The sequence below is a fragment of the Pararhizobium sp. A13 genome, from assembly GCF_040126305.1.
Lineage (GTDB): Bacteria > Pseudomonadota > Alphaproteobacteria > Rhizobiales > Rhizobiaceae > Pararhizobium.
Map to the genome: position 1 here is coordinate 1,033,413 of NZ_CP149511.1, position 115,343 is coordinate 1,148,755.

General features: G+C 59.9%; 97 protein-coding genes and 4 pseudogenes (1 of these 101 only partly in view). 45 read left to right on the top strand and 56 right to left on the bottom strand.

Going from position 1 to position 115,343, the window contains the following annotated elements; translation table 11 throughout:
- The 6 genes in view from WI754_RS26535 to WI754_RS26560 are tightly spaced (at most 24 nt apart) and all read right to left on the bottom strand, a layout consistent with a single transcriptional unit that may run on beyond the window.
- Positions 1-74, bottom strand: partial view of a 5-oxoprolinase subunit PxpA gene (locus WI754_RS26535; RefSeq protein ID WP_341486976.1) — the 5' end (the start) only. 694 nt of this gene lie to the left of the window's left edge; only the first 74 of its 768 coding nucleotides appear in the window; the start codon lies at positions 72-74; its stop codon lies off the left edge, out of view.
- 24 nt (positions 75-98) lie between these two features.
- Entirely contained in the window at positions 99-1,100 is a 1,002-nt protein-coding gene (locus tag WI754_RS26540; protein ID WP_341486977.1) for a biotin-dependent carboxyltransferase family protein, read from the bottom strand.
- A complete protein-coding gene (pxpB, locus tag WI754_RS26545) occupies positions 1,097-1,798 on the bottom strand; it encodes a 5-oxoprolinase subunit PxpB (protein WP_341486978.1) in 702 nt (233 codons plus the stop codon). Before pxpB ends, WI754_RS26540 begins: the two co-directional genes overlap by 4 nt.
- Positions 1,795-2,223 carry an acetyl-CoA carboxylase gene (locus WI754_RS26550; protein WP_341486979.1) on the bottom strand — a complete coding sequence of 143 codons (429 nt, stop codon included), beginning with the start codon at positions 2,221-2,223 and terminating at the stop codon, positions 1,795-1,797. The genes pxpB and WI754_RS26550 overlap by 4 nt, the downstream gene beginning before the upstream one ends.
- Entirely contained in the window at positions 2,220-3,611 is a 1,392-nt protein-coding gene (gene accC / locus WI754_RS26555) for an acetyl-CoA carboxylase biotin carboxylase subunit (protein ID WP_341486980.1), read from the bottom strand. Before accC ends, WI754_RS26550 begins: the two co-directional genes overlap by 4 nt.
- A complete protein-coding gene (locus WI754_RS26560; protein ID WP_341486981.1) occupies positions 3,612-4,043 on the bottom strand; it encodes an acetyl-CoA carboxylase biotin carboxyl carrier protein subunit in 432 nt (143 codons plus the stop codon). It lies immediately after the preceding gene.
- 818 nt (positions 4,044-4,861) lie between these two features.
- On the opposite strand from WI754_RS26560, the gene WI754_RS26565 reads away from it, so the two are divergent.
- The 6 genes from WI754_RS26565 to WI754_RS26590 all read left to right on the top strand — a co-directional run bounded on the left by WI754_RS26565 (position 4,862) and on the right by WI754_RS26590 (position 11,428).
- Positions 4,862-5,590 (top strand): DeoR family transcriptional regulator, encoded by a 729-nt coding sequence (locus WI754_RS26565; RefSeq protein ID WP_341486982.1) that lies wholly within the window; start codon positions 4,862-4,864, stop codon positions 5,588-5,590.
- Between the two features lie 237 nt (positions 5,591-5,827).
- Positions 5,828-6,757 (top strand): deoxyribose-phosphate aldolase, encoded by a 930-nt coding sequence (deoC, locus tag WI754_RS26570; protein ID WP_341488015.1) that lies wholly within the window; start codon positions 5,828-5,830, stop codon positions 6,755-6,757.
- Positions 6,758-6,762: 5 nt separating this feature from the next.
- Positions 6,763-9,150, top strand: coding sequence for an aldehyde dehydrogenase family protein (locus tag WI754_RS26575; RefSeq protein ID WP_341486983.1), 2,388 nt, complete (start codon positions 6,763-6,765; stop codon positions 9,148-9,150).
- A gap of 175 nt (positions 9,151-9,325) precedes the next feature.
- Positions 9,326-10,006 (top strand): hypothetical protein, encoded by a 681-nt coding sequence (locus WI754_RS26580; protein WP_341486984.1) that lies wholly within the window; start codon positions 9,326-9,328, stop codon positions 10,004-10,006.
- Positions 9,999-10,700 carry an RES family NAD+ phosphorylase gene (locus tag WI754_RS26585; RefSeq protein WP_349437973.1) on the top strand — a complete coding sequence of 234 codons (702 nt, stop codon included), beginning with the start codon at positions 9,999-10,001 and terminating at the stop codon, positions 10,698-10,700. Before WI754_RS26580 ends, WI754_RS26585 begins: the two co-directional genes overlap by 8 nt.
- 296 nt (positions 10,701-10,996) lie before the next feature.
- Positions 10,997-11,428 carry a nuclear transport factor 2 family protein gene (locus tag WI754_RS26590; protein WP_341486986.1) on the top strand — a complete coding sequence of 144 codons (432 nt, stop codon included), beginning with the start codon at positions 10,997-10,999 and terminating at the stop codon, positions 11,426-11,428.
- A 132-nt stretch (positions 11,429-11,560) separates the two neighbouring features.
- On the opposite strand, the gene WI754_RS26595 is transcribed toward WI754_RS26590, so the two are convergent.
- From WI754_RS26595 to WI754_RS26610, 4 genes are all read right to left on the bottom strand, one after another.
- The gene (locus WI754_RS26595; protein WP_349437975.1) at positions 11,561-12,001 is read right to left on the bottom strand and encodes a hypothetical protein; all 441 of its coding nucleotides are present in this window, start codon (positions 11,999-12,001) and stop codon (positions 11,561-11,563) included.
- A gap of 76 nt (positions 12,002-12,077) precedes the next feature.
- A complete protein-coding gene (locus WI754_RS26600) occupies positions 12,078-12,923 on the bottom strand; it encodes a carbohydrate ABC transporter permease (protein ID WP_341486988.1) in 846 nt (281 codons plus the stop codon).
- 6 nt (positions 12,924-12,929) lie between these two features.
- The gene (locus WI754_RS26605) at positions 12,930-13,883 is read right to left on the bottom strand and encodes a sugar ABC transporter permease (RefSeq protein WP_341486989.1); all 954 of its coding nucleotides are present in this window, start codon (positions 13,881-13,883) and stop codon (positions 12,930-12,932) included.
- Positions 13,884-13,982: 99 nt separating this feature from the next.
- On the bottom strand, positions 13,983-15,236 hold the full coding sequence (locus WI754_RS26610) for a sugar ABC transporter substrate-binding protein (protein ID WP_341486990.1): 1,254 nt from the start codon (positions 15,234-15,236) through the stop codon (positions 13,983-13,985).
- 156 nt (positions 15,237-15,392) lie between these two features.
- On the opposite strand from WI754_RS26610, the gene WI754_RS26615 reads away from it, so the two are divergent.
- A complete protein-coding gene (locus WI754_RS26615; protein WP_349437977.1) occupies positions 15,393-15,617 on the top strand; it encodes a hypothetical protein in 225 nt (74 codons plus the stop codon).
- A gap of 390 nt (positions 15,618-16,007) precedes the next feature.
- On the opposite strand, the gene ugpC is transcribed toward WI754_RS26615, so the two are convergent.
- From ugpC to WI754_RS26630, 3 genes are all read right to left on the bottom strand, one after another.
- Positions 16,008-17,153, bottom strand: coding sequence for a sn-glycerol-3-phosphate ABC transporter ATP-binding protein UgpC (ugpC, locus tag WI754_RS26620; RefSeq protein ID WP_341486991.1), 1,146 nt, complete (start codon positions 17,151-17,153; stop codon positions 16,008-16,010).
- A gap of 164 nt (positions 17,154-17,317) precedes the next feature.
- Positions 17,318-18,256 carry a PfkB family carbohydrate kinase gene (locus WI754_RS26625; protein WP_341486992.1) on the bottom strand — a complete coding sequence of 313 codons (939 nt, stop codon included), beginning with the start codon at positions 18,254-18,256 and terminating at the stop codon, positions 17,318-17,320.
- A gap of 3 nt (positions 18,257-18,259) precedes the next feature.
- The gene (locus WI754_RS26630; RefSeq protein ID WP_341486993.1) at positions 18,260-19,060 is read right to left on the bottom strand and encodes a class I fructose-bisphosphate aldolase; all 801 of its coding nucleotides are present in this window, start codon (positions 19,058-19,060) and stop codon (positions 18,260-18,262) included.
- Between the two features lie 235 nt (positions 19,061-19,295).
- Between WI754_RS26630 and WI754_RS26635 the strand changes: the two genes are divergently transcribed.
- Together WI754_RS26635 and WI754_RS26640 are read left to right on the top strand one after the other, a co-directional pair.
- Entirely contained in the window at positions 19,296-20,057 is a 762-nt protein-coding gene (locus tag WI754_RS26635) for a DeoR/GlpR family DNA-binding transcription regulator (RefSeq protein WP_341486994.1), read from the top strand.
- A gap of 377 nt (positions 20,058-20,434) precedes the next feature.
- Positions 20,435-21,469, top strand: a complete 1,035-nt coding sequence (locus tag WI754_RS26640; RefSeq protein ID WP_341486995.1) for a LacI family DNA-binding transcriptional regulator — start codon at positions 20,435-20,437, stop codon at positions 21,467-21,469.
- Positions 21,470-21,487: 18 nt separating this feature from the next.
- On the opposite strand, the gene WI754_RS26645 is transcribed toward WI754_RS26640, so the two are convergent.
- The gene (locus WI754_RS26645; protein WP_341488016.1) at positions 21,488-22,441 is read right to left on the bottom strand and encodes an alpha/beta hydrolase; all 954 of its coding nucleotides are present in this window, start codon (positions 22,439-22,441) and stop codon (positions 21,488-21,490) included.
- 22 nt (positions 22,442-22,463) lie between these two features.
- Complete coding sequence (locus WI754_RS26650; protein WP_341486996.1) at positions 22,464-23,612, bottom strand: Gfo/Idh/MocA family oxidoreductase; 1,149 nt, start codon at positions 23,610-23,612, stop codon at positions 22,464-22,466.
- 179 nt (positions 23,613-23,791) lie between these two features.
- On the opposite strand from WI754_RS26650, the gene WI754_RS26655 reads away from it, so the two are divergent.
- From WI754_RS26655 to WI754_RS26695, 9 genes are all read left to right on the top strand, one after another.
- Positions 23,792-23,941, top strand: a complete 150-nt coding sequence (locus WI754_RS26655; protein ID WP_341486997.1) for a hypothetical protein — start codon at positions 23,792-23,794, stop codon at positions 23,939-23,941.
- Positions 23,942-23,967: 26 nt separating this feature from the next.
- Positions 23,968-24,351: an ABC transporter permease subunit gene (locus tag WI754_RS26660; RefSeq protein ID WP_341486998.1), complete on the top strand. Its 384-nt coding sequence runs from the start codon at positions 23,968-23,970 to the stop codon at positions 24,349-24,351.
- A 4-nt stretch (positions 24,352-24,355) separates the two neighbouring features.
- Positions 24,356-25,174: a sugar phosphate isomerase/epimerase gene (locus tag WI754_RS26665; RefSeq protein WP_341486999.1), complete on the top strand. Its 819-nt coding sequence runs from the start codon at positions 24,356-24,358 to the stop codon at positions 25,172-25,174.
- Between the two features lie 11 nt (positions 25,175-25,185).
- Positions 25,186-26,262: a Gfo/Idh/MocA family oxidoreductase gene (locus WI754_RS26670; RefSeq protein WP_341487000.1), complete on the top strand. Its 1,077-nt coding sequence runs from the start codon at positions 25,186-25,188 to the stop codon at positions 26,260-26,262.
- On the top strand, positions 26,262-27,080 hold the full coding sequence (locus WI754_RS26675; protein ID WP_341487001.1) for a sugar phosphate isomerase/epimerase: 819 nt from the start codon (positions 26,262-26,264) through the stop codon (positions 27,078-27,080). Before WI754_RS26670 ends, WI754_RS26675 begins: the two co-directional genes overlap by 1 nt.
- Positions 27,080-27,910: an alpha/beta hydrolase gene (locus WI754_RS26680; protein ID WP_341487002.1), complete on the top strand. Its 831-nt coding sequence runs from the start codon at positions 27,080-27,082 to the stop codon at positions 27,908-27,910. The genes WI754_RS26675 and WI754_RS26680 overlap by 1 nt, the downstream gene beginning before the upstream one ends.
- Positions 27,907-28,632, top strand: a complete 726-nt coding sequence (locus WI754_RS26685) for a D-allulose-6-phosphate 3-epimerase (protein WP_341487003.1) — start codon at positions 27,907-27,909, stop codon at positions 28,630-28,632. Before WI754_RS26680 ends, WI754_RS26685 begins: the two co-directional genes overlap by 4 nt.
- Positions 28,629-29,663: an ROK family protein gene (locus WI754_RS26690; protein ID WP_341487004.1), complete on the top strand. Its 1,035-nt coding sequence runs from the start codon at positions 28,629-28,631 to the stop codon at positions 29,661-29,663. The genes WI754_RS26685 and WI754_RS26690 overlap by 4 nt, the downstream gene beginning before the upstream one ends.
- Before the next feature lie 106 nt (positions 29,664-29,769).
- On the top strand, positions 29,770-30,015 hold the full coding sequence (locus tag WI754_RS26695) for a hypothetical protein (protein ID WP_341487005.1): 246 nt from the start codon (positions 29,770-29,772) through the stop codon (positions 30,013-30,015).
- Here WI754_RS26695 and WI754_RS26700 read toward each other — a convergent pair.
- Together WI754_RS26700 and WI754_RS26705 are read right to left on the bottom strand one after the other, a co-directional pair.
- Positions 30,012-30,218 (bottom strand): CstA-like transporter-associated (seleno)protein, encoded by a 207-nt coding sequence (locus tag WI754_RS26700; RefSeq protein ID WP_341488017.1) that lies wholly within the window; start codon positions 30,216-30,218, stop codon positions 30,012-30,014. The genes WI754_RS26695 and WI754_RS26700 overlap by 4 nt on opposite strands.
- Positions 30,208-32,298, bottom strand: coding sequence for a carbon starvation CstA family protein (locus WI754_RS26705; RefSeq protein ID WP_341487006.1), 2,091 nt, complete (start codon positions 32,296-32,298; stop codon positions 30,208-30,210). Before WI754_RS26705 ends, WI754_RS26700 begins: the two co-directional genes overlap by 11 nt.
- Before the next feature lie 189 nt (positions 32,299-32,487).
- Here WI754_RS26705 and WI754_RS26710 point away from each other — a divergent pair, with 189 nt between their 5' ends.
- Positions 32,488-36,036, top strand: coding sequence for a PAS domain-containing hybrid sensor histidine kinase/response regulator (locus tag WI754_RS26710; protein ID WP_341487007.1), 3,549 nt, complete (start codon positions 32,488-32,490; stop codon positions 36,034-36,036).
- Positions 36,033-36,701 (top strand): response regulator transcription factor, encoded by a 669-nt coding sequence (locus tag WI754_RS26715; RefSeq protein ID WP_341487008.1) that lies wholly within the window; start codon positions 36,033-36,035, stop codon positions 36,699-36,701. The genes WI754_RS26710 and WI754_RS26715 overlap by 4 nt, the downstream gene beginning before the upstream one ends.
- A gap of 47 nt (positions 36,702-36,748) precedes the next feature.
- Here the strand turns inward: WI754_RS26715 and WI754_RS26720 are convergent, their stop codons facing one another.
- A complete protein-coding gene (locus WI754_RS26720; protein WP_341487009.1) occupies positions 36,749-38,881 on the bottom strand; it encodes an adenylate/guanylate cyclase domain-containing protein in 2,133 nt (710 codons plus the stop codon).
- Between the two features lie 308 nt (positions 38,882-39,189).
- Between WI754_RS26720 and WI754_RS26725 the strand changes: the two are divergent.
- Positions 39,190-39,334, top strand: a pseudogene (locus WI754_RS26725) (transcriptional regulator); the annotation flags it as partial.
- A gap of 612 nt (positions 39,335-39,946) precedes the next feature.
- Here the strand turns inward: WI754_RS26725 and WI754_RS26730 are convergent.
- The 18 genes from WI754_RS26730 to WI754_RS26815 all read right to left on the bottom strand — a co-directional run bounded on the left by WI754_RS26730 (position 39,947) and on the right by WI754_RS26815 (position 66,426).
- Entirely contained in the window at positions 39,947-41,380 is a 1,434-nt protein-coding gene (locus tag WI754_RS26730; protein ID WP_341487010.1) for an ATP-binding protein, read from the bottom strand.
- A gap of 11 nt (positions 41,381-41,391) precedes the next feature.
- Entirely contained in the window at positions 41,392-44,544 is a 3,153-nt protein-coding gene (locus WI754_RS26735) for a DUF4157 domain-containing protein (RefSeq protein ID WP_341487011.1), read from the bottom strand.
- A gap of 37 nt (positions 44,545-44,581) precedes the next feature.
- Entirely contained in the window at positions 44,582-44,755 is a 174-nt protein-coding gene (locus WI754_RS26740) for a hypothetical protein (protein ID WP_341487012.1), read from the bottom strand.
- Positions 44,756-44,769: 14 nt separating this feature from the next.
- Positions 44,770-46,248, bottom strand: a complete 1,479-nt coding sequence (locus WI754_RS26745; protein WP_341487013.1) for a contractile injection system tape measure protein — start codon at positions 46,246-46,248, stop codon at positions 44,770-44,772.
- Positions 46,245-50,678, bottom strand: a complete 4,434-nt coding sequence (locus WI754_RS26750; protein ID WP_341487014.1) for a SprB repeat-containing protein — start codon at positions 50,676-50,678, stop codon at positions 46,245-46,247. The genes WI754_RS26745 and WI754_RS26750 overlap by 4 nt, the downstream gene beginning before the upstream one ends.
- 19 nt (positions 50,679-50,697) lie before the next feature.
- A complete protein-coding gene (locus WI754_RS26755; RefSeq protein WP_341487015.1) occupies positions 50,698-54,411 on the bottom strand; it encodes a hypothetical protein in 3,714 nt (1,237 codons plus the stop codon).
- Entirely contained in the window at positions 54,408-58,100 is a 3,693-nt protein-coding gene (locus WI754_RS26760) for a hypothetical protein (protein ID WP_341487016.1), read from the bottom strand. The genes WI754_RS26755 and WI754_RS26760 overlap by 4 nt, the downstream gene beginning before the upstream one ends.
- The gene (locus WI754_RS26765; RefSeq protein ID WP_341487017.1) at positions 58,100-58,543 is read right to left on the bottom strand and encodes a GPW/gp25 family protein; all 444 of its coding nucleotides are present in this window, start codon (positions 58,541-58,543) and stop codon (positions 58,100-58,102) included. The genes WI754_RS26760 and WI754_RS26765 overlap by 1 nt, the downstream gene beginning before the upstream one ends.
- 4 nt (positions 58,544-58,547) lie before the next feature.
- Entirely contained in the window at positions 58,548-58,814 is a 267-nt protein-coding gene (locus WI754_RS26770) for a PAAR domain-containing protein (RefSeq protein WP_341487018.1), read from the bottom strand.
- A gap of 49 nt (positions 58,815-58,863) precedes the next feature.
- On the bottom strand, positions 58,864-60,630 hold the full coding sequence (vgrG, locus tag WI754_RS26775) for a type VI secretion system tip protein VgrG (RefSeq protein ID WP_349437984.1): 1,767 nt from the start codon (positions 60,628-60,630) through the stop codon (positions 58,864-58,866).
- A complete protein-coding gene (locus WI754_RS26780; RefSeq protein WP_341487020.1) occupies positions 60,627-61,337 on the bottom strand; it encodes a hypothetical protein in 711 nt (236 codons plus the stop codon). Before WI754_RS26780 ends, vgrG begins: the two co-directional genes overlap by 4 nt.
- Positions 61,337-61,507, bottom strand: a complete 171-nt coding sequence (locus WI754_RS26785; protein WP_341487021.1) for a DUF5908 family protein — start codon at positions 61,505-61,507, stop codon at positions 61,337-61,339. The genes WI754_RS26780 and WI754_RS26785 overlap by 1 nt, the downstream gene beginning before the upstream one ends.
- Positions 61,508-61,579: 72 nt before the next feature.
- On the bottom strand, positions 61,580-62,026 hold the full coding sequence (locus tag WI754_RS26790; RefSeq protein WP_341487022.1) for a phage tail protein: 447 nt from the start codon (positions 62,024-62,026) through the stop codon (positions 61,580-61,582).
- 5 nt (positions 62,027-62,031) lie between these two features.
- Complete coding sequence (locus tag WI754_RS26795) at positions 62,032-62,469, bottom strand: phage tail protein (RefSeq protein ID WP_104824462.1); 438 nt, start codon at positions 62,467-62,469, stop codon at positions 62,032-62,034.
- Positions 62,470-62,489: 20 nt separating this feature from the next.
- Entirely contained in the window at positions 62,490-63,923 is a 1,434-nt protein-coding gene (locus WI754_RS26800) for a phage tail sheath C-terminal domain-containing protein (RefSeq protein ID WP_341487023.1), read from the bottom strand.
- Between the two features lie 33 nt (positions 63,924-63,956).
- Complete coding sequence (locus tag WI754_RS26805; RefSeq protein ID WP_341487024.1) at positions 63,957-64,970, bottom strand: hypothetical protein; 1,014 nt, start codon at positions 64,968-64,970, stop codon at positions 63,957-63,959.
- Positions 64,967-65,602 carry a DUF4255 domain-containing protein gene (locus WI754_RS26810; RefSeq protein WP_341487025.1) on the bottom strand — a complete coding sequence of 212 codons (636 nt, stop codon included), beginning with the start codon at positions 65,600-65,602 and terminating at the stop codon, positions 64,967-64,969. The genes WI754_RS26805 and WI754_RS26810 overlap by 4 nt, the downstream gene beginning before the upstream one ends.
- Positions 65,603-65,829: 227 nt before the next feature.
- On the bottom strand, positions 65,830-66,426 hold the full coding sequence (locus WI754_RS26815) for a hypothetical protein (protein WP_349437988.1): 597 nt from the start codon (positions 66,424-66,426) through the stop codon (positions 65,830-65,832).
- Positions 66,427-66,747: 321 nt separating this feature from the next.
- On the opposite strand from WI754_RS26815, the gene WI754_RS26820 reads away from it, so the two are divergent.
- Positions 66,748-67,587, top strand: a complete 840-nt coding sequence (locus tag WI754_RS26820; RefSeq protein ID WP_341487027.1) for a BTAD domain-containing putative transcriptional regulator — start codon at positions 66,748-66,750, stop codon at positions 67,585-67,587.
- A 161-nt stretch (positions 67,588-67,748) separates the two neighbouring features.
- Here WI754_RS26820 and WI754_RS26825 read toward each other — a convergent pair.
- The 3 genes and pseudogenes from WI754_RS26825 to WI754_RS26835 all read right to left on the bottom strand — a co-directional run.
- Positions 67,749-67,892, bottom strand: a pseudogene (locus WI754_RS26825) (IS3 family transposase); the annotation flags it as partial.
- A 1,204-nt stretch (positions 67,893-69,096) separates the two neighbouring features.
- Positions 69,097-69,195 (bottom strand): annotated as a pseudogene (locus tag WI754_RS26830) (dienelactone hydrolase); the annotation flags it as partial.
- A 46-nt stretch (positions 69,196-69,241) separates the two neighbouring features.
- Positions 69,242-69,481, bottom strand: coding sequence for a hypothetical protein (locus tag WI754_RS26835; RefSeq protein WP_341487028.1), 240 nt, complete (start codon positions 69,479-69,481; stop codon positions 69,242-69,244).
- Positions 69,482-69,904: 423 nt separating this feature from the next.
- On the opposite strand from WI754_RS26835, the gene WI754_RS26840 reads away from it, so the two are divergent.
- The 3 genes from WI754_RS26840 to WI754_RS26850 are packed head-to-tail and all read left to right on the top strand — an operon-like array spanning position 69,905 to position 73,503.
- Positions 69,905-71,047 carry a TRAP transporter substrate-binding protein gene (locus WI754_RS26840; protein ID WP_341487029.1) on the top strand — a complete coding sequence of 381 codons (1,143 nt, stop codon included), beginning with the start codon at positions 69,905-69,907 and terminating at the stop codon, positions 71,045-71,047.
- Positions 71,048-71,074: 27 nt separating this feature from the next.
- A complete protein-coding gene (locus tag WI754_RS26845) occupies positions 71,075-71,764 on the top strand; it encodes a TRAP transporter small permease subunit (protein WP_341488018.1) in 690 nt (229 codons plus the stop codon).
- Positions 71,761-73,503, top strand: a complete 1,743-nt coding sequence (locus WI754_RS26850; protein WP_341487030.1) for a TRAP transporter large permease subunit — start codon at positions 71,761-71,763, stop codon at positions 73,501-73,503. Before WI754_RS26845 ends, WI754_RS26850 begins: the two co-directional genes overlap by 4 nt.
- Before the next feature lie 63 nt (positions 73,504-73,566).
- Here WI754_RS26850 and WI754_RS26855 read toward each other — a convergent pair whose 3' ends face one another.
- The 4 genes from WI754_RS26855 to WI754_RS26870 form a co-directional block, all read right to left on the bottom strand.
- Positions 73,567-75,495 (bottom strand): alpha/beta hydrolase domain-containing protein, encoded by a 1,929-nt coding sequence (locus WI754_RS26855; RefSeq protein ID WP_341487031.1) that lies wholly within the window; start codon positions 75,493-75,495, stop codon positions 73,567-73,569.
- 230 nt (positions 75,496-75,725) lie between these two features.
- Complete coding sequence (locus WI754_RS26860; protein WP_341487032.1) at positions 75,726-77,072, bottom strand: SLC13 family permease; 1,347 nt, start codon at positions 77,070-77,072, stop codon at positions 75,726-75,728.
- A 94-nt stretch (positions 77,073-77,166) separates the two neighbouring features.
- On the bottom strand, positions 77,167-78,681 hold the full coding sequence (locus WI754_RS26865) for a malonyl-CoA synthase (protein WP_341487033.1): 1,515 nt from the start codon (positions 78,679-78,681) through the stop codon (positions 77,167-77,169).
- A complete protein-coding gene (locus WI754_RS26870) occupies positions 78,678-80,099 on the bottom strand; it encodes a malonyl-CoA decarboxylase (protein WP_341487034.1) in 1,422 nt (473 codons plus the stop codon). Before WI754_RS26870 ends, WI754_RS26865 begins: the two co-directional genes overlap by 4 nt.
- Before the next feature lie 161 nt (positions 80,100-80,260).
- On the opposite strand from WI754_RS26870, the gene WI754_RS26875 reads away from it, so the two are divergent.
- From WI754_RS26875 to WI754_RS26885, 3 genes are all read left to right on the top strand, one after another.
- Complete coding sequence (locus WI754_RS26875; protein ID WP_341487035.1) at positions 80,261-80,911, top strand: GntR family transcriptional regulator; 651 nt, start codon at positions 80,261-80,263, stop codon at positions 80,909-80,911.
- Between the two features lie 380 nt (positions 80,912-81,291).
- Positions 81,292-82,527 carry an HlyD family efflux transporter periplasmic adaptor subunit gene (locus WI754_RS26880; protein ID WP_341487036.1) on the top strand — a complete coding sequence of 412 codons (1,236 nt, stop codon included), beginning with the start codon at positions 81,292-81,294 and terminating at the stop codon, positions 82,525-82,527.
- On the top strand, positions 82,509-84,503 hold the full coding sequence (locus WI754_RS26885) for a glycosyltransferase (protein WP_341487037.1): 1,995 nt from the start codon (positions 82,509-82,511) through the stop codon (positions 84,501-84,503). Before WI754_RS26880 ends, WI754_RS26885 begins: the two co-directional genes overlap by 19 nt.
- Positions 84,504-84,624: 121 nt before the next feature.
- Here the strand turns inward: WI754_RS26885 and WI754_RS26890 are convergent, their stop codons facing one another.
- The 4 genes from WI754_RS26890 to WI754_RS26905 form a co-directional block, all read right to left on the bottom strand.
- Complete coding sequence (locus tag WI754_RS26890) at positions 84,625-86,388, bottom strand: adenylate/guanylate cyclase domain-containing protein (RefSeq protein WP_341487038.1); 1,764 nt, start codon at positions 86,386-86,388, stop codon at positions 84,625-84,627.
- A gap of 279 nt (positions 86,389-86,667) precedes the next feature.
- On the bottom strand, positions 86,668-87,921 hold the full coding sequence (locus WI754_RS26895; RefSeq protein WP_341487039.1) for a HAMP domain-containing sensor histidine kinase: 1,254 nt from the start codon (positions 87,919-87,921) through the stop codon (positions 86,668-86,670).
- A 4-nt stretch (positions 87,922-87,925) separates the two neighbouring features.
- Positions 87,926-88,624 carry a response regulator transcription factor gene (locus WI754_RS26900; RefSeq protein WP_341487040.1) on the bottom strand — a complete coding sequence of 233 codons (699 nt, stop codon included), beginning with the start codon at positions 88,622-88,624 and terminating at the stop codon, positions 87,926-87,928.
- 37 nt (positions 88,625-88,661) lie between these two features.
- Positions 88,662-89,213 (bottom strand): Spy/CpxP family protein refolding chaperone, encoded by a 552-nt coding sequence (locus tag WI754_RS26905; RefSeq protein ID WP_341487041.1) that lies wholly within the window; start codon positions 89,211-89,213, stop codon positions 88,662-88,664.
- A gap of 479 nt (positions 89,214-89,692) precedes the next feature.
- On the opposite strand from WI754_RS26905, the gene WI754_RS26910 reads away from it, so the two are divergent.
- Positions 89,693-90,964, top strand: coding sequence for an NAD(P)/FAD-dependent oxidoreductase (locus WI754_RS26910; protein ID WP_341487042.1), 1,272 nt, complete (start codon positions 89,693-89,695; stop codon positions 90,962-90,964).
- Positions 90,965-91,318: 354 nt separating this feature from the next.
- Here WI754_RS26910 and WI754_RS26915 read toward each other — a convergent pair whose 3' ends face one another.
- Positions 91,319-91,921, bottom strand: a complete 603-nt coding sequence (locus tag WI754_RS26915) for a TetR/AcrR family transcriptional regulator (RefSeq protein ID WP_341487043.1) — start codon at positions 91,919-91,921, stop codon at positions 91,319-91,321.
- 71 nt (positions 91,922-91,992) lie between these two features.
- On the opposite strand from WI754_RS26915, the gene WI754_RS26920 reads away from it, so the two are divergent.
- A complete protein-coding gene (locus WI754_RS26920) occupies positions 91,993-92,457 on the top strand; it encodes a cupin domain-containing protein (RefSeq protein WP_341487044.1) in 465 nt (154 codons plus the stop codon).
- 11 nt (positions 92,458-92,468) lie between these two features.
- Positions 92,469-92,903: a DoxX family protein gene (locus WI754_RS26925; protein WP_341487045.1), complete on the top strand. Its 435-nt coding sequence runs from the start codon at positions 92,469-92,471 to the stop codon at positions 92,901-92,903.
- A gap of 910 nt (positions 92,904-93,813) precedes the next feature.
- Here the strand turns inward: WI754_RS26925 and WI754_RS26930 are convergent.
- The 5 genes from WI754_RS26930 to WI754_RS26950 form a co-directional block, all read right to left on the bottom strand.
- Positions 93,814-94,020 (bottom strand): cold-shock protein, encoded by a 207-nt coding sequence (locus WI754_RS26930; RefSeq protein WP_341487046.1) that lies wholly within the window; start codon positions 94,018-94,020, stop codon positions 93,814-93,816.
- 68 nt (positions 94,021-94,088) lie between these two features.
- A complete protein-coding gene (pdxA, locus tag WI754_RS26935; RefSeq protein ID WP_341488019.1) occupies positions 94,089-95,063 on the bottom strand; it encodes a 4-hydroxythreonine-4-phosphate dehydrogenase PdxA in 975 nt (324 codons plus the stop codon).
- Between the two features lie 61 nt (positions 95,064-95,124).
- Complete coding sequence (locus WI754_RS26940) at positions 95,125-96,258, bottom strand: iron-containing alcohol dehydrogenase (RefSeq protein ID WP_341487047.1); 1,134 nt, start codon at positions 96,256-96,258, stop codon at positions 95,125-95,127.
- Positions 96,259-96,674: 416 nt separating this feature from the next.
- Positions 96,675-97,865 carry an exo-alpha-sialidase gene (locus WI754_RS26945; RefSeq protein WP_341487048.1) on the bottom strand — a complete coding sequence of 397 codons (1,191 nt, stop codon included), beginning with the start codon at positions 97,863-97,865 and terminating at the stop codon, positions 96,675-96,677.
- Between the two features lie 12 nt (positions 97,866-97,877).
- Positions 97,878-98,783: a dihydrodipicolinate synthase family protein gene (locus tag WI754_RS26950; RefSeq protein ID WP_341487049.1), complete on the bottom strand. Its 906-nt coding sequence runs from the start codon at positions 98,781-98,783 to the stop codon at positions 97,878-97,880.
- 299 nt (positions 98,784-99,082) lie between these two features.
- On the opposite strand from WI754_RS26950, the gene WI754_RS26955 reads away from it, so the two are divergent.
- From WI754_RS26955 to WI754_RS27000, 10 genes are all read left to right on the top strand, one after another.
- A complete protein-coding gene (locus tag WI754_RS26955) occupies positions 99,083-100,735 on the top strand; it encodes an ABC transporter substrate-binding protein (protein WP_341487050.1) in 1,653 nt (550 codons plus the stop codon).
- A 142-nt stretch (positions 100,736-100,877) separates the two neighbouring features.
- Entirely contained in the window at positions 100,878-101,834 is a 957-nt protein-coding gene (locus WI754_RS26960; RefSeq protein ID WP_341487051.1) for an ABC transporter permease, read from the top strand.
- A gap of 2 nt (positions 101,835-101,836) precedes the next feature.
- The gene (locus tag WI754_RS26965) at positions 101,837-102,799 is read left to right on the top strand and encodes an ABC transporter permease (RefSeq protein ID WP_341487052.1); all 963 of its coding nucleotides are present in this window, start codon (positions 101,837-101,839) and stop codon (positions 102,797-102,799) included.
- Entirely contained in the window at positions 102,799-103,833 is a 1,035-nt protein-coding gene (locus tag WI754_RS26970; RefSeq protein ID WP_341487053.1) for an ABC transporter ATP-binding protein, read from the top strand. The genes WI754_RS26965 and WI754_RS26970 overlap by 1 nt, the downstream gene beginning before the upstream one ends.
- Entirely contained in the window at positions 103,833-104,825 is a 993-nt protein-coding gene (locus tag WI754_RS26975) for an ABC transporter ATP-binding protein (RefSeq protein WP_341487054.1), read from the top strand. Before WI754_RS26970 ends, WI754_RS26975 begins: the two co-directional genes overlap by 1 nt.
- Complete coding sequence (locus tag WI754_RS26980; protein WP_341487055.1) at positions 104,822-105,922, top strand: four-carbon acid sugar kinase family protein; 1,101 nt, start codon at positions 104,822-104,824, stop codon at positions 105,920-105,922. The genes WI754_RS26975 and WI754_RS26980 overlap by 4 nt, the downstream gene beginning before the upstream one ends.
- Positions 105,923-105,927: 5 nt before the next feature.
- Complete coding sequence (locus WI754_RS26985) at positions 105,928-106,686, top strand: FadR/GntR family transcriptional regulator (protein ID WP_341487056.1); 759 nt, start codon at positions 105,928-105,930, stop codon at positions 106,684-106,686.
- Between the two features lie 221 nt (positions 106,687-106,907).
- Positions 106,908-107,114: a hypothetical protein gene (locus WI754_RS26990; RefSeq protein ID WP_341488020.1), complete on the top strand. Its 207-nt coding sequence runs from the start codon at positions 106,908-106,910 to the stop codon at positions 107,112-107,114.
- Positions 107,115-107,121: 7 nt separating this feature from the next.
- The gene (locus WI754_RS26995; RefSeq protein WP_341487057.1) at positions 107,122-107,457 is read left to right on the top strand and encodes a hypothetical protein; all 336 of its coding nucleotides are present in this window, start codon (positions 107,122-107,124) and stop codon (positions 107,455-107,457) included.
- Between the two features lie 202 nt (positions 107,458-107,659).
- Complete coding sequence (locus tag WI754_RS27000) at positions 107,660-107,977, top strand: hypothetical protein (RefSeq protein ID WP_341487058.1); 318 nt, start codon at positions 107,660-107,662, stop codon at positions 107,975-107,977.
- A gap of 234 nt (positions 107,978-108,211) precedes the next feature.
- Here the strand turns inward: WI754_RS27000 and WI754_RS27005 are convergent, their stop codons facing one another.
- On the bottom strand, positions 108,212-108,415 hold the full coding sequence (locus WI754_RS27005; protein WP_341487059.1) for a hypothetical protein: 204 nt from the start codon (positions 108,413-108,415) through the stop codon (positions 108,212-108,214).
- 196 nt (positions 108,416-108,611) lie between these two features.
- Between WI754_RS27005 and rpsU the strand changes: the two genes are divergently transcribed.
- On the top strand, positions 108,612-108,845 hold the full coding sequence (gene rpsU, locus WI754_RS27010) for a 30S ribosomal protein S21 (RefSeq protein WP_037127688.1): 234 nt from the start codon (positions 108,612-108,614) through the stop codon (positions 108,843-108,845).
- Positions 108,846-109,383: 538 nt separating this feature from the next.
- Positions 109,384-109,839, top strand: coding sequence for a GSCFA domain-containing protein (locus WI754_RS27015; protein WP_349438000.1), 456 nt, complete (start codon positions 109,384-109,386; stop codon positions 109,837-109,839).
- 457 nt (positions 109,840-110,296) lie between these two features.
- Here the strand turns inward: WI754_RS27015 and WI754_RS27020 are convergent, their stop codons facing one another.
- The gene (locus WI754_RS27020; protein WP_341487061.1) at positions 110,297-112,309 is read right to left on the bottom strand and encodes a calcium-binding protein; all 2,013 of its coding nucleotides are present in this window, start codon (positions 112,307-112,309) and stop codon (positions 110,297-110,299) included.
- 171 nt (positions 112,310-112,480) lie between these two features.
- Positions 112,481-113,539, bottom strand: a complete 1,059-nt coding sequence (locus WI754_RS27025) for a toxin TcdB middle/N-terminal domain-containing protein (protein WP_341487062.1) — start codon at positions 113,537-113,539, stop codon at positions 112,481-112,483.
- Between the two features lie 492 nt (positions 113,540-114,031).
- On the opposite strand from WI754_RS27025, the gene WI754_RS27030 reads away from it, so the two are divergent.
- Both WI754_RS27030 and WI754_RS27035 read left to right on the top strand, forming a co-directional pair.
- Positions 114,032-114,367, top strand: a complete 336-nt coding sequence (locus tag WI754_RS27030) for a hypothetical protein (protein ID WP_341487063.1) — start codon at positions 114,032-114,034, stop codon at positions 114,365-114,367.
- Between the two features lie 3 nt (positions 114,368-114,370).
- Positions 114,371-115,039: pseudogene (locus WI754_RS27035) on the top strand (IS5 family transposase); the annotation flags it as partial.
- Positions 115,040-115,343 lie beyond the last annotated feature (304 nt).

Below are 115,343 nucleotides of genomic sequence, written 5' to 3' on the forward strand. Positions count from 1 at the left end.
ATCATCGCCTCGTCGTCGCAAAGCCGGTAGGGGCCAAATCCTTCGCCCATGTCGGAATTCAGGTCGATCTTCATCGGATATTCCTTTTGAAAGGCTGGTTAGCGCTGAGCCATGGCCTTCAAGGCGCGTTTCACCATCTGCGATATACTGCGCACATCTTCGATATAATCGTCGACCGCCCGATCGACCTCTCGCGCTTCGGCATGTGTCGATCGGACAAACCGTAACCGGCTACCGATGCGGGCCTGGCCGAGCCGCCATAGATCGGCTTCGATCACGCCTGCGATCTTCGGATATCCGCCAGCCGTGTTGGCGTCGCTCATCTGAACGATCGGCTCGCCGCCGGGCGGCACTTGAATGACGCCCGGCACGATGCCATGCGAGCGCATTTCCAACGGCGCCATCGGCTTGATTGGGTCTCCTGAGAGGCGATAGCCGGTCCGGTCGCTTTGAGAGGAGATCTTCCATGTCTGGTTCCAGAACCGGTCGGCGTCGACGCCAAACAGATCGTGTTCCCCGGCCGGCAGAGCGCGGATCAGCAACGTCCCGTCCGTGCTCGAAGGAAAGACCTCGGACAGCGCCGATGCCGGCGGGACGACGGCCATACCGTCTTTCGGCATCAGGCTTTCATCGAATGCCTCTCCAACCGCCACGACGTCACCATTGGCCAGCGAACGACCGGCATTTCCGCCAAAGGCGCCCCGAAGCGACGTGCTTCGCGACCCCATGATTGGCGCGACGTCAACTCCTCCACCCACACAGATGTACAGGCGCGCCGATGCTGGCGGCATTGGCAGAACAAGCATCTGCCCTGATCTGGCGGTCTGGGTGCACCAAGGCAGCAGTTCGATGCCATCGAGCGTCGCGTTGCATTCCGCGCCTGTCACAGTGAACATAACGTCGCCAGCGAAGCGCACGCGGAAGGGGAAGGTCTGCACCTCGATCACCGCCGCACCTTCGTCATTGCCAATGAGTATGTTGCCGACCTTCAGGGCGAGTGGATCCATGGCGCCGCTCGCGGTTACGCCAATATCCCGATAACCCGGCCGGCCGAGATCCTGGATGGTGTTAAATGGGCCAGTCTCGACGATCTCGATCATAGTTCGATCCTCGCAGGCACGAAGCGCACGATATCGCCCGGCGCCATGATTGCCGGGTTCGGCGATGTGGGATCGAACATCTGCAAATCGGCAAAGCCTATGGAGTTCCACCCGTTCGGCCCGGTGAGAACGGCCACGCCGGTCTGCATGCCGCCGATCGTCACGCAGCCCCTAGCCATCTTCAAGGAGGGTATGGTCTTCCGGGGCATGTGTATCCGGGGGTCGAGGCCGTGGAGATAGCCAAAGCCGGGTGCGCTTCCCAAGGCGAAGACCCTGTAGGTCGCTTCGTGATGGATGCGAACGACCTCCCGGTCACGGAGACCGGAAAGATCACACAGGGCTGCGAGATCGGTTGCGTGTTCACCACCATAGTGAACGGCGATCTCGATCGTCTTTCCCTTCAAATCCAGGCTTTGCGCGCCGTCCCAGGCCTCAAGCAGACGCCTCACGACTGCATCTGGATCTTCCGGGGTCTTCTTGAGGACGGCGAGCAGATTGGTCATCCCCGGGACGATTTCAGACAAATCTTCCCAGCTCTTGAGGATTTTCGAAAGTGCCCAAATGCGACGCTGGGCAACAAGATCAAAATCGCCGGGAGCTTCAAGCAAAAATGCTCGGGAGCCGATGGCAGAGATGCGCGCGCGGCCCAATGTGGACGGTTTGATCTCCGGCGCATATGGTTTCAACGACGCGATCATGGATAAGGCTCGATTTCGAAGAGAGAGTCGCCGAACCCCACCATCGCACCATGCGCGGCGAAGCACTTCGACAGAATGCCTGGCTGGTTGGCTTTAACCGGAAGTAGGATGGGCCCGACACGGATGAAGCCAAGGATCTCCGCCAGCGTCACAATTTGCCGATCATTGTTGGCCGCGGGCGGACGCGACGGATGGTGACCCCAGAAATAACCGGCCATCGGTGCCTTGATGAGAACGGCCGGCGTCGCAGGAGCGGTCGGCTTCCCCTCTTCTAAGAGGAGTATGGAAGGACGGTTGCCCCTGGCAAGCACGATCCGCAGCTGACGGGCCGGCTGCTTGATTTCCAGTCCATCCACACCAGCGGCTTCAAGCGCTGCGGCCAGACAAGCGATCGTGGCGGGGTCGCTGAAGTCCAGTTCGCTCATGACGCGCTCCGCTGCTTCAGCCACTTTTCGAGGTAATGAATGTCCGTCTCGCCCCGTGCGAATTCGTGGTCCTCGAACAAAGCGCGCAAGAATGGGATATTGGTAGAAATCCCGTCGAGACGAATGTCCGCCAGTGCATCGCGCATTTTGGCCATGGCCTCGGTGCGAGTCGCGGCATGAACGATCAATTTTGCGATTAAGGAATCGTAGTATGGCGAAACCTTGTAGCCAGTCTGCACGTGGGTATCGACACGGATGCCCGGACCATTGGGTAACTCCAGGGCGGTGATGACACCAGCTGAGGGCATAAACGTCGCGGGGTCTTCGGCATTGATCCGGCACTCGAACGAATGGCCGTCGCTTTTGATCTCGCTCTGGCCGATGTCCAGAGCCCTGCCTTGGGCCACTTTGATCTGCGCTTGAACGATGTCGAGACCTGTCGTCATCTCCGTGACCGGGTGCTCGACCTGAAGCCGCGTGTTCATCTCGATGAAATAGAACGCGCCATCTTCATAGAGGAACTCGAAAGTACCAACGCCGTGATAGCCGATCTGCCGGCAGGCCTCGACGCAGGCTTCGCCGACCTGCCGGATCGGTTCCGGAGGGATCCCTGGCGCCGGCGCTTCCTCCACCACCTTCTGGTGACGGCGCTGCATCGAGCAGTCGCGATGTCCAAGCCAGACGGCATTGCCATGGGTATCGCAAAGCACTTGGATTTCGATATGACGGGGACGCTGTAAAAACTTTTCCATATAGAGCGCCGGTGAGCCGAATGCCTGCCGAGCCTCTTCACGAGTCAACGCGATCGCTTCATGCAGCGAGTCGGCCTCCGTTACGACGCGCATGCCCCGCCCGCCGCCACCGCCGGCGGCTTTGATAATCACCGGATAGCCGATCTCCGAGGCGGTCTTCTCAACAGCATCGCGATCGTCCGGAAGCGCGGTGTCTGGCCCGGGCACGCAGGGCACTCCGGCCGCCATCATCGCGCTTTTTGCCGAAATTTTGTCGCCCATGGTTGCGATCGATCGCGCGTCCGGTCCGATAAAGACCAAGCCGGCCTTTTTGACCGCCTCCGCAAAAGCGGCATTCTCTGAAAGAAACCCATAGCCGGGATGGATCGCACCCGCCCCGGACAGGCGCGCGGCCAGGAGAATGGCATCCTGATTGAGGTAGCTTTTACCGGCGCTTGAGGGGCCGATGCAGAGGAACACATCGGAAGACTTGCCATAGGATGCGTCACGGTCCGCTTCCGAGCAGATAGTGACGGTCTTCAGGCCAAGCTCCTGGCAGGCTCTCTGGATCCTGAGCGCGATCTCACCGCGGTTGGCGATCAGAACTGCCTCGAACTGACGGTCGACTTCCGCCACCTTGACCTGCACCTTGCCCATTCAGGCGATCTCCGCCAGCATATCGCCCACCTCAACTTCGCCGCCATCGATGTCGGTCAGGCGCGTCAGGCGTCCCGAGCGCGGCGCAGCGATCTTGTTGAAGACTTTCATTGCCTCGATAATGAAGAGCGTTTGTCCCGCTTCGACCTCGTCGCCAAGCTTGACGAAGGCGTTTTCTCCCGGCGCAGGCGCTGCATGAAGGACCCCGTAAACTGGCGCTGTCACGACCAGTCCAGGGTCGACGGCGGATGCGGTCGGCGGGCCTCGTGAGATATCAGTGGGCGCTTCATCCACCGAAACGAGCGGCACCCCTTCGTTGGAGGTGGCCGTCCGGAAAATCCGAACCGTCGTCTCCTTTTCTGAGACGGTCAGTTCGGTGATTTTAGATTGCCCGACAAAATCGATCAGGGTTTTGATTTTCGAAAGGTCCATGAGTCCACTCGGTATTCGGAACGCTTTCCTGCAGCCGATGCAATGTGTGCAGAGCCGCGATCAGCGATTGCTTTCCGTAGCATGACCGACCCTCAGATGGGGTCAGACGAACTTTCAATGGACCGACGAATTTCTATTTGAGATTCCAACCAATGGGTCTGGCGTTCGAAGACGCTAAATCCGGCGAGAACGAAGAAATCAGAGCTCGGATAGTGTGAGTGACCTGACTCATCCAAATTCAGTGGGCGCAACCGGGCCCCCTCAAACGAAAAATCCGAACCTGGCCGCCTATGTCGCCCGCGGCGAAGCGCGGTCCGCCTACAAGCGGGCTTTCGACGGGATTGGGTTTACACCGGCAAGCCACCGACCGGCTGATTGAGGTCCGTCCTGGGCTCGAAGTCGTCATCCGAGTTTTTTCAGTTTGTTGGTCCTGACCTATACGTTTATCGAACGCGGCCATCTAAAAACATTGCGGAAACAGTCAGTCAAAAGCGGGAGAAAACATGACCGCCGCAACACCATGCGACGTTCACCTGCCTCTTCGCCGGCGATTGCCATCCAGACCCCTCACACGCAGTGCAGTTTTGTGAATATTTTATCAAATAAGATGAAACGAAGATTGCGCAGACCGGGCTATGGTTCACAATGCGATGTGGCCGAAAGAACATGGACGGCGATATTGGATAAAATGTGCGCCAGGAATACCGCCCAACGGTCCTGGGTCCAAAGACTGACAATTGTTAAGCGCGGGATCGTGGCCCACTTGTTAAATTCTCATCAAAACGATATTTCTCGGGAAACCGAAAGGGCAGGATCGAATGAACAGTCGTAAGGGACACCGCATCGCGGCGCTATCAGATGCCCTTTCACAGCACCGCATTCTCCACATCAAAAGCGCTGCCCAGATACTCCGCGTTTCCGAGATGACAGTCCGCCGGGATGTGAGCGCCAACCCGGACCAGTTCGCCTTTTTCGGCGGCCATATCGTACCGTCCGCAGATCTTGAGAACGACAATCCCTATGAACTAGCCAAAGCTGCGGATAGTCATGCCGTTGCAAAGAAGCAAGTTTGCTCCCACGCTATTGAGTACATTCACGATGACGACACGATCTTCTTCGATTGTGGCACGACGCTGCCATACCTTGTTGACCTTCTCCCGGATCATTTTCATATCACCGCGATCTGCTACGCCCTCAATGTCGCCGAACGGCTGACCCGCAAACCGAACGTCCGCCTCGTTATGCTAGGTGGGCTTTATCATCCGGCTTCAGCATCTTTTTCCGGTTCCACAGCGCTGGAAACGCTCGATTCGCTCGGTATCAACGTCGCCTTTCTCTCCGCCGCAGGCGTCGATAGCCGCCGCGGCGCGACATGCGCGCATTTCCACGAGGCGGAAATAAAGCGGAAAGCCATGTCCCGGGCCCAGAAGAACATTCTTCTTGTCGACAGCAGCAAGATCGGGAAGCTCAAGCCAGTTTTCTTCAGCGATCTGCAATCTTTCGACGCCGTCATCACCGAAGACGGAATCAGAGAATTCGGCGGCTGATTGCCTGTTTCTACGCGTCCCTGTGAGAATCAATCTTGACGTCGCCTCAATCTGATGGAATGGTAACAAAAAAGTGAAACAAAAATAACAAATTGTCGCCGGGCTTTGGTCTATAACACCATCCCAGCTTACCGGGAGGGACAGCACGTGGAAGCAGACACCGGACAGCAGCACAGGACGGTGGCCCTTGAGGCGTCGCCGATTCTGTCGAACCACGCCCCGGTGCGCAATCCGGGCATGCCGCTCGATCTCTCGTGGGTGCTGGATTCGCGCGTCAACCTGTCGGCGACCGAACGCCGCGTCGCGACCCTGCCGGGCCGCCGCACGGTCAAGAAGGACGCGCAGGCGGCCTGGCTCCTGAAGGCGGTCACTTGCATCGATCTGACGACACTGAACGGCGACGATACCCCCGAGCGTGTCAAACGGTTGTGCGCCAAGGCGATGAACCCGGTACGCGCCGACATTCTGGATTCCCTTGGCATGGGCGGCCGTTCGATCACCACCGGAGCCATCTGCGTCTACCATCGTTTTGTTGCGACGGCCGTCGAGGCGCTCGGAGATTCCGGCATTCCGGTTGCCGCGGTTTCGACCGGTTTCCCGGCCGGTCTCAGCCCGCACCATCTCAAGGTCAAGGAAATCGAAGCATCGGTTGCCGACGGCGCCAGAGAAATCGATATCGTCATCACCCGCGAGCATGTGCTGACCGGCAATTGGACAGCGCTTTACGAGGAAATGAGGGATTATCGCGCAGCCTCTGGCGATGCCCATGTCAAGGCAATTCTGGCGACCGGCGACCTGAAGACGTTGCGCAATGTCACCAAGGCCTCGCTGGTTTGCATGATGGCAGGTGCCGATTTCATCAAGACATCGACCGGCAAGGAAGGCGTCAACGCGACGCTGGCCGTGACATTGACCATGCTGCGGGCGATCCGCGCCTATCAGGAGCGCACCGGCATCAAGATCGGCTACAAGCCGGCCGGCGGCATTTCCGCGGCGAAGGACGTGTTGAACTACCAGTTCCTGATGAAGGACGAACTGGGTCGCGAGTGGCTGGAACCTGACCTTTTCCGTATCGGTGCTTCGAGCCTGCTTGCGGATATCGAGCGGCAGCTGGAGCACCACGTCACCGGTGCCTATTCGGCCCTCAACAGACACCCGATTGGATGATCCAGATGACTGTTGCCAAATATTTCGACGAAATGTCCTACGGCCCCGCACCTGAAGCCGATACAGAAGCTCGCGAATGGCTGGCGCGCCACACTTCCGGCTTCGGTCACTTCATTAATGGCGCGTTCGTGCCCTCCGCGTCAGCTAAGTGCTTCGACACGTTCGAACCGGCTACCGGCAAGGTCCTGGCGAAGCTCGCGAATGGCGGCACGGCGGATGTGGACAACGCGGTTGCCGCGGCCCGCAAGGCACAGGCGTCATGGGCACGGCTGTCGGGTCATGCGCGCGCGCGCCATCTCTATGCCCTTGCCCGGATGATCCAGCGCCATGCGCGTCTGATTGCTGTGGTCGAGGCCATCGATAACGGCAAACCGATCCGCGAGACCCGCGATCTCGACGTGCCGCTGGCAGCCCGTCATTTCTATCATCATGCCGGATGGGCGCAAATCCAGGACACGGAATTTGCCGATCATGTGCCGGTGGGCGTCGTCGGTCAGATCATCCCGTGGAATTTCCCATTCCTGATGCTGGCCTGGAAAGTGGCGCCGGCCCTGGCGCTCGGCAATGCCGTCGTTCTAAAACCTGCCGAATTCACATCGCTGACGGCGCTTCTCTTTGCCGAACTCGCATCCGCAGCGGGCCTTCCGCCGGGCGTGCTCAACATCGTGACGGGAGACGGCGAAACAGGAGCGCTGCTTGTCGGGCACGAGGATATCGACAAGATTGCCTTTACCGGATCGACCGAAGTCGGGCGCGTCATTCGTGAGCGTACCGCGGGCAGCGGTAAATCGTTGACATTGGAACTCGGCGGCAAGTCACCTTTCATCGTTTTTGACGACGCAGATATTGACGGCGCCGTGGAAGGCGTCGTCGATGCGATCTGGTTCAATCAGGGGCAGGTCTGCTGCGCGGGTTCGCGGCTTCTGGTCCAAGAAGGCATTGCCGATCTTTTCCATGCGCGGCTGAAGCGCCGTATGCAGACATTGCGGGTCGGCCAGCCTCTGGATAAATGCATCGACATGGGTGCGATCATCGCGCCTGTGCAATTGACGCGCATCGAAGCACTGGTGAAAAAGGGAGTTTCAGAAGGCGCGACGCTGCATCAAGCCAAGATCGACATGCCGAAGGGCGGCAGCTTCTATCCGCCAACGCTTCTCAGCGGCGTGCAGCCGACATCGACCGTCGCGACCGAGGAAATCTTCGGGCCGGTTGCGGTCTCCATGACTTTCCGTACACCGGAAGAGGCGATCCAGCTTGCCAATCACACGCGCTACGGCCTCGCCGCCAGCCTCTGGAGCGAGACGATCGGCTTGGCGCTGAACGTTGCGGCGAAGCTCGCAGCAGGCGTGGTTTGGGTGAATGCCACCAATTTGTTCGACGCAGCCGTCGGTTTTGGCGGCAAACGCGAATCCGGTTTCGGCCGGGAAGGCGGACGGGAAGGTTGTTACGAATATCTGAAGCCGAAGGCTTGGATCGGTCGCAAGGCGCGCACAGCAACGCCCGCTCTTTCGCAAGTGAAGCCGGCTGCCGGCGATTTTACCCTGTCCACCATTGACCGGACGGCAAAGCTCTTCATCGGTGGCAAGCAGGCGCGGCCGGACGGCAATTATTCCCGTGTCATCGCCTCACCCAAGGGCAAGGCGATCGGCGAAGTTGGCGAGGGCAACCGCAAGGACATCCGCAATGCCGTGGTTGCCGCTCAAGCCGCCTCCGCTTGGTCGAACGCTACCGCCCATAACCGCGCCCAGATTCTCTACTATGTCGCCGAAAACCTCAGTGGTCGCGCCGATGAGTTCGCCGCGCGGATAACAGCGATGACCGGCGCTTCCGCAGCCAATGCAAAAGCAGAGGTTGACGCCGCGATTTCGCGCCTCTTCACCTATGCAGCCTGGGCGGACAAATATGAAGGCGTCGTTCACCAGCCGCCGCTTCGCGGTGTTGCCCTGGCTATGCCGGAAGCCATCGGCGTCGTTGGCGTCATTTGCCCGCCGGAAGCGCCGCTGCTCGGCTTTGTCAGTCTGGTGGCGCCACTGATTGCCACTGGCAATCGTGTCGTCGCGGTGCCGAGCGAACCCTATCCGCTGTCGGCGACGGATTTCTATTCCATTCTGGAAACGTCGGATGTGCCTGCTGGTGTCGTCAATATCGTCACCGGATCGGCGGACGAACTGGCAAGGACCCTTGCCGCACACAATGACGTCGATGCGTTGTGGGCCTTCGGCTCCACTGAACTTTCGGCGATGGTGGAGAAGCTGTCTTCGGGCAATCTGAAGCGAACTTTCGTGGACAATGGCAAGGTAACGGATTGGATGGACAAGGCCGCCGCCGAAGGTGTGGTGTACCTTCGGCGTGCTGTGGATGTGAAGAATATCTGGATCCCCTACGGAGAATAAAGAATCCTGGACTGGTCAACTGGGCGGGAGGAGAACCGCTAAAAAAAGGCGAGAGCAGACGGAATTTGAGAGAAAAGCAAGGCCGTAAAGGCCTCGGTGAGTGACGATACGTCCTTGATGATTTGGGTTATCATGCTATGTATATAACCATGATCATTTTTACCGGAGCGGAATCATGGCACTTGCCCACGGATCAATAGAGCTATCCGGCTTCGCGACGCTCACAGGAACGCCTAAGCAGGTCGGCGACCAGCTTGATCGGCTTGTTGCTGAGCAAGTCATTGCACTAACGCTCGAGCACGGAAGTGGCCCCGCAGTCAGGGCCCTAGCCGAGACGGTCGCTAGCATTGCACCGCTGGTTCGCACTATTCTGGAGCGTCGTCAGCGCGAAACTATCCAATCGATAATCGAGGCGCTGGTGCCTCAAGTGCCACCTCCACAGCATATGCTCGTTGAAGCACGCATGACAGCGGACGCGAGAAGGGCCGTGCTTGAAAGCGGAGATTGGCTGACAGCTGCACAAATCGCGGAAGTCGCGGGCTTCAGCACAACCAATCCAAGCGCCCAGCCCAATAAATGGAAAAAGGATGGCCTGATCTTTGCTGTCAGGCATCGGGGTATCGATTACTTTCCAGGATATGCGTTGGATCCGGGAACTGGCTATCGCCCGATCAAGACACTTGCCAAGGTTCTAAAGGTTTTTGGTGAGAAAAAGGACGATTGGGGTCTCGCGTACTGGTTTGCCTCGGTAAACAGTTTCCTAGGTGGCATGCGGCCACAGGACATGCTGGCGGATCAGCCCGAACGAGTTGTTGCAGCCGCTGAAGATGAGTTGGCTGGCGCACTCCATGGGTAAAGCGAAAACCGGACCAGGAGATAAACGGGTCGCTGTATCGACCGCCGATCTCCCTGCCCCGCCAAATGACCTGCCGAAATCCGTGAAAATTATGATCTGGCCGAAGGGCCAGATCATTCATCGAATCCATCTGAATCTGTACCGGGGTGTACAGTTCAATCCAGGCGTGAGAGGGAATGCGCGATTCAGCCCTATAAGGGATGCCATGGGAGCGAGCGTACCGACCCTCTACGGAGGCACAACGTTCGACTGCGCCGCAATGGAAACGGTCTTTCATGACGTGCCTTTTGCGGCCGGCCTGAAGACCTATGATCGGCAGAAGCTGACCGGACAGGTCTACTCGCAAGTCGCTCCCCAACGTGACTTCGCGCTGGCCGACCTAAGTTCGACCGCCTTGCGAAAACTTGGTATCCAGCGCAACCAGTTGATCGATACAGAAAAGGATCGTTATCCAGACACGCGCGCGTGGGCGGAGGCGATCCATACTCAGTGTCCTGATATCGAGGGCCTATGCTGGATATCGCGCCAAGACGATCGTGCTCAAGCTCTAGTGTTGTTCGGGGACAGGGTGTCAGCGAAGGATCTCGTGCCACGGGGTGATTCAATTGACGTCGTTTCAGACCTTGATGCCTACTCGTCGCTACTCGGGTTGGCGGATCGGATTGGCGTGAACATCGTCGATGGAAAGGCGTAACTCGGCTGCATCAGGCGGGATGGCAACAGAAGAAATATTGGGGAGACATATGGGGCAGCCGGCTGTTGGGTTGAGGGACTGCCTCCCGAGGAGTTACTTCTCGCTGGTGATCGTGGCGAGGTCCTATTCATTGTCGGAGCCGGCGCTTCCTATCCGGCGCCGTCGTTGCTGCCCCCGCAGACACGGCGCTTCGCTGCTTTGATTTGCGCCAGCAGTTCGCCACCGCGTTCGATAGCGCGAGCGGCGGGCGGACTTTTCGGATAAAGTTCTCTTTCTGATCATCTGAGGACGCCAAGATGCTAGCCTCTGACCTAACGAAATTTATCGAACAGGATCATCTGGCTTTGGATGCCTTCGTGAAGGGTGATCCTGAACCTCTGAAAAATCTCTACTCGCGACGGGATGACGTTATTATCGCTAATCCGTTCGGGCCGCCGGCGAAGGGGTGGGAAAGGGCCGCCGCGACCATGGAACGGGCTGCCACCAATTACCGGGACGGCGAGGCCACCGCCTTTGAGCGCATCTCCGAGTACGCGACGGCGGACTTGGGGTACATCATCGAGGTCGAGCGTTTCCGATCCAAGGTCGGTGGTGGCGACAAGCTGGTGCCGATTGCGCTTCGGGTCACCACCATATTCCGGCGAGAGGAAGGCGGGTGGAGGATCGTCCTTCGTCATGCCGATCCGATAACCTCACGCCGCCCGTCGGCGTCCATAGTCGGAGAGTAGAAGGTTGCCGGACCCGTCTGGGTCTGACGACCTCGCCCCGGACGACAACTCGTCGCCCTCTTCGATCTTTCTCGCAAGTTGCTGTATTTCTGGTGAGGCAAACCGATGGGCTCTTGGATTAGGCGTAACGAGCTACCCCATTCTACAGTTCGACCCTAATGTGCATTTGAACGAGCCAACAAGCCCGTAGTTGAGGTGGAACAGGTCGCCGGCCTCGTTGAATGAAAGCGTGTGCTCGTCATAGGTGAACGACTTTGCTTCTGCGTCGATCTTACCAAGGTGCACCAAGCGCCAGCCTTTGTCGGTCCTTTGGTGAATGCGAATTCCGTTCTTACTTCCGAGTGCGGTGTGACACTTTCCAGGCTTGAGTATGCCGATCATCGGGGATTGCTTGTTGAGGAAGATCGAGAACGCGTTGTTATTGTCCTTTTTCTCAGCCGTCACCCAATCCAACCAACTCGTCTTGAAGCCATTGTTCGTGGGGCAGTTGGGCCGGCCCGCGAAGACTTGTGCGGATGCGTCACCGCCGTAGCCGAGTAACATGCAAAACGTCAAAACGTGCGCTACCTTCACCTAAACTTCCTCCAAATTCTCATCGAGTTCATAGTAGAGAGTGTTGGGCGCAGCAGTTCAGCGTTGCCGCCATAACCTAGCTCTTTACAGAGCCAGCGGTCATGCCCGCAAGGAAGTAGCGTTGTGCAATCAGATACAGAACCAGAAGCGGAAGCGATCCGAGCACGCTCATCGCCATCATCTCGTTCCATTCAAACGCATGCTGGCCCATGAGCAACTCAATACCGATCGGAACGGTACGCATGTCCATCGACTTGGTTAGAGTAAGCGCAAAGAGAAATTCGTTCCACGCGAGCAGGAACGTATAGACCGCAGTCGCGACGATACCGGGCACTGAAAGAGGGACAATCACACGCCACAGTGCCGTCCAGCTTGACCCGCCGTCGACCAAAACCGCTTCATCCAGCTCTTTTGGCAGGGTGTTAAGATAGCCCGTCATCAGAAGGATGGCGTAAGGCAGGGTAAAGACCATATAGGTCAGGATCAGCGCGAAATAGGTATTAAAAATGCCGAAGGCAACGACCATGCCGAAGTAGGGGATCAGAAGGGTGATCGGTGGCACGGTCTGTGTGCTGATGATGAAGACGTTAAGCGTGTTCTTGAACCGAAACGAATACCGGCTGAACCCATAGGCCGTTAGAATGGCGATCAGCACCGTTAGAAGGGTAACCACTCCGGCGACGAGATAGCTGTTGATGAAGAACCGGACCTTGACCGGATCGTTGAAGATCGAAAGATAGGCAACGTTCGTGAAATGGTCGGGCAGCAGCCTCGGCGGCAGGGCAAAGATCTCGGTGTTCGATTTCAGAGATGTGAAAAACATCCACAGGATCGGAAAGCCCGCGAACACCAGACCTCCTGCAAGCCCGAGATATGTCAGTACGGTCGGTAACACGGTGTTGTTGAAAGAACGCTTTGCCATTGCCGGTTACCTGGCCTTCTGATGTTTGATGTAGAGGTATGTCACGCTCATCGACATGATCAGGATGAAGATCGCGCTCGCCGAAGCCAGCGAAAATTCGTAACTCGAGAACGCCAGTTTGTAGGTATAAGTGCTCAGCACCTCGGTCGAATGGATCGGACCACCGCCCGTTGTCATCCAGACCAGAGGGAAGACCTGCATCGTCCAGATGAAATCAAGCAACGCGATGCTGATGATGATCGGCATTAGCTGGGGAATCGTGATGTACCAGAATTTTTGGAACTCATTGGCGCCATCAATGCCTGCGGCCTCGTAAAGTTCCTTGGGGATACCCTGGAGGCCGGCCAACAGGCTGACCATGTAAAGCGGGTATCCCGCCCAAATATTCGCAAACGTCAACGCATGGAGCGCAGTTTTCGTCGAAGAGAACCACTCGACTTTGAAGTCCAAGATGTGGAGCGCCATCAAGATGCTGTTTACCACCCCATTGGTATCCAAGAGCAGCCGCCAGATGATCGCGATGATCACCGCGGTAAAGAGCCATGGTAGAATATAGAGAACCCGCAGGATGCTCCTGATCATCGGATCGATGCGTTGGCTATTGAGCAACAGGGCGAAGGCCAGACCGATCAGAAGATGGAAGATCACACTCATCAACGTGAAATAGAGCGTCTGTCCGACCGACTGCCAGAAAACCGGATCTTCGACGATCGTCACGTAGTTCTGCAATCCCACGAAAGCTGCATCTTTTTTCATGATGGCTCCGTCCATCAGCGAATAGCGCAGGACGGTGATCATAGGAAACAGCATCAGCAGAGAAAACAGAACCGCGGCCGGGGCGACATACAAAAGAGGAACAAGCCTCTTTCTCGTCTTGTAGGAAAGCAGGCCACGCTTGCGTGTCCTGGGCTTGAGTGTCCTGGCTTGTGTCCCCATCAGCATTTCATTGGCGCTGCTCATCAGATGTGATTTTCCACTTGGTCGTGAAGGATTGGTGGATGTGCCTTAATGGCAGCACGACAAATCACGCCGCGCTGCCAGAACGTTTCCGGTTGTGTTTTATTTGGCGAATTCAACCAGCCACTGCTTCTGCGTATTGGCAGCCGCGTCCTTTGCGGTTTGCTGGCCGTCGAACATCTTCTGCACTTCGACGTTCATATCGCGCATCAGGTCTTCAGCGACCGGCAGGCCCACGAATTCGTTGGCCAGATGACCGCTTTGGAAGATCTTGAAGGCTTCTTCAAAAAGCGGGTCCGATTTCGAGAAGTCGGGCTTGGCTTTCACGTTGCCCGGGAAGGCGTTGGCGATAGACACCAGGCGACCGTTCACGTCCGGACTCATCAGATATTCGACAAGTTTCCAGGCTTCTGCCTTGTGCTCGCTGCTGTCGCTGATGCCGATACCCCAGGAGGCATAGGGCAGTCCGCGCTTGCCCGTATAACCATCGACGGCAGGCAGCGCCGAGATGCCGAAATTCAACTTGGCATTACGCTCGCGGATCAGGTTGATGTGAGCCAGGGAGTCGACCATCATGCCGACACGGCCGTTGACGAACTCTTCGACCTTGTCCTGTTCCTTCTTGGCGAAGATACCGGGCGAGATGACGCCGGCGTCCTGCAGCGACTTGATATATTCGAGCGCACCGACGACCGCTTCGTTTTCCAGATCGGGCTTGCCGTCCTTCAGCATCGACGCACCCGAAGCCCAGACCCACGACATAACGTCGTTCTGGATGCCGCCGGGGTTTTGGAGGGCCAGCGGCAGCACCCAGCCGTACTCGTTCTTGTCCGGATTGGTCATTTTCTTCGCGGCATCGGCGAATTCAGTGCGGTTGGTCGGCATCTTGTCGACACCGGCAGCCTTGGCGAGATCGAGGTTGACGAAGACCGGGTAGACGAACGAGGCGAGCGGGAACATGACGCTTTGTCCGCTGACCTTGACGATGTCGGCGATCTGACTTGGATCATACTTGGCGTCAGCCATGAGACTGTCCATCGACGCGATCGCGCCCTGCTTTGCAAGTCCGTTGACCCACGCGCCGTCCAGACCGACGACATCGCTGAGCGTCCCCGACGCGGCACCAACCACGATCTGATCGTGCGTCGCGGAATAGGGGCCGCTGACAAGTGTGACCTTGATGCCAGGGTTTGCGGCCTCAAAGTCGTCCATGATGCCGCGCAAGGCACCAGCAGGCATTTCAGGTTCCCACCATTGGATGAATTCGATATTGGTCTCAGCAAAGGCACAGGTAGCACACAGTGCCCAAACAGCCGCAGCAGACTTCATCGTCGCAAGGTATTTTCTAACGTTCATGTTTCCCTCCCATGGGACCTATAATTGGCTCGATCCTCCCTAGATCGCAATCAAAGTAGGTTCCTTTCCGGATGTTTGTGTCAACGAAGAACTGCAATCGTGGCGGATCTCCAGACCGTCAGAGCGTTGACGGGTTGCGTAAGATACTGATTTAAATTGATTAAAGCGAAAGCTCGCCCAAGTATTTTTTCTATTTTGTGCATCGCACGCGAAGCATTTTTTCTTTACGTTCGTAAACAAATGAAAGTCTCCTCGCCCAAAAGAAAGCAAATGAAACCTGTATCGCCCGAAGGAAAAGGGCACGCGACCGGACTTGAAGCGCGTGGTCGGCCGGCACCCCAGCTTCGCAATGGCAAGGGGCTGTCGTTTCCCGAGGTTTGATAGGGTACTTCACGGTCAGGCGACCAATCGGGCCCTGCCACCGCCGGCAAATCAGCACACCGAACGCGCCAATCTGACGTCGAGCGAAGTTGCCCCATTTACCGACCAAGGCGCCGCCCAAATTTCCCTTCAATGCGACACGGCCGATGGATTTAGCCGTCAACCGAATCCCCACCTCGCAACCAGCACCGGTCGCAGCAGGCGGCTTAAGGCAACGGGTCCCGATGATCTCGTGTAGCCGATCTCAGCGGCGGAGCGAGATGGGAGGCAGGGGTTGCGTAAATGAGCTTTACAAGTGTCTACTCTTTGCGTGCACAATCGGCCCTGAAAGCTTGAAACAACATTTGCGAACCACCCGTACCCGCGCGCAGATCAACATCGTGAATCGGCCTAGATCGCGAGATGTGTCTGGGGATCGAAAAAGTGCAGCTTGGCCACATCGATCGCCAGGTTGATCAACTCGCCCGACTGGACCGCGCTGACGGCTTCAAACTTCGCCACGGCGTTTGCGGCGCCGCTTAGGTCTTCCACGGCATCAGGGTCGCCGGAATCGATCCGAACCGCGTCGATACTCAAATGGACAATGAGTTCGGAACCCAATTCCTCTATCGACTTTACAATTGCCGGCATCGTCGCGTAGTGCGATCCGGATCCCAGATTGCTATCATACAGATCTTCCGGGCGGATTCCGAAGATGACCGTCTTGCCTTCGAATGCAGTCAGATCGGGAGAGCGCTCAAGCGTGCTTGCCGGCACCGGTATCGAGAAGGTCGGCAGGTTGATCCTGCCATCGTGCAAACGGCCTTCGAACAGGTTCATCGACGGCGAACCGATGAACCCAGCGACGAACGCATTGACCGGTCGATTGTACAAGGTCTTGGGCGTATCGACCTGCTGGAGGACGCCGCCCTTCAAGACAGCGACCCGGTCGCCCATGGTCAAGGCTTCGGTCTGATCATGCGTTACATAGATCGTGGTCACACCCAGCTGTCGTTGCAGGCTGGCGATTTCTGCGCGCATCTGCACACGCAGCTTGGCATCCAGGTTTGACAGGGGCTCATCCATGAGAAACGCCGCAGGCTCCCGCACCATCGCGCGCCCCATTGCGACCCTCTGACGTTGTCCGCCAGACAGCGCCGCCGGCTTACTGTCGAGCAGCGTATGCAACTGCAGGATCTTTGCTATTTCATTCACGCGCTTCGTACGCTCGGCCTTGCTCTTTCCCGCAAGCTTCATCGAGAAGGCAATGTTGTCGAACACCGTCATATGCGGATACAGAGCGTAATTCTGAAAGACCATCGCGATATCCCGGTCCTTCGGCGCCAGGTCCTCGACATTCTCACCACCAATGCTCAAGGTTCCGCTGGTGATCTCCTCCAGCCCCGCGATCATGCGCAAGGCGGTTGATTTCCCACATCCCGAAGGACCCACGAGAATCAGGAACTCGCCATCGTGTATCGTCAGGCTAAGATCCTTAATCGCGTGGAATTTTGTCCCGAAGGTCTTACAAATTTTGTCCAATACAACAACAGCCACGTAACTTCCTCCCTATCATCAAAGCTACCCAAACCTCCGATAGCCCTCACACCACGCGCGGCGGCATTCAGACAAAAGCTTCAAGACCAGTCGCCAGTATCAACGCCTGAAACCAACAACCACGACGATCCGACCCGGGTCGACGCTTCGGGGGTGATGAGTTCTCAGTCCGCTGGCGCAATCGGTATGGGCACGGGCGCATTTTCTCCGGCTATCCATGCGAGACACGTCCCGTGATCTGGTAGAGCCATGCGGCCACCCCTCCCCGTGACCGAAATCGCGGCGGCGGCAGTCGCGTAAATAGCGCAGGCGACAGGCGGCTTGCCCTCTGTGAGGGCAAAGGCGTAGGCGCCATGAAAGCAATCCCCGGCACCGGTGGTGTCCACCGCCCTGACCTTATAGGCAGGGACGTGCCACAAAACAACGTCGTCCTTTTGCCTGACATAGGCCCCTCGGTCACCATCGGTTAGAACGACCGCAGCGCGGTCATCTGACCACAGCCTGCGCAGGATCGCCGTCGCATCGCTCTCGCCGGTATAGGCCTGTGCAAATCCTAAGGGCACCACCAGGTGGTTGGATAGGCCCATCAATCGTTCAGTCTCGAGTCCGATTGTCCATTCGATATCGGCCACCACTGCCAGACCCAGCTTGCGGGCACGAGCAACGATCGCATCGGCGTGTGTGGCATAGCCGTCGATCAACAGCACCTGGGCTTGCGCAAGGGTGCCGTCGGCCAGCACGTCAGAGGTTCCGTGCGGCACGTCATCATCGTAGGCAATGAATCTGTCGCCATCAGACCCGACCGTGATAACCGACCGGATTGGCCTGGCATCGGAACGACGCGGCGCGAAAGATATATCGACCCCGTGCCGTTCAAGCTCGCGGCCGCTAGCATCAGTGAGCGGCTGATCGCTCAGCCACCCGATGAAGCCGGCGCGTCCCCCCAACTTGGCGACCGCAACAAGTGCCGTCGCCACATTGCCACCGTGGTCCTGGGTGCGATTCGTCACCTTTCCTTTACCGGCATGCAACGGCCGGTCGACGTAGATGATGTCGTCAATCGCCAAGGCACCGAAGCCCAAAACCTGAAGATCGCGCGTCACGTGTCAGGCGCCTGCCGCCGCCAGCGCCTCTTGCGGCGCCATACCGTCGTGAATGACGAACTTGAAGGCGCGCGCGGCCATCGTCGTGTCACCGTGTCCCCACAGGTTGCGACCCACCACGGCACCCTTTGCGCCGGCGCGCAGCGCTTCGGAGGTCTGGATCAGAGCACCCAGAAGAGTGTCTGTCTTCGGGCCGCCGGCAATGACGATCGGGACCGGGCAAGTGGCCACGGTTTCCTGGAATGATCCAAAGTCACCAGTGTATCCGACCTTGATCACGTCAACTCCGGTCTCAAAGCCGATCCGCACGGCATAAGCGATTTCGTCGGGGGTGAATACGATCTTGCCGCCGTTTGCATAGTCGCGGGGATAAACGTGAGCAACGACCGGCATTTCGAAGCGGGCGGCCGCGTTGACCGTATCTGTAAGCCAACGAATGTAGTGGCCCTCGGTATCGCCACGCACCGGGATGGCGACGGCCAGCGCATCGGCGCCGTAGCGCACCGCATCTTCGGGTGTCGCGATCAACTGACGGATCCGGTCGTCGGGGGTAAAGCAGCCTGCCTGAATGACCAGCGCCGCCTTGCCTGCGTATGCGGGCCACAGATGACGTGCCGCACCGGGCTGAATGCTGATGTAGTCCGGCCCTCCGGCCATCACCCGCGCCAGCGCTCCGGGCAGATCTGCAAGGCCGCCCTCGCGGACGTTGCCGTAGCCCACGAAATGGTCGACCGCACCACCAAACAGATGCCCGGATGGATGTGAGAACAGACGCGACAGGCGAACTTTGGTTCCAAGGCCCATGACAAAGAAATCCCTTCATGATGTTTGATCCGGCGGTGAGAGACCCTAACTCGAAAGTAAAACAATACTCAATATTTCGATTTCTTTCGTTTTGATTTAAGAATACGATTGCATCTGGTAATTTACAAAAAAATGAGCTGCTATCTTAGGAATCTGCACAGACAAAGCGCTCGCAGATTTCGAATTTCGAAAGCTTGGCACCTGCACCAATTCCAACGGCAATTCGGGATCACATATGCTTGCAGAACAACGGCGACACCACATCATGCTGGAGCTTCAACGGACCGGTCAGGCACGCACCAGCCAGCTGGCGGAAAACTTCGGCGTCTCCGAGGTAACGATCAGGTCCGACCTGGAAATTCTGGATGCAAAGAAGCAGTTGATCAAAACGCACGGCGGTGCGATTGCCTTGCCAGCCGGCTCGCCCGCAGCGGCCTTCGAAGAACGCATGAATCGCAATTTCGACGCCAAACGGCGTATCGCACAGATGGCAGCGCGCCAGATCACGGACAATCAGTCGGTGGTGTTCGACAGCGGCTCGACGCTTCTACAGCTCGCCATGCAGATGCCACCGGTGACCAATGTCGTGGTGGCAACAACCGCCATGAACATCGCACAGCACCTCATGTATCGCCCGGGGCTGGACGTGCACATGATTGGCGGTCGGGTCTTTCCCAGCACAGTCAGTACGATTGTGTCGGATTCTGACAAAGCCGTGGGCGGCCTTGTGGCCCACCAGGCATTCGTCAGCGCGCATGCGATCGATCAGGCGTTCGATGTTGTCGACGTCTCGGAAGACATTGCGCGCACCAAGCGCAATCTGGTTCGCATGGCGCGGCGCGTGATCCTTGTGGCGGATTCCAGCAAATGGGATATCGGCGCTTCGTCGAAGGCCTTCTCATTGTCACGGGTCGATCTGATCATCACCGACAGCGGTATGCCTCATGGGATTCGTAGTCGGTTGGATAAACTGGGGGTCGAAGTCCGCTATGTGTAGTCCGGCTATTGCACCGCGGCTCTTAGAAACTGGCAAAGGCTGTATTGAACACGTGGCCATGCGAACAAAAGCAGCGCTCACTGACGAGTCGATCGCGCTTGCTTCCGCTTCGCACCGACCTCTTCGGTTCGGCCGGCGAATGCGACGGTAGCCGCTCAAGGCTTAACCAACTGTTTTTGTTGTTGAAGACGAAATGGCGAGCGCCCCTTTTTTGCCTCGGAGCCTGCGAGACAATTAATAAATTGACGCGCGTCATATTTTCTGGCGACGTAGTCACTGAACGAACCTCTATGGACAGAGTCGATTGCACTCGCGGCAATCCGGACGCATAACGGCGACAAACGGGCACATCGGCTTAACAAATGAATTGACTATGGATGGAAAACTTAACGCATAAGACAATGGAGGATTTCGCGAAGTCCTGTGGCATTTCCCGCCCGACCCTGTCCAAGTACTTTCACGACCCGACGAGCGTCAAGCCGGCAACGCGTGCGCTGATAGAGGCCGCACTTCGATCGACGGACTATCAGCCCAACCTTTATGCGCGGAACCTCAATCGGAAGCGCACCCGCAACGTGGGTATTCTGGTTCCAGCCCTGACAGACCCTTTTTACGCCGAGATGGTCAACCGGTTGGAATTGCGCTTAAGGGACGAAGGCTATTGGCCCATCGTGATCTCCTCGCATGGCTTGGCGGAGCTCGAGGCCGACGCCGTCAAGACGATGCTGTCGCTAAAGGTTGCCGGAGCGGTGGTCGCGCCGCTTGGCCTGAAGTCCGACCCACGCGTTTTTGAGAAACTCGCTCAAAACCTCCCCTTCGTCTATTTCGATACATATATCGAGGGAAATACGCCGTTTATCGGCAACAACAACTATCAGAGCGTCGCAACGATCGTCGATTATCTCTGCCGGTCCGGAGACGCGCCCGCCTATCTCGATATCCCGCACGTCAATCACAATTCGCCGGAGAGGCTCGCAAGCTACATCGCCACAATGGAGGCCCAGGGATACGAGCCGATGGTGATTGAGACGAATGCAGACTACACTTGGGATTTCGAGCGTATCGGATACGAGCAGATGGACGAATTGCTCGGTGCGAAACGGCTTCCGAGCAAGACCATCCTGTGCGCCAATGATCGTCTGGCTTTCGGCGTGATGGCAGCGGCGTTTGCGCGTGGACTTAAGATTGGCCGCAAGAAAGGCGACAACATTCGTATTGCCGCGCACGACGATCATCCTTTGAGCCGATACACCTGTCCACCGCTGACGACGATGGGGCAGGATTTCGCGTCCATGACCGCCGGCAGCGTCGATATGCTGCTGGCGCTTCTTGGCGATGGCGATGCGCAGGTACCGACGATCCCGCGCAAAGTCAGCCTTGACGGAACGCTGGTCATGCGGAAATCGGCGTAGCGCGCTGCCATCAGTGGTTCAATCGGCCGCCCTTTCGAGACTGTGCCAGGCCGCAACTGCTTCTTCTACCGCTTGCCGGGCGGCGGGAATGTATTTTCCCATCGAGACAAAGCCATGAATTTGCGCCTTCCAATGACGGATGATAACGCGGACACCATCATCCTTCAGTCGATTGGCGTAGTCCGTGCCCTCGTCCGCAAGAATGTCGAGGCTGGCAATGGCAACGAAGGCGGCCGGCGCGCCTGCGAGCGTTCCCGCCCGCAGGGGAGAGACTCTCCAGTCGGAAATGTCGCCCGCATCGCGGACATAGTGATCGCGAAACCAATTCATTGTCGCTGCGGTCAAACCAAAACCTTCGGAAAAGCGGCGGTAGCTGTCGGTCGTTTGTGCAGCATCGGTATTCGGATAGAGAAGCAATTGCGCTGCAATCGGCGGGGCGTCGCCTGAGCGCGACATAAGCGCCAGCACAGCGGCAAGATTGCCGCCGGCGCTGTCACCTGCCACGGCGATCCGACGCGGATCGATGCCGAGCTTAGGGACGGACGACGCCATAAAGGCGAGCGTTGCCGCACAATCCATCACTCCGGCAGGAAACTTGTGCTCAGGTGCCAAGCGGTAGTCCGGGCAAATCACCGTACACGCGGCAATATTGGCGAACCACCGGCAGATTTCGTCATGAGACTCGAGATTGCCAATCACCCAGCCGCCGCCGTGAAGATAGAGTAGGCCAGAGCCGTTTTGAGCCGGCGCGCCGATGCCGCGATAGATGCGCAGAGTGATCGGGCCGTTCGGGCCGTTGATCCGGAGATCTTCAACGGAGGCGACAGGCTCCCTATCGCCTTGCAACATCGGGCAACCTGCATCGTAGTCGATGCGAGCCTCCTCCGGCGTGCCGGTTTCAAAGGGCCGTTGCTTTTCCCTCGCACCCATATCTAGAACACGCCGTGCGCCGTTGTCGATCTCTTCCACCATGCCCGCCTCTGCCGTGTTTCGCTCAAGCCAGAAAGCTTCGAGCTTCATCTTCACCAAGCAAAGGCGGCTGTTCCAGGGTCGCGCCAATGCTCACCGACTGATGACTTTCACCTGAGGTAAGAATGGCCTCCATGATTTCGAGCACGTGCAGGGCGAGGTCCCCTGATGCGCGTGGCGCCCTTCCGTCATGCAGCGACCGTACGAGGTCGGCAACGCCGAGCATGCGATAGTTTGCCCGATCGGGTGCGTTGAACGGCCAGTTCCGTTTACCGTAGAGCTCGGCTTCGCTCTCAAAATTACGCCAGTCGGCGCCACGCTCGGAGAGAGAAACCGTTCCACCGAATGTATCTGGGTCGGGTAGGCGAATGGACCCTTCCGTGCCATGCAACTCGATAGGATGGTTGGAGTGACGGAAAACATCCCAGGATGCACCGAAATTCACGGCCGCGCCCGACTGAAACTCAAGCAGCGACAGGACGTTCGTCGGGGTGCCGACCTTGAATGTGGTATTTTGAAACGGACCTTCTGCGGTGATCAGGCGTTCCTCCTGGCCTTTCGTCGCCATGGCCATCACACGCACAACGGGGCCGAGCAGATTGACCATCATGGTCAGATAATAGGGGCCCATATCGAAAACCGGACCACCGCCTGGTTGATAGTAGAACTGCGGATTGGGGTGCCAATGTTCCATGCCACGCCCCATCATGAAGGCGGTGCCGCTCACCGGACGTCCGATCGCCCCTTCCTCCATCAGACGCCGAGCGCGTCTGCCCGCAGCACCGAGGAACGTATCTGGCGCCGAGCCGAGAAGGAGACCGCGCGCGCTTGCTTCCGCAACCAGGGTCCGGCCGTCGGCAGCCGAGGTCGCCAACGGCTTTTCGGTGAAGACATGCTTGCCGGCAGACAGCGCAGACATGGTGACGTCGAAGTGTACTGCGGGAATGGTCAGGTTGAGGACGAGGTCGATCTCGGAATCGGCAAGAAGCTGATCGACGCTTTCGGCGCGGATGTTGTATTCGCGTGCGCGAAGAGCCGCCATGTCGGCCGAGATGTCGGCGCAGGCGCGCAACTCGATGCCGGCAAACAGCGCGGCGTTTTTCAAATAAGTCATAGAGATATTGCCGCAACCGATTACGCCAAGGCCGATCTTATCCTTTGTTTTTACAACCATATTTCTTATTCCTCCCGAAATCACAAAGCTGTTGCATCCACGATCGGCGCTGCCACCCAAGGTGAGACCAGCTGATTTAAAGCATTTTATTTATTGACGCGCGATAATTTTTTATGAAACATGCGATAATGCTGGCGCGGGAATTTTGGAGGTTGCCAGTCGTTCGTGGGAGGCAAAAAATGACAGATTTCGGGGAAGCGTCAGCAGGCTCGAACGTTGCCGTTCCGTCAACGATGGTCGATCGTCGGCAGTTGCGTATAGGGACGGCGGGCGCGGCGCTCAGTGCCACGACCATCGGCGTTGCAGTGGCCTGCATCACTACATCCTGAACTCGCGGATCGTGTCGGTAGGAACCATGGCTCTTTGCTTATTCACCGGCTCGCTCGCTGCCTACACGCTCCCGCGTGAGATCGATGAAGCCGCGCGTATGGACGGCGTCGGCGTCCGCTGCCCGCTCCGGCACACCATCCTGCCGATGTCGCTTCCCAGCCTGGTGACCATGGGCCTGCTCGCCTTCATCACCGCCTGGAACGAGTTCCTAATCGCCCTTGCGTTTACGTCCAATAGCGACAGCCAGACCATTCCCGTGGGGATCGCCGTTTTCATGAACCAATATTACGTGCCCTGGGGAGACATCGCCGCGGCCCCGGCGGCTGTGACGGTACCGCTTGTTGTTCTGGTCCTGTCTTTCCAGCGGCACATTCTCGAGGGCCTCGCACAGCGCGGAATCAAGGACTAATAATATGACCAAGGATTTGAAGGTCGGCTGCCAGACGTTCACATGGGAAATGCTCGGCGGGGCGTGGACCGGAACGCCCGACGACCTGCTGTCGGCGATCTCCGCTGCCGGTTATTCCGGCATAGAAATAACGGATACGATGATCGGTGGTTACGCCGATAGGCCGGCGGATTTCGCCAAGGCTTTGACGGCGCGTGGATTGCAGCTCGTATCGTTCGCCTTCGGCTCCAAAAGCGGCTTTACGCTCGCCGACCAGATCGAAAACGACTTGGTGGCAGCACAACGCTGGATCGATTTCGCCGCCAGATTTCCAGGTGCGCTCGTCTCCATCGGCTCGGCGACGGTGGTGTCCGAAGGGCCACTCGCCGACAAGTTTGCCATTGCTGCCGAGTTCTACAATCGTGCCGGCGCGCTGGGCAAGGCATCCGGCATCGACATTGCCGTCCATCCGAGTTCGCACCACAACACGCTGCTTTTCAACCGCGCGGACTACGATCGGATTTTCCTTCTTCTCGACAGCTCATTGGTCGGCTGGGTTCCCGATACCGGTCATATTCTGCGCGGTCACGACGACATCCTCGATACGATGCGCACTTACCAGGATCGCATTCGCTATCTGCACCTCAAAGATGTCGATGCGCATGATCGATGGGCGATGCTCGGCCAGGGCATACTCGATACGCCAGCGGTCATCGAGATCGTAAGGAACGCGCCGCGCTTCAACGGATGGCTGGTGCTGGAAGAAGAATCCGAGGCGGCCGCCGCCGATCCTGCCGGCGCTGTGAAGATCAACCGCGCAACGATGCGCACATACGGCGCCTGAGGAAAAAGAGAATGATCCAAAAGGAAAATCGCCGTCTTCGCGTCGGTGTGCTCGGTTGTGGACCGATCGCCCAGTTTGCGCATCTGGAATCCTGTGTGAAGGCCACAAACGCGGACCTCTACGCCATTTGCGACGCGGCACCTGATCTGCTTGCCCGGATGGGCGCGACTTACGAGCCGCAGAAGATGTTCGGCGACTACGACGCCATGCTGGCCGACCCCGATCTGGACGCCATCATTGTCGCGACCTCGGACGCCTATCACGTGCCGATGTCCATCAAAGCGCTCGATGCCGGCAAACATGTCCTGTGCGAGAAGCCGATCGGCGTTTCGGTCGCGGAGGGTGAGCAGCTTGCAGACGCGGTCAAACGCTCCGGCAAGATCCTGCAGGTCGGCCACATGAAGCGTTTCGATCCAGCGCTTGAGGCCGCGCGTGATTTTGTTCGCGACGATATCGGACAGATTTTCGCACTGAAGGCATGGTACTGCGATTCAACCCATCGTTATACCAATACCGACGCGGTGCAACCGCTTCCCGTTACCAGCAAGTTGGCGCGCAAACCTGCCGGCAATCCGAAAGCCGATCTGCGGCAATATTTCATGCTCGCGCATGGCTCGCACCTGGTCGACACGGCTCGCTTTTTCTGCGGCGAGATCACCGCCGTGCGGGCGCGGCTATTGGAACGTGCCGGCGTTTATTGCTGGTTCGTGGAAACCGAATTTGCCAATGGCGCGCTCGGCCACCTCGACCTGACGGTCGCCGTCCGCATGGATTGGCATGAGGGTTTCCAGCTTTACGGCGAAAACGGTTCCGTTCTCGCAAAAACATTCAATCCCTGGTACTTCCGTTCCAGCGAGGTCGAGATCTTTCATGAGAAGGATGCGACAAGCCGAAAGCCGCTTGGCGCGGACGGACACTTCTTCCGCCGGCAGCTTGAAGGGCTCGCCGATACCGTACTCAACGGTGCGCCCATGCGCGGTGCCAATGTCGACGACGGCATCGCCTCGATCCGAGCAATGGTTGCGATCGCGCGGTCAGTGGAGACCGGAGACCGGGTGGAGATCGCGTCCGTGACGGGGTCGGTCTGATGAAGATCGGAATATTCTCCAAAACCTTTCCGGGCACCGATCCTCTGGCCGTGCTGTCTGCGGTGCGCAACAGCGGCTATGCAAACACCCAGTTCAACCTTGCCTGCTGTGGTCTGCCGTCGATGCCCGATACTGTGCCGGGCGATGTCATAACGGCGATCCGCACGGGCGCGAAAACCGCCGGCGTTTCGCTTGCGGCCTTGTCCGGGACCTACAACATGGCCCATCCCGATCTGTCCGTGCGGGAAACGGGCATGCGGCAGCTCGCAGTTATCATCGAGACGGCAGCCGCACTATCCATTCCGCTTGTTACCCTTTGCAGCGGAACCCGCAACGCCGAAGATCAATGGGCATATCATCCCGGCAATGCCGATCCGTCGGCTTGGGCGGATATGGCAAAGGAGATGTCGAAAGCCCTGGTGCTTGCCGAAAGGCACGGCGTCGAACTCGGCATCGAACCCGAACAGGCCAACATCGTCACCTCGGCCGCGGACGCCAAGCGGCTGATCGCCGAGATGGGCTCCACTCGGCTGCGCATCATTCTCGATCCGGCCAATCTGTTTGAGACGGCAGCGCCGGCCGAAGCACTTGCCATCGTTACCGAGGCTGTTGAAACGGCAGCCGGACACATCGCCATTGCGCATGCGAAGGACCGCTGTGCCGATGGCCGTTTTGCCACTGCGGGACAAGGAATCGTCAATTTCCCGGATTTCATCGCGCGGCTGAAGGCGACCGGCTTCGACGGTCCACTCGTCACGCACGGTCTTTCGGCGGCAGAGGCGCCAGGTGTTGCCCGCTTTCTCGAAGGATTGATCTGATGGCAAGAACGGCAGTTCTAATGCGCGACGATGCAAGGCTTGCCGTCTTCGAAAGCGGCCAAGGGCTTCCGGTCCTCTTTCAGCATGGATTGGGGGGCGACGAGGCGCAGGCCGCTCAAGCCTTTCCTGATCTGGAGGGGTTGCGGCGGCTGACGATCGAATGCCGTGGCCACGGCGCGTCGTCGCTTGGCAGCACGCGGCCTTTTTCAATCAGGATGTTTGCAGAGGATATTCTGGTCGCGGCCACAGATCGCGGGATCGACCGTCTGGTGGTCGGGGGCATTTCCATGGGTGCGGCGATTGCGCTGCATTTGGCCCACCACCATGTCGAACGCGTCGCCGCACTTGTGCTCGTCCGGCCCGCCTGGACATTTACGGCCGCGCCAGACAACTTGGCGCCGATCCGCGTCGTTGCAGATTTGATCCGGTCCCATCCGCTCGACGAAGCCAGAACCCTTTTCTCGAACTCCGAAATTGCCGCGCATCTGAGAGAAAACGCCCCGGATAACCTCGCCTCCCTGCTTGGCTACTTCGACCGGCCAGATGCCGCTGCGTTCGCAGAAGTCCTTGCCGGCATTGCTGCTGATGGACCTGAGGTGTCGCGTGCAACGGCGGCGGCCTTTGCCATCCCGACCATTGTCATCGGCAACAAGCAAGATGCCATACATCCACTGCCGTCCGCACATGTCCTTGCCGAGATCATACCGGGTGCCAGTTTTGTCGAAGTCGCGGCCAAGGCCACGGACAAGGCCCGGCATTTCGCGGACGTCCAAGAGGCCATTGCACGATTCCTAGCATCCAACACCATCCGGAGCCTCGTCACCTCATGACGTCCAAAACCCTTTCTGGCCCTGCCGCCATCGCCTCTCTGCCCCGCAACCGCCTGCTCGGCGAGTTCTCTCTCTGGTCGGCCGATCTTGTCAATATGGAAGCCGATTTGAAGCGCATTGAGCCGCACGTGGATCTGCATCACATTGACGTCGCCGATGCGCGCTTCACGCCAGGCTTCCTGTTCTTCCCCGATTTTGTCGCTCGGATTGCCCAATCGACGGCTAGACCGATCCATGTGCATCTCATGGTCGAAGCCGAAATCGTCGAAGAACAGACACGACAGTTTATAGAGGCCGGTGCCGACCTCATCAGCGTTCACGCGGAAAACGGCGAAGCCGGCCTGCGTGCGGTTCGGCTTGCGAAGACACTGGGTGCCGAAGCCGGCGTCGTGTTGCGACTGGAGACCTCTGTTGCGGTGGCAAAGCCGTTCCTCGAGCACGTTGCGTTCATGACATTGCTCGGAACATCGATCGGCGTCAAAGGACAGAGCCTCTCCGAAAAGGCATGCGACCGGCTGATCGAGGCCCGTTCGCTCTTGAGGCAAGCCGGACGCGAAGACCAGGTGATCCTGGCTGCCGACGGTGGCATTCGCGAGCAGACCGTGCCGCGCCTGCGCGCAGCCGGAGCGCAGACGGTCGTTCTCGGCTCTCTCGCATTCGGCGACAAGAATCTGAATGACCGAATGACCTGGCTGCATGGACTGGAGAGCAAAGTTCAGTGACCAAGGTTGCTCTCGCCTTTGATCTGGGTGGTACGGAACTTCGCGCCGCGTTGGTGAGCAAAGAGGGAAACCTTCTGTCGTTCGCGGCCGCGCCGACGCACGCGGCCGAAGGACCAGAGGCCGTGATCCACCAGATCGAATTGCTGGCGGCGCAGATTCGGGCGGAAACGCCAGATCTTGTTCCCATCGGGGTTGGTATCGGCGCGCCCGGCCCCCTCGATCCCGAAGCCGGCATCGTCATCGCGCCGCCGACCTTGGCCGGATGGTACGAGGTTCCGCTGGCCGACATTCTTTCCAACCGCTTGGGGCTGCCCGCAAAGCTCGAAAATGATGCGAACGCGGCAGCGTTTGGCGAATGGCGATACGGTGCTGGCCGCGGAGCCGGATCGATGGTGTTCGTCACCGTTTCGACCGGCATTGGCGGCGGGGTCATCGCCGACGGACGTATTCTCCACGGCAGGCGCGGCCTGGCTGCGGAGATCGGTCACATGACGATCACCAATGAAGGCGAGCGGTGCTTTTGTGGTGCGGTCGGCTGCTTTGAAGCCGTGGCATCCGGCACCGCCCTCGGACGGCGGGCAACGGCCCGTACTCGACAATTCGACGGATCGATGCTGCGCAACCTGTCAGCCGACCTAGATGTGACCGGGCGGCACGTTGTCGAAGCAGCGCGAAAGGGCGACCGCCAGGCGCTGGAGTTGCTGGATGCCGAGGCTCGCTGGATAGGGATCGGCTTTACCAACCTGCTTCATCTTTACTCCCCCGATACGATCGTCATGGGCGGCGGAATTTCACACGGTTTCGATCTCTTGCATGACACGATCGTGGCGACGGTTCGCGACCGAGCCATGCAGGCATATCGCGACGTGCCGATAGTTGCCGCGCAACTGGGTCGTCATGCGGGCCTTGTCGGCGCAGCCAGCCTTGTCCTTTGGAACGATCACAGCACAGACTCTGCTGCGCAAGGCCTTGCTGGCTCGGATACTCCCGGCGCGAACACGCTCGCAAACGAAGGAGAGGTCAATAGATAACGTCAAGCTACGCCACGTCCGCAAGTCGTAGGGTGCTGGGACATTCCTTCTCGATTTCAATGGGATACGGGCAAAGCGCGAAACCTTGGTGTCTTCGGAGGTGCTCTTGGATGCCACGCTGGGCGCGGCATCCCAAGTTTTACTTGAGGAGAGAACCGCGATCCTCTCAATTTCGACGGGCGCATTGTGCGGCATTCGGCGACGCCTGATCCCGAGCCGTTCCAACAACAACACCCATGAAAATGGCCGCATCGTTTCCAATGCGGCCAGCCTATCTGATTTGCCGGAATTCTCACACACCCCGTTTTCGGGCGGGGCTTCGTTTCGACAGCCTTGTTTCGGCACAGTCTAGCAGCAGCGAAAAACCCGCCCTGAAGTGCCCACTCCAAACCTGGCATCCTGACGTTCGCGGAAGAATTCCGCCTCCGACATAAGCGGTTCGTCCGGATGGGTCTCCTGACGGTGCTTCACATAGGTTCGGTAGTCAGGTACGCCAATCATCAGCCTGGCAGTTTGGCTAAGACGCTGGCCTAACCTGCCAAGCTCACTCGGCAGGTTGCAAATGCTGCAGACCATTGTCCACCTCCAGGGTCGTGGCCGTCTTGGTGCGGAGCGCTTTCACGATGGTCGTTAGGCCAAAGACGAGCATGGATATGACGACGACCATGAAGGCGGCGCAAAGTGCTGCATCGACATAGTCGTTGATGACGATGCGCTGCATCTGCTCGAGGGTCTTGGCCGGGGCAAGTACCGTTCCCTCCGCCAGCGCCTTGCCGAAACGTTCGGCATGGGCAAGGAAGGAGATCTTCGGATTCTCGTGGAAGAGCTTCTGCCAGCCGGCCGTCAGCGTGCACAGGGTAAGCCAGGCAGTTGGGATGAGCGTTACCCAGATGTATCGCTCCCGTTTCATCTTCACGAGGACAACAGTGCCCAATGTCAGAGCGATCGCTGCCAGCATCTGATTGGCGATGCCAAAGAGCGGCCAGAGGGTGTTGATGCCGCCGAGAGGATCGACCACGCCCTGATAGAGGAAATAGCCCCAGGCCCCGACCGCCAGACTGGTCGCAACCAGATTGGCGGCCCAGGAATTCGTCGCCTTCATGGCCGGAACGAATGTCCCTGCGAGATCCTGGATCATGAAGCGGGCGACACGCGTGCCGGCATCAACCGTCGTCAGGATGAACAAGGCCTCGAACAGGATGGCAAAATGATACCAGAAGCCCATCATCGCCTTGCCGCCGATCACGCCGGACAGAATTTGCGACATGCCGACGGCAAGCGTCGGCGCGCCGCCGGCACGCGACAGGATCGTCTTTTCGCCCACGTCACTCGCCATCTGCGTCAGTGCATCGGGGGTGATGACAAAACCCCAGGCGGAAATGGCCTGTGCAGCACTGTCAGCGGTGGTGCCGATAAGAGCCGCAGGCGAATTCATCGCAAAATAGATACCCGGTTCAAGCACGCACGCGGCGATGAGTGCCATAATGGCGACGAAGGATTCCATCAGCATCGCGCCATAACCGATGAAGCGAGCCTCACCCTCATTGGCCAGCATTTTCGGCGTGGTGCCCGATGAGATCAGCGAATGGAACCCCGAAACGGCACCGCAGGCGATGGTGATGAACAGGAACGGAAACAGCGAGCCCGCGAAGACCGGACCCGACCCGTCAATGAAACGGCTGATTGCAGGCATTTTCAAGGGCGGCATGACCACGAGAATGCCGATCGCCAACCCGATGATCGTGCCGATTTTCAGGAAGGTCGACAAATAGTCACGCGGCGCCAGCACCAGCCAGACCGGCAGAACCGCGGCGATAAAGCCGTAGCCAATGAGGAGCAGCGCAAGGGTTTCCCCCTTGTAGGTGAAGAGCGGCGCCAAGACTTCGCTCTCGCTGATCGGTTGCCCTGCGATTATGGACGCCATGAGAAGCACGAAACCGATGATGGACATCTCGGCAATCTTGCCCGGACGGATGTAGCGGCTATAGACGCCCATCAGCATGGCGATCGGGATCGTCGCGAAGACGGTGAAGGTTCCCCAGGGGCTGTCAGCAAGCGCCTTGACGACGATGAGAGCCAGAACCGCGAGCAGGATCACCATGATCATCAGGATGCCGAACATGGCGATCAGCCCGGGGATCGGCCCCATCTCGGACTTGATGATGTCGCCAAGCGAACGGCCGTCACGACGGGTCGATAGGAACAGGATGATGAAGTCCTGCACCGCACCCGCAAAAACGACGCCAGCGAGGATCCAGAGCGTGCCGGGCAGATAGCCCATCTGGGCTGCAAGCACCGGCCCGACGAGAGGACCCGCCCCGGCAATGGCGGCGAAGTGATGACCGAACAGGACATTCCTGTCAGTCGGGACATAGTCGAGGCCGTCATTGCGGCGCACCGCAGGCGTGACGCGGGCCGGATCGAGCTTCAGCACACGATCCGCGATGAACAGCGAATAGAAGCGGTAGGCAATCAGATAGACGCAGACGGCGGTAATCACCAGCCAGACCGCATTGATGGACTCCCCCCGATTGAGGGCGACGACGCCGAAGGCGCCGGCACCCACCGAGGCAACGCAAATCCACGGCAGGACTGCGGATGCCCTCCGTGGCAAATTGAAACTACTTGTGGCCATGAACTCTCTCCCTATGCACTTTTGCCATGGCGTGGCAGTGCGGGGGCGAGGTTATTGTGCTTATCAAGACCGGGGCACCCATACTTTCGCTTCGTCACCCCCTTACTTTCGGTTATATTGAAGAACGCCCTCCGATCCGTCAGTTTCAAGGCAAGTTGCTGAATTGGCTTCTCTACCAGGAAAGTTACCGTGAGCGGCCTGTCAGTTGTCGGATTTGCGTCCCTATATCTCGTGTTGCTGTTTGCCATCGCGTGGCTGGGTGATCGGGTAAGCAGAAACAAACCCTTCCTGCCCCACGGTACAATGCGAGCCGCGGTTGCCTACGCGTTGACGCTGGCCATCTACAACACCTCCTGGAGCTTCTATGGATCGGTGGGACGGGCATCTCGGACGGGCATCGATTTCTTGCCGATCTACCTGGCGCCAACCCTTCTGCTGATCTTCGGTCAACCGGTGATCCGGCGCATTGTCTCGCTCAGTCAGACGCAGAACGTCACCTCCATCGCAGATTTCATTGCCGCGCGTTACGGCAAGAGCCAGGCGGTCGCTGCATTCGTCACCCTCGCGGCCCTCTTCGTCATGCTGCCCTATATCGCCTTGCAGCTAAAAGCCGTCGCCGCAAGCTTTGACGTTCTGACCGAGGCGAGCGCAAGCACCGGGATCAATACGCCCTTCTGGCAGGACACCGCCTTCTGGGTAGCGGCATCCATGGCCCTTTTCAGTATCGTGTTCGGCGTCAGGCACATCCATGCTCGTGAACATCACCGTGGACTGATGCTGGCAATTGCCTTTGAAAGCCTGGTGAAAATCGCTACTTTCGTGATCGTTGCCGTCTTCATCGTCTATGGCGTCGCGGGCGGACCCGGCACACTTTTGTCTCAGGCCGCGACGGACGCGCGTCTGTCACACGTGATGCAGGTGGACTTTACCCATCCCACCTGGATCACCAATACCGTCATATCGCTGTTTGCGTTTCTATGCCTGCCGCACACCTTTCATGTCGCCTTCGTCGAGATCGATAACGCGAGGGATGCTCGACCGTCCGCGTGGATGTATCCGCTCTACCTCCTGATTCTCAGCATTTTCATGCTGCCGCTCGCCATTGCCGGCCTTTCCCTTCTCGGTCCGGACGTCAATCCGGATACCTATATGATCCGGCTGCCGCTTGCCGCCGGATCAGACATCATGGCGTTCGTGGCATTTATCGGCGGTGTCTCCGCAGCAACCGGCATGATCATCGTTGCTGCCGTCTCGCTGAGCACGATGCTCTGCAACGACGTCGTCATGCCGGTCGTCTTGCGCAACAGCGGTTTCAATGCACTGGACAATGTGGGAACGCTGCTGTTGCGCACCCGGCGGGTCGCCGTCGTCGTCATCCTGCTTCTTGCCTTTCTCAGCCACCGTCTTGTCGACCAGCGCTTCCCGCTGACAATCATGGGCCTTCTGTCCTTCGTTGGCGTGGCCCAGTTCGGACCGGCCTTCCTCGGCGGTCTTTTCTGGCCGCGCGCCAACAAGACCGGGGCCCTCGCGGGCATGACCGGTGGGCTCGCCATCTGGATTTATACGCTGGTCCTGCCATCGTTAGGTCCGATCCTTGAGATGCCGGGCCATTTTCTTGCCGACGGACCATGGACAATCGGCTGGCTGCGTCCGCAGGCCCTGTTCGGGCTTGAATGGGATCCCATTTCCCATGCGACGCTCTGGTCGCTACTGGTGAACGTCACCCTCTTTGTCTCCATCTCCCTGTTGGCGCGTCCGACGACGGCCGAGCAAACCCAGGCGCGCGCCTTCACCGATCCCGTGCCGGATGCGCACGCCTCAGTGACGCGACGCCGCACGATTACGACACTGGAAGACCTGCGCGAACTGGCCATTCGATTTGCAGGAAACATTCAAGGAGCGGAAGCCTTCGATACCTATGTGTCGGCACGCCGCAACGGCCGCCCGCCGATCCTCGACAACAGCGGTCTCGCCGATCTCGACGCCGTCCGCTTTGTAGAAAATCTCATTGCGGGCGCTATCGGGGGAGCTTCCGCCCGCGTCATCATGGCCGCTTCGCTGCAGAGCGCTTCCCTGTCGCGCGGAGCTGCCATGGCCATGCTGGACGAGGCATCGGAAGCACTGCAATTCAACCGCAAACTGCTGGAAGCAACTCTGGAATCGGTACGGCAGGGAATTTGCGTCATGGACGAGGATCTCACGATCGCGGCGTGGAACAGCCGCTTTGTAGAACTGCTTGCCCTGCCGGACCATCTGATGCGCATCGGCTTGCCCTTGGCGGATCTCATCGCCTTCAATACGGAGCGAGGCGAATATCGGACCCAGGACTTCCCGGCTCTTCTCGTCAACCGGGATATAGCGGGACAGACATGGCCCTATATCTATGAACGGCATCGGCCGGATGGGACGGTCCTTGAAATCACTTTCGACCGAATGCCGGGCGGCGGTTTCGTCGCGACTTTTCTGGATGTGACCGAGCGGCACCGCGCGGCCGAAGCTCTGCGCGAGGCCAACGAGACGCTCGAACTGCGCGTTCGCGAGCGCACCGAGGCGCTGGAACTGGCCAAGGCGGAAGCCGAGCAGGCGAATGCCTCCAAGACGCGCTTCCTCGCCGCCGCCAGCCACGATCTGCTTCAGCCACTGAGCGCCGCGCGCCTCTTTGTGTCCGCGCTTCAGGAGCGTTTGAACCGTGGGATCGACGATCCAGCAGCCCGGGCAGATGCCGATCGCTACACGGCGGGCGCCGCAGGCTCCCTCAGTTCAACCGAGCAGTTGCTCGACGGGCTTCTGGATATTTCCGCGCTCGATTCCGGCGCCATGAAGCCGGATATCGGCACTTTCGACATGGATGACCTTCTGCAGCAACTGGCGACCGAATTCATGCCTGTGGCACAGCGCAAGGGACTTCGGCTTTCGGTCGCCAAGCGCAGGATTTTTGTCCGCTCGGATTCGCGTCTCGTACGGCGAGTCCTGCAAAATTTCCTTTCCAACGCCATCCGCTATACCCGGACCGGCCGCATTGTGATCGGCGGACGCAGGAGAGGCAACGTGCTGCGCGTCGAGGTGTGGGACACGGGAATAGGCGTGCCTTCCGACAAGCAAAGGGAGATATTCGGGGAGTTTCAGCGTCTCGATACAGGTCAGGACCATGCCGACAGGGGGCTGGGTCTCGGGCTCGCCATTGTCGAACGTGTGTCGCGACTGCTCGGTCTGGCGATCGGGCTAAGATCGCAGCCCGGTAAAGGAAGTTGCTTCTATGTCGAAATTCCGGTCGACCCAAATGCCGATCCGGCTGTCCGACCCGCGCAACGCAGGGAGGAGCGCCAGACTAACCGAAGCCTGCGCATTCTGTGCGTCGACAACGAAGCGAATGTGCTCGATGGTTTGCAGGCCAGTTTCAGCGAATGGGGCCATGCGGTTTTCCGTGCAACCGGTCCGCAGGAGGCTCTGGCGCATGCCTCTCCACCGCCTGATCTGTTCATTCTCGACCTTCACTTGGATGGCGGCGCCAACGGCCTCGATCTCCTTGAAAGCCTGCGTAAAGTCTTTCACGCGGATACGCCGGCGCTCCTTGTCACCGCAGCGCGCGACGAGGCGATCGCAGCCCGCGCGAAAAGCATGGGCTGTGAGATCCTGTACAAGCCGATCAAACCGGCGGCTCTGCGCCGCTTTGTGACGTCCGTGGCACTCAAGTCGGCCCCACTTTCGGAAACACAGGACAGGGGACCTTCCCAATGATACCCGTCAGCACGATTCTCATTGGTGACGATCATCCGCTCGTGCAGGCCGCCTTGGAAGGCGCCCTCACCCAGGTCATCCCTGGACTGAAAGTGCTCTGCGCCGGGACCTTGGACGAGGTTGCCGAAGTCATCCGGACGGCGGAAGAACCTCTTGATCTGGTGCTGCTCGATCTCAACATGCCTGGCAGCATCGGCTTCACCGGCTTGTTTCTGCTTCAGGCCGAATTTCCGACTGTGCCGGTCGCTATCCTCTCGGCCGAGCAGGACCCCGTGACGGTGCAGCGCGCCCTCGCCTACGGCGCCTCGGGCTACATCCCGAAATCGATCGATCTGAGGCAAATGGCCAAAGCCATCGTGCTCATCCTTAATGGTGAGATCTGGTCACCCTTTCCACTCGATCCCACGGCGATGCCGGACGATGACGACGACACGCCCCGGCGGTTCGCCTCGCTGACACCACAGCAGTTGCGCATTCTCGCGCGGCTGGTGGAGGGAAAGCTCAACAAACAGATCGCCGCGGAACTGCAAGTTGCCGAACAGACGATCAAGGTCCATGTCTCGACGATCCTGCGCAAGCTCGGCGTGACGACGCGTACGCAGGCCGCTATCCTTGCGGAAAGATTGACGCGACGAGACCACATTCAACGCAGCTCGGGACGATGAGCCCGCAGCTATCTGACAGCTGCCTCGATTGAGGCCGCTCCACGGCTCTACAATCTCAAGAGCCAGGCCTCTACCTTCCCCTTGCCCTTGACTTCGATAGCGCCGCGCGGCTCGAAGGCGAACTGGCCCTTAAGCTGGTCGTAGACCTGGCGCGTCACCTGAATAGAGTCGGGGATTCCTCCCGATTCCATCCGGCTCGCGAGGTTCACCGTGTCGCCCCATAAGTCGTAGATGTACTTACTCTTCCCAATAACGCCGGCTACGACAGGGCCGGTGTTGACGCCGACCCTGAGCTTCATCGAAACGTTGTGTTCCATGGCGTGCTCGCGGGCAATGTGAACCATGCGGATGGCCATGCGCACCATGCGCTCGGCGTGGTTGGCCACCGGCACGGGCATGCCGCAGACCGCCATGTAGGCGTCGCCCACCGTCTTGATCTTCTCGATGCCGAGATCGTGGGCGGCGGCGTCGAAGCGCGTGAAGAGCCCGTTGAGCAACGTCACCACATCGTGCGGCGGCATCTCGGACGTCAACTCGGTGAAGCCGACCAGGTCAGCGAAGGCCACAGTGACCTCCGCGAAGCCGTCGGCGATACCCTCTTCGCCACCGCGCAGCCGATTGGCGATCGGCGCCGGGAGGACGTTCAGCAGCAACTGCTCGTTCTCGCGATTCTTGTTCTCGATCACGACATTCTTTTGGCGCAGATCCTCAACCATGCCATTGAAGGCTGTGCAAAGCTGACCAATCTCGTCACGCGTGCGGACCGGCACGCTCGCCCCGTAGTCGCCGTCAGCGAAGCGTCTCACTCCGGCAGTGAGTTCGCGCAGTGGTCCAAGCAGCGCGTTCGAAAGCCAAGCGGCGGTGGCTGCCACCACGAGCAGCGCCAATCCCCCGACGACCAGCAGATCCTGGCGCAGCTGGTCGATCGGCGCGAAGGCCTCAGCGCTGTCAATCTTGGCGACCAGGGCCCACTTGAGGCCGGGAACGGCGAGCGGTCCCCACGACGCTAGCGTCGGGACGCCACGGTAGCCGACAATCTCGCCCGTGCCCTCGACACCGGCGAGCGCTGCCCGGGTGGCCTTGGTGTCGATGTGCTGATGCTGCACTGGCGTCCCGTAACGCTGAATGGCGGCGATCTCCTCGTCCGAGGCGCCGACGGTCTTGAGTTGGGCGAAGTAGTCCTCACGATTCTCATAGAACGCCCGCGGGCCAGAGCGGACCAGGTAATCGGGCCCGACGAGATAGGCCTCACCCGTGTCGCCAAACCCTTCCTGTCGCCAGCGGCGACCGCCGGTGACGACCTTGTCGATCTCCTCATTCGACAATTGCGCGATGAGCACGCCGATGACGACGCCCTGGTCAATCACCGGTGTTCCCATGAAGGCAATTGGTGCCCCGCCCGATGGCGCATAAGAGGCGAAGTCCTCCAGGCAAACAGCGGACCGGTCGGGGGTTAGGGCGCAGCGGGCGACGGCGGCGGCGACGTTGGACTGACGGTAGGGACCGACTTGGAGGGACGTGGTGAAATCCACCTCCTTCTCCACCGTGTAGATCAGGCGACCTGATTTGGCGTCGGCTACCATGAAGTCGAAGAAGCCGACCGTTGCGGCTGCGGCGCGCATCAGGGGATGATATACGGCGTGCAGCCTGCTGTAGTCGCTTCCGTCGCCGGCGTCGTCGAGAAGCTTGCGCCGCTCCGCCGGATGCGGATTGGCGACGATGTAGTGATATTGGAGATCGTAGGGAGCGGCGCCGACTGGCAGGTAGTCGGCCAGAGCCGGCTCCTTGCCTAGAACACGCGTAATTCCGGGGATGAAGTTCTCAGTGTACCAGTTGCCGACCTTCTGGCGCAATTCGGGTGACGTGCCAGCCCGCTCGAGCTGGTTGACTGCGATCCGGAACTCGCGCGTTGCATCGACCACCATCTTGGAGGTGGCAAGGAGGCGTAACTCGGCATTGATGGTGCGGAAGTAGTCTTCGACCTGGCGCGTCTTGGTCTGGCGGGCGGCTGTGAGCTGGTCGAAGACTGCCTTTTCGAGGGCGTCGCGAGCGCGGACGTAACCGAGCGCCCCGGTGACCAGGACCGTGATCGCGCCCAGCAGGACGAGGGTCGTAAACAGTTTTGCGGCCAAGCCCCAACGCGCGGGGCGAACTGAGCCGGTCACGTTTGGAGAAGACATGAATCAACTCTAACTGATAACGCGAACTCCCGGACTTCGATATGCACGGTTGCCTCCTAGCCATTTGCTGCAAGATTGGGCTGCCAACGGGATAGATGTTACTGGATTCGCGGCCTGATGGGCAGCGGACTCAAGCCGGTGTAGAGGGCCACTGTGGGCCATATTTCAGTCGGTTACCAACGTCTGCTTGATAGAGGAACAATCCGGACGATCCACGATAGTCGCACGCCCAGATCTGATCCCCCAGGCAATCCTCGCAGACGGGATGAAGCACCATTTCCACGTCTGGTCTCGCCTTGAATCAGGCGGCACCCTGTGCTGGACGCGGGCGGCCGCGGCTGGGCAGCGCGGGCGCGCTCAACGTTTTCGGGATCAATCTCATGCGCCTGCCTGCCGCCGTGCAACTGGTCGAACCAGCGCCGATGGCGTTCGGCCGAAGACGAGTTCGATTATGCGGAATTGAGGGTGGATAGCGATCGGCGCTATGGCAAGTGAGGGCGCTTGTCCACAACCACCCTACTCACCCTCTGCTTCGATCACTTTGGATCACGCTCAAGCACATTGAAACATCATGTTTTTTCTGTCTTGCGTACTGGGTGCGGGCGGGCGATGCTCAGCAGGCCGCGGAACCGCAAGGCGGCCTGAAGGTCAACCAAGCTACAGGCCAGACACGTTTTATCACGGGAAAACAGTTGGATGTTTCACTTTTTGTAAACTGACTTGAGAAGAGGCGCAACATCAGACGGCGGCGGCAAGCCGATGCAGGCGCCCTTATCCTATCAGCAAAGAGTGCCTACAATTCGCGGGTGTTCCTATCTGAACACCCGCTCTGGCAGTCGAGTAAAGGCCGGCCGGAGAAATTTCTGCGAAAAATCAGATCGGGAGAAATTACGGTTCTCGTAGGCGCGGAGACCGCGATGCCGCCTGGTTCGGCACCGCGCGAAGGGGGCGGCGTAGGGCACGCTTTCCTGATTCATGGCATGTCGCCTTCATTCGCACATCGTCGAACAATGTGACATCGCCATCGCTGCAACTGTCTTACGGCTGAGATAGATGTCCCCACGTCTAGAGGATCCTCCCTTCCTTAACAAACTCGCGCTGGATCGCGGCCTCGAGCCCCTTCAAGTCCATCCGCAGCGACTGTTTGGCGAGCACGTCGATGGCGCAGAAGTGGGTGACGTTGAGGATGCCGGCGCCGGAGAGTTCGTGGCGCGCGGCGATGTGCCGCCAATCGATGTCATCGGCAATGGCGATCTGCGAGGGAAAGGTCTTCAGCCAGATCTCGTAACGCTCTTCGGGGCGCGGCATCGGGAACTGAATGATGGTCTGCAGCCGGCGCACGAAGGCATCGTCGATATTGGCGCGCTGGTTGGAAGCCAGGATGACCACCCCATTATAGGCCTCGATCCGCTGCAACAGGAACGCCACTTCCTGGTTCGCATACTTGTCGTGTGCGTCGCGGATATCGGTGCGTTTACCGAACAGCGCGTCGGCCTCGTCGAAGAACAGGATCCAGTTCTTGTTCTCCGCCTTGTCGAACAGGCGGGAGAGGTTCTTCTCGGTCTCGCCGATGTATTTCGACACGACACGCGACAGATCGATGCGGAACACGTCCTTGCCGGTGTGCTTTCCGAGCAGCATCGCCGTCATCGTCTTGCCGGTGCCCGGCGGCCCGTAGAACAGCGCCCGATAGCCGGGCTTGATCTTCTTGCCCATCCCCCAGTCGTTGAGCAGCGTATCGTTGTGCTTGATCCAGCTCTCGATCTCGCGGATCTGCGACAGCGTGCCCTGATGGAGGACGAGATCCTCCCAGTCCATCTTGGTCTCGATGTACTCGGCCGGGAAATCGACGCCGAAGGACGGCCGCGTGACCTGGCCGATGGTGATCTCTTCGACGATTTCGGGATCGACAATGAGTCGGCCGCTCATCACGGGTTCGCCTTCGCGCACCGACTCGAGTCGCATAATGCCTGCCCATCCGAACCAATGGTCCGCACTAAGCATTCGCTGGATGATGATGCGACGCTCCATATCCTGGCCACCGAGCACGAACTGCGCAGTCTCGCCTGTCGGAATTATGCCGCGAAGCTGCGCACCCCTCACGCCGCCGAACTCCGGAAACTCCCCGCCCTCCGGCAAATGCTGCTTGACCAAGGTCTCGATTGCCCAAGGCTCCACATGCGGTAGCATCGCCAACATCAGTACGGCGAGTTCTTCCAGCTTGGGCTGATGGCGCCGGATGAGCCGCGCAAGCCAGCTCTGATCATCGGCGCAGGTTAGGGGTTCGATCTCGATAGGCCCCAAGCCGCCCAGATAGGCTCTTAGGCTGTTCGCGATCACCCCCTTCACCCAATCAGTGGCAAGTACCAGGTTGAGCACGGACGGGTCGATGTTTCCGGCGAGGTCACCCGCTACCTCGGGGTCGCTGCGCCTTTCGCTCGAAAGATCTTCGCGCGTGCCTTTCGCCGGGCTGTACTGACCGCTGTAGTCGGTTTGCATCTCGCTGCCCCTCATTCTGTCTGAATCGAGTCGTTGGTGGTCATCCCCGAAACCTTAAGGTTGCCGAACGACCACTCCCGCTTGATCCGAGCCACGTGATCATCAAGCGCCTGTGCCCCGACGAGACCGGGGTGGTGGGGGTCGAGCAATCGTCCGAGCGAGCTATTGGTCGAGGCGTTGCCAATGAAGAGATTGTTTGCGTAGGAGAAGAAGCCTTGGTAGCGCTGCCTGGCAGCCGCCTCGACCCCCTTGGTGGTGCGCTTCTCGACCTGGACGCGCGCCGCAGGAATGGACGCACGCTCCAGGAGAAGGAGAGATGCCTCGGGGACTCTCTTGCCCGTCAGCGTCTCCTTGTAGTGGTCGATCATATCCTGCGACGATACGACATGCCGCCGAGCCAGTTCAGCGCCCGGCTTGAAGGTACCGTTGGGGTTGAGAGCCTTGGGGGGAACAGCCTTACCCTCGACCCTTAGTCCCGCCGCGTGCTCACGGTGGTGCGCCGCAAGCCTGGCTTTGTCCGTGCGAGAGAAGCTGCCACGCGAGAGCGAGAGTTCGCCGACGACGTCGCTCTGTCCGTCGATGCCCCACGCGTCAAAGGCGCTGCTGATGTTCGTGCCTATGGATGCCATCGCTGCATCCATCTTGGCCATGTTGTCATCGGCCGTCTTCCGCGCTGCGCCGGACAACGGTGCTGCGCCGGACTCCGCTTGGCCTTCTTTGGGAAGCCGCCGCTTGACCTCGTCAATTGTTGCCTCAAGCGATACGCTGTTCTTGATGAACGAGGCCTTCTTCGGCTCCTCAATCTGCTTCTCCTTGGATTTGCGATCCAGGAAACTTGATGGCTTTTCCGGCGCGGAGCGGATCACGAAGCGTGCGCCAGGCCCCTCGCCGTCAAATTCTAGCGTGTGCTGTTCGTTGCCGACGGTGATCGACCTCTTCTTCTTCCACCATTGAAAGAGATGCTGGACACCCGCCTTGACCTTGCCGAGGAAGGCACCGGCCTTGCCGACGATCCAGCCGATCACGGCGTCCAGTGCCTTGTCGACGGTGGTGCGGATCTTCTGCACCACCCCCATGATCTTGTCGGTGACCTTGCCGAGGCCGAGGAAGCCGGCAAGGAAGCTGATGGCGAGGGACAGCAGGCCGGCGAGCACGCTTTCGACGCGGTTGGCAGCGGCTGTGATGTTGCCGGCTGCGATGGTGACGATCGAGTCGATGAAGGCGGTCACCACCTGGATGATCTTGGAGATCTTCTGCACGAAGACCATCACGGTGTCGTAGATCGAGATGATCGCCGAGATGAAGCCGGCGCCCGGAATGAACATCGCCAGGATCTTCGGGATGGCCTTCTTGACGATCGAGTCGACAACGAAGGAGATGATGCCGCTGGTCACCTGGTCCTTGAGATCGGTGAGCTTGCCCTTGATCAGCTCCCATGCCGCCCCGACGCCGCCGACGACCAGCGCCTTGACCACGTCGAAGGCGAGCTCCAGCCCCTGCATGATCTTTTCGCCGTTGGGGCCGAGTGCCTTGACGATCTTGCCGCGGATCTGCGCCCAGGTGATGCCGAGGACGCTGAGGGCAAACCTGCCGAGTTCGGGCAAGCTCAATGCCTTGGGGATATAGACGCCTTCGAGCGAGCCGGTGAGCCAGTCGATGAGGCCGGCCTTGAGGTGGGTCCCGATGCGGTCGGCGAAGTTGGTGAAGCCGAGTTTTCCGGCGCGCACCAGGTTGCCGAGGAAGGGCATGGGATTTTTGAGGATGCCCTTGAGTGCGGCACCGGTCCTCCTGACGTAGCCCATGAGACCGGGGCTAACGACGTCGAAGATGATCTCGAGCAGGTTCCAGATCGTCGTCAGGCCCCAGGTAACGAACTCGACGGCTATGGTGAGGAAAGCCTTGACGACCTTGCCGAAGGCACCGGCGATGGTGATGATGTCGACAAAGGTCAGGGACGTGAGGATCGCGACGATCCTGCCGGGAACAGTGCGGACCATGCCCATCAGGCCTGACAGTGCGCTCTGGAACCAAGCCCAGGCGCGCGCGATGGCGTTGCCCTTCTTGATGTTTTCCCAGATTTCCTCCTGGCCGATCAGCTTCATGAAGCCGCCGAGCAGGTTTTCGGCCGTGCGTGCCACCGGCTCGCCGGTGACCGGATCCTCGCCGAGGATGGCGCATAGCAGGTCATAGCCACGAGTGCCCTGGGCCAGCGCAGCGAGGGGTTTGAGGATCGCGTCCTTGACGAGCTTCAGCAGTTCGGTCGCCGTTGAGGTGGCGAAGCTGATCAGCCGGCCGATCGGCTCGGTGAAGATGCGTTTGGCGCGTTCCCACACGCCGCCGAGATCTAAGATGTCGGTCCAGCTGAGGGAATCCATGAAGCTGCGCAGGGCCGCGATTATGCCGGCACCGATATTGCCCAGCGTGGCGAGCTGCCGTTCGATCCAGGACGCGGCCTTGTTGATGACGCCGTGGTTGTCGAGCGCCTGGGTGATGAAGGCGCCACCCGGCATCAGCTCGATGAGCGCTCGCAACAGGTTCGCGGCATTGCGGTCGGCCGAGCGCATGTTGACCGGGTTGAAGCCGATGACCAGCGTCAACAGCCGGAAGCCGGGAATGGCGTAGGCCCACTCGGCGAACTTGTCCAAGGCGTCCTGGACGCCAAGGCGCTGCACGGCAGGGGTTGCTGCGGCCGTGCTGACCTGCGGGCTGCGCTGAACCGCGTGGCCCTGCTGGATGGTGTGGGTGAGTTCGTGGGCGAGGAGATGCTGCCCCTCGCTCGCCCCCGGCTGGTACTGGTCGCGCGAAAAGAAGATGTGGTTCTGGTAGGTGAAGGCGCGGGCACTGAGCTGATTGTTGAGGCCTGCCGATTCAGCGTCGCGATGGATGCGCACATTGGAGAAATCGGCGCCAAATCGAGGCTCCATATGGCCGCGCACGTCGGACGAAAGCGGCTCGCCGCCGGTGGTCTTGTTCTGGATGGCAGATTGCACGTTGCCGGCCACGACAGGGGTCGCGCCGCCGCTGCTGGCGCCGGCCGCCGCGTCGCGCTGTAGCTTTTTCTCCTCCGCCGGCGCCTTCTGGAGCTTGTCATCGGGCATCCCTGCGCGCTGGAGCTTGTCGTCCTGCCGGCGTTGAAGTTTTTCCGTGGGCACAGGCATGCGCATGACGCGGTCTGCCGTCCGGTCGGCTTCCTGCTCGAACTTATCGCCGCGTGTTGACGGTCATCTTCATCTGCACTGCGGGGACGGAACTATGCCGGCCAAAGAAGCCGCCGCTGTCCTTGCGGGCAATGAAGGGCTGGCGCGCTGCCTGGCTTACCGAGGCAGAGGTGGTCGAGGATTTCTCGGCACTGGTCTTGATCGCGCTAGGGGACACCGTTCATCGCCCTTTCAACTCATCCATTCCACCAAGAGAGACCTGCTCATCCACGGCAGCCGAACCACACTGAGGCTCCAGGGCAACTGGCCGAGGAGGACGTCAAAGTCCAGCGCGTCGACCTGCAGCAGAGTGTCGTCGCCGCGGCGCGAGAGCTTGCCGGGGCGCACCAGAAAGGTGCCGCGCAGAGCATCAACAGAGGCGTCGCCAAGTGCGGCCCAATGGCCGATGACCGCCTCAAGCAAAGCGCCACACTCGTCTTCCTCCGCAGCCGTCAGTTCGACGGGAGCATCGGTCGGCTCTTCGAGCGGCAAGTTGCAGAGGAGCTTTGGCAGGACCAGCGCATATTCGGGGGGCCGTCGTTCGCCGGCGGCGAGGAAATGCAGCAGGCAGAGCGCCCGACCCGGCTGAACGAGGGCGCCGTCCACCGCAATGCCCAGTGCCTCGAACAGGCGCGGCAGGAACGGGTGCAGCAGTATCAGCCCAGCGCATTCGACAAAGATGCCTTCCTCGAGTTCGAGCGATGCGCCTGGCTCTTCGGTCGGGTCGCGCATCGGGCGCGGTGCTGTGGCTCGCGCCGGCGTTTCATAGGATCGCGTCCGCAGCCCCACGGCGGCGCGCAGGCTGCGGACGACCGGTGCTGGGAGCTGCAGCGGCCCGGTTTCCGTCAATGCGCCGTGCACCCATTCGGTGACGGCCTCAGTGGCAGCCGGTCCCCTGCCCGCTGCCGCCTCGAGAGCGACGACCTGCCACAGCTGTTCGCAGAAGTGTCGAACCATGTCGGACGGAACCGAAAGCCGCTGCATCTCGGCGAGGAGATTGCGGACAAGGGCGACCGCCTCGGGTGCAGCCGTCCGCAACAGGGCATCGAGGAAGGACGGTGAGAACTGCCGCACCAAACGGGTTCGCATGGCGGACGAGGTGATCGCCGCCAGCACGGCGCGGCCAGTCCCTGCCATGGGTGCGATACCGTTCCAGGACGCCGTCATCGCCTCCTCGAGTGACTGTCCATTGGGCAAACGAAACCACCATGGCAGCGTGCCGGTCGCGAGGAAGTGGAGGAACGCCCGGTTGAGGAACTGGGCACCCGTCCGACGCTCGATCCCACCGGCAGCGTCCGCGCCGTCAGCGACAGAGCATGACCGGCCGCGGTTTGCGGCGTCGCTGCGCTGCAGGCCGCCGCCGCGCCCTGCAGTCCGGTCGTCGATCTCGCGTCTCAGCGCCTCGGCCACTGCGCCAACGAAATCGCGCTCGAAGGTCTCGACGGAGAACGATCCAGCGTCGATGACGAGGCTGTCGATCGACCAATATTCGTCGGATGGGGCGATGCGGTCGAGCGTCTCCTCGAGCGCCGGCCCGAGCCAATCGCGACACAGACCGGCGACCCGGCGCTGCAGCGCAAAGCCATCGGCTTCGCTGCCCGGCATGTTCACCTCGACGATCTGGCGCCGGATGACATGGTGCTGAAGGCTCTGCGGAGGTTCGGTCGTCATCCGCGCACGTCCACGAAGATCGTTTCCGAGACATCGCAGCCGTCGGGGGCGTACGCGGTGACGGTCACGCGCTTCTGGCCGTCATGGATGAAATTCGTATCGAACGTGTCCAGGTGGCCGAGTGCCGGATCGGCGTCCTGAACCTCCCAGAGAAAGATCAGTTGCTGAGGCGGGTCGGCAGTGACGCTAGCATGGAGGAAGCGCCCGTCCTGCTCGGGGGTTATTTCCAGCCGGATTTCCGGTTGAGCGCAGATCGGCGTGGGGCCTGAGACCGGTGGGCACTTGTTCCACGTCTGTCCCTCGAACGGCGGTATCCGGATGATTTCTTGCTCGTCGACAATGATCTGAGTGCCGCCATCGGGGGTGTAGATGAACTTCTTCTTTTCCTCGATGGTATTGTCGCCATTGGGGTGTCGGTACTGAGTGAAGACATCGATCTCGATCTTGAACGGCAAGCAATCGAAGTGGTCGATCCAGAGCCTGCCGAGCCGACCTGGTTGAGCGGGGTCGAAAGACGTTTCAAGCAACTGGATCCCGTTGGGCTGCGATAGCTCGGGCTTGGTTGCGATCAGTTCGTTGATCTGCTTGAGCCACTTCCTGACCGTCCCGGGGAACCTGCCCGTTGTGAGTTGGGCCATAGAGGTGACCTGAAGGATGGGCTGGATTTCATTTCCCAGTTCCATGACGTCGCCCTCCTCCGTCGAGACCTGGAATGACAGGGCAGTTACCTCGAACCGCAGGTATTTCGTTATGGTACCGGGGTCGGGCATCCAGAAGCGGTGGCCGCGGCGGATGAAGACGCCACGGCACGGAAGATTGCAGGGCGGTTGGCACTCGTGGACGACTTGCGCTCTGCTGCTGCAGCCTCTGCTATCCACCACGACAACGTTGGCCGGCTTGCCGCTGGAAGTCGGATCGGTGGTGAAGGCCCCACCCGGGGATGAAATGCCATTGACCACGTAGGGTCGGGTCCCACCGCTGATGTCGAACGTCGCGGTATAGGTGCCGTCGTCTTTGCAGTGGAATTCCAGTTCCGTGATGCTGATCTGGGTGGCAATGGTGACCGGTTGTGCGGCGGTTTCGATCCCGGCGCTGTCGCGGACCTTCAAACTATGCTGCCCGACCGCTAGAGAGAGCGGACTGACCAGTGCCAGGAACGCCCCACTGTCGACCTTGATCTGATACGGCGCTGTGCCGCCCTGCACCGCAATGGTCACCGGGGCCCGGTCATTCTGGCCGGTGCAAGCAACCGCTGCCGTGAAAGTCGGCGGCGGCACCACGACGCACTCGTGGGTGAGCTCGATCCTGGCTGAGCAGCCATGGCCGTCGGTAACCTCTATCTGGACTGTCGAACCGCTCGGTGCCGGCTTGCTGGTAAAGGTGGCGCCGGTAACGAGCTCGCTGCCGACCCGGTACGGAGGAGTGCCACCACGAATGACGACTTCCGCGGTGAAATTGCCGCCGGAGCATTTGTAGTCGGGTTCTCCGAGAACAAGCCTCTCGGCGACGGTGATTTCCTGCTCGGCGGCTTCGGCGCCGTCGGCGTCTCGAACCCTAAGCTTGTGCCGGCCGGGCGGCAGCGACAGCGGATTGGCCAGCGCGCGGTACTGCCGGTCGTTGACGGCGAGCTCGTATGGAGCCACGCCGCCCCTGACTTCGACAGACACGTCGGCGACAGCTTCACCCTCGCCGTCGGCAACGGTGCAGCCCATGCCGACGGTGAAGACCGGCTGCTCCTTGGGCAGCACGTGGTTGACCGCGAGGCCACCACCCGAGACGCGGTAGGGCAGGTAGAAATCGGCGATCACCACTCCCTCGGGCAAGGCGCTGACGGTCTTGGCGATGACCTGCGTAGACCCATCATCGACGCCGGGGCGCGGGCGATAGCCGCCCAACGGGATCTTGCCGGTCAGCGAGCCGATCAGCAGTTCGACGTCGGCGTTTCCCACCAGCGCCTGGTTGCTGCCGATGCGGGTGATGGCCTCGAGCAGTTCATCGCTCGGCGGGGTGGCGACGCCGGGGACGCGCCCGCGCCCGACGACTTCGATGTCGGTCGGGTCCAGGCGTTCGTGGGTGGCGTCCCTGGTGGCCTCGGCGAGGATCGTGGCGGCCCTGATCCGGGTGCCGGCGGGCGTGATGTCGCGCCCGGCATCGCCGTGATAGACGACGATGAAGGTGCCGCCGACCGGCACACCTGCCTTGTGCTGGATACCCGGATGCTGGGCCAGGAAATTGGCGAGGACCTGACGCTTGCGCAGTTCGGCGATGCGACGCAGATACTCGTCACGGACCGAATTGATCGCCTCCAACTTGTCGCCGAACAGGATGGTGTCGCACAGGTCGATGAAGTGCTCTGCGAAGGCATATTCCCCCAGCTCCGGCACGGGTATATCGCCCACCACCATTCTGAAGTAGCGAAGGAATGCCAGCAGGTCTTGGTATCTGTTGAGAAACGTCGGCTGGCTCAGTGCGGCGAGACGGTCCGGAACCACGTCGGCGAGCGAACTGATGTAGTAGACGATTGCCGTCTGGAAGTGATATCTTGCCGGAATGTCATTACGGTTGACATGACGGAACAGCTCGAAGAGGGCTTGCGTAACGGAGAGCTCGTTGAGCCCGTTCTGATCGAGGTCGAGGTAGACTCGCGTTCGGAAATATACGATGTGCTTCTCGAAGCCGGCGCCGAGCGTTCCTCTGGTGTATTGGAAGGTGGGCCGATACTGCTTGAGGAGCGGCAGCGTCGGAATGCCGGAAATCGTTGCCTCGGAATTCGTGGGAAATTCATAGAGTTGCATCGCTGCTTCGGCGAGCGAGGACAGCAGGTCCTCGCGGAGCGCATCGTAGAGCGCTTCCAGATCCTGGAAGATGGCATCGTTGCTGCCGAGGTCGACCGGCTGGCTTTCGTCATAGGCGCCGGTGTGGAGAGCAATGATGTCGATGGGCAGCCGGTAGTTCGACTTGAGCGCTATCAGCGTGCTCATCACCGGCAGGTAGGGCTTACCCAGATGCCCTTCGATGCGCAGGAAATTGTAGGGCTCGAGATCGTAGCGCAACGGATCGACGACAAAATTTGGCGCCACCGGGCTGTACTCGTCGGACCTGTAGGCAAGGTTCTGGTTGGCCCGGTTGCGGCGGGTCTTTTCGCCGTTCCACAGGCGGTAGAGCGGCGGCGTACCGGTCTCGGCGTAGTAGTAGGGGATGGCCCTGGTGGCGAGCGGCCGGTCGCCCAGCGTGCTCGGCGTGATCCTGATCTGCGGATCCACACTGCCCTGTGCATCGACGTTCGGCAGGACCGGGGCGCTGGTGAAGCACTCCGTCATTTCGACCAGCCGCGCGAAGAGCTGCAGTAGTTCCTCGGTCTCGGCGGTGCAGCGGCCGACAACGGGGGAAGCGAGGAAGCGTTGGCGATAGTGGCCGGGCTGGCTCGCGGGGTCGGGATTGACGAGCCCGAGCATCAGGTGACGCGGAAACAACCCCTCGGGCGGGCAGCAGGCGCAGATCAGCTCGGCGCCCTTCCAGCGGAACTCGTCATAGGCGCGGACGAGATCGTCGAACAGATCGACATAGTATTGCAGGAAATGCACCTGCGCCGGGTCGGTGAGCCCGACATCGAGGAAATCGAACCTCGCAGCGAAACCGGCGAACGGATCGGTCGGATGGGCCGGTTTGAGCACCTGTTTGAATGCTGCATAGGCGGCGCTCAGCGCCTCGCCCATGGCAGTCGCGAGGCCGGGCGAACGGAAGATCCGCAGAAAGGCTGCGTACAGGTCGTCCGAGGTGACGGGGTTCGAGTTGAGCACGTCGAAACGGCGCAGCCGGATGTCGGGCAGATTCAACCGATCGGAAAGTGCCTTGTCGATGTCGGTTGAGGTCAGGCCTTCGCCGAAGCCCTCAGCTGCAGCTATGATCGCATCGAGGTTCTTGCTCTCGATCAACAGCCGCCGGACCGTGGTGGTGATTTCCGAGCCCCTGTCGTCGCAACTGTTCGGGCTGCAGTTTCTGAGGCCTTCCTTCTTCAGCTCGAGGAACAGCACGACCGCCTTGTCGGCCAAGAAATTCGACGGGCTGTCGAGCTGGGTGGTGCTGGGCTCGCCGGAGGGAAACAACTCCCAGAGCGGATATCCGGCGAACTGTGGATACTTGAGGTCGGTCGGCGTGGTATAAGTGCGGTAGGACACCAGTGAGACGTCGTCAGGTTCAACGATCAGGTAGCCCTCGGAGGTGACGCCGCAACCCCTCGACAGCAGGATGGCGGGACCGGCCGTTGTGTCGAGTTTGATCTCCAGCCCGCAGACGATACCGATGCCGATCAGGTGCGACCGCGTCCACCGCGTCTGCTGATCCAGGTAGTCGAAGACATCGTTGAGATGTCGGCTGCTCAGCACCTGGTTGGCTTCGAAGACCGGAAAGTGATCAATCAGGACGTCCATGGCGATCCTCGCGGTAGGTTCAGAGCGTCTTCCGACGCGTGTAGTTGCCCAAGGCGGTGTTATCGAGACGAACCGGGTTGTCGTCGCCACCGTCGTCGCAGTCGTGCAGCGTGGCGCCGGGATAGATGTTGCGCAGGCGGCCGAGGAGCGTGACGACGGCCCAGAGCCAGTAGGACACTTCGCGGTAGGCGCTGTAGCGACTGCCAAGCAGTTCCTCGATGGCCTCGGCCGTGCCACTTCTGAAGGTCATGCCCGTCGGGAGATCGAGGCTGGGTGGCGTAAAGGTGCCGAGCGTGTCGAAGGTAGTGCCCGAGGCAATGCTGAATTTCATCCACTCATGGAATGCCGTCCCGTAGGCGGTCACGATGGTCCGGGCCTCCTTGCAGGTCGTCGTCGAGGTAGGCTGGGGACTGGTGAAACCGACCGCGAGCATGGCCTCGACGCGCTCAACCAGACCCTCGCCGGTCCAGTCGATCTTTGCATTGGCCTCCAGCCAGTGGGACCAGGCCCACTCGAAGCGCTCGAACTGCCAGCCGTTGAGAGCAATCTCAACAAAGTGCACAGTCATCAGCTTCCTTACCTTCTCCCACAACGGGGCGAGGATGATGGGCGAGGCGATGGCATCGGATGCGGGTCCTGTCTGGAACAGCGCGTCAATCAGCAGGTTGAGCGCCGCGGCATCGAGGAACACGAACTTCTTGTCGTCGTGCCAGTCGACGAAGATCGTGCTGAAGGCGTGGTAGATCGCAGTGGCGGCAGCGCAGGCCTCGTCGCGGCTGGGCGACGTACCACCCGCTGTCTGCCCCTCGGAAACCAGGAGGTCCGCGAGGTCGATGACGATCTCGTCGCAGGGGTCCTCGACGAAGCCGTCATTGCCCACCCAGCAGATCTTCGGCAGAAGGTGTGACGGCGTCTCCTGCTGGATGGTGCGGTCGGCGAAACGGCGCAGGTCGAGACTACTTGTGTACTGCTGGGTCCAGCCGGGCATGACAACGGTCAGCCGGAAGGAATACGAATCCTCGTTGCAGCAAGTCGGGCAACCGTCGTCACAGCAGGCAGGATAGAGCGCATCGCCGATGAACTTGGGGCGTAGCAGTAGGTGCTCCACCACAATCAGCCGCTGGTTCGCACTCCATGCCAGCAACTCGTCGCGAATTTCCTCGGCTGCGGCAGGCGTATCGAACTCGTTCGGATGCCGGCCAAGTTCGACCGAGGCGGCATCGTGCAGCGCCAGGGTTATGGGAGCTGGCGGCGCAGAGATGACGTAGGCCTGGGGGCGGATCATAAGCTCGATGAGCGCGCGGTAGGCGGCCTGCTTGGCAGCGGTCTCATCGACTGCGGCGACGGTGACCTGCCCCTTGAACCACAGCCGCTTGTTGCGGTCGACGAGCTCGAAATCGACCGGATAGCCGGCTGCCGAGAGGGCACCGACGGTCAGTTCGAAGGTTAGCCCGGGGAAGCCCAGCAGCAGGCTGATGCGTTCCTTGAGACCGGGGTAGTTCTCCGGCGACAGCGGCGCCTCGGTATAGTCGAAGGCACGGGCGCGATCGCGGCTGATCGCCGGATAACGGGTCAGGAAGCCTATCTTGTCATCGATCAGCCGAGCCTGCGCCACCGGCTTGCCGGACGCGTTGGTGAGCAGCAGGGCGTACTCGCTGAACTGCTCGCCGAAGCGGGCAAGCAGATGATCGAGGAAGCGGTTTCGCCGCTCATGAAACTCGGGAAGGGTCTCCAGCAGCGGCTGGATGGCGTCCGCCGAAGGTGGCGTCATGCCGGCAATCTCACTGCCGGGCGAACCGAAGTCCTTGACGAAATAGGTATGCTCGACGCCGGGATCGAGCGAGAACAGATCGGCACCGTGTGCCAGCTGCGCCACCGAATTGCCCAGCAGTTGCTCAAAGACCATAAGATAGGACTTGAGATCGTTTGCCTGCGCGACGCGCGCCGGTGGCGCCCCGGACGGCAGACCGGCGGGACTGACGCCATACGCCGCAGGCAGGCTGTACTGCATCGGCGTATAGTCTTCGGCGGCACGCAGCGTCCCCTTCGGAATCAAGAGGTCCTTGGCCGCGCTCGGATTCTTCGGACGCTCGGCGTCGCCACGCAGCTGGATCAGCGTGTCCATCGCTTCATCCAGCCGGGGCTGGAAGGGCAGACCATTCTTGTAGAACAGGAAGCGTGACTGGTTGTGGTAAAGGCGTGGCTGGTGGCGGCTCGCGACGAACAACAGCCAGGCCGCGCTGAGCTTGTTTGGATCGAACACCGGCTGGCCCTTGACCCAGGTGGGATCGGCCACGCCTTTGACGGCATTGCCCTCGGAATCGTACCTGGTCAGTCGTAGCTGGTTGACCGCGACCAACCCGGGAATCTCCATCAGCCGGTTGATGATGTCGGAGCCGCGCAGCGTGGTCTTGAGTGCAGCAGCGTCAAGGTCGGCAGCATCGATAAAGCCGTTGTCGAGCGCCGGACCGTTGAAAATATCCTCGACCGCAACGCCGGCGTCGCGCTGCTCCTGCAGGGTGCGGAAGCGGATCGGTGGGCCGAAGTATTGCTCGATCTCGAACCAGATTTCGGCCTGGACGCGCTCGATGTCTGCATCGGGCTCAACCTCGATATCGGCGCACACCGCGACCTCTTCGATGCCGACGGCGGAAATGCTGCAATAGTCTTCGTCGAGATTGCGGTGCGACTGGAGGACCTTGCGGGCGTCCGCCACCGCATCGCCTACCGCCCTCGCCTTCTTGCGATAGCGCGCAATGAAACCCTGGTCCGTGTTGTCGCCGAACAGGGTCTTCCAGCCGGCGAGTTTTGCAGCGGACCTGACCGTCGTGTCGGCGAAGACCCGCAGCGCCGCGTGGTCAATGACGATCGAGGTCGCAAGCGCCGGATTGGCCGGATCGGGGCTCGGGATATCGATCTGGAAGCTGAGGAAGAAGATACCGCGCCAATGCTCGCGGATATAGGCGCTGCGCTGTTCGTCGTTCTTGGTGGCGTCAGTGAGCAGATTGTAGGTCTTGGTGGCGCTCAGCCAGGTCAGGGTCACCGTAAAGCTCTTATCGCCGTTGACGAAGCGCCGCCATGGTTCGCCGCCGAGCAGCGACATGTCGGGGAAGCGCAGTTCCATGGCGACCGGGTGTGGGCGCTGATCTGCCTCGCGATGCACGGTGTTGGAGACGATCATCCGATCGTTCAGGTCACCGAGTTCAGGATCGTCCTCGAGTTCGAGGAGCGTCTCGTAGAGCCCTCGTGCCCAGGCTTCCCGCGGCGCCGGGGTAACATCGGCGGGCGCACTGAAGGAGAGCTTAAGCTCGTCGTTCTCGCACCAGGCGAAGTAGCTCGCCTCGCAGGCGCAAGCCTTGCAGGTCAGCCAGGCATTACGGATTTTGGGCCGATCGATCAGCAGGCGGCGGAAATCGTCCGGAGTGGTCGGATTAACGGTGAGGATATCGCGGGCAGTGAAGAACGGCTGGTTGGGATAGGGATCCGCCGGGCTGGCGGTGTCGCTGCGCGTGAGGAGGTCTGCGATATCCCAGTCGATCCGGTAGCCGATATCGGTGATAGCGTAGCACAACGACTCAAGGATGGTGATGCCGGGATCGTGAATGTTGTAGTCGGTCCAGTGGGCGCTGCCGGCACGGGCGATATAGCCGACGCCCTCGCGGCGCAACGCATGGAAGTCTTGCGCCGGAGCGAATGCGGGTTCCTTGGTTAATGTCGGTGACTGCGCGTTCATGTCTCGCACCCGCAATCTTCGAGGAGCTGCCCGTCGCGGTCGGCACTGATGATGGAGATGTCGTGCTTGCTCGCCGGCGCCGAGACGAGGATCGAGATGGCCCTCGCCCCCTCGACCTCGTTCAGATCGACAGTGCCAGGATGCCCGCCGATGTCGTGGAACAGCTGGAAGTCGGAGACGTAGTCGACATAGGGCTGCTCTTCGACAAAATCGATCAGCACCGATTTATAGACCTTGCCGCCGAAGGTCGGCGCTCCGCCACCGGCAAAGGCCCAGGGCGAGAGGAAGCGCGTGATCGCCTGCCGCAGCTGTTGCCGGTAGTAGGTTTCGTCATAGCCATCGTGCAACCTGAGGTCGAAGCGGACGCGAACTTCCTCGAACTCCGGATTCCTGACATGCAACCGCGCAAAGCAGCTGGTGCGCTTGTTGAGGAAGACCTCGATCTCCTGCAGCACGCCGAGGCTGGTGTAGGGCTTCAGCGGATCGCGCTGCTGCTGGGCCTGGAGGTTTGGAACCGTGACGATGGTGACGTGGCCGGGCGCCAGCTCACGATAGATGCCGGTGCCGGCTTCGTTGGGCTCGTACTGGGTGTGGTTGAGGCACCTGGCCTTGAAGACCTGCGGGAATGCCTGGAGGATCAGGTGCTCGTAATCCCACAGGGCGATGGGGCGGTCCTTGTGGCGCAGGCGTTCGCTGATCCGGCTGTAGAATGCCTGCGGCAGTTCGGCACCGCGACCGCCGAACGAGGGGTATGGCTGGCGGATACCCTTGATCCGGGTGTCGGGCTTTTCGAGCTTGGTAACGGTGCCCTGCGGCAGCGGCGTCGCCGCGAAATCCGGAGCATTGGCGCGATCGGCAAAGACCGCCTCGAGCGCCTGTGCGGCAACGAGATGCAGCATGCAGACGGCGTCGGCGCGTTCGTGCACGGCAGCGCGGATCCAGTGCAAGCCGGACGGCATGAGGGTGTTTACGCTAGTGGCGTCCCGCGGCATGGCAAGCGTGACAATGCCGGAATCCAGCAGCTCATCGGTGCGATCGCTGACGGCGGCGTCGCTCAGTCCCACCCACTGGTTGTTGCGCAGATAAGACCAGTCAATGTGCGGTGCAGGTTTTGGCGCGAGCGGGTTGGCTGTGCCGTCGGCAACCTGGAACAGCAGCGACAGATTCTGCGGCGGCACGAGGCCGGAAATACCGATGTAGAACTCGGCCTGGCTAGGCAGCAGCGTATTGCTGCGATCAAAGGAAAATTGCGGCAGCAGATGCGGTACCACCCCGCCGCTCAGTTGCGGGTGCTGCTCGGCGGTGCCGAAGGGCGCGAGGTGAAAGAACCGGCCGATCCGCTCCTCGAAGGTACCCTTGGTCGAGTTGAGGGCCAGGCTGGTACTGGCCGTGTAGTCCATCGAGATGGCACCGACGATAGGACCGACAGGCGGGTTGCCAGGCGACACGCCTCCATTCGGATTCTTCAGGTACGCGATGAGCGCGGCCTGGTACTCGGCCATGCCGAAGCCTTGGTTCAGCGCGATGCGGACGAAGCCATGACGGGACTGGGTGCTGTAGTGCTCGTTGGGGGTGAAATCTGGCGCGTCGAGCACAGGCTTGCCGAGGTCTTCGCCAAGCGTGAAGGTGACGGACTTATCCGTTTCCTTCACCTCGGCGGCGGTGGACGGGGCAATCCACAGTGCCTCGCTCAGGTAGGTGGCAAGCACCGGAGGCAGGCCGTCCCTCAAGAACTCGTTCGTGATGGCCACCGGATTGAGGTGGACCGCCACCAGCTTGGGATCGAGGCCCTTTTCGTACGCCTCCCTAGAAAACACCTTCGGAGGCATCAACCAGTCGATATGAATCGATGCCGCCTCGAGACTCTTCTGGAATATCTCCTTGGAGCCGACGACGAAGCCGTTGCCTGCCACTGGCTGGGCGCCGAAGGGCTGGAAGGGCTTTGAGGGATCGACCGGCCCGAAATCGTTGGAGATTGCCAGCGACTTGAGGCTGGTGACAACGACCTTCAGCTGCACATCGCCGACCACCACATCGCGGAGTGTGCCGTAGGCAAAGGCGCGCTCGTCGTCCTGCCGGAGCTTGACCAGCAGCATCGGCAAGTTGGTTGCGAAAGTATAGCCGGGTAGCGTGGGGGCGCCGTGAATGGCCGGGGAAAATGGCACGACCGCAGGATCGGCGCCAGTAAGCGTGAGTTCCAGCTTAAGCCGGTCGGCAGCAACGGCAACGAAACGGGAGGCAGGTTTTTCCAGCCAGCCCTTCTCTGTGGTGAGGAAGCAGCGGATGTCGCCGGTCAAATCGAGGCCTGCGCCGCCAGTGAAGCTGCCGACCGCGAAGCTCAGATCGAGCTTGCGCGTTCCCTCCGCCATAAGAAGGTGATGCGAGGCGACGGCGAAGCCGATGTCGGCCTTCGGCATCCGAATCTGCGCGAGTGCACCATCGGCGTAGGTCTTGTTGAAGAACGGGTGCCAGGACTGATCTGCCGAGGTCAGCGGTGCGCCAAGGCCATCGTCGGAGTTGGCGACCGGCGAGGCAAAGATACGGCCCTCGGCCGCGTTGCTCGAGCCGACCGGCTCGCCGCGGTGGAGATAGACGGTGCGCAGTTCTTCGACCTCGGCCTGATTGGCAACAAGGTTGCCTAGATTGGCGAAGAACGCGTCCTTGCCAGCCGAATCCTTGCCGGCGCGGAAGTTTTCGCCGGGCAGGAATTCGCGACTCGGCACGTGCCTCGCGAGTTCGGCGAGGAGATGCACATGGCTGGGCTCGGCCGGCTTTTCCTTGAGTGCGAGGATGGTGCGGTAGTAGAAATCGAGATGGCGCTGCGTCAGCGTGTTGGCCGCTGTCCGGGCGTGTTCGAGGAGCTGCAGGAATGCCAGGTAGAGGGCGTAGTGCGGCTCGTGCTGGTCCCAATCGGTCAACGAGTGCTCCAGCGCCTGGCTGGCGTCGGCAGTGACGCGTGCCAGGACCTTGAGGAACTCGTCGAAGACCGAGCAGAACAGGTTGTGCGTGACACAATGATTGATGCGCACGAACACGGTGCCGGAGGCATCGCCATAGACCGAAGCATCCGCCGGGGGATCAATGTCGCCCCAGTCCGCCGACAGGCCGGAAGCGAGAACCTCGGCAAACTTGACTGCCGACCGGCGCAGGATCGTCACATCCGGCGGCGCCACCACATTGACGAGGTTCTCGTTCAGGCCGGCCTTGTAGTAGGCGACCAGCCGGCTGAACGCCGGGGCAAGTTGCATACGGATGAGGTTTTGCAAGGTCGAGCGGAGGGGAATCTCGACCGGCAGGCGATCCTTGAGGTCATCAAGCGTCTGCGTCAGGGTGCCGATGGCCGAGTAGAGATAGCCCAGATGATTTCGCAGAGCGGCCTGTCGACCCTTGTTGTCCATGTTGTCGAGATAGGCGAACCAGGAGCGGATGCTGGACTTGTAGGCCTCGACATCCTCGACGGCGGCGACCGCGAGCGGCGCCGACAGGTCGTTGCTGAAGAACGCGCTCCAGTAACCCGGCGGGTCAAGAAGGTTGGCATAGCCCTGCGCAAAGACGATGTCATGCGACACCGATCGCCCGCTGAGCGGTGCGAAGGCGGGATCGAGCGCGCTTGACTGGCGCCCCTCCTGGCTGGTGCCCTCGCGCACGAGCTTCAGTGGATCAATGTTGTGTGCGCAATCGTTCGACATCAGTCGCTGTCCGGAATGAGGTTGACGATTGTCGTGAGGTTGATGTCGGTGCCCTCGTTCTTGTAGAAGGGGTAGACGAAGTTGAAGCGCGAGTTGGTCGACTTGATCCGATAGACCAGCTCGATGCGAACGACCCCTTCGAGCTCGAGGCTGTCGTCGAGTTGCACCCTTTCGAGCTTCACGCGGGACTCGTAGTAGAGGATCGCCGACTCCACCTTGTCGGCCATCAGGGTCTTCATCCGGGCATCGAGCGTTTCGAACAGAAGCTCGCTCAGGTTGCATCCATAGAGCGGCTGCAGGACGCGTTCGCCAGGCGTGGTGCTGAGCAGTATTTCGAGGCTCGAGGCGACGTCGGCATCCTCTTCAAGCATCGCAACACCTGCGGCAACCCGCGTGAAGTCCGGAGGAAACGACCAGCCTCGGCCAAGGAAATCGCGGTTCATCGCGTCACCCGCCGATCATCACGGTGAACGGACCCGGCCCTACGACTGCACCGCCACCGGCAGTCGCATCCCCGATGCGCGCCGCCGGCAAGCCGCCGATCAGCACCGTCATCGAACTCATCACGATCGCGTCGGCACCGCAGCTGTCGCCGAGCCGCGCGGCGGGCAGGCCGCCGATCAGTACGGACGGTGCACCGGGCGGAATGATCGGCATCGGAACACCGACCGTAGCGGTACTGACGATGATGTCGCTAACCCGTGCTGCGAACATGGTCCGCCTCCTCCTTCTTGTTCGTGGGTCGTCCTCTCCGGGACCGCCCTCAGTTGATCTGCACCATCCCGCCCTTGATCACGGTCATGGCGTCGCCGCTAATCTTGGTCTGAGCCCCGGACATTTCGGCCGTGGCCGTGCCTGACGCCTTGAAAGCGCTTTTGGCGCTGAATTCGGTATTCATCCCCGAGAGCTTCACGTCCTTGCCGGCCTTGAGAACCAGGTCCTTGTCGGTCTCGATGGTGATGCCGCTGTCATCGAGGGTGATCTTGTTGCCGTTCTGGTCCTTGAGGACGATGCCCTTGGCATCCTCGGAAAGTGCGAAGCTGTTGCCCGCCGGAGTCTCGAGGCCGATAATCTTCTTGTCGTCGTCGAAGGTGAGCTTCAGCTTCTCGCGACTGACATAGCCCTTGTGGTGGTTGGTGTCCTTCGCCGGCTCGGGAGCGGCTTTGGCGCTGCTATGGCACATGCCGAGGATGACGGGGTCTCGGGGATCGTCGTTGAGGAACCCGACCACCACTTCGTCGTCGATCTCGGGTCGGAAGAAGGTGCCGCGCTTCTCGCCGGCGTCGAGCGTTGCCAGACGGGCCCAGATGCCTTCCTCGTTGCTGCCGACCAGCGGCAGCCGGCACTTGATACGATCCTCGCCTTCGGGGTCGTTCTCAAGCGCGGTGACGACGCCGATCTGCAGTCCGCTGGCGTTTGGCAACAGGCCCGCTGCCGGTAGGGGCCGCAGGTTGTGGGTCTCGGCGAACAGCTCCGGATTCAACCCGAACTGCACGTCGGTTTCCCAGTTGCCAGCAGAGACGCTATGGCGTACGCCGGAGACGTAGAGCTTGCCTTCGAATCGTTCCCCGATACCGGTGATCTCGACGATCTTGCCGGGAAGCACGGCGGCGAAGCCCTGGCAGCGCGCCCTACCGCGCAGCCGCGCAAGACGCATGCGCAGGAGCCGCGCATCGACCCAGGTCTGGAGCTGGGCTGTGTCGATCGCCCCCCCGTGCCTGATCTCGTCGATAGTGTCGCCCAGCACCTTGGCAAGATCGGCCGCCGCGATGTTGCCGGCCGCCGGCGTTGAAGGCTCATTGCCGTCGGCTTCGACCAGCGCCTGATCCGCGGCGCTCCAGGCACTGGCCTTGATCCCCTTGCTTTGCCAGCGCGCGTCGATCTCGGCATCGAGTTCGAGCACGGTGGAGCCGTAGCTGATCTGCAGCGCGGGCGATCCATCGGCGGCGGGAATGGCGACCCTGACCTTGTCGTCCCCCACCATCACGACCTGACCATTTGCCTCGGCACGGCAGAGCAGAAAGTCCCAGTCGGTGGCGTCGTACTGCACCACCTGCCCGAGCGTTGCGGAAGTCGCCTCGACTTCCTTGGCGAGCCCATGCGCATCGAGGACTTCCTCCATGATGTCGCTGTCCGTCTTGTCGACGAAATAGCGGCTCCTGTGGCCCGAGCTTGCCTTCACGATGTCGGCGAAGCACTCGACGCTGAGCACGTTGCCGGACTTCCGTACCTTGATGCGCTGCTTGATAATGGTACCCTTGAACACGGTCTGGTTCTGTGCGCGGTAGCCGAGCTGGATCTCGATCGACTTGCCCGGCAGGAAATACTCCGCGTTGCTGGCCGCAAAGGTCGCCTTGGCGGCTTCGCCGTCTTCGATCTGAATCAAGGCGGACGGGATGCGATTGAGCTCACGATTGACCGTCACCGAGAGGATGTGAAACCAGCCCGGTATCTCCTTGTCGCCGACCAGCACGGCAATCGTACAGACGTCCGGTGTGCTCGGTGTCGGGATGGTCGTGGCTGTGTTCATGGCGCGGCCCCGCGCTTGGCAATTGGCGGAAATCTGAGAGTGGTGCCGGGCTTGAGGGTGCGGAAATTGTCGAGGCCGTTCTTTGTCGCCACCTCGAGATAGCGTCGGGAATCGCCATAAATCCGGAAGCAGAGCAGCGGCAGGGTGTCACCCAGCTTGACGACGCGGACATGTGTGAGATCCGACGACTGCTTGTCTTCCTTGGCGGCGCGTTTCTCCTCCTCGATGCTGCTCTTGAAGGTAACCTTGGCGAGTGCGCGGATCGGTGTGCCGCTGCTGTTGAACAGCTTGTAAATGATATCGACCGCCGTCACGCGGCCCTTGAAGATCGAATTTTCGCCCCACACCAGCTTGAAATGGCGCGGTTCGTGGGCATCGCCCTTGTAGTCGATGACGACTTCCTTGAAGCGCTGGAGATCCGTGGCAACCGACTCGCGGGGCTCGCCGTCAATGATGCCAGTATTGTCAAACAGGAATTCGAACGACATTTCGGCGGGCTCGGTATATTCGTACTTGAGCTGCTTGCCGCTGGTCCCCTGCCCCTGCCCGCCTTCGGCAAATTTCAGCTTATAGGCCAGCGTGTAGGTTTCAGGGTTGATAAGCGCCTCGAATGCCTCGTCGGCTTCGGCAACGCCGCCACTCTCGGCCTTCTTTGAATCCGAGAAGGCAAGGATGAGCATCTTACCGTGCTTGCCTGATTGAGCCATCATCGATCTCGCTTCGACTGCATGATCTGCAGCACTTGCTCGACACATTCCGCAACGATCGCGTCCTTGTCGGCTGCACCACCGCCCGGACTCGAAGCGGCCTGCGGCTGGCGGGGGGGGCCTGCGTCAACCGCTACGCGGATGTGCAATTCCTTGATCTCTACCGGCATGTCGACTCCCCCCTAACAAATGCTGTGCTGCACTATGGAGCGCGCCACCCCACGGCGGCGCCAGCCAAGGGACTATTGAAGGCTGAAGTAGCGGTAGGTCAGCTCCATCGTTTCGACGACCACGCTGCTCTCGTTGGCGTTGAAGTCACTGACCAGCCATTTCTTCGGTATGGCGTGCGCGACGTTCCAGACGCGCAGCGGATCGCCAGTCTCGTTCATCAGGATCACGTTGAGGTCGGCGGGTGAAAACTCCCGGTCGCGAAAAGCAGCCAGGAACCACTTGATGACGCTCGAGTTCACCAGCATGCCGCGCTTCAACACCATGTCGGCATATTTCGTGCGAACCGGCAGCTTGTGCTCGAAGCGGTTCTCGCCGCCCTCCTTGAAGCTCTCGTAGTCATACTCCACCGACAGGCCGGACACGGTCTGAAAGCGGGCGTCGTCCGTGGGCGGCCGACCGGAGCCGAGCAGAAACTCGACTTTGTAATAGAAGCCCCATGGTGGGTAGTAGCCGGGCATGACGCCTACACCTTCATCTGCTTCAGGCCCTCATGGGCAATCTCGATGCTCTCCACGGCGATTTCGTTGGCGTCGGACTTAAGGTCCGGCGCCGTGACCTTCACGGCGAAGCAGCGTGTCGCCGACCATGCGGCAACCGGGTCGTGCTTTTCGTTGAGCAAGCGGATGACCACGTCGCGGCGGCCGCCGACCCGGTCATTAGCGACATCGTCGAACCAGGTGTTGTAATCAAAATCGCCCTCGAACTTGCCGCGCTTGAGAGTGATATTGTTGTTCTTCACAAGACCCGGCATTGCGATCTTGTTGAAATCCTTGCTGTCGCTGTGGCGGTATTCGATCTTTTCGCGCTCTATCACCAGTCCGGTGACTTCGGTGAAGCTGATCTTCGCTCCACCCCAGTCGACCTGAAAGTGAAAACGCGGCAGCGGATATTCTTGAGCCATCGGAACCTCCTATGGGCCGGTCAGGACACGGCCAGCTTGTGCGAGAACCGCAGGATGATGAATTCGGCCGGGCGAACCGCCGCCAGACCAATCTCGACGATCATGCGGCCTTCGAGGATGTCGAGTGCGGTCATGGTCTTGCCAAGGCCGACCGAAACGTAAAAGGCGTGCTCGGGCTTCACGCCCTGCAGCGCGCCCTGCCGCCACAGCGTAGTGAGGAAGTTCTCGATCATGCCCTGCACCTTGACCCAGGTGTTGGCATCGTTGCTCTCGAAGACGAACTGCATCGTCGACTTCTTGACCGATTCCTCGATGAAGATGAAAAGCCGGCGCACGTTGATGTAGCGCCACTCGTTGTCGTTGCCGGCGAGCGTGCGCGCCCCCCAGACCAGTGTGCCCTGGCCGATGAACGGACGAACCGCGTTCACCGACTTGCCGCCGGTGGGGTCGACGTTCATCTGATCCTGCTCGATATTGGTGAACTGGATGACCGGCCTGACGACCGTCGCGACGCTGACATTTGCGGGCGCCTTCCAGACGCCGCGGCTGCTGTCGACGGCGGCATAGATACCCGCCATCGCCGGAGATGGCGGCAACTTGCAGGGCAGATCCGTGATGGCAGCCTTCGACAATTCGTAAGCGGCATTGTCGGTCGCCGACAGCGTATTGAGCTTGACCGCGGCGGCGGCGGCGCCGTCAGTGTTGATTATGACGTTGATGCTACTCTCTTCGAAGTCGAAGTTGAGCGTGGTTTCGAGGTTAGGCGCGTAGGCGGCGCCATACTTCAAATTATTGGCGCCAACTCCGTTGCTCCGGAACTCATTGATTGCGGTGATGAGGTTGGCAGTCGGGTCGGACAGCGATTCTCCATCGCCGTGGACGTCCATGATCACGAAGCGGTCCTTCAAGTCGGCACACTGTGCCAGCGCGGCATCCTGGAGGGTCTTGAAGTCGCCGATCGAAAGACTTTGAGCTTCCGGAATGACGATCAGTGTAGGCTCGTCCTCCTTCTTCACAGCGACTAGCCCGGCGTCCAACTCCGTTTCGACAAGTGCTGCAGCCATCGTTGCCTTATAGGGGCCTACCGAGATGATGTAGCAAGGTCCGCCGCCGTTGGCGAAGTAGAGCTGAAGGGAATAATAGAGGATGTGCTTGGAGCGCTTTTCTTCCGCCAGTTCGGCCACCGCCTTCTGGGCAGTGATCAGCCCGGCGCTCTTTGTCTGGGTGACCGCGACCGTGATGTCGGTTTCCTTCTGCGGTCCACCGAAGTGGGTTTCGTAGTCAACCAGGGACGAAATGCGTGTCGGCTTGAGTTTCAGATCGAGTACGCCGTCGGTAGCCTTCTCCGTGTAACCGATAAACGCCGGGATCGCCGTCTCGACGGGCGCCACGGACGGCGGAAACTTCGCTATTTCCTCGATGTAAACACCGGGTGTCTTGTAAGCGGTCGCCATGGAGGTTTCCTTTCACCGAAACGAGTTGAATTCCTAGACGTAGATATCGGAGACCAACCGCGTGATCTTTGCGCCGTTCTGCTCGGCCTTGACCGTGCCGGACGGCTTCTGCCTGGTTCCCGCATTCCCGAAATGCGTCAGCGGCAACGCGTCCGGCTCGGCTGTGACGGCCGTGCCGTCCTGTTTTTTTCGATAGTTCCAGAACGTCGCGCGGTTCTTGAAGCGCACCTGATAGACCGGTGGCGTGGTCTTCGGTGCACCGTTACCATCGACGAAACTGAAGGCGCCGTTGTCGGCGCGCACGGCGCTGAGGCGGATGAGCAAAAAGACGTCGTCCGGAATGTCATCCGACAGCGTCACGCCGCGGGCAGGCGCGCCGCTAATGCCGGCCGGCGTAACGATCGGCGGTGCGTCCGCCTGGGTTACATAGAGTGGCAGGCCGGCCAGCGTGCCCAGCTGTTGCTTGGTGGCGCCAGGATTGTCGCTGGTGAGTTGCACCAGCTTGGTGCCGGACTTGACCAGCGCTTCGACCCGGTCCGTCGCGTCGGGCGCCGGGGTCTCGCGCGAAAGAAACAGGGTTGGACTGGCGCCGCTGCCCCTCGTTGCCCCGGTCAGGTTGGAAAGAACCGGGACATTCTCCTTGAACCGGTATGTCGCACGGTCCGGAGTATTGTCGGTTGGATCGGAGAGTTCGTAGAGCTTCCGGGGCAGGAGCGTGAGGGCGGTGTAGTCGAAGAAATCGCTGTCGATCACCGACACGGCGAAGCTCAACAGGATTGTCTGATCAATTGCCGCCGCCTTGGGCGCTGCGACCACGAAGCCGAGGGCAGTCGCCCTGAAGATGCAGCCGAAGCCACTCAACAGGTCGTCGGTTGAGCGCGTCGGCCTGACTTTGAGGAACGCGCGCGCGTCGTAGGCCAGAAGGCGTGCTTGCTGGCCGGCCGCCGGTGCATTGTCAAAGACGGCGGCGCCGTCATCCAGCCAGTAGTGATGCAGCAACCTCACTTCGAACAGACGGCGATATACGGTCGTGGCGCGCTCAGTCATCGGCCGGCAACCGCATTCCGCTGACCGAAATCGGTGACGACCTCGGTGATCAGCCCGGCTTCGCTCTGGACCGCCTGGAACTTCAGCTCGAGCAGTCGCAGCGTGTACAGCGCGAAAGGATACTGCTTGCCGCCGAGCGTCCCCCAGAGATGGTTCACCTCCTCCATCGTTGGCGAATAAAGATCGAAGATCAGCTTGAAGGCTTCCAGGTGATCCAGCGGGCTGCCGACCAGATTCTTCGTGAGGGAGTCCGGCGCGACTGAATTCTGATCAAATACGTTGTTGAACTGGAAGAACCGGATCGCTCGCGAAAGCATCAGCAATGCGTTTTCGTACTTGCCATGCGTGGCGACGACCAGGACGTGGAAGTTCAGAAAGATGGGAGGGTTCTGATAGACGGCGCGCAAGGCCATGTCGTTGCGGGCGTAGTGCGGCCCGTTCTTCAGCGCCTTTTCTTCGCGGAGATTGACCATCGAGAAGCTGAGAACATCGCGCGGCACCCCGGCGTTTGCGCCGTTGCCCACGCCCTCGGCGATGTTGGCAAGGCGAACCTGAGGCGCGACCGCCGCGTAAGCATCGGTCAGATGCTTATCGAGCTCGTTGATGACGATTGTCAGGGCATGCGACAGCATTGCGCTAATCCTGTGAGGCAAGCGTTCGTTTCATCTGTCCGAAGATGGCTGGATGCAGCGCGGACGCCTCGGCATCGCATCTCCAGGAAATTCGGAAGCTGAACCGGATGTTGAGGGATGCCCGCCTCAGCATCATCACTGCGTCCTCACCGCACCATCACGACAGTGGGCAACCAGATCCATGCGCCGAACTGGGCCGGAGGTCTTCGCATTCAAGACTGATCCGCCTAATGGATCACTGAGCCGAAGAACCGACGCCACCGGTCGGGGATAGAAGGGCAGACAGCATTCACTTCGCGTGTCGAAACGCCTTCAGGACCACGAACTCTTTGATGGCCGGCCGGATCGGCTCGCAGAATGGAGCCGAGGCCAGAGCGAACAAAACCTCTTACGTGCTTGAACCGCATCCAGGCAACGGCCCCGAAGCGCGGGAAAAGCGGCGGCGCAAGCCTATCACGACACATTCGCTTCAACTGGCGCTTCAACTGGTCCGCCCGATCCAGCGCGGGCGATACATTTCCGTGATCCGCCAGCGTTTCGATGGATAGTCTGTACTCACTGCGCAACGAGAAATGAGTGACAGTTCCACAGGTGGATTGCGGCACTATAGCCTCATGATTGAGGAACGTACCAACAAGGACCAGGCGCAAATTGGCGACCGCCATCTGTTCAGGATTGTCGCATGGATTGAGCAGGTATCGCCTCCCCGTTGGCGTGGTTGGGTATGGCACATAGATCCCCACGCCCAGCCAATCATGAGGCAACGCGCCTTCGATGATATCGAAAGCGCTTTCGACATCATCCGAGAGCAGCTCGGCGCCCAATCGTTGCCCGGTAATGACGATGAGTAAGCAGGCCTGCCCCCAGCTGCCGGGTCTATTCAAGGCTGCTCAAGCGCGACGAACACCATCGAGCTGATTTTTGGCCGGCTGCCGGCAAGGTGACCGGCAGTGGTGATGCGATGGTGATTGCAACGTGACCGAGCTAAATGATAGCTGCGCGCTGTAGAAAAAAATGCAGCAGTAAGGTACAAAGGCCTGTGCGCCAAGTATAGGAGCCGGCCGGGTTACCCTTCCCTGCAGGTGAAGCAGATTTTCATTCAACCTTAAATAGTGGATCATCCAATCAACGAAGGCGGCCAAGCCATGCTCAACGTAATCATGCTGGGTGGCATATCCTTTGTTGTAAACGGTACTCGCATTAGAAATGAGCTCGGGCAGAGTGGACGGCGCCTGGCCTGCTACCTTCTGACATTTCCGGGCCGGGCTCATCGACGCGAAAAGCTAGCAGACTTGTTCTGGGAGAATCTGGAGCCGGACAATGCTCGCGCGGCCCTCAATACAGCTATATGGCGTTTGCGCAAGCTGCTCGAAACGAGCGGGAGTGCACGTGTGGCACGTCAACTTATTACGACCTCAGATGAGGTGATTTTAGAATCCTGCGAATCCATCTCCGTCGATCTTCACAGCTTCTTGGAACGGATAAGGAAATCCAGGGAACTGGCGACCGTTGGCAATGCAGCGGCAACCAGTTTCGCGCTGCAATCAGCAGTGGACGAATATGGTGGGCCATTTCTCGATGGGGAAGACCACGATTGGATCGTGCTGGAACGCGAACGGTTGCAGTGCCTCTATATGCGCGCGCTTGTAGACTTGATGAACAATGCAGCGCGCGACAAACGTTATGAAGATGCTCTTGACTATGGCCGGAGGATACTTGGTCATGACTCGCTGAGGGAGAATGTACATCGGAGCATGATGTTGCTGCTCGTCATGAACGGTCAGCGCGCCGAAGCCATACACCACTACGCACGGTGCAAAAGCCTGCTTTTTCAGGAGCTGAAGATTGATCCGATGCCGCAGACGATGCAGCTTGCGGAGTTGATCCGCAGCTCTGGCATTGATGCTAGTTTGGCTGAATTGGCTGAGACCCAATTCGTCGATTCCGCTCGCTTGAGAAAGGTTGGCGACGCATCGCACTTTTAGCAGACCGTTGATCGCCAGAGATCAGCGCTTGTTGTTGGCATTGGTTTGGATTGGCTCTATCGCGAACCCTGCCTCTCCAACAGCTCCGGCCGACTGAGCTCGACGACAATTTCGAAGTTCGGCTCTGAGCTCGAATTGAAGCCTTCACAATAACCATTCTACCAAGGATTGCCTGGCATGATGTAGACCGTCTTTGCTCCGACGAGCGCAATCCGTCTCCTCAATGCCTTGGCGATGAATTCCGGACCATTGTCGGAACGAATATGCGCCGGGAAGCCGTGAAGGATGAAGAGATCGGGCAGGACAGCGTGTGTGAAAAGTGATGTACAAGCCCCATCAGAATTAAAATCTTCACCGGCAGAAAAGTGGATACAGAACGTAGCCCGACTAAATTTCCGATTCCCCTGCAAACGCTGTGATCAGGCGAAATAAAGTTCGCATCGTCTTGGTCGCGGACACCTGAAGCGGGCGCGATTGCAGCCGTGTTGGAATGGCAGGCAAGCTTCACATATGGACAGCCGTAGGATTGGCAAAGCCATCAACGCTCGTGACCCTGGACGCCCAAGCTCGACGCTAGATGCCGCGTTGCTCGTAACGGAAACAGGCCGTCCGAATAACGGCCCGCCAACTCCTCAAAGGCGTCCCCGCTCTTGCTAGCATCGAAACCCGGCGCTCAAGACCATCGACGACTTCATCGCACAGCCGATCATTCGGGACTTCATCAGATGGTGGTGATTGGCAAGACACCACCAAGCCGCTCATTTGCCCCGGCTAGCGGCTACAACGGCATGAGGCATCGGGAATGCGGCGATATCCGTGTAACACCCACGCCGGCGTCGCGCAGCTCCACAAGACGCGCGATCCCACGCGCTGTCAGTAGAGCGTGGGAGATTTGGCGTTGAGAGAGATTCGGGCATTGATACGATAGCTCGGAACTAAGGAAACCTTATCCGAGGATTCGTATCAAATTCCGACGATAAGGGAAGCCATGGCAAGCGGCAACTTTTCATCGAGCGCCTCTACCATACATTCAATGCGGCGGCTGGAGTCTATACGGCCAGTCGAAGCTAGCAGGTTGACCTTTACTGGGTATGAAGCGGATTTGAACCCATTGATATCCATCGCATCGGATCGTAGTTTTGGTGCTTATGGCGTGCTGTAGCGTGGTTGCGGGGGCGGGATTTGAACCTGCGGCTGCAACGAAAACTACTGAGCAAAAAAGGCAATCAAAGAGATAGCCAAGCGCTCAACTGTGCCGCACTTTCGATCAAATCGGAGAAGGCACAGGAGGTGTGAGCACAGTAGCCCTCGATTTTCATCTCCCAGTCCCCTGCCCCAAGCTCTTCGATATGGAACCTCCACGCAATGCCTCTTTACGACCTCAAGCCCACAGATGCGCCAGCGTGCGCCATGATGATCCATCGTCACCGAGAGTGACTGAACGTGATCCGCAAACACCCTACCTTGGAGGCAATCATGCCCGTTGCAGCTCACCGATCCGAAGCGCAGCCAAGGTCCAAGGGCCCACTCGCCGCTGATCGGGAGGTAGGAATAGAAGAGCAGGGCTCCGCGGGCTCCGGACCGTGTCTGTGCGAGCTTCTGCGCCGGTCAGCAACCCAGGAAAGCAATGTGTCCGCCGCGCTCGATGAAACGTTTAGATGCCGAGCATCTTCTTGGCTTCGTTGAGCGCTGCTATTGATCCGGCGTGATCGCCGGCGGCGTGCAACTCTTCACCTTTGGCACGCAGCTCCTTGACTTTCGTCATATCGGGCTCTGCAAGGGTTGCGGTCGGCAAGGCCGCATCGATCGCGGCCATGATGCTCGGGCATTCATTGGCAAAAGCGGTCGCGGGGATGACCGACAAGAATAGTGCAAGCAGAACTGAACGTAACATGGCCGTTTCTCCCGTGCCGGCCCGCGGGAACGCGCCGCGTCGACGACCGGCACGCCGATGGTAGCTCTTAATTCCGGCAGCGGCAACGATCCGGGAACTGTCTTGCGGCCCAGTTTGGTCGGCACGATCTCCATTACTCGCCGAGCAATTCGATACACTGGCTGCAGTGTTCTGAACAAACAGCACACGCCAACTCGCCTGTGAAATTTCTAAACCTAGCAACAGAACCGTTTGTAGAGGTAGTTTTTCTGGAACGATATTCGAGCGTTGCTCCCTGCAATCTTTGCTTTGGGCCCAATTGAGGAGTATTATCTAAAGTTAAGACTCTAGAGAATGATAGGGGTGCGGGCGGAAGACTGCATTACTATTTTCCTCATTGCGCTCCAATGTGGGCGAGGAAGCCCACGCTTTCGGGAGGAAAAGATGAAACGAAGGACCCAGATTGGGGTGAGGACGTCGCGTCGCAAATTCCTGAGCGGCGCGGCCATGGCGGGTGCGGCTATAATCGCCGCACCGAGTGTCGTCAAGGCGCAGGGGCCAGTCAACATGCGTTGGCAGAGCACATGGCCCTCCAAGGATATCTTTCACGAATTCGCGCTCGATTTCGCCAAGAAGGTCAACGACATGACCGGCGGTGACCTGAAGATCGAGGTGTTACCGGCGGGTGCTGTCGTGCCTGCCTTCGGCCTGCTCGACGCAGTGTCGCAAGGAACGCTCGACGGCGGCCACGGCGTGCTCGTCTACCACTACGGGAAACAGACGGCACTGGCACTCTGGGGGTCGGGGCCGGGCTTCGCAATGGATGCCAACATGCTGTTGGCATGGCACAAATATGGCGGCGGCAAGGAACTTCTCGCCAAGCTATATGAATCCATCGGCGCCAATGTTGTTTCATTCCCTTATGGGCCGATGCCGACACAGCCGCTCGGCTGGTTCAAGAAGCCCGTGGCCAAGGTTGAGGATCTCCAGGGACTGAAATTCCGCACTGTCGGCATCTCGATCGATGTCTTCACGGGTCTCGGGGCCGCCGTCAACGCGCTGCCGGGCGGCGAGATCGTCGGGGCATTGGATCGTGGCCTGCTCGACGCGGCCGAATTCAACAACGCCTCGTCCGACCGGGTGCTTGGTTTCCCGGACGTCTCGAAGATCTGCATGCTGCAGAGCTATCACCAGAATGCTGAGCAGTTCGAGGTCATGTTCAACAAGACGAAATACGACGCGCTGCCGGAACAAATGAAGGCAATCATCTCCAACGCCGTCGAGGCTGCTTCGCAGGACATGGCCTGGAAGGCGATCGACCGCTATTCGAAAGACTATGTGGAGATGCAGACGACCGACAAGGTCAAATTCTACAAGACGCCTGAAGCGATCCTCAAGAAGCAATTGGAGGTTTACGACGAGGTCGTGAAGAAGAAGGCGGCAGAAAACCCGCTATTCAAGGAGATCCTCGAGTCCCAGCTTGCCTTTGCCGAGCGGGCGACGCGATGGGAACAGGACACCGTCGTCGGCCGGAGATTGGTGTTCGATCACTACTTCGGACAGGACGGGGTCGCGAAGGAATTCTGATGTCATCACCGGGCAATCAACCCGGTGATGGTCATCCGGGGGGTACCCGTGGACGTTCAGCATTTTCTTCTCAGGATAGATGCGATCAGCGTGTGGGTCGGCAAAGCCGCGGCGTGGCTCATCATCGGGCTGATGACGCTTGTCTGCGTTGAGGTCTTCAAGCGCTACATCATGAACATGCCGACGGCATGGATCTTCGACGCCAGCAACATGTTCTACGGTACTCTGTTCATGCTCGCCGGAGCCTACGGGCTGGCGCAGAACGCCCACGTGCGGGGTGACTTTCTCTACAGCTCGCTCAGGCCGCGGATACAGGCCGGGCTCGACCTGGTCCTCTACATCCTCTTCTTCCTGCCCGGCGTCGCCGCCCTCGTATACGCGGGCTACGACTACGCGGCACTTTCGTGGCGGATCGGCGAGCATTCAACCGTGACGGCGGAGGGGCCGCCGATCTATTACTTCAAGACCGTCATTCCGATAGCAGGTGCCCTCGTGTTGCTGCAGGGACTTGCCGAGATCACGCGCTGCATCGTCTGCCTCAGGACCGGAGAATGGCCGAGCCGCATCAAGGATGTCGAGGAGATGGACGTCGTCGCCGAGCAGCTTGCGCATAGTGAGCACATAGACGCAGAGACGCGCGAAGCCGCGATCGAGCGCGCCCAGGACATCGACAGGGCGGCGCGGCAACGTGGCCTGGGGGGAGACATCGAGACGTGAGCGATCCGTTCCTCGGACTGACGATGCTGCTCCTCATCGTGATCGTCATCATGATGGGGTTCCCGACAGCCTTCACACTGATGGGGCTCGGCATGCTCTTCGGCTTTTATGCCTTCTACAATCCGGTCGAGCACTGGATCGACAATCGCGTCTTCGACCTGATGGTTCAGCGCACCTATGGCGCGATGACCAACGACGTCCTGATCTCCATCCCACTCTTTGTACTGATGGGCTACGTGATGGAGCGGGGCGCGCTGGTCGACAAGATGTTCTACAGCATCCAGCTTTCTTTCCGGCGAGTGCCCGCGTCGCTTGCCGTTGCGACGCTCATCGTTTGCACCTTCTGGGGCATTGCCAGCGGCCTCGTCGGCGCCGTGGTGGTGCTGATGGGCGTCATCGCGATGAACCCGATGCTGCGCGCCGGCTACGACGTGAGGCTCGCGTCGGGCGTCATCACCGCCGGCGGTACGCTGGGCATTCTAATCCCACCATCGGTAATGATCATTGTCTACGCGGCGGTTGCGGGGCAGTCGGTCGTTAAACTCTACGCCGCCGCGATGTTCCCCGGCTTTTTCCTCGCGCTTCTCTATCTCGGCTATGTTCTCGGCTGGGCGATGATCAATCCGAAGATTGCGCCCGCCTTGCCGGAGGAACAGACAAGAGTTCCGGTGCCCGCCTGGATGAGGAGCTTTGAGGCCCTCTATTCGCGTAACATGCTGGCCTCCCTACTTCGCGCGCTCTTCTCGCCGTCGCAGGCGATGGCGATTGAAACCGAGGAGGGACGGCTCACCTATTGGAAGCTGATCAAGAATGCCTGCGCCGCACTGGTGCCCATCTCGCTGACCGTGTTCACGTTCGCGCTCGTGTGGTGGTATGTCGTCATCCATCCGCAAGCTTCGGCTGAGATCGAAGCGCCGGAAGGGCTTGAGGAGCTCGGCGCGCCGGCGGTCGATGCGGGGCCGGCGACGGTCGATGGGCCGGCAACCAGTTTCTACGTGACGTTCGGCATCATCGCAGCCATCGCCGCGGCTGTGCTCGTCCGCTACTACCGCAACATGACAGCCGATCGCTTGCAGGTCGTGAAGCTTCTGGTCTCCTCCGTCATGCCGCTGGGGATTCTCACAGTCGTCGTGCTCGCCGTTATCCTGTTTGGGATCACGACGGCGACCGAATCCGCTGCCGTCGGCGCTGCCGGGGCCTTCCTGCTGGCATTCCAGGCTCGGACGCTCAACTGGAAGCGCGCCAAGGAAGCGGTGTTCCTGACCGCGAAGACGACGGCGATGGTGTGTTGGCTCTTCGTCGGATCGGCGCTTTTCTCGGCCGTCTTCGCCATCCTCGGCGGCCAGGCGCTGATCGAGGAATGGGTGCTGGCGCTCGACCTGACGCCGGTGCAGTTCATGATCTTGTCGCAGGCGATCATCTTCGTTCTCGGCTGGCCGCTCGAATGGACGGAGATCATCATCATCTTTGTGCCGATCTTCCTGCCGATGCTGAGGCACTTCGACATCGACCCGGTTCTCTGGGGCGTCCTCGTCTTCGTCAATCTGCAGGCGGCGTTCCTGTCGCCGCCGGTAGCGATGTCGGCATATTATCTCAAGGGCGTCTCGCCACCGCACGTCACCCTTAACCAGATCTTCGCGGGCATGATGCCCTACATGCTGATCGTCATCCTGTGCATGGTCATCATGTATGTCTGGCCGGGCATGGCACTCTGGCTTCCGAACTATCTCTATGGCTAAGAAAGCCGCCTGCGGTCCTTCAGCAACCATCGTGCGTGTCTACAGCTCTCCCACGGCCCGACTTCAACGCAGCGACGCGCTGTCCTGCCGAGCCCTCTCAACGACATAGCCGATATCGTCGGGAAGCATGAGCCCCTCTGCAACAAGCGCTTGCGCGGCCGCCTCGACCGCGGCGACATGGGCCTTATTATCGTGATAACGCTCGCTCAAGGCTTTGCGGCTGTCGGCTTCGCTCGGCTCCTTGGGGAACGGGATGAAGGTGCCGGCGAGGCTGCAAAGCTCGCCCTCGCCGAAGCCCTCCTTCCGGAGGTTCCAGCCCGCATAGGTGCCGAGCGGCGCCTGAACATAGGCCATCCGGATGCCTCCGAGCGGATTGCCGTCCGCGTCGACGGCAGGCAGGTGGACCGGGTAGATCTTGCCACGCGTCGGCGGCTGTGTCGCATAATCCATGACCCTCAATTCGTTGAAGACGGGGCGCACTACCTCGCCATTGATCTTCGGCAGCTTAAGCTCATCGGGGCGCACAAGCGTTCCGTCGGTCAGACTCGGAAAACGGCTGGCAGGCGGCACCTTGTTCTCCGAGATCCAGTTCGCCATCGCCACGTACAGAGGCCGCATCACCGGTGCGGCGCTCAGTGGATTGGTCGAATAGACGCAGGCCATGTCCTCTACGGACTTCGCCGACCAAGGATTGAAATGCGGCGCTCCGGCGATGAAATAGAGCCGCACATTGTCGGGCATTTTGAGCGGCTTGCCATCGGGCGACGTGGTGACCAGGGACGCGCGTGCCTGCCAGAATTCCGTCGAGGTATCGGTGTGCATGATCTTGGGGCAGGTTTCGGTGGTGCTGCAAGCCGACAGGATACTTCCGCTCTTGCCGCTCAAGGGATCATCCGTTTCCGCATAGGTGAATGGGAACTGATCGCCAGGATAGTCGTGATCCTCGTGCTGGCGCGAATAGCGTCCCGGCTGGGCAAAGCGGAAATTGGTGAAGGTCTTGCGCGAGCCGGCGATATGCGGGATTGCTCCGTCGAAAACCCTGTTGCCTTTCTCGTCGGCGTTGAAGCCCTGGTAGATCAGGTCTCTGAGAAAGCGCCCCGATTGCGAAATCCCCATACCGATCGTGTACTTCACGCCGCCGAGCGGATTTTCCGCCTCATGCCCCTCGTTGCCGCGCAGGAACGAGATCAGGTCGCTGGTGGCGATGAAAGCCAGGCCGGCCGGCACAGCGTCCTTCGCCGGGTAGATGAATTCGTAGATCGCGCCAGCGTCCATATCGGCGGGCCGGGTGATCTCGATTTCGGTCGGGCTCAGATATCTGAAGGAAAGCCCGGCCGTCTGTTGCGGCTCGTCTCCCTCCCTGGCGCGGACGGTGAGCTTGGCTTTCGTCAGGTCCAGGTCCGCCGCCGGATAGGTCAGTTTAGCCGCGCTGGTGCGGCCGGGCTTGTCGAAGATGAACTGTTCGCGCGATCGACCCGTGACGCTCCCAAGAACCGGAAGGTCGATGTTGAGAAACTCGTCGGCAAGGCCAGTTTGCCAGCCGCTCCAGACGATCGTGTCGCCGCGGTTCATGAGAAAGCCGTCGCCGGCCTCAGATGCGGCAGACGGTACCACCGTCGACTCGCTGCGATTGAGCAACGTGAAGCTAAGGTTCCTGCCGCGGTTCGGCACTTCATAGAAGAGTATCGGCGAGCGTTGCCCCGGATTTGCAGGTCGTAGGATAGAAACCTCGGTGCTGAAGACCACCTCGCCCAACGCATTCACCGGCGCCAAGTCAATATCGACGATATCGGCGACGCGCGGCGACTTGGGATCGACGGCGAAGGTCGCAATCGCATCGATGCGTTCATAACCACCGGCTTTGCCGAAGAGCTTGCCTTCGAAAGCGGCCCCCGATGCCTTGATCTGAAATTGGGTAACACGGGCCAAAGCGCTGCTGGACAGCAGAGCGGCCGTCACCATGGCGGACATGAAAATCAGGCGTTTCAACATGCGATTTCCTTCCATTGTTCAAATTCGAGAAATCAACGGCAAAGCAGGGTAGTCACGTTTCACCCAGGGTGGAGCGCCTGCCTCGCAGGAGAAAGGCGCTTGCACGGTCGTGAGAGTGACGTGGGGCACGTCTCGGTCCGAGCTGGCTCGCAAATACAACCGATCTCCGCCTTCCCTCCCATGTGGGGGAAAAGTCTCGACACACTTCGTTTTGCAACGGCAGCCCGCCGTCAGACCAGCCCAGGCACGACGAACACCAACCAGGCAACGATCGGGCCGATGATCGCGATCAGTGCGCTGTAGATGAGCAGCTGTCGCAGCACCTGCTCGCGCTTGTCATCCGGCGCATTGGCGACGACGAGTGCGCCGTTGGTGGAAAACGGGCTGGTGTCGACGATCGTCGTCGAGATCGCGATCGCAGCTACCACACCGATGGCGCTGATGTGCCCTTGCAGGAGGAACGGAACGGCGAGCGGGATAATGGCACCCAGCAGCGCGGTTGAGGATGCAAAGGCTGAGACAATGGCACCGGTGAAGCAAAGCAAAAGCGCGACCAGAAGCGGCATGCCGAGACTGGATATGCCGCTGGCCACATAGTCCACCGTACCGGCCTTCTCCATGACGCCGACATATGTGATTATGCCGGCGATCAGCAGCACGGTCGACCAGCTCACCTTGTCGATCGCCGCCTTCTGGGTTTTCGGCGACAGGAGCGCCAGCACGACGGCAACCGTAATTGCGACCAGACCGACGTTGAACTTGAAAACCAGCGCGCCGATGCCGAGCGCCGTCAAGCCGATCAAGGTAGTAATTCTCTCATTGGTCAGGCGCAACGTCGTAGCGGTGTCAGCCGCCGTACCGTAAGTATGCTCCCTGATCGGTTTGGCAGGCGTGCCGCCATGACCTCTAATCGACGCCGATACGCCCTCGGGATGCAGTTCGGGCAAGGGGCCGAACGATGCCGGCTTCTGCTTCATCACCCTCGCGCCGCCGAAGACGAAGAAGACCAGCACTGCGATCGCCAGGTTGAAGAAGAAGCTGGAGAGAAACAGTGATGTCGGAGCGAAAGGCAACCCCGCCTTTGCGACGATCTGATTGGTAATGCCGCCATAGACGCTGATCGGCGAAAAGCCGCCTGCTTGCGCGCCATGGATCACCATCAGACCCATCATTGCCGGGTTGATGCGGTATTGCACGGCAAAGCTGAGAGCAACCGGCGCAAGGATGGCGACGGCCGCCGGCCCCAGCGCGCCGAAACCGGTGATGATGGCGGCGACGAGGAACATCACCCATGGAATCCAGGCGACATGCCCGCGCACAAGTCGCACCGCGCATTCGACCAGCCAGTCGATGGTGCCGTTGATCTGCGCTATGGCAAAGAGGTAGGTGACGGCGACCAGGGTCAGAAAAAGATCGCTCGGAAAGCCGGCGAAAATGTCGCTGGCCTTCATCCCGATGATCAGCGTGCCGAGCACGAATGTTCCGCCGAATGCCAGCGCGCCCATGTTGATCGGCTGGATCGTCGCGATGACGAACATGCCGATCAATAGCAGTATGGATAGTACTTCGATACCCATGATTCCTCCTCCTCCGACGCCTCCAGCGTCGTCAGTCCTGTTTTCGAGATTGAAGATGGTTTCAGTGCGCCTTCCTCCCAGAGGGCGCGCGTCGTCACGTCCTGGCGTAAAGGTCGGCGTATTTCTGCCGCAGGAGGTTCTTCTGGACCTTGCCCATCGTGTTGCGTGGCAGGTCCTCAGCGAAGATGATGCGCTTGGGCTGTTTGTAGCGCGCGAGACGGTCCTGGAGTGCGCTGACTATGGCGTTTTCATCCAGGACAGCGTCGGGCTTGCGCACGACGATGGCGGTAACGCCCTCGCCGAAGTCGGGATGCGGCACACCGATCACGGCGCTTTCGGCAACGCCGTCGATCTGGTCGATCTCGCCCTCGACTTCTTTCGGATAGATGTTGTATCCGCCCGAAATCACCAGGTCCTTGTTGCGGCCGACGATGTGGACGTAGCCTTGTCCGTCGATCTTGCCGAGATCGCCGCTGATGAAGAACCCATCTGCGGTGAATTCGGCCGCGGTCTTTTCCGGCATGCGCCAATAGCCCTTGAAGACGTTCGGGCCCTTGATCTCGATCATGCCGGTTTCTTCAGGCAGCAGCACGAGCCCGGTGGCGGGATCGGTTACGCGCACCGTCACGCCCGGCAGCGGGAAGCCGACCGTTCCGGCAATCCGTTTCCCCTCATAGGGGTTCGACGTGTTCATATTGGTTTCCGTCATGCCGTAGCGCTCAAGAATCGCGTGACCGGTGCGTCTGTGAAACTCGGTATGTGTTTCGGCAAGCAGTGGGGCCGAACCGGATATGAAGAGGCGGATGTTGGCGACCGCTTGCCCGTCAAGGCGCGCGCTCTGCAGAAGGCGCACGTAGAAGGTCGGCACGCCCATCAGCATTGTTGCCTGCGGCATCAGGGACACCACGACATCCGGGTCGAACTTCGACAGCAGGAACATCGAGGCGCCGGCGAGCAGTGTGACGTTCGTGGCGACGAACAGCCCATGTGTGTGGAATATCGGCAAGGCATGGATCAGCCGATCTTCGGCGGTGACGCGCCAATAGTCTCGCAAGGTCAGGGCGTTCGAGAGCAGGTTCCCATGAGTGAGCATCGCCCCCTTGGAGCGTCCCGTCGTCCCCGACGTGTAGAGGATCGCCGCCAGATCGTCGGCGGAGCACGAGGCATCGACAAAGTCGCCCGGCTCGTCGCGTGCGAGATCCAGCAATGAGCCGGTGCCATCATCGTCGAGCGTTTCGACGATCGCGCCGTAAGGCTTCGCGACTTTCTCGACGCCCCCCCGAGCCGCTGACGAAACAACCACCAAACGCGGCTCTGCATCGCCGATAAAATAGTCGAGTTCAGCCAGGGTATAGGCGGTGTTGAGCGGCAGGTAGACCGCGCCGCTTCGAAGGCAGGCGAGATAGAGGATCAATGCCTCGGCACTTTTGTCGACTTGCACCGCAACGCGGTCTCCGGGGCGAATGCCGAGCGTGTCCATCGCACTGGCAATGCGGCCAGAAAGAGCGAGCGCGTCATCGTAGGTCCACGTACCAGTGCCATTGATCCGGATGAACGGTGCGTCGCCGGGCGCGGCGGCCCGTATAGCGTCGAAAAGATGGTTGCTCACTTTCGCCCTCCTCCAAGCTTTGAGTTCACTATTTGTGCGAATGGCCGGGAGCCTTGCTGGCCATTGCCGCCGCGGCGGCTTTCGTCGTTCTGGTTGAGCAAGCTCTTGACGGCCGGCGAGGCAATCACTTCGCCGCGCTGCGCCAGGGCCTCGTGGTTGGCGACGATATCGTCGAGCTTGTAGAGGTAGTTGACCATCAGACCGTGTGCCTGCTGCATCGCCTTGGTCGAACGGTCGCCAAGAAAATTCAGTCTTTCAAGGCGAGCACCATTGCCGAGATGGAAGCGGGCTACCGGATCGACCGGGCGGCCCTCCGGCGTCCGTTCGATCAGGAAATAGCGCGCCGCAAGCGGCAACAACACGCGCTCCATCTCGATCGCCGTGCTCTCGTCGTCGGCCCATTTAGAATCGTCGAGCAGCATCAGCTTTTCGCGGACCCCGGACGGAAGGGGGGCGGCTGCCGAGCTGCGCGACTTGGCGAGCCAACGGGCGAAGCCTGGGACCGGCGACAGCGTGACGAAATTCTTGAGGCCGGGTAAATCCCTGCGCAGGTCTTCCACGACCTGTTTGATCAGGAAGTTGCCGAACGAGATCCCGCGTAGGCCATCCTGGCAGTTGGAGATCGAATAGAAGACGGCGGTCGTCGCCTCGTCGGCATTGATCTGCTCCCTGCCCTCGTCGAGCACATCTCCGATCGCCCTCGGGACGGACCGGGTGAGCGCCACTTCGACGAACACGAGCGGCTCGTCGGCCAGTCGGGGGTGGAAGAAGGCAAAGCAGCGACGGTCGGCCGGCGCCAAACGACGGCGCAACTCCTCCCAGCCGGCGATCTCATGCACCGCCTCGTATTTGATGATCTTTTCAAGGATGTAAGCCGGCGTCGACCAGTCGATCGGTCGGAGTGTAAGAAAGCCGCGATTGAACCAGGAACCGAACAGATGTGTAAAGTCGGCGTCAAGCGCGTGATATTCGGCGGATTGCTCTTTGGAGGACAGAAGCTGCTGACGCATCCCGACGAGCTTGGCGGTGCCGTTCGGCGCGTGATTTAATCGGCGCAGGAGCTCCTGTCGCCGCGGCTCGGCCGCCTGGTGGAGAGCAATGATCGCCGCAGAGCTTTTGTCAGTGCGGTAATTTTCAATCGCCTGGTCGAGCTTGGTCATGTCGGGCCCGAACTTTTCATGAAGCATATGGAGGAATGTCTGCGCGCCGTCGCTCTCGAGCGACCCCCAGCGCTCGAGTATTTCGGCAGCCAGGGCCATGCCTGAAGCTTCGCCCCGGCTTGATAGCAGCATTTCACAGAGTGTTTGGAGATCGACTTCGGCTGCGACCTGCGTGTTGCGCGAGCCGGAAAACAGAAGCTGGCGTCCGCGGTCGGTGATGCTCTGTAGCATGTCGGTGAAGAAAGAAGCCTCAGACATGCCATAATCCTCTCTTCTGGCCGACCGGGTTGCGCGGACCGTTTGGCGGCGGCTTCCCATCGCCGGGTTTCACCGGTAGTATGTAAACTGTCACATTTCGTACACGAGGTCAATCATCGTGTATACAAGAACAGTGTTTATGTATGAGGGAAGTGAAACGAATGTCCGAAAATGTCGGCCGATGGCTTCGGGATGAGATTGAAAATGCAATTCTTTCCAACGAATTCGCGCCTGGCGCACGCCTGGACGAAATGGTGCTTGCCAATCGGTTCGGAGTCTCGCGAACGCCGGTGCGCGAGGCGCTGATGCAGCTTGACGCCATTGGTCTGATAGAAATCCGTCCGCGCCGAGGTGCAGTCGTTATCGATCCGGGACCGCACCGCATCTACGAGATGTTTGAGGTCATGGCGGAACTCGAGGGCCTGGCGGGGTCGCTCGCCGCCCGACGGCTGGATGAGCGTTCCCGAGAAGCGATCTCGGCCGCCCACAGGCGCTGTGAGCTATCAGCAGGTTCCGGTGACAGCGACGCCTATTATTACGACAACGAGGAGTTCCATACGGCCATCTACGCGGCGAGCCGAAGCGACTTCCTTGAGGAGCAATGTGCGCAATTGCACCGGCGCCTGCGTCCTTATCGCCGCCTCCAGTTGCGCGTGCGCAACCGCCTGTCGACGTCCTTCTCGGAACATTGCGCCATCGTCGAAGCGATCTTTGTTGGAGACGGAGAGGAAGCCCGCCGCCTGCTGCGGGGGCATGTCGGCATTCAGGGCGAGAGGTTCAGCGATCTAGTCGCGAGCATGGCAACCAGATGACTTATCTAAATGTCGGCGTGGCAAATCTCAGCAACCGGCATCTGGACTGGCGAGCCGCACATGAAGGCTTCTCGACGGTAGATCCTCTGCGTGCAAGCGCGGATGACGCGTATTCCGTCGGTGAGCAGTCCCGGATGGTCTCTCGCAATACCAGCACTGCTTCGAGATCCCGCAGACGCGCGCGGGCTCGCCGAAATACACACGACTGTCACTGCGTCTGATCTGGGGCAGTGCCGTTTTTTACACAAGCATTTTTATGTTTCACTACTAAAACCCGCAAAATTTAGGGTTGTTCGACGTCAAATACTGATGAATTCTGATGCGCCGCAGCGCGGGCGAAATCGCGAACCCGCGCTCACGCGACAGAACGGACGCTTGAGATGAGGATCCTGAACCATCGCATCACGCGGATCGCGGTCGGCATTTTGCTCCTGGTGCTCGTGACCGTCGCCCTGTTGCCGGGTTTGACGGGCTTCACCAGCCTGGATGGCACTGTCAATGCACGCCTTGCAGTCATAAACGCGCCGATCGACGGGGAGGTTGCGGGATCGCCGCTGCGGATCGGGACGCCGGTGAGCGAGGGTGAGGCACTTGCGACCATTCGCAACGAACGCGTCAACCGGGCAATCCTTGCGTCGCTGCGCTCAGAACACAACACCGCCGTCGAACGTGTTGCCGCGCTTGAGCGGGAGCGCGACGAGCTCTCCCAGCTGCGCAATCAGCTTGCCGAACGGCTCGAGGTCTTCCAGCGCGCGACCATTGCCAGCCTGGAACGGGAATTGCAGATCCTGCGGAAGCGAGTCGAAGTATCGCGCGCCCAGGATCTGGTCGCACAGGTGGATCTCGGCCGCAGGCAGGATCTGGAGTCGAGGGGCATTTTCACCCGCAAGATGGTGGAGTCGGCCCAGGCCGCCGGTGCCGCGACGGGTGGCGAAGTCGAGGTGAACAATCTGACGGTCGAATTGCTGCAGCACCGATTGGATGCCGTGCGCCAGGGCATATTCGTCGGCGGCGATGGTCAAAACGACGTGCCCTATTCCCGCCAGCGACAGGACGAGGTGATCGTTCGCATCAATGACCTCAACACGCGGATCGCCGAGAACAGCACGCGGGCGAGCCAGAGCGAACAGCAGATGACCGAGGAGGGGCGCCGCGTTCGCAGCCTCGAATCGGCGACGATTCTATCGCCGTTTGAGGGCGTAGTCTGGAGCAGGAATATCGTCGGCGGTTCCAACGTCATCTTGAATAACGAGATGATGCGCGTGCTCGACTGCCGTGAGTTGTTCGTCGATATTCTCGTTCCCGAGGTCGACTACGACGAGATCTATCCTGGCCGCGCGGCGGAGGTCCGGCTCTTCGGGCGTGCCGAGGTCTTCAAGGGCCAGGTGCAATCGGTAAAGGGCAGTTCCGCTGTCGTCGAGAAGGATCTGCTGGCCGCCAACGAGCCGGAAACCGACCAGCGCAATGCCCGGATCCGTATCCTGCTTGCCCCTTCGGCGCTCAACACCGACTTCGCCAATTTCTGCCAAGTCGGCCGAACGGCCCAGGTGCGTATTTCCAAACGCGCCGTTCGGCTGTCGCAATGGATCGAAAGCCTATGGTTCAGTCTCTTCTAGCGCTGACACCGACCTTTGCGGTCATCGCCTTCTTTCTTATCGGGCCGTTCAACTGGTCGCGCCGTCGAACTTGGACGCGGGCGGTCACCTGCGCCTTCGTTGCCGCGGCGGCAATGCGCTACATGCTCTGGCGCCTGACGGATACGGTTCTTCCCTATCCCAACGACGGCGCCAACTTCTATTGGGTTTGGTTCATCTTCATCGTCGAGCTTTTGGCCTTCTCGGAGGTCCTCCTCTTTCTCATCCTGATGAGCCGCTACGTCGACCGTAGCGCCGAGGCGGATGGGCTCGCACGGGCGTTTTTTCGGCGCCAGCTGAGTGAACTGCCCACGGTCGACGTCTTCATCCCGACCTACAACGAACCGCTCGACGTGCTTGAGAGAACGATCGTCGGGACGCTGGCGCTCGACTATCCCAAGGACAAGCTGCGGATCTATGTGCTCGATGACGGCCGTCGCGACTGGCTGAAGGCCTACTGCGAACAACTGGGCGCGATTCATGTGACCCGCAGCGACAACGCCCATGCCAAGGCCGGCAATATGAACAATGGCTTGCGCGTCAGTTCCGGCGATTTCGTCGCCATCTTCGATGCGGACTTCGTGCCTTACCGTCATTTCCTCAGGCGAACGTTGCCGTTCTTTTCGGACGAGTCCGTCGGCATTGTCCAGACGCCGCAGCATTTCTTCAACGTTGATCCGGTGCAATCCAATCTCGGCCTTGAGAACATATGGCCGGACGAGCAGCGCCTGTTCTTCGATGAGATTGCGCCGAGCCGCGATGGCTGGGATGTGAGCTTCTGCTGCGGCTCCTGCTCGATCGCCCGCCGCAAGGCGGTCGACGCGATCGGCGGCTTCCCGACCGAGTCGATCACGGAAGACCTGCTGACAACGCTTTCGATGCTCAACAAAGGCTACAAAACCCGCTACCTGAACGAGCGGCTGTCGATGGGTCTGGCGGCCGAAAACCTGACCGGCTATTTCGTCCAGCGCGAGCGTTGGTGCCAGGGGGGCATTCAGACGCTCTACTTGCACAACGGGCCGCTGCGAGGGCCTGGGCTTTCCCTCTTCCAGCGGATCATGTTCCTGCCGATGTCCTGGCTGGTGCAGTATCTGGTCCGCTTCATGGTGCTGGTCGTGCCGATCGCCTATTTCTGGTTCGGCGCGCTGCCGCTCTATTTCACCGAAGTCGCCGATTATGTCTCCCACCAGGTGCCGCTGTTGGCCGCCTATTTCCTTTTGATGCTCTGGATCACACCGACCCGTTATCTGCCGGTCGTCTCCAGCGCCATAGGTACTTTCGCGGCGTTCCGCATGCTGCCGACGGTGATCTCCAGCCTGGTGCGGCCGTTCGGCAAGCCGTTCAAGGTGACCCCCAAGGGCAGTGGCAATGAGGAGAGCGTCTTCGACGCCTACACCTTTACCTGGATAGCGGGCTTCATCATCGTCACCGCGCTCGGTCTGGTCATCAACATCGTTCCGGAAACGGCGCGAATACAGGGAGCATTTTCGCCGATCGCGGCGCTCTGGGCCGGGATCAACGTCATGGTGCTCGTCATCGCTTCGCTGATCTGTTTCGAAAAGCCACGGCACCTCTTTCAAGCGTTCAAGCTCGACGAGGCCGCAAGTGTCGACGGTTCCGTCGGCCGCGTTGTGAGCCTCTCCCTCGAAAAGGCGGTGGTCGCGGTTCCAACGGAAACACGGTTTCAATCCACACGTGTGCGGTTGGTCCTCGACGGCTTCGAGCCGATTCAGGCGGAGCTCAGGCAGGCGACGCAGCGGCGCGGGGACATCAGCCGCCCAGGCGACATGCGGCGTTACTATCTCCATCTTCATTTCGACCTGCACGGGGCGGAGCGGACCAAGATGATCGTCAAGCTCTATACCGGGCGCTATTCGCAGGACATTCCCGATATCGACAAGGTCGCCGTCTCGGTGAACCTGTTGCTGCGTGCCTTCGGGCGCACGCGCACTGCATAGTGTCTGCGATATAGCATAAAGATAAAGCTTGGATTGATTTGCGGCAGGCTTTGACAAACCCACCTAGCCGGACTTTCCTCGCTCCTCTCCGCCGAGGACGCATATCTGTCCCGTTTCGTATTTAGACGGAGACTCCGGCCTCGCGGAGTCCATCCACCAGCCGATCGAACAGATTGGGATCCCGGTAGGGTAAAGTCCGCTTGAGGTGATCTATAGAAAAGTTCGCATTAACCTCCAGCACCTCACGCCAATAGCGCCGCGCTTCTTCGTGCCGCCCGGTTCGACCATAGAGACAGGCGAGATAAAAGCGCGTCATGTCCGATCGCGGCGCAAGCGTTAGCCGACGCTTGAAGGCGATCTCGGCCTCGTCAAAGCGCCCGAGGCTCAATAGCGCCCTCCCCAGGAAATGCAGCGACAGGTCGAATTGCGGGTCAAGCCGGTGGGCTCGTGTATACAGCGCCAGGGCGTCTTCGTGCCGACCCTGGAAATCCCTTGTGCCGCCAAGTGCGGTATAGGCGTTGGCCGAATTGGGATCGAGTTCGATCGCCCGCTCTTCAGCGCGCTCCGCCTCATCCAGACGCCGCATGAAGGCAAGGGCAAGCCCGAGCGCGTGATGGCCTTGCGGCTCGGTATCGTCCGTCTCGATTGCCTTGTGTGCCAGCTCGAACGCCTGTGTGAGATTGTCAGGCGTCGCGCCGTTCCACTGGTTGATGAAGTCGGTTAAGGTGGTGATCGAGAGCGAAGCATAGGCAGCCGCCAGCCCTGGATCGATCGCGATCGCGCGCTCCAGCATGCTGCGCGCCTCAGCGGACGATACGGAGTTGAACTGCAGAATGGACTGACGGGAGCGGACGAGCAGGTCGTAGGCTTCGGGATCGACCTTGCCGCGGCTTTCCCGCCGCTCCTCTTCGCTGGTTGTCAGCTTCACTCTGAGCGCGTTGACGATAGTGCGGGTCACTTCGTCCTGAACAGCAAAGATATCCTCAAGTCCGCGGTCGTAGCGCTCGGCCCACAGATGACCGCCCGTCGTACCGTCGATCATCTGGGCGTTAATGCGGATACGGTCGGTGGCCCGGCGCACGCTGCCTTCAAGGATGTAGCGGACGCCGAGTTCCCGGCTCACCTTGCGGATGTCCGGCGACTTGCCTTTATAGGCGAAAGAGGAGTTCCGGGCGATCACGAAGAGGCCGGAAACCTTTGAAAGATCCGTGATAATGTCCTCGGTGATGCCATCGGCGAAATAACCCTGCTCCGGGTCGCCGGACATGTTGTCAAACGGTAGAACGGCTATCGATGGCTTCCTTGGAAGCTGCGGCGGGGGTTCGGCGGCAGTCTTGTTGGGATCGTTCGTGCGGTCGTTCGGCGACCAACGCCAAATGTGCACCGGGCGCTCGATGTTCTTGACCTCGTAATCGCCGGCGTCGACGAAATCGAGGCTGACACGCCCATGCACGTATTCATGAATTCCATCCGAAATCGCGACGCCGCCAGGATCTGCAAGCGCCTCGATACGGGCAGCCACATTGACCCCGTCCCCGTATAGATCGCGGTCCTCGACCATGATGTCGCCCAGGTTGACACCGACGCGGAGCACGATAGCCCGGTCCTCCGGCATGTCTCTGTTCGCGGCGGCCATGGCCTGCTGAAGGGCTGCGGCGCATTCGACGGCGTTGACGGCGCTCGCGAACTCGACAAGGACACCGTCACCCGTCCTCTTGAAGACGCGGCCCTGATGAATTGCGACGAGCGGCTCCAGCACCTCTTTCCACCGCGCCATGAGCAGCGTGTGGGTGCTTTTTTCGTCCCGCTCCATAAGCCGGCTGTAACCGACCACATCAGCGGCCAAAATGGCAGCAAGCCGACGTCTGATGGATTTGTTGGCCATGAGCAATGGCGCCTTCCTAGCACCGATTGGCCAAATTTTACTGCTGTATTGCTGCCATGTCTATTTGGCTTGAGGCGAGCCTTGGTCGACAACCAACGTTTCGTGCGCAAATCCGCTTGTGCCATCGCTCTGAAGGGACGGGCGGGAACCTACGCTCTCCAACCGAGCCAGTCCTTCAGCGGATGCGCTCGTCGCCTCGAACGCGCGGAACCCGTACCCCGCGTCGAACAGAGCTTAGCCTTGCTCCAGAAGTCCCTGTGCCAACTCTCAGTTTACCTTTCAGACGACCCGATGCACTGGAAGCGCCACGACGAAGCAGGCGCCGCCGCCCGACGGAGATTCGTATCGGACCGCGCCGCCGTGGCGCTCGGCAATCTGGCGCACCAGCGCCAGCCCCAAGCCCCAGCCGCCCGCGGCCTCGCTGCGCCCCGAGGGCCGGTAGAAGGGCTCGAAAACGCGGGCGCTCTCGCTATCCGGTACGCCCGGGCCGTGGTCGCGGACCCTGATTTCCACCTCGCGGCCTGCCTGCGCGACAGTGGCTGCGACAGGCGGGGCACCGTGGCGCAGCGCGTTCTGCATGAGATTGCGCACGAGCCTGCCGAGCAGGCGCGCATCGCCTGTGACCATCGCCGGCGTGCCGGAGACCTCGACGCCGTTGCGCGCGCCCTCTTCCGAGACCAGAGCCAGAAGGTCGACGGACTCCAGGGCATCGAGCCCATCGACGTGGTCGAGCCTGCTTGCCAGCAGGATCTCCTCGACCAGCGTGTTCAGTTCAGCCAGATTACGGACGATCTCCTCTCTGCGGTTATCGTCCGGCGCCTGTTCATAGAGGTCAATCGCGATGCGCAGGCGCGCAAGCGGCGAGCGCAATTCGTGGCTGGCATTGGCGAGCAGAGCGCGGTGTGACGTGATCAGCCTCTCGACATGATCTGCGGCCTTGTTGAAGCTCTTCGCCACCGCCGCGACCTCATCGCTGCCGTCCTCCGGCACGCGGGCCACGAAATCGCCCCTGCCCCAGGCGTCAACGCCGGCGCGTAGCCGCTCCAGCCGGCGGGTCAGGTGACGCACCACCGGATAGGCGGCGAGCCCGATGACGCCCGCGATCAACACCAGATAGGCGAGCGGATTGCGGCCAGCCGGACGGAAAGGCCGCTCCATGCGCGCGGCTACTGCGCGACCGTCGGGCAACTCCGTCACCATGGTGTGAGAGTTGCCTTGCAGGCCGTGGCGCCGCGGCCCCTCGAGAATGTCGCGCGGGAGCGGCCGGCCGCCGCTCGCGATCAGCCTGCCGCGCCGATCGTATACCGCTATGTCGGCATCGAAGGCCCGTGAAAACCGCTCCAGCGTCGCCTCGACCGACCGCTGGTCCATGTCGGGCGGAATCAGCGCGGCGACGAACCGCGCGCGTTGGCTCTGCCAACTGGAGTCCTCCTCGCCCTGTCCCAGCCACACGAAGGCTGCGCTGGCGACGGCGACCGCGGCAAGGCTCGCCAGCAGCGTCAGGTAGATTTTTAGGAACAGCCGGCTGCGCATCGCTCTATCTCTCATCATCCTGGAAGCGGGCGAAGACATAGCCGGCGCCGCGCACGGTGATGATGCGTCTCGGATGCTTGGGGTCGCTCTCGATAGCCGCCCTGATGCGCGAGATATGGACGTCTATGGATCGGTCAAAGGCTTCCAACTCCTCACCCTTGACCGTGTCCATCAAATGCTCGCGCGACAGCGTGCGGCCGGCATTTTCAGCAAGCACCACAAGCAGGTCGAACTGGTAGCTGGTCATTGCACATTCGCGGCCGTCGATCCTGACCAAGCGGGATCCCGGCTCGATCTCCAGCCGTCCGAAGCGCAGGACGCGCGAGACGGCCGCGCCACCGTTGCGGCGGCGCAGGATCGCTTTCAGCCGCGCCAGCAGTTCGCGCGGATTGAAAGGCTTGGGTAGATAGTCGTCGGCACCTAGCTCCAGCCCGACGATGCGATCGGTCTCCTCGCCCCTGGCCGTGAGCATCAGGATAGGCACGTCGGAGACGGCGCGCATCCGCCGGCAGGTCTCGAAGCCGTCGAGATCTGGAAGCATGACGTCGAGGATCACGGCGCCCGGCGCGCGGCGGCCGAGGTCAGCAAGGCCCGCCGTGGCCGTCGCGGCGGTGTGGACGATGTAGCCGTTTGCGGAGAGATAGTCGGCGAGCATGGCGGAAAGGCGCGTATCATCATCGACGATCAGGACCTGTTCCACCATCGCTCCGCCCTCCGTTCAGTCCCCTGGCCGACTCAGTCTACCACCGGCCGCGGCCTCCGCGCTCCTTCAAATGCTCCACCAGCTTGGTGCGCTGTTCGGGCGTCAGCACTTCGGCGGCATCGAGGAGCGCAGTCGTCATCTTGCGCGAGGCCTCGTCGATGGCCGCGATGCGCTCACTGCGCAGTTTCTCGGCGGCGGCGCGGTCGATGGTCGACGCGCCGAGGAGTTCGATAACCTCCTGACGCGTCTCGCGGAAGTCCCGGAAAGTCGGCCTGATCTCATCGCGCGCCTTGTCGATGATGTCCCAAAGCTTGTCTTCCTGTTCGGACGTTGCATTGAGTTCGTCGAGCACGGAGCCGATCCGGTGTTCCATAAAGTCGCCACCTCCCATATGCGCGTGCATCATGTGGCCGCCCATACCAAAACGGCCCATGCCAAAGCCGAAATCGTCGCTGCGCGCAGCTGTAAAACCGATCCCGCTGACAACCGCGACGGCGGCGATGCCGCCGATCGCTGCGCGCCGGCTCCAGCCCTTCGAAACGGCTTCGCTGGCGGCCGGGCTCGCCAGGTTCTTGTCCTCAGTTTCCATCATTCGTCTCCTTTCCTCCGCAGCACCTGCTGCAATGGAGGAAAGTTAACGGGCCAACGTTTCGCGCGTTCTGGGCGAATGTAAAGAAATGTAAAGCAACAAGGACCGGTGCAAGACTACGCTGTTGGGTAGCAAATGCCACCACGGCGGCTTTCATCCCGAAGGGGGCATTTTCGCGCTGGTCACGGCGAAGGCCGCGATCGTCGCCAAATACCGACCTTGGCAAACGGTGTTCGAAGAAGTGGTGCCGCAGGAGACGGAGCGTCCTTCACATTGCCCGCACCAGCGACGAAGTGAACTACGTCACATCAGGCGAACTCGCCTTCCCCGGTTTGGCGAGAGCACCGTGGCGCAGTTTCATGCGGTGACTGGGGCTGGCGAAATGGAGTGCGCTTGGCCAGTCGGGCGGAGATCCGCCACGCTGGACTAATTGCCGTGAACAAGGCTTAATGCTGCACGGGGATGGCGGGATTGCTGGGATGTCGATTATGAGATCACCGCAGCAAATGACTGGTAACGTCAATGTTCTTGATGCAGTCGTGATCGGGGCCGGCTGGGCCGGCCTGGGTGTCAGCTATTGGCTGGCACGACGAGGCCTACGCCATAGCGTATTGGAGCGAGGCCGCGTAGGAGAGACTTGGCGCACGCAGCGATGGGGTTCTTTTCGGATGAATACCCCCAACCTGCAGACCGTCATGCCAGGCGACTGCTATGACGGTCCAAATCCGTCTGGTGCCCTGACGCGCGACCAGTTCGTCGCTCTCCTTGAGGACTTCGCCAGGCGCAACGGGCTTCCGATCGAACCGGATACTGCGGTGACCGAACTCGCGCGCACGCACGAGAATGGCGAGTATCGGCTAACCACCTCACGCGGCACGCTTTTGGCGCGGAACGTGATCGTCGCAAGTGGTAGCCTGAATTGTCCGGTGCGCCCAGTTTGGGCCGCTGCTTTGCCGCCTGTCCTTCGCCAGATCGATGCTTCCGGCTACCGCAGCGCTGCGGATCTCCCCGATGGAGCGGTGCTGGTGGTCGGAAGTGGCCAATCGGGTGCCCAGATCGCGGAAGAGTTGGCGGAAGCAGGCCGAACAGTCTTCCTTGCCACCAGTCGTGTCGGACGGCTCCCACGGCGCTACCGAGGCCGCGACATCATGATCTGGCTCCTTGAAAGCGGGTTTCTCGACGTGCGACGAGAGGAGGTCATTCGACTTGCGGGACGTATCCCGCCTCGTGGTGTGCTCGGGCCGGTGCACACGATAAGCCTTCAAGCGCTCAGCGCCCGAGGTGTCGTGCTTCTTGGGCATTTCACTGGCGTCGAGAATGGCGGCCGCCTCTCGTTCGCCGACGATCTTGAAGCGAATGTTCGTTTTGCAGATGAAGCCTCAGACAACATCAAACGCCATATCGACGAATATATCAGCCGTGCTGGAATCGATGCACCTGTTTCGGAGCCCGACCCGGCGGAGACGGTCGCGATGCGTCAGCCGAATCCGACGATCGGCTCGCTTGATCTCTCCCGGTCCGACATAACGACTGTGGTGTGGTGCACAGGCTTCAAGGGCGATTTCAGTTGGGTGAGACTTCCCGGTGCGCTCGACAGCGTGGGACAGCCTGTTCACGAGGATGGGGTCGCCTCCCTGCCAGGCCTCTACTTCGCCGGGTTGGATTTCGCCTCCACACGCAAGTCAGGCATAATACTGGCGATTGCCGAGGAAGCATCTCGCCTTGTCGAACACATCGTAGGGCATTCGTGATCGCCTTTTTGGCGCGCGAAGCGGTCGTAGCGGAGTATTCGCGGCTGGTGGCATTTGCTACCGTGGTATTTGCTACCGGCTCGTTTATGAGGTCCGAGACGCAGAAAATCTCTTGGTAGTCGTGGCGATCGGCAAGAGAGATCGCGGCTGGGTCTATAGCGTAGCTGACCGTCGCGAAGTTCCAAAACAGGCGCGACAAATGGGCTGGACGGTGCAGAACCTGACAGACGATCAGATGAGCGTGACGGCCTACGGCCACAACTCGGGGTCATGTGTGGATGCCGCGAACTGACCGCGAAAGTGCCGCAACGCTATCGGGATACTGTCACAAATCATTCGCGGCACCATTGTGCTCTATGAATTTTCGGCGAGCGCGCCGGAAAGGAGCGTCGTTGCTGCCCATCTGAGAACTTCCTCGGCCTCTTTGGGTTCCAGCTCACAGATATCGCGCATGACAACCAGAGATTCGATGCCTGTCATGAGCGAAAGGGCATTCACCAGCTTCTGGAACTGTTTCGGTGGCATCTGGCCCTGCAGCGGTGCCATTGCCTCCTTGAGCCAGGCAATACGGCGGGCGCCGCGGCGGACTTGCGTCTGGCCGACGGCCGAGCTACCGAGCAAGGCGCGGAAGATGCTCTCGTTGCCGAGCACCATATGGAATATGTCGGAGACCAGCTTGTCCAGCCGCTTCTCGACTTCGGCCGCATCCGCATCTTCCTTCGCCGGAGGGATCGTAATGATATCGGCGACGCCATCCAGCACGGCCTCACGAATGATCTCCTCCGGCGTCGAGAAATACCGGTAGGCGGTCGCCCGCGAAATCCCTGCCAGATCGGCGACATCCGCGATGGAGGGGTGCCCTCCTTTTTCAACGATCTCCCTTGCTGCACGCAGCAGTTCGGTGCGCGTCCTGCGCTTCTGGTTCACCCGTTCGAACTTTTTCTCTTGACTGTCCATTAACGCCTCATTATGAGATAGATGTCTCATTACGAGTTAATTGTATCACAACCCCTCCAAGGAACAAGTCAATGAATTCGAGCCCCGCTCCAATGACCGTGCATTTCCTCGGCAATCTCATGACCTTCCGCGCCCGCTATGCAGACACGAGAGGCAGTTTCACGGTCATCGAAGTGTTGACGGCGCCGAACGCAGGTCCACCGCCGCATACCCAGACGGACCAGGAGGCGTTTCTCATTCTCGAGGGCCTTTACGAGATCATCGTCGGCAATGAGGTTAAGCATTGCGGGCCGGGCGATTTCGTCCATGTCTGGCCGGGCACGATGCATTCCTTCCGCAATATCGCGGAAACGCCCTCCAGGATGATCCTCATCAATTTTCCGGGCGACCTCCACGAGGAATTTTTCGTGGCCGTCGGCGAGCCGGTGCCTGCCGGAACGACAGCTTTTCCGGAGATGCTTCCGCCCGACATTCCGAAGATCGTCGAAACCGCGGCGCGGTTCGGCATCGATATTCCGCTTCCGCCGATCAGCTAAGGAGCGAAAACATGACGCAGCATCTGATCAATGCGCTGCTGGCCTCCAGAGCCTTCGGCATCGCTGCCCGCATCCTCCTAACGCTCGTCTTCTGGTCGAGCGGCCTTGCCAAGCTCTTCGATTTTGCAGCAGCCGTTGCCGAGATGGAAAAATACGGTGTCACGCCCGCCTTTCCGATGGCGATCGCCGTCATCGTCGTTCAACTCGGCGGTTCGGCACTTGTCATCTCGGGGCGGTATGTCTGGCTCGGCGCGGGCGCGCTCGGCGTCTTTACTGCGCTGACGATCCCCGTCGCACATGCCTTCTGGACGATGACCGGCGAGACAGCCTTCTTCGAAATGCTGTTTGCAATCGAGCATATCAGCGTCATTGGCGGACTGATGACGGTTGCGATATTGCGGCGGCAGGCGGCCGTTGGGGCAAAGCCCGGATTTGCAGGCGTGTGACAACAGTGGCACCGGGTTTCCCGGCCTCTTTTCCTTCTCAGCTTTTGCCTGGCCGTCACTGAGCTGGGGCACTCTACGCCGATATGGGACACTTTCGGCCGCAAAGCGATATCTCGCGCTGGGAATCTGCGGTCCATGCATCGGAGTTGACTGGGCGCGGACCAGCTTGTCTTTTGTTCTTCCGCTTGTTGCTGGACAGACCCGGATCATCGAGCCCCCCCAAAAAAAAGCCTCTCGACGCGACGCCATTTTCTCGGAAGGGAGAACACGGCACTGGCAAGCGAAGCGAAAAACGAAGCTCTCGGGACATCATGTCCTGGGCGCCAGGCGGCTACTCCAGAGAGTGCCTCCCAACCAGTTGGACGCCATTGTCGAGATTTGCGTCACCCCGTGACCGGGCAAAGAAAAAGCCCGGTGCGGGAGGAGGTGCACCGGGCTTCGATTGGTGACCGACAGCTGGGAGGAGGAGTGCTGTCCGTCTGACAAAGCGGCTCGGGAGGAGGTGAACCGCTTTGATGCTTTAAGGATAATGCTGCACTGCAGCAATTTCAAGGGCGAGCCGTAGCCAGGATCCGAAAAAAATATCCCAAAACGGCCAGAAACCATTGCAAGTTTATTTTTACCCGTGCCGTCATTGCCCCCTACACGGGTTAGAATGACATCATGTCACCGTTTGTAAGAACACTTACGGGTTCGATTTTGGAAGACGAGGCTTGCGCCAGGCTTGGTCATGCAGCGCCTGGTTGTACAGATCGCGCAAACACGATCCCCTTTCGGCAACCCATTTGCACCTCTCCCGCCTGTCGATCGATCGCGTTGGAGCCAGGAAAAGCCAAATGCCGCAGAGAAAGCCCCCAACTGACAAAGGCCGGGGTCGACCCGGCCTCTCGCTGTCACTATCGCAGACGCTTCAGGCCTGAAGATTGTCCGCCGACATCTTACCGGATTTGCGATCCTTCACCAGTTCATAGGTGATCTTCTGGCCATCTGTCAGACTGCGCATGCCAGCACGTTCTACGGCGGAAATGTGGACGAACACATCCGTGCTGCCATCATCCGGCTGAATGAATCCGAAACCCTTCGTTGCGTTGAACCATTTCACGGTACCAGTAGCCATATTTTTTTCCTTTAAACTGCTTCTCTCTCAGCCCAGTGCTAAGAAGGCGCGTCTTGTTTGTGTTTACACTACGCTCTCGGTGACCGCGCAACCAGTCGCGCATAGTCTATTGCCGACAACATATTCGCATGGTTTGCCTTGCCTGTGCCCGCAATGTCGAAGGCTGTCCCGTGATCGACGGAGACACGATCGATCGGCAGCCCGAGCGAGACGTTGACGGCTGTCTCGAAGGCAACGAGCTTGATCGGAATATGCCCCTGGTCGTGATACTGCGCCACCACCAGATCGAAGGCGCCGCCGTAGGCACGGGCGTAGACCGTATCGGCCGAAATTGGACCGACGACATCGATCCCCTTTTGCCGCGCCAGTTCGACCGCCGGCGCGAGGAATTTCATGTCCTCGTCGCCGAACAAGCCACCTTCGCCGCAATGCGGATTGATGCCCGCCACGGCGATGCGGGCCCTGCGGCCAAGACGAAGGAAATGTCGGTGCCCCGCCTCGATCGTCGCCAGCACCCGCTCGACCGTCGCACGGTCGATGGCCGTGCGCAGCGACACATGCGTCGAGACATGGATCGTGTTCAGACGCTCGGATGCGAGCAACATGAAGGAGCTTTTCGACCCGGTGAGATGAGCAAGAAGCCCCGTGTGGCCGTCGAAATGGTGGCCGGCGAGGTTCATCGCCTCCTTGTTGATCGGCGCCGTGACGATACAATCGACCTCTCCGGACATGGCAAGCTCGACGGCGCGCTTGATGTAGCGCACGGACGCGTCCCCCGCGACCGGACTGACCTTGCCGATCTCCGGCAGGCTGCCGTCAATCGCAACCTCATCGACCGCAATGGCGCCGGCCACCGGCATTGCGGAAAACCGCAATTCCGTTCCCGTCACCCTGTTTGCCCGCTCCAGCGCCGCGACATTGCCGATAATAACGAAGTTCGCCCGGTCAGCTTCCGGCAGTGCCGCCAGCGCCTTGACGATGACCTCCGGTCCGACACCGGCCGGATCGCCGAGTGTGACGGCTACGCGTGATGTGCTCATGATCATTATCCTCTGCGGGCGTTGCTGCCTCTGCGGTCCGGCGTGGTGGCGCAGACCTGTCGTCTCAATAGGCGGTTTGGTAGATCGAAAGAATGTCGCTGCGGCCAAGCTCGCGCGGATTATTGTCGAGAAGGCGGCGAATGGCGAAGGCGTCGTCGGCCATGACGTCGAGATCGTCGGCTGGAACGCCAAGGGCGGAAAGTCGCATCTCGATGCCAAGCCCGGCGCAGAAACCGAACGAAGCGTCGAACACCGATGCCTGGTCTGAGCCCGCCTTCAGGTTCAGCGCCTCGATCACCTGCATCGTCTTCTCGGCAACGGCCGGCGTGTTGAAGGCCAGCACATGCGGGAAAATCAGGGCATTGGCTGCGCCATGGGCGATATGCCAGCGGGTCCCAAGCGGATAGGCAAGCGCGTGCCCGCCGGCAGTGTTGACCGGACCGAGACAGAAGCCGCCATAGAGCGAGGCGAGCGAGAGCCCTGCCCGCGCCTGCGCATCCGCCCCGTCGGCAACAGCGCGAGCGAGATAACGTCCAACCAGACGAACTCCTTCGATCGCATAAAGATCGATCATCGGATGCGCCTTGCGGTTGGTGAAGGCTTCGACGCAATGCGCCATGGCATCGACGCCGGTCGCCGCCGTCGTCGCAGCCGGAACGGTAAAGGTGAGGCCAGGATCGATGACGGCGATATCGGCAAGCATGTGGATGCTCTCGACCGCGAGCTTGGCCTGGGTTTGCGGATCGGTAACCAGTGCGCGGATGCCCGCCTCGCTGCCGGTACCCGATGTCGTCGGCACTTGCGCAAGCCCTACCCGGCGTCGTTGCGCAACCTTGCCCGCGCCGACGACCTCACGCAATGTCTGCGTGGAACCGGAGAGCACGGATGCGAGTTTGGCAAGGTCCATTGCGCTGCCACCGCCAAAACCGACGATCAGGTCTGTGTGCGCCTCGTTTGCAACGGACAAAAGCAAATCCAGATTATCCGTATCAGGCTCGGGCCTGACCTGCGAGAAGACGGTGACGAAGCCCGGCAACTCGAGGATATCGACACGGGACGCGTTGAAAGCATCCGAAACGACGAGAACGCGCGAAAAGCCCTGACCGGCGGCCCACTTCCCCAGCTTGGCCGCGACACCGACGCCGAACTCGATGATTTCGGGACGAACGATCGTGATCGGCGCGCTCAGGCTTGTCATGATGGATCCTCTCGTCTGGGCGTATGCGCCCATTAGACGCTCGCAATAACATGTAAATTTGTTACACACGCTAGGCTTTCTTGGCAATAGAGAACTTGGTTTCATCCATCTTTTCTGCGTCCTCGACGAAAGAACCATGGTAGCGCTGGTTCAATGTATTGCGCCAACTACTTATTTTTATTATTATTTTATAATGGCAGTCGCATGGGCGGCGACCGCAAGACATAGTCACGGCGACACTCAGCCGGCATTAGCGGCCTGTCAAAAACCATGTAAAATTATGAATCTTTCGCGCTTTTCGCACCCAAAAAGGGCGCCGTTTAACCAACTTGTCAAAAGCACTGGATGGACGAGGCGATTTCCTGAATTCTAGACGCCTGTCGAACGCCGCTGGGCAGCTCGGCAGGCCTCAGCTCTCAATGGGACGCCAACCGCACATATTTGATGGCACGGCGATAATAGGTGTAGGCGACATGCAACGCACCATCCGGTCCTTCGACGAGCGAGGGATAGGAATATTCCCGATTGAGCGCGTCTTTCGAATTGTTGGTCAGGCAATAGCCGTCGCCGGTGTCGAGATCACGCCGGCCACCGAAGGTTCGGCCTCCATCATCGGAGAAGGCGAGGCTCATTGGCGAGCGGGGAACGCCCCAGACTGCCTTGCGCCCCGGTGCGACCGCAGCGGCCTCGGGTTTCTCACCTTGCGCCCCCTCTTCCGCTTCGATCTCGTCGTAGAGCGAATGACGTCGATCATCCGACGTCGAGGCGTTGGAATGGTTATAGACGATGGCGATCCGCCCGCTTGAAAGGCCGACCGCCTGAATCGATGAATTGTTGTTCGGCAGATTGGTCGGTTCCGGCGCTCTCCAGCTCATGCCGTCGTCGTCCGACACGCTGCGCAGGATATGCTGGGCAAAACGGTTGCGGTAAAAAGCGACCATCCGCGCGCCGTCCTGCGGGACGATATTCATATGCACCGCGCCGACGCTGGCGGGCACATCGACCATCACCCAGCTTTCACCCGCATCTCGTGAGACGAGAACTGCCGCGGTATCGACATCGCCGGTCCAGCGGGCTCCCGGCACGCCAATGCAGCAGAAAGCCGGAAGAAGCCAGGTTCCCTGGGCGTTGACGATGACCGGCTGGCGCACGAATGTGCCGGGAATATCGCAAAGAATGTCGACCGGGCCGAAGGTGCGGCCGCCGTCCGCAGAGATCCGTCGCTTGACGATAGCGCCGTCCTGGTTTCCCGAGGTCTGCGACGTGAAAATCAGCCAGACCTTGCCGTCCGGCGCGGTGAAAAGAAGCGGGTTCTGCTCCGATTTCTGCGGATCGTCCGACATCTTCTCGGGCTGCGACCAGCGGAACGCCCCCGGCGCCAGCCGCGACATATAGATCGAGATGTCGCCCATACCTTCCATCGTGCCGCCGAACCAGACGCAAGCGAGCGTGCCGTCGGGCAGGAAAGCGAGGTTTGCGGCGTGATTTTGCACACACGGCGACGGCAGAAACGCCTCGAACCGTCCCTTTTCCAAGGGATGTGGCGAGACCGCGCCGTTCATCAACGCCGGAATTTCGTCAGGCCGAAGGCCGGAGGTGGTGAGCATATCGGTCGCTCCTCAAGGCAGTTGCGCGAATTTGGTTGCGAGATCTGCCCGCTCGGCGGCGCTCAGCGCCATCAATGGCGGGCGGGGCAACCCCCAGGCGGCATTGCCATTCTTCAATCCCACCATCGCCTTGATCGTCGGGATCTGGACATAGGAATTGGAGAGAGAGCGATAGGCATTGATCCGCGTCTGTGCCGCCTCGACCTCACCCGCGCGGGTCGGGTCGTTCGCGTGGTCGTAAACGACCCGCAGGGAACTGGCGACCAAGTTGGACGTCGCGGTGATGCAACCGGCGCCGCCGGCCTTGATCAGCGGCAAGAGCAGCGGGTCTGCGCCGGCAAGCACCGAAAATCCCGGGAAAGCAGCAACAAGGGCCTGCATATTGGCAAAATCGCCGGCGGAATCCTTGATCCCCGCCACCGTATTCGGGAAGGCCTTGATCAGGCGGCCGATCAGCGACAGCGTCAGCGGGATGCCGGAAACCTGGGGGATGTGATAGAGCACGATACGGAGCCGATCGTCGGCGATCGCCTCGATGATCTGCGCATAGGCCGCAAAAAGACCGTCGTCCGAAACACCCTTGTAGTAGAACGGCGGCAGCATGACGACGCGGGTAACGCCGACCGACAGCGCATGCCGCGTCAGCTCGATCGTTTCGGGGATGGCAGCAACGCCGGTGCCCGGCATCAGTTGACCGCCGGGAATGCCGGACTTCAGCGCGGCCTCAAGGATGTCGCGGCGCTCTGCCGAGGAGAAGGAGTTGGCCTCGCCCGTCGTGCCCAAGAGCGCCACACCATGGCACCCTTCCTCGATCAAACGGTGGCAATGGGCGGTAAAAAGGCCGAGGTCCGGGGTATAGTCGGCATTGAGCGGCGTGGTCGCAGCGCTGTAAACGCCGCTTATCCCTTGAATGGTCATCCTGCGAACTCCTCCTGCCCTGCCTGACGCTTTTCGATGTGAACCGCCAAAGGCATCCGCTTTTTCCGCAATCATGACAACTTGTCAAGGAAAATTCCACGCCAAAAATCTCGCTCAAAAAATATCATATTGAAAAATATGCGTTTTATACGCAAATCGATTATTGAAGCGAATACGTGAAAGAATTAATGTTGACATATTTACAATATCGATCCAGTGTCGGACCTCATCATGGCGCGGCAACCTGTCAGGAACCAGGCAGATGGAGGGCGCGATGACTGCATCTATGGGAGGATCAGATGTCTAATCGAAACAAGGAAACCGGCTCGTCACAGCCGCAGATGACGCGCCGCAACGCCCTGAAACTCGGTCTCGGCACGAGCGTGGCGCTTGGCCTGTTCGGCCTGAATGCCCGCATCGTCGTCGCGCAGGAAGGCCAGGTGCTCAAGGTCGCGCATCCTGCCTTCAACCAGGATTGGTCGCCGCTACGCGGTGGCGGCCCGCCCTATCGCTGGAATTCGGCTTGGTGGGCGGCGCCGATGTATTTCGACAGCAAGGGCGAATTGCACCCTTACGTCTTTACAAGCTGGGAACCGGCTGCCGACAACAAGACCTGGACCTTCAAGATCGACCCGAAGGCCGTCTTCTCCGACGGCAGCAAGATCACTGCTGAGGACGTCAAGGGCTCGTGGAACGTCTCGGCCATGCCGAACACCAAGAACCAGCGCGCCGATCAGGTGCTGAGCAAGGTCGCCGGCTATGCCGATGTCAGCGCTGGCAAAGCCAAGGAAATTTCCGGTATCGCGACGCCGGACGAAGGCACTGTCGTCGTCACGCTGACCGACGCCGATCCGATCTTCTTCATGCGCCTCGGCAACCACATCGCGCCGATCACCAAGGCGTCGCAATCTCGCGGCGAAGACGGCGAGGAAGTCGCCGACTGGTACATGCCCGACAACGGCGCGGTCTTTTCCGGTCCGTTCAAGCTCACTAGCATCGACCTCGACGCCGGCAAGCTGGTGTTCGAGCCGAATGAGAACTTCTTCGGCCCGAAGCCAAAGCTCGCCCGCATCGAGATCGACTCGATCGAGGACAACGTCACTGCAACATCGCTTCTGAAGTCCGGCGAATACAACGCGCATACCGAACTTGTCACCTCGACCATCGTGCAGGATCTCGGCGCCAGCTTTGCAGAAGGGCCGCTGATCCCGACCAGCCAGCACTTCTGGTTCAACGCGTCCCGCGCCCCGATGGACGATCCGAAGGTGCGCCAGGCGCTGATCATGGCCGTCGACCGCGAGGGGCTGATGAAGGCATCCTTCCCGGATGGACCGCACAAGAAGACGGATCAGGTTCTGAACTCCGTGCCGGGCGCCGACAATTCCGGCTTCGAGCCCTATCCTTATGATCCGGAAGGCGCCAAGAAGTTGCTGGCGGAATCAAGCTTTGGCGGACCGGAGCGTCTGCCCAAACTTCTGTTCGTCGGCATTTCCGGCCCGGCGATCGAGGCGGCTGCACAGTTCATCGCCGAACAATGGCGCCAGAACCTCGGTATCACCGCCGTCGACATGAAGCCGCAGCAGGATGCCTATGCTGGTCCCGACCAGAACGCGGTGCAGATTTTCCGCGACGATGTCGGCACACGCGTTCCCGATGCCGTCTCCTATCTGGCCGGTTCCATCGCTTCGACCTCCTCGAATGCGCAGAACAAGCTTGGCGGCTACAAGAACGACAAGGTCGACAGTCTGCTTGCCGAAGCCGCCACCAAGTCGGTGGATGATCCGCAGCGCGTTGCGCTTGCGCAGGAAGCCCAGAAAGCCTTCCGCGAGGACTGGACCTTCATCCCCTGGTATGCCCAGGCCATGTCGCGCTGGGCAACCGACAAAGTCACCGGCATCGACAAGAACCTTGACTGGCAGGTCGTGGCACCTTGGGACATCTCGGTCGCTTGAGCCAAGCGGATGCCAACATCCCCTGTGCGGGAGCGCGCGCCGCTTCCGCACAGATTTCGATTGCTGGAGTATGATAGCGCGAGCTTACGCCACAGCAGGAACTCGAAGCTTCATCTTCTGAAAACCAGGGTGGGAGACTGCCATGCTGCGCTACATTGCGACCCGTTTCGTCGTCTGGATTCCCTCCGTCCTGCTGGTGATGCTCGGCGTCTATGCGCTCGCCTATTTTGGCGCCGGCGACCCAATCAAGCTGATCTTCCTGCGCGCGCCCGGCGATGTTGCCTACAACCCGGAACGCATTGAGGCGATCCGCGAAAGCGCGGGCCTCAACCGGCCGTTCCTCGTCCAATTCGGCAGCTATATCTGGAACCTGCTGCATGGCAATTTCGGCAATTCGCTGAGTTCCGGCCGCTCCGTCTGGGCGATGATCTCGGCCGCAGCCCCCGTTTCCTTCAAGCTGGCACTCTGTTCCGTCGTCCTCACCGCGGTCGTTGCCATTCCGCTCGGGCTGATCGCGGCACTCAACCAGAACACCCGCACCGACTATGCCATTCTCGGTTCGGCCCTGTTTCTCTGGGCGATCCCCGCCTATGTCGCGGGGCCTATGCTGATGGTCCTTCTGATCATGGTTCTGCCCGGTTCGGCCGTACCCTACGGATGGGGCGGCGTCTTTGACGTTCGCATCCTCCTGCCGCTGCTCGTCCTCTCCTTCCAGCCGATTGCATTGATCGTGCGCCAGACTCGTGCTGCCGTGATCGAGGTGCTCGCGGAAGATTTCGTTCGCACCGCGCGCGCCAAGGGCGTACCGGAAACGGTGGTGGCACTTCGTCATATCCTGCGCCCGGTGCTGACGCCCGTCGTCACCCAGCTCGGGCTCATCATGATCACCATCGTCAACGGCGCGATCTTCGTCGAGCTCGTCTTCGGTCTGCCGGGTCTTGGCCGCCTGACCGTGAAGGCCCTGACCAATACCGACTATCCGGTCATCCTCGCCGTCACGTTGATCGGCTCGTTCCTGGTCATGATCTCCAACCTTCTGGTCGACGTGCTCTATCCGCTGCTCGACCCGCGCGCCAACGACACCAGAAGGAGCCGCTGACCATGTCCGTCGTTCCCATGACTACACCTGCCGAAACCGATATCGAACCGACCGTCAGCCTTTGGCGCGACGCATGGCACCGGCTGCGCCGAAACCGCCTTGCCGTGTTCGGCCTAATCGTCGTCGTTGTCCTCGCCTTCACGGCCGCCTTTGGGCCATACCTTACGCCCTACGACTTCCTCAGCCAGGATCTGAGCGCCCGCAACCTGGCACCGTCGATGTCGCATCTCTTCGGCACGGACGATCTCGGCCGTGACGTCTTCAGCCGCGTGATTTATGGCACGCGAACCGCCTTCCTCGTGGCCGTCGTCGTCACCTTCATCGCCGTTCTCATCGGCGTTTCTCTCGGCGCGATGGCGGGCTTCTTCGGTGGCTTGCTCGACAAGATCGTCATGTGGGTGACCGACATGACGATGTCGATCCCCAACCTGCTTCTCGTCGTCGTCATCAATGCCTCGCTGAAGTCGCCAATCGCCAGCTGGATGGAAAGCCGGTATCTGGCGACGCTTAACCCGTTCTATCGCGAAACGGTCTGGGTCGATTTCCTGCTCGTCTTCGGCTCGATGGCGCTGATATCCTGGCCGCCCTATGCGCGCCTCGTCAGGGCGCAGGTCCTGTCGATCCGCTCGCGGCCCTATATTACCGCCGCCCAGGCGCTGGGCCTCACCAACCGCATCATCCTCATGCGCTATGTCGTGCCGAATGCACTGGGGCCGCTGATCGTTGCCGTCAGCGCCGGCCTTGGTACGGCCATGGTGCTCGAAAGCGCCTTCTCGTTCCTCGGCGTCGGAGTAAACCCGCCTACTCCGAGCTGGGGCAACATGATCTCCGACGGCCTGCGCGTCTGGCAGCATTATCCGCATCTTCTGGCTGCCCCCGCCGCCGTTCTCGGCCTTGCCTCTGTCGCCTTCTCGTTCCTCGGCGACGGTCTCAACGATGCCCTCAATCCGCGCGGAGCGAAGTGATGCTGATGGCCAACGACATTCGCCCTGAACCCACCTCCAAGACCCGCGAACGCCTGCTCGACGTCAAGGGCCTGACGATCGAGATCGAGACCCGGCGTGGCCCCGCGACCATCGTCGATGGCATCGATCTGCATGTCGACAAAGGCGAAACGCTCGGCATTGTCGGTGAATCCGGTTGCGGCAAAAGCCTGACGATGCTCAGCCTGATGCGGCTTCTGCCGAACAAGATCAAGGTCACGAAGGGCGAGGCCAATTTCGCCGGGCGCGACCTGCAGAAGATGTCGAATTCCGATCTGCGCAAGGTACGCGGCGGCGAGGTCGGCTTCATCTTCCAGGATCCGATGACCTCGCTCAACCCTGTGATGCGTATCGGCCAGCAACTGGCCGAGCCTCTCATTTATCACCGCGGGATGACGAAAACGCAAGCGCGCAAACGGGCCGGAGAACTCCTGAAGCTCGTCGGCATTCCCGGTGCCGAGGAGCGTCTCGACGCCTATCCGCACGAGCTGTCTGGCGGCATGCGCCAGCGCGTGATGATTGCCATCGGGCTTGCATGCAATCCGCAACTGCTGATCGCCGACGAACCGACCACCGCACTCGACGTAACGATCCAGGCACAGATCGTCGATCTGGTGAAGGAATTGCGCGACAAACTCGGCATGTCCGTTGTCTGGATTACCCACGACCTGGCGCTGATCGCCGGTCTCGTCGATCGCATCAACGTGCTCTACGCTGGCACCGTGGTCGAGGATGCGCCCGTCGATGCGCTGTTTGCCAATCCGAGGCATCCCTACACACAGGGCCTTCTCGCCTCGATCCCGAAACTTTCCGACGAGCGTTCGACGCGCCTCAGTTCGATTGGCGGCACGCCACCGGAGCCGGGCCGCCGCCCGAAGGGCTGTCCCTTCGCACCCCGCTGTCCGCTGGTGGAGCAGGTCTGCCACGAGCGGGTCCCCCTGCTGGAAGGCATTGGCGAGGCCGGGGAGCATCGCGTCGCCTGCTTTGTCGCGCAACGAAAACTGGAGGTCGCGTGATGGGCGCCCAACCGCTGATGCGCATCGAGAATCTGGTCAAACACTTCCACGTCCGGCTTGGCGCCTTCGGCGAGCGCGCCGCGACCGTGCATGCGTTGGACGACGTCAACTTCGAAATACTTGAAGGCGAAACCTTGAGCCTTGTCGGCGAATCCGGCTGCGGCAAGTCGACCACCGGCTTCACGCTTCTCAACCTGCACAGGGCGACCGGAGGCAAGGTCATCTATCAGGGAAGGAACATCGTCGAACTCGATGAAAAGGCGATGCGCCCCTATCGGCGTCAGCTCCAGATCGTCTTCCAGGACCCGTATTCGACACTCAACCCGCGCATGACCATCGGCGAGGCTGTCGGTGAGCCGATCCTCTTCCACAAGCTCGCAACGAAGGCGGAACTGCCACAGAAGATTTCCGAACTGCTCGCCGATGTCGGCCTACCGCCACGGTTTGCCTCGCGCTACCCGCACGAACTGTCCGGCGGGCAGCGTCAGCGTGTGGCGATCGCCCGCGCCCTTGCCTGCCAGCCGAAATTCATCGTCTGCGACGAGGCAATCTCGGCGCTCGACGTTTCGGTCCAGGCGCAGATCATCAACCTGCTTCTGGATCTGCAGCAGAAATATGGACTGACCTACCTCTTCATCGCCCATGACCTTGCGGTGGTCCGCCATATCAGTGACCGCGTCGGCGTCATGTATCTCGGTCGCCTGGCAGAACTGGCGACACGCGAGGAACTGTTCGAACATCCGCTGCATCCCTATACCAAGGCGCTTCTTTCCGCCGTGCCGGAAGCCGATCCCGCCCATGAACGCAGCCGCAAGCGGCAGATTTTGCAGGGCGACGTGCCGAGCCCGCTTTCGCCGCCTTCGGGTTGCCGCTTCCATACCCGCTGCCCGATTGCCATGGAGGTCTGCGGCAAGGTCGTGCCGGAATGGCGTGAAGCCCGTCCCGGGCACATGGTTGCCTGTCATGCCGTCACCGAGGGATTGCCTGGATGACGTTGCAGGTTGCCATCATCGCCGATGACCTGACGGGTGCGCTCGATACCGGTACGCCCTTCGTCGAGGCCGGTCTGAGCGTGGCGGTGGCGATCGACGTAGAGGCAGTCGGCGAGGCATTGGCTCGCAACCCCGATGTCGTCGTGGTCAATACAGTGTCACGCGCTCTTTCAGCGGATGCAGCCGCAGCGAGGATCGATGCTGTTGCTGCAGCTATCGGCCCACAAACGCCCCGCATTCTTTTCAAGAAGATCGATTCCCGACTGAAAGGCAACGTCGCCGCCGAAAGCACGGCGCTCGCCAGCGCAACAGGCCGCAACACGATCATCGTCGCGCCTGCCATTCCCGATCAACAGCGCTTCACGGTGAACGGCGCGGTCACAGGGCGCGGCGTGGAGACACCGTTATCAATTCAACCGATATTTCCTTCAAGTTCCTTTTCGGTAGACGTTTGCGACGCTTCCAGCGATGGCGAGCTGGATGACCTGGTCCGTCGCATCGATTGGACCGAAACTGTCGCCGTCGGCGCGCGCGGCCTTGGCAGCGCCCTTGCCCGTTCGCTGGCAAAATCGGTATCAGCGCCGTCAACATTTTCGCCGTCCGCAAAGACCCTGTTCGCCTTCGGATCTCGCGATCCCATCACGAACGCACAGATCGAGCATCTTGCCAACACGCGTCAGATCGCCTCGATCGCCGACGCGCCTGCCGGCAATCTGGCGCCTGACGCCATCACTGCGCTTCCTGCCGTGGCACGGTGTTCCGGAGACCAGACGACCCCTGCCGAAAATGTCGCTGCCCGCTTCGCCGAAAGTATCTTCAAAACGGTTGAACGGACACAGCCGGAGATGATCATGATGGGCGGCGGCGACACGGCGCTTGCCATCCTGAAGGAACTCGGCGCCACGGTGCTGATCCCGAACGGCGAAATCGAGGCCGGCATCCCCTGGTTCAAGATCAAGGATGCGCATGGCCGCACAATCCGTTGTGCCGTAAAATCGGGGGGCTTCGGCAATATCAATTCTTTGCTAAAACTCGTTCCTGAGAATCTGCTAAGTCAAACGTCCAACAGGACAAGGATCGAAAAACAGGCGTGGTGAAGAAAATGGCGCAAGATGCCCCCTCAATCGGAGAGCCCGGCCAGGCCGCCAAACCAGAGCGTGGGAAATCAGTCAGGCTGGTCGATCGCGTCTTCGACCAATTGCGCGAGCGCATCCGCTCCGGCAACTACCCGCCGGACTCGCGCCTGCCGGGGGAACACGAACTGGCCTCGATCATGGGGGTCTCCCGCCCGATCGTGCGCGACGCGCTTGGGCGCTTGCGCGAAGAAGGCATGGTCTATTCGCGGCAAGGCGCCGGCACTTTCGTCAGTGCCCAGGCGTCGCCGGCCACGCATCTTGCCTATTCGCCGGTCAAGACGATCGCCGACATCCAGCGTTGCTATGAGTTTCGCCTGACGATCGAGCCCGCGGCGGCCTTTTTCGCCGCCCAGAGACGCGACGAAGCTGCCCTCCAGAAGATTGCTGCAGCCCTTGCCGATCTGCGCGAGGCGACGAGCCATCAGCTTCATCGCACGGACGCGGATTTCGTCTTCCACAGATGCGTCACCGAAGCTGCCAACAATCACTATTATACGGCCTCGATCGAGGCCCTCAAACCGCACATCGCCGTCGGCATGCACCTGCATGGCCTGTCCCTGATGGGACCGAGGCTCGGCCTGGAAAAAGTCTTCGAGGAACATAACGCCATCTATCAGGCGATTGCCGACGGCCGCGCGGAGGACGCGGAAAGGGCGATGCGCCTTCATCTCGAAGGGTCCCGCAACCGGCTGTTCGAAGACCGCGTTCTCGATCTTTCCTTCTGATCGTTCTAAACGAACGAGCCAACGCTCCTGCAGAACGCTGCCCTTCTGGTCTTGTGGTCAAGCTGCCCGAACGTTAACTCAAAAATTCGTCGCCGGCAAAACTGCACTCTGCCGCCAGGGGGATCGAAGCCATGCCGTTCGGCTGAACCGGCAGATTCAGGTTGGCGGGCTGGATGACGAAGCAAAATTCGTTCAGGATAAAACAAATCAGGAGAAAACGCGTGGAAACGACGGAAATTGGCAGTCGCAGTGATTTTGCACTCTGGGCTATTCAGCGCGCGCAGGAAATCGTGACGACCAAAGGCGCGTCCTTTGCGATAGCGGCACGTGAAATGAACGAAGAGGCCCTTGCCGCGACCGCCGCGGAGCTTGGGAAAGCAATCAGCGATGCGATGATTGAGGTATTTGACGGCTTGGTTGCGGACTGAGTAACCGATGACCGCGACCACCGATTTCATCGCAGAACTGGTACGTGCCGCCAATGAGGTGGCAAAGCTGCAGCCCATGGAGCGGGGTAGGCTGTTGAAGCGGGCTATTGCGACAATTCGTAACATGCGGGATATCGTTGGATTTCCCACATCCGGTTCCGCGGCCGATTTATTGATAGCGATGGCCGCCTTGGCCGGGTCGGCGGGTAGCATGCCTGATGCAGACGTCCGCGCCGCTCTGCTCGAAGCGGCCGGTATGATCCGAGATCGGCGCATTGTAATGGATTCGAAGATCGAGGTGATCATCAAAAAGGCCCGCGAATTAGAGCGGCCGACCTCATAGGGCAGCCACACGCATTGCGAACGACGCCATTCGACGCGTCCATAACGGCACCATCCGTATCGCGGAAGAGGTGGTGCGCACGGCCTCGAAGGGATCATCGCCTTGTTTCCCACGCGCCTTGTTAGAGCTGCAATTGTTGGTCATGGAAATCGCAACGGCCACGCCTATGTTCAGTCAGGCGAAGGTACAATGCGAGGGATAGATGTCGGTTGAGATCAGGCGCCGAGCGGCGGAGAATGCGTTTCAACGAGCGCGTGAGGCTGGGCACGCCGTTGAACAGGACGACCGTTTCCTTGCCTGGATCGAGGAATGGATCGCCGGGCAAATCGAGATGACGGAGGTTGCCAGGCGTTACCACGCCCTTCTCGGCGAACGGTCCGCCCTGCGGCAAGTCCGAGCCGCTGCTCCTGCTGTAGAAAATATCCAGGATCCGAGCGTACCTGAAGCCAACCAGCCGTTTGACCTCGAAACCGAGATCAATCGACTGATGGTTGAGGGCGAGCAATCTTCAAAGGATTGATTGTCCTAAGGTATGGATATCTGGCCGCTACTATTTAAGCGAACAGCCCCTCCCTTCGCAGGGAGGAGCTCAAAGATGAGGTGCGGAAGATGCCCTCTGCACTCCGACTGACTGTTCAGATGTCGCCGAGATTACGACGACCGTCCAACCGGAACACATGTTAGGGTCAATTGGTAAAATGAACGGCTCAGGACCAGGCCAGGATTGGCTTGCCGCTCGCGTCTCGAGAGCCGATTATTGGTGGTGCTTTTCTGCCGCGACCAATGCATCGACCAGACCGATTTGAGACCTTACTCCGCGTTTGTATTCGGAGATCAGAATCTTCGCCTCGTAATCGGCTTTGCTTCGAAGCATCTTGTTTTGGCTGCACCAGGCATCAAGAACGGTCTGCAGCAGCGCGATGTCTTTTGGTGGTATGGTCGTCGTAAAATGTTGCATCGTTATCCCTCCCAAGGACGACAACATCAGGTCGCTTCGATCGTCTCCTGCGATCTTCAGCGATAAGACTTTAGTCTAATTTTGCGTCGCTGGAAATATAGCGAAAAATGATGACGCCGCCTGACTAGCAAATTTCAGCGAAGGCGATAGATTGCGCGCTTCCTCTTTCAGGACTGCAAGCTTCGAAAGGTTTCCCATGCAGGTATTGGTTCGCGACAACAACATTGATCAGGCGCTTCGCGTGTTGAAGAAAAAGCTCCAGCGTGAGGGCGTCTTCCGCGAAATGCGGCTGCGGGAAGCCTATGAGAAGCCGTCCGTGAAGAAGGCGCGCCAGAAGTCCGAGGCCATTAGCCGTCAACGCAAGAACGTTCGAAAGCAGATGCAGCGAGAAGGCCTTCTGCCGGCTCCCAAAAAGAAGCCGAGCCGCTAAACCGGCACCCGTCGCGATCGTCAGCCTTTTCTCCAGCGGAGACGGGGCTGGTTCGTGGAACCGATTTGTCACAAGCTCTGTCCACCGACAGTTTGTCGCACAGACGACCGTCGTCTTCAGAACACCCGTCCGCGACGCGTCGGCATCCGAGATGATCGAGGAGCGACTGTCAAGCGGGTATCCGGAGGCAGAGTCATCAGGCTCTGCCTCGTTGGCCGGCCCGCCAATGCAAACGATTTCGAGCTGGATTTTCGTTTGCTTCCGGGGAGAGTCTGAGCGCCGCAATTTTTGGCTTTCTCCCGGCTCAGTGGGACATCACCACTTTCATCATCTGAAAGTGAGATCGTATCGGCGCCGCGCGACGCCCGCTTGACTCCCGCGTGTATCTTGTCACGTTGCGTCCACAGCACGTTGAGGGGTTAAATGTTTTGGCCAAGAGCTTTAAGGGGCGTCAGGCGGAGGCCGGGACAGTTGAATCACGGTCTTGGACGGCCCAAAACCATTACGCGAGGCTTCGGCCTTTCTCTTCACATTTGGCATGACGGAGGTCTTCCGCAATGCGGAAAGCGGCAAGATCGTCAACCAGAAACCGGGTTATGCCGGCAGCGATGGCGGCGCGGGTCAGGTCGAAAGGGTCTTCAGCTCCTTCGAAGAGAACCTCGACAATCTCCGCGCAATCGTCCGTCTCGTGCGCACGGCGAAGCCTGGTGCCAAGATCGTCATGACCGTGTGGCCGGTCGCCCTTGCCGCGACCTTCGGCGAGGAGGACATCGTCGTGACCAACACGGAGAGCAAGTGTCTCCTGCGCGCCGCCATCGGCCAGGTCACGCGCGAATTCGAGGATGTCATCTACTTCCCGGCTTTCGAGCTCGTCACCTCGCTCGATGCCGAACGCGCATTTCGAGCGGACCGCCGCAATGTGCTGATGCCGGTAGTCGAACATATCATGCAGGTGTTCCAGGAAGCCTATTTCATCGACACCGAACAATCGTGACGGGTAGCTGTTCGAAAGATGGAAGCGGGAGGCGCGCGGAAGTGATGCTGCTCTACACGACCGTCGGCACGGATGATCTTGCCACCGCAGGGCGTTTCAACGAACACCCATGCGCGACACGTCAAACGAGATGATCGAGGCGCGGTTGTCGAGCGGGCATCAGGAGGATGGGTCGTCAGGCTCTGCCTCGTTGGTGAACAAGCTGGTGCCCAACATACGGTCGCGTTCTGCGCTTGCGGCAGTCATCCGAAGTTTTAATCTCTCAATTATAATCAACGAGACTGTCCGAGACACACCGAGATCAAAACAATCAATAGCGGGGCGGAGGGGCGATGGGGTGAGAAAAGGATGCGCAACGCGGTTGCTCGGTGAGTTGACTGATTCCGCCCCTGTCAAAATGCCGTTGCATTCTGACATTGCGATACCGCATCCGTTTCAGATTTCAAAGCCGAATGCCTTAGAGGACAAAATCTCCAACCTTCATTGCCAGCGCATCATCCAGTTTGATCGCAAAGTCACTCTCCTTATCTCCATTTATGTCGCCGTATATCCAGGTATAGGAAGAGTGTTTGACGTAGCGAAGTTCGCCAGCCACGCCCGTGTAGTCAGAGGTTCCAATGAAGGTGAATGCTTGGTTGCCAGCAAATGTCGAATTTGCGTCTATTGCCGACAGGTCGATCCAATCCACATCCTTGACGGAAAAATCATAGATAGTGTCAGAGCTTTCCGACAAACTGCCTGATTCAACTGAGCTCTTATAAATAAACAAGTCAGCGCCCGCACCACCGTAAAGGTAGTCGCTTCCGCCCCCACCAACAATCTTGTCGTTGCCCGCTCCTCCATACAGCTTGTCCCCGCCCAAGCCACCGATCAGCCAATTGGCTCGACTATCACCGTAAAGGTTGTCGGAAAATTTGGATCCGACAAAATTTTCGATGGAGACGAAGATGTCTCCCCTTGCCTCGCCTGTGTTGGCATCGATCCTCGCAAGATTTGCGGTTACACCAACCGATGTACTGAGTTCATAGGATGCCGTGTCGAAGCCGGCGCCGCCATTCAACGTGTCCGCACCGCTTCCACCTATCAGTGTATCATTACCCGCACCGCCAAAAAGCGAATCGCCGCCATCGCGTGCGCCCAGAGGATCCTGGCCAGCACCTACCAAAGTGTCGTTTCCACCAAGGCCGTAGATCACATCAGCGGCACCATAACCAAACAATTCGTTGTCTTTCCCATTGCCGTGAAGAGTGTCCTTATATGACGTTCCAATTTGCTGCGTCATTATATAAAAATGATCAACAGTGAGATCTGGTGAGCCTTTAAGCTTCATTTCCACGGAAAAGCTTGCATAAATACCTTCATTTGAACGTATAGTTAGGTCTCCATTAATTTTATTATATATCACCCCAACCTTAAACGTTTCTCCTTCAATGGAGTATTTCATATCAAAAGATAGCTTCGAACTATTATTGACGACGTCATATTTCTTAGCATTCAAGCGCTGCGTCGTACCCAAATCCATATAGTAGTACGTGGGAGTTCCGAAACCTATCCAATCTTCGGACGGATCAAAATCCATCACGTAGTCAAATTCGCCGTCCGTGTTAATCGCCCGTTTAGGGTTCGCTAGTGTTTCAATAAATCCATCGCTTCCTGCGCCCCCGTAAAGACGGCTATGAGAGCCATAATCTAAGTATTCATACGATGCGAAGATTTTGTCATTGCCATCTTCTCCATATGCGCGATTATAGTCTTTCCCGGTTCCTCCACCCGCAACAATCACGTCGTTGCCAACGCCGCCGTATAATTTGTTCGCCCCTTCGCCGCCGCTCTCAAGTATATCGTTGCCACCGAATCCATACACGGTATTAAATCCACCGTATCCATAAAACTGATCGTCGAGATCGCCAAAATATACATTATTAATATTGAGCGTGTCATAAAAAACAACGCGCTCGAAATCCTTCAAGACCGATTGTTCGAGTGTGAGAGACCCTTCATCCAAAATGCGAAAATCCACTGAACTTGGACCCTTTCCGGCATTGTTGGATAAGATAATCAGCGTATCTGTCCCGGTGCCACCATCCAAATTCTGGATGGTAGTGTTTGTGTCAAAGCTAAAGGTTGCCAAGTCATTGCCGCTCTCAAGAAGAACGTTATTTTCGCCAGGGCCATTAACGGTGTTGTCAGAAATATAGTAATCGTCCCCACTTCCGGCATATATATTGTCACTTCCATAGTAATCGAAGATAGTGTCATTACCGGATCCCGCTATCACGGTAGAGAACCTAACTTCTGCAAACATATTATCGGCGCCAACACTGATAAAGTCATTTCCCGGTCCGGCATCTATAAAATTGCCATTGTGGATTTCATCGTCGCCGTCCAGACCGTAAACTTCGTTAAGTTCACCTTCCCCCCAGAGAACGTCGTTCCCATCCGTACCTACGATTTTCTTCCCGTAATTCATTCTGTTTATCCCTGCCAACATCGCGCCTAGGTAGCACTGCGTAGGAGGATAGTAAATTGCTTGCAGTTTGATTTTACATGTCGATAACGGTGGAAGCGAAGCGTGGGGATTCCCCTCCCCATCTTTCGTGCGCGTTCCCTCTGGGGGCCAATTCCGCGGAAAAAGTCGGCGTTATATTAGAACGAAGGGTTCAAGTTTCAGAGTCCATTTCAGACCGCTTGGATGGGTCGTTGTGGTGACGTAGAGATGGTATGTGCTGTAGGCATAGGACGTTGTTTCGTTCTGGCCATTCGTCGAGGTCGCCAGGTTTCCATAGGCGTCATAGGTGAAGGTATTTCTCTGGAGGATGCCTGGCTTCGTGTAGTCCAGCCGATTTGTCAGCTGCCCCTTCGTCGGCGTTGCTTGAACCCCTTGACCATCGTAGCCAAAGTTCGGCGCCGTCAAAAGTTGACCGCTCGATGACGTTCCTTTGTACAGCCGTTTCCATATCGGAAACGAAACGAGATAGGCGCTCCTGTTGTGAACAAAAGCGGTCTGCGAAAAGACCTCATCGCCGCTCACATCGGTGCGGCCATAGTCCAGTTCTTCGGTGATATTGCTGTAGAGATCAAAAACACGCGTGGTTTTGGTCATTCTGGTATTGCTGTCCACCATGATTGCCGTCTCTGTATTCTTGGCGGTGTAGGAGATCGTGGTCGTGTTGATCGCGCAAATCTCGGTCACCGCGCGGCGCACGTAGCCGTCGCCCTCCAGGTACTCCGTCTTCGTCGGCAGCCCGATCGTCGCGACGGTCTGCTTGTAGGTTGTCCTGACCATCGGAACATTGCCCTCGCCCGCAATCTTCGGCAAGGTCTTCGTCTCCGTCCCGAAGCCGAGAAAACGCCGCTTGTCGATGTCATAAAACCCGCCGGCATAGGCGTAGCTGGTTGTCGCAATCTCTCCACGCCCGTCCAGTATCGATAGCGAACTCACCATCGACATGCTGTAGGGCAGATAGGTGTTGGCGTGGGCCGTCGATGGCTTGTAGACCGCCTTCACCTGGCCAACCTGCGGCGTCGTCACCGTGTTCAGAAGATTGGCGATGCCGCCGCCATAGCGGATATGGAAGGATTTGAAGAAGGCGTCCCGGTATGCCGCCGCATCATCATCATAGGTCCTTTCCTGCACCGAGGTGCTCGGCGCCGCCAAAAGGTCCGTTTGTCCGTCACCGTTGAAATCGCCCGTTGTCACGAACCATTGTCCTTGATGCCCGCCCACCAGGGCCATGCGTGGCGCGGAATATGGCCCAATTTCGATTGGATAAACTGTCGGAACTGCGCGTCCTTCCCGCCGAAAATTCGGCCCTGCTATCGGCATCCACATCCGAGACAAGCCAATCCGTCAAGCCCGCTTCCCCCTGCAGCTGAAGCAGGAAGCTTCTGGTTTTTCGCTTCGCTTTATTGCGCATTGGCGTCTTCATTCGTTTGAGCGGAACGATATGTGACGTAACCGCGAACGATGATCGGTCAAGGAGATCCCAAATGGGTAAGGGCCGTGAATTAAGCCGGAGCAATCGAGCTTCCGCTTCGGGTCGATCGTTGCCATTGAATGAGCAGGGGTTGAAGGGTAGCAAATCGCCCTCATCTGTGCCGTCTGAGCGGCAGCTAAATGTATTCCCGCCGGCGCCGGTTGCAAAACGCGTGTCGTTTAGATACCCGTGGCGAATTCAATCGGAGATCGTTAATGAGCCGCAAATACACTACTGCTTTTATGCTTACTCTGGCGCTGCTTGCTGGCTGCGCACCGTCGAAGCAAGAATTCGCCGTCATAGTCGAGACAGTTCAGGGCAGCGCAAAGGCAAGGCAACTGGCCATGAAAGAGTGCACGGCAAACTGGACGCCACAGCAGCGAAAAGAAGCTTCGATAGTTATCGATTCATCCGAGAAAGACGCACCCAGGCTCGTATGCAGCAGGTTCGTCGAGGCGATCCGGGCTGGTCGGGTCGACTACAACGATGCGGTGGACATTCGCCGCAAGAACTGGACACCGAAGCTCGTTAGAATTTTCCAAGGACGATAATCTCTCTGTATCGCTTCGACAGGGTGCCAGTGGCGAATGCTGCCCAAGGATTTTCCACCCTGCTCGACGGTCCAGCGGTATTTTTATGAATGGCGAACCATGGGCCTTTGGCACCAGGTCAACCATCATCTCGTCATGGAAGCGCGGGAACTGGAAGATAAAGAAGCCTCGCCAACGGCCGGTGTGATCGACGGCCAAAGCGTCAAAACCACGGAAAGCGGCGGTATCCGGGGTTTTGACGCAGGCAAGAAGATCAAAGGCCGCAAGCGCCACATTATTGTCGACACGCTCGGGCCGATGGTCGGCCTCATGGTGCACAGCGCCGATATCCAGGACCGCGACGGTGCTCCCGATCTCCTGAAATCCATCAAAATCCGATGGCCGTGGCTGCTTCATGTCTTTGCAGATGGCGGCTATGCGGGCGACAAGCTGAAAAAGCGGCTGCAGAAAATCGGGAAATGGACACTCGAAATCATCAAGCGTTCCCACAAGGCCAAGGGGTTTGAAATCCTGCCGCGCCGCTGGGTCGTCGAGCGGACATTCGCATGGCTCGGCCGATGCCGCAGGCTGGCCAAGGACTTCGAAAAATCCGTCGCTTCAGCAGAAGCGTGGATAACCATCGCCCACATCCGCATGCTCACCAGACGCCTCGCAAGATATGGATATCGTTGAAGCCTTTTCGAGTCCGACTCTTACACTACTGAAACGCTTGCCTTGCGGGCGCCTATGTAAAAATCTCCTGATCGAACCTCTTCGATCGTTCTTTCACGAAATCCCCCACAGGCAAAATCAAGGTAGGTAAGTCCCGAACCCTGAACGATTGCGACGCCGAAAGAAGCAACTGTAAGCGTCGTGTTCAATACCTGCGCAAATTTGAATTCGGCGACACCCTTAAAATCCATGAGACAGCGCTACCGCCCCTTTCGGGGATCGTTATCGTCCTCGCAATTGACGATTATTGTTATCTGAGAACCGG

What these genes read in the sequence shown, in the direction of transcription:
- WI754_RS26795 (WP_104824462.1), bottom strand. Translation starts at nt 62,469, where the DNA reads ATGGCTCAAGAATATCCGCTGCCGCGTTTTCACTTTCAGGTCGACTGG.
- WI754_RS26940 (WP_341487047.1), bottom strand. Translation starts at nt 96,258, where the DNA reads ATGACAAGCCTGAGCGCGCCGATCACGATCGTTCGTCCCGAAATCATC.
- WI754_RS26600 (WP_341486988.1), bottom strand. Translation starts at nt 12,923, where the DNA reads ATGGCAAAGCGTTCTTTCAACAACACCGTGTTACCGACCGTACTGACA.
- accC (WP_341486980.1), bottom strand. Translation starts at nt 3,611, where the DNA reads ATGGGCAAGGTGCAGGTCAAGGTGGCGGAAGTCGACCGTCAGTTCGAG.
- WI754_RS26810 (WP_341487025.1), bottom strand. Translation starts at nt 65,602, where the DNA reads ATGCTGTCGCATGCCCTGACAATCGTCATCAACGAGCTCGATAAGCAT.
- WI754_RS26540 (WP_341486977.1), bottom strand. Translation starts at nt 1,100, where the DNA reads ATGATCGAGATCGTCGAGACTGGCCCATTTAACACCATCCAGGATCTC.
- WI754_RS26925 (WP_341487045.1), top strand. Translation starts at nt 92,469, where the DNA reads ATGACGCAGCATCTGATCAATGCGCTGCTGGCCTCCAGAGCCTTCGGC.
- WI754_RS26950 (WP_341487049.1), bottom strand. Translation starts at nt 98,783, where the DNA reads ATGACCATTCAAGGGATAAGCGGCGTTTACAGCGCTGCGACCACGCCG.
- WI754_RS26675 (WP_341487001.1), top strand. Translation starts at nt 26,262, where the DNA reads ATGAAGATCGGAATATTCTCCAAAACCTTTCCGGGCACCGATCCTCTG.
- WI754_RS26685 (WP_341487003.1), top strand. Translation starts at nt 27,907, where the DNA reads ATGACGTCCAAAACCCTTTCTGGCCCTGCCGCCATCGCCTCTCTGCCC.
- WI754_RS26785 (WP_341487021.1), bottom strand. Translation starts at nt 61,507, where the DNA reads ATGCCGGTAGAGATCAAGGAATTGCACATCCGCGTAGCGGTTGACGCA.
- WI754_RS26770 (WP_341487018.1), bottom strand. Translation starts at nt 58,814, where the DNA reads ATGTTCGCAGCACGGGTTAGCGACATCATCGTCAGTACCGCTACGGTC.
- WI754_RS26735 (WP_341487011.1), bottom strand. Translation starts at nt 44,544, where the DNA reads ATGCGCATGCCTGTGCCCACGGAAAAACTTCAACGCCGGCAGGACGAC.
- WI754_RS26705 (WP_341487006.1), bottom strand. Translation starts at nt 32,298, where the DNA reads ATGGCCACAAGTAGTTTCAATTTGCCACGGAGGGCATCCGCAGTCCTG.
- WI754_RS26665 (WP_341486999.1), top strand. Translation starts at nt 24,356, where the DNA reads ATGACCAAGGATTTGAAGGTCGGCTGCCAGACGTTCACATGGGAAATG.
- WI754_RS26585 (WP_349437973.1), top strand. Translation starts at nt 9,999, where the DNA reads ATGGGTAAAGCGAAAACCGGACCAGGAGATAAACGGGTCGCTGTATCG.
- rpsU (WP_037127688.1), top strand. Translation starts at nt 108,612, where the DNA reads ATGCAGGTATTGGTTCGCGACAACAACATTGATCAGGCGCTTCGCGTG.
- WI754_RS26660 (WP_341486998.1), top strand. Translation starts at nt 23,968, where the DNA reads ATGGCTCTTTGCTTATTCACCGGCTCGCTCGCTGCCTACACGCTCCCG.
- WI754_RS27005 (WP_341487059.1), bottom strand. Translation starts at nt 108,415, where the DNA reads ATGCAACATTTTACGACGACCATACCACCAAAAGACATCGCGCTGCTG.
- WI754_RS26765 (WP_341487017.1), bottom strand. Translation starts at nt 58,543, where the DNA reads ATGAACCGCGATTTCCTTGGCCGAGGCTGGTCGTTTCCTCCGGACTTC.
- WI754_RS26560 (WP_341486981.1), bottom strand. Translation starts at nt 4,043, where the DNA reads ATGGACCTTTCGAAAATCAAAACCCTGATCGATTTTGTCGGGCAATCT.
- WI754_RS27030 (WP_341487063.1), top strand. Translation starts at nt 114,032, where the DNA reads ATGAGCCGCAAATACACTACTGCTTTTATGCTTACTCTGGCGCTGCTT.
- WI754_RS26835 (WP_341487028.1), bottom strand. Translation starts at nt 69,481, where the DNA reads ATGTTACGTTCAGTTCTGCTTGCACTATTCTTGTCGGTCATCCCCGCG.
- WI754_RS26655 (WP_341486997.1), top strand. Translation starts at nt 23,792, where the DNA reads ATGACAGATTTCGGGGAAGCGTCAGCAGGCTCGAACGTTGCCGTTCCG.
- WI754_RS26680 (WP_341487002.1), top strand. Translation starts at nt 27,080, where the DNA reads ATGGCAAGAACGGCAGTTCTAATGCGCGACGATGCAAGGCTTGCCGTC.
- WI754_RS26670 (WP_341487000.1), top strand. Translation starts at nt 25,186, where the DNA reads ATGATCCAAAAGGAAAATCGCCGTCTTCGCGTCGGTGTGCTCGGTTGT.
- WI754_RS27000 (WP_341487058.1), top strand. Translation starts at nt 107,660, where the DNA reads ATGTCGGTTGAGATCAGGCGCCGAGCGGCGGAGAATGCGTTTCAACGA.
- pxpB (WP_341486978.1), bottom strand. Translation starts at nt 1,798, where the DNA reads ATGATCGCGTCGTTGAAACCATATGCGCCGGAGATCAAACCGTCCACA.
- WI754_RS26640 (WP_341486995.1), top strand. Translation starts at nt 20,435, where the DNA reads ATGGAAAACTTAACGCATAAGACAATGGAGGATTTCGCGAAGTCCTGT.
- WI754_RS26985 (WP_341487056.1), top strand. Translation starts at nt 105,928, where the DNA reads ATGGCGCAAGATGCCCCCTCAATCGGAGAGCCCGGCCAGGCCGCCAAA.
- WI754_RS26845 (WP_341488018.1), top strand. Translation starts at nt 71,075, where the DNA reads ATGGTCATCCGGGGGGTACCCGTGGACGTTCAGCATTTTCTTCTCAGG.
- WI754_RS26780 (WP_341487020.1), bottom strand. Translation starts at nt 61,337, where the DNA reads ATGGCTCAATCAGGCAAGCACGGTAAGATGCTCATCCTTGCCTTCTCG.
- WI754_RS26880 (WP_341487036.1), top strand. Translation starts at nt 81,292, where the DNA reads ATGAGGATCCTGAACCATCGCATCACGCGGATCGCGGTCGGCATTTTG.
- WI754_RS27015 (WP_349438000.1), top strand. Translation starts at nt 109,384, where the DNA reads ATGACGGAGGTCTTCCGCAATGCGGAAAGCGGCAAGATCGTCAACCAG.
- WI754_RS26945 (WP_341487048.1), bottom strand. Translation starts at nt 97,865, where the DNA reads ATGCTCACCACCTCCGGCCTTCGGCCTGACGAAATTCCGGCGTTGATG.
- WI754_RS26790 (WP_341487022.1), bottom strand. Translation starts at nt 62,026, where the DNA reads ATGCCCGGCTACTACCCACCATGGGGCTTCTATTACAAAGTCGAGTTT.
- WI754_RS26730 (WP_341487010.1), bottom strand. Translation starts at nt 41,380, where the DNA reads ATGCAAACCGACTACAGCGGTCAGTACAGCCCGGCGAAAGGCACGCGC.
- WI754_RS26855 (WP_341487031.1), bottom strand. Translation starts at nt 75,495, where the DNA reads ATGTTGAAACGCCTGATTTTCATGTCCGCCATGGTGACGGCCGCTCTG.
- WI754_RS26875 (WP_341487035.1), top strand. Translation starts at nt 80,261, where the DNA reads ATGTCCGAAAATGTCGGCCGATGGCTTCGGGATGAGATTGAAAATGCA.
- WI754_RS26870 (WP_341487034.1), bottom strand. Translation starts at nt 80,099, where the DNA reads ATGTCTGAGGCTTCTTTCTTCACCGACATGCTACAGAGCATCACCGAC.
- WI754_RS26930 (WP_341487046.1), bottom strand. Translation starts at nt 94,020, where the DNA reads ATGGCTACTGGTACCGTGAAATGGTTCAACGCAACGAAGGGTTTCGGA.
- WI754_RS26885 (WP_341487037.1), top strand. Translation starts at nt 82,509, where the DNA reads ATGGTTCAGTCTCTTCTAGCGCTGACACCGACCTTTGCGGTCATCGCC.
- WI754_RS26630 (WP_341486993.1), bottom strand. Translation starts at nt 19,060, where the DNA reads ATGGGCCTTGGAACCAAAGTTCGCCTGTCGCGTCTGTTCTCACATCCA.
- WI754_RS26910 (WP_341487042.1), top strand. Translation starts at nt 89,693, where the DNA reads ATGTCGATTATGAGATCACCGCAGCAAATGACTGGTAACGTCAATGTT.
- WI754_RS26800 (WP_341487023.1), bottom strand. Translation starts at nt 63,923, where the DNA reads ATGGCGACCGCTTACAAGACACCCGGTGTTTACATCGAGGAAATAGCG.
- WI754_RS26575 (WP_341486983.1), top strand. Translation starts at nt 6,763, where the DNA reads ATGACTGTTGCCAAATATTTCGACGAAATGTCCTACGGCCCCGCACCT.
- deoC (WP_341488015.1), top strand. Translation starts at nt 5,828, where the DNA reads ATGCCGCTCGATCTCTCGTGGGTGCTGGATTCGCGCGTCAACCTGTCG.
- WI754_RS26580 (WP_341486984.1), top strand. Translation starts at nt 9,326, where the DNA reads ATGGCACTTGCCCACGGATCAATAGAGCTATCCGGCTTCGCGACGCTC.
- WI754_RS26895 (WP_341487039.1), bottom strand. Translation starts at nt 87,921, where the DNA reads ATGCGCAGCCGGCTGTTCCTAAAAATCTACCTGACGCTGCTGGCGAGC.
- WI754_RS26965 (WP_341487052.1), top strand. Translation starts at nt 101,837, where the DNA reads ATGTCCGTCGTTCCCATGACTACACCTGCCGAAACCGATATCGAACCG.
- WI754_RS26905 (WP_341487041.1), bottom strand. Translation starts at nt 89,213, where the DNA reads ATGGAAACTGAGGACAAGAACCTGGCGAGCCCGGCCGCCAGCGAAGCC.
- WI754_RS26645 (WP_341488016.1), bottom strand. Translation starts at nt 22,441, where the DNA reads ATGGTGGAAGAGATCGACAACGGCGCACGGCGTGTTCTAGATATGGGT.
- WI754_RS26745 (WP_341487013.1), bottom strand. Translation starts at nt 46,248, where the DNA reads ATGACGACCGAACCTCCGCAGAGCCTTCAGCACCATGTCATCCGGCGC.
- WI754_RS26960 (WP_341487051.1), top strand. Translation starts at nt 100,878, where the DNA reads ATGCTGCGCTACATTGCGACCCGTTTCGTCGTCTGGATTCCCTCCGTC.
- vgrG (WP_349437984.1), bottom strand. Translation starts at nt 60,630, where the DNA reads ATGAACACAGCCACGACCATCCCGACACCGAGCACACCGGACGTCTGT.
- WI754_RS26970 (WP_341487053.1), top strand. Translation starts at nt 102,799, where the DNA reads ATGCTGATGGCCAACGACATTCGCCCTGAACCCACCTCCAAGACCCGC.
- WI754_RS26975 (WP_341487054.1), top strand. Translation starts at nt 103,833, where the DNA reads ATGGGCGCCCAACCGCTGATGCGCATCGAGAATCTGGTCAAACACTTC.
- WI754_RS26550 (WP_341486979.1), bottom strand. Translation starts at nt 2,223, where the DNA reads ATGAGCGAACTGGACTTCAGCGACCCCGCCACGATCGCTTGTCTGGCC.
- WI754_RS26590 (WP_341486986.1), top strand. Translation starts at nt 10,997, where the DNA reads ATGCTAGCCTCTGACCTAACGAAATTTATCGAACAGGATCATCTGGCT.
- WI754_RS26840 (WP_341487029.1), top strand. Translation starts at nt 69,905, where the DNA reads ATGAAACGAAGGACCCAGATTGGGGTGAGGACGTCGCGTCGCAAATTC.
- WI754_RS26820 (WP_341487027.1), top strand. Translation starts at nt 66,748, where the DNA reads ATGCTCAACGTAATCATGCTGGGTGGCATATCCTTTGTTGTAAACGGT.
- WI754_RS26650 (WP_341486996.1), bottom strand. Translation starts at nt 23,612, where the DNA reads ATGGTTGTAAAAACAAAGGATAAGATCGGCCTTGGCGTAATCGGTTGC.
- WI754_RS26755 (WP_341487015.1), bottom strand. Translation starts at nt 54,411, where the DNA reads ATGAACGCGCAGTCACCGACATTAACCAAGGAACCCGCATTCGCTCCG.
- WI754_RS26715 (WP_341487008.1), top strand. Translation starts at nt 36,033, where the DNA reads ATGATACCCGTCAGCACGATTCTCATTGGTGACGATCATCCGCTCGTG.
- WI754_RS26900 (WP_341487040.1), bottom strand. Translation starts at nt 88,624, where the DNA reads ATGGTGGAACAGGTCCTGATCGTCGATGATGATACGCGCCTTTCCGCC.
- WI754_RS26720 (WP_341487009.1), bottom strand. Translation starts at nt 38,881, where the DNA reads ATGTCTTCTCCAAACGTGACCGGCTCAGTTCGCCCCGCGCGTTGGGGC.
- WI754_RS27020 (WP_341487061.1), bottom strand. Translation starts at nt 112,309, where the DNA reads ATGAATTACGGGAAGAAAATCGTAGGTACGGATGGGAACGACGTTCTC.
- WI754_RS26980 (WP_341487055.1), top strand. Translation starts at nt 104,822, where the DNA reads ATGACGTTGCAGGTTGCCATCATCGCCGATGACCTGACGGGTGCGCTC.
- WI754_RS26760 (WP_341487016.1), bottom strand. Translation starts at nt 58,100, where the DNA reads ATGTCGAACGATTGCGCACACAACATTGATCCACTGAAGCTCGTGCGC.
- WI754_RS26750 (WP_341487014.1), bottom strand. Translation starts at nt 50,678, where the DNA reads ATGGACGTCCTGATTGATCACTTTCCGGTCTTCGAAGCCAACCAGGTG.
- WI754_RS26610 (WP_341486990.1), bottom strand. Translation starts at nt 15,236, where the DNA reads ATGAACGTTAGAAAATACCTTGCGACGATGAAGTCTGCTGCGGCTGTT.
- WI754_RS26635 (WP_341486994.1), top strand. Translation starts at nt 19,296, where the DNA reads ATGCTTGCAGAACAACGGCGACACCACATCATGCTGGAGCTTCAACGG.
- WI754_RS26565 (WP_341486982.1), top strand. Translation starts at nt 4,862, where the DNA reads ATGAACAGTCGTAAGGGACACCGCATCGCGGCGCTATCAGATGCCCTT.
- WI754_RS26955 (WP_341487050.1), top strand. Translation starts at nt 99,083, where the DNA reads ATGTCTAATCGAAACAAGGAAACCGGCTCGTCACAGCCGCAGATGACG.
- WI754_RS26605 (WP_341486989.1), bottom strand. Translation starts at nt 13,883, where the DNA reads ATGAGCAGCGCCAATGAAATGCTGATGGGGACACAAGCCAGGACACTC.
- WI754_RS26915 (WP_341487043.1), bottom strand. Translation starts at nt 91,921, where the DNA reads ATGGACAGTCAAGAGAAAAAGTTCGAACGGGTGAACCAGAAGCGCAGG.
- WI754_RS26860 (WP_341487032.1), bottom strand. Translation starts at nt 77,072, where the DNA reads ATGGGTATCGAAGTACTATCCATACTGCTATTGATCGGCATGTTCGTC.
- WI754_RS26805 (WP_341487024.1), bottom strand. Translation starts at nt 64,970, where the DNA reads ATGACTGAGCGCGCCACGACCGTATATCGCCGTCTGTTCGAAGTGAGG.
- WI754_RS26920 (WP_341487044.1), top strand. Translation starts at nt 91,993, where the DNA reads ATGAATTCGAGCCCCGCTCCAATGACCGTGCATTTCCTCGGCAATCTC.
- WI754_RS26890 (WP_341487038.1), bottom strand. Translation starts at nt 86,388, where the DNA reads ATGGCCAACAAATCCATCAGACGTCGGCTTGCTGCCATTTTGGCCGCT.
- WI754_RS26995 (WP_341487057.1), top strand. Translation starts at nt 107,122, where the DNA reads ATGACCGCGACCACCGATTTCATCGCAGAACTGGTACGTGCCGCCAAT.